The sequence below is a fragment of the Saccharopolyspora sp. NPDC000359 genome (genome assembly GCF_040300525.1).
GTDB lineage: Bacteria > Actinomycetota > Actinomycetes > Mycobacteriales > Pseudonocardiaceae > Saccharopolyspora.
On record NZ_JBEPDU010000026.1, the window covers coordinates 1 to 97,956 of the forward strand.

101 protein-coding genes and 3 tRNA genes are annotated in these 97,956 nt (G+C 71.4%); 43 read left to right on the forward strand and 61 right to left on the reverse strand.

Going from position 1 to position 97,956, the window contains the following annotated elements; genetic code table 11:
* Positions 1 to 545 (reverse strand): 16S rRNA (cytidine(1402)-2'-O)-methyltransferase (rsmI, locus tag ABT324_RS17750; RefSeq protein WP_351178141.1); only part of this gene is annotated, 545 nt, incomplete at its 3' end.
* A 402-nt stretch (positions 546 to 947) separates the two neighbouring features.
* Between rsmI and ABT324_RS17755 the strand changes: the two genes are divergently transcribed.
* Entirely contained in the window at positions 948 to 2,522 is a 1,575-nt protein-coding gene (locus ABT324_RS17755) for a dolichyl-phosphate-mannose--protein mannosyltransferase (protein ID WP_502949756.1), read from the forward strand.
* 45 nt (positions 2,523 to 2,567) lie between these two features.
* Here the strand turns inward: ABT324_RS17755 and ABT324_RS17760 are convergent, their stop codons facing one another.
* Together ABT324_RS17760 and ABT324_RS17765 are read right to left on the reverse strand one after the other, a co-directional pair.
* On the reverse strand, positions 2,568 to 3,293 hold the full coding sequence (locus ABT324_RS17760) for an ABC transporter permease (protein WP_351178144.1): 726 nt from the start codon (positions 3,291 to 3,293) through the stop codon (positions 2,568 to 2,570).
* Positions 3,290 to 4,183, reverse strand: coding sequence for an ABC transporter ATP-binding protein (locus ABT324_RS17765; RefSeq protein ID WP_351178147.1), 894 nt, complete (start codon positions 4,181 to 4,183; stop codon positions 3,290 to 3,292). The genes ABT324_RS17760 and ABT324_RS17765 overlap by 4 nt, the downstream gene beginning before the upstream one ends.
* A 134-nt stretch (positions 4,184 to 4,317) precedes the next feature.
* On the opposite strand from ABT324_RS17765, the gene ABT324_RS17770 reads away from it, so the two are divergent.
* Positions 4,318 to 5,496, forward strand: coding sequence for a sensor histidine kinase (locus tag ABT324_RS17770; protein WP_351178150.1), 1,179 nt, complete (start codon positions 4,318 to 4,320; stop codon positions 5,494 to 5,496).
* Positions 5,493 to 6,089 (forward strand): response regulator transcription factor, encoded by a 597-nt coding sequence (locus ABT324_RS17775; RefSeq protein WP_351178153.1) that lies wholly within the window; start codon positions 5,493 to 5,495, stop codon positions 6,087 to 6,089. The genes ABT324_RS17770 and ABT324_RS17775 overlap by 4 nt, the downstream gene beginning before the upstream one ends.
* A 426-nt stretch (positions 6,090 to 6,515) precedes the next feature.
* On the opposite strand, the gene lat is transcribed toward ABT324_RS17775, so the two are convergent.
* From lat to ABT324_RS17805, 6 genes are all read right to left on the reverse strand, one after another.
* On the reverse strand, positions 6,516 to 7,883 hold the full coding sequence (gene lat, locus ABT324_RS17780; RefSeq protein ID WP_351178156.1) for an L-lysine 6-transaminase: 1,368 nt from the start codon (positions 7,881 to 7,883) through the stop codon (positions 6,516 to 6,518).
* Between the two features lie 195 nt (positions 7,884 to 8,078).
* Positions 8,079 to 8,465, reverse strand: a complete 387-nt coding sequence (locus tag ABT324_RS17785; protein ID WP_351178159.1) for an ankyrin repeat domain-containing protein — start codon at positions 8,463 to 8,465, stop codon at positions 8,079 to 8,081.
* Positions 8,466 to 8,559: 94 nt separating this feature from the next.
* Positions 8,560 to 10,023 carry a catalase gene (locus ABT324_RS17790; RefSeq protein WP_351178162.1) on the reverse strand — a complete coding sequence of 488 codons (1,464 nt, stop codon included), beginning with the start codon at positions 10,021 to 10,023 and terminating at the stop codon, positions 8,560 to 8,562.
* 22 nt (positions 10,024 to 10,045) lie between these two features.
* Positions 10,046 to 10,480 (reverse strand): Fur family transcriptional regulator, encoded by a 435-nt coding sequence (locus ABT324_RS17795; protein ID WP_351178165.1) that lies wholly within the window; start codon positions 10,478 to 10,480, stop codon positions 10,046 to 10,048.
* Between the two features lie 223 nt (positions 10,481 to 10,703).
* A complete protein-coding gene (locus tag ABT324_RS17800; protein WP_351178168.1) occupies positions 10,704 to 11,333 on the reverse strand; it encodes a DsbA family oxidoreductase in 630 nt (209 codons plus the stop codon).
* A gap of 360 nt (positions 11,334 to 11,693) precedes the next feature.
* On the reverse strand, positions 11,694 to 12,605 hold the full coding sequence (locus ABT324_RS17805; RefSeq protein WP_351178171.1) for an NADP-dependent oxidoreductase: 912 nt from the start codon (positions 12,603 to 12,605) through the stop codon (positions 11,694 to 11,696).
* 126 nt (positions 12,606 to 12,731) lie between these two features.
* Here ABT324_RS17805 and ABT324_RS17810 point away from each other — a divergent pair, with 126 nt between their 5' ends.
* The gene (locus tag ABT324_RS17810; RefSeq protein WP_351178174.1) at positions 12,732 to 13,871 is read left to right on the forward strand and encodes a glycosyltransferase; all 1,140 of its coding nucleotides are present in this window, start codon (positions 12,732 to 12,734) and stop codon (positions 13,869 to 13,871) included.
* A 53-nt stretch (positions 13,872 to 13,924) separates the two neighbouring features.
* Here ABT324_RS17810 and ABT324_RS17815 read toward each other — a convergent pair whose 3' ends face one another.
* On the reverse strand, positions 13,925 to 14,782 hold the full coding sequence (locus ABT324_RS17815) for an LLM class flavin-dependent oxidoreductase (RefSeq protein ID WP_351178177.1): 858 nt from the start codon (positions 14,780 to 14,782) through the stop codon (positions 13,925 to 13,927).
* A 232-nt stretch (positions 14,783 to 15,014) separates the two neighbouring features.
* Here ABT324_RS17815 and soxR point away from each other — a divergent pair, with 232 nt between their 5' ends.
* Positions 15,015 to 15,494, forward strand: a complete 480-nt coding sequence (gene soxR, locus ABT324_RS17820; RefSeq protein WP_351178180.1) for a redox-sensitive transcriptional activator SoxR — start codon at positions 15,015 to 15,017, stop codon at positions 15,492 to 15,494.
* A gap of 119 nt (positions 15,495 to 15,613) precedes the next feature.
* On the forward strand, positions 15,614 to 16,252 hold the full coding sequence (locus ABT324_RS17825) for a hypothetical protein (protein WP_351178183.1): 639 nt from the start codon (positions 15,614 to 15,616) through the stop codon (positions 16,250 to 16,252).
* Between the two features lie 55 nt (positions 16,253 to 16,307).
* Here ABT324_RS17825 and ABT324_RS17830 read toward each other — a convergent pair whose 3' ends face one another.
* The 4 genes from ABT324_RS17830 to ABT324_RS17845 all read right to left on the reverse strand — a co-directional run bounded on the left by ABT324_RS17830 (position 16,308) and on the right by ABT324_RS17845 (position 20,726).
* The gene (locus ABT324_RS17830; protein ID WP_351178186.1) at positions 16,308 to 17,258 is read right to left on the reverse strand and encodes a 3-hydroxyacyl-CoA dehydrogenase NAD-binding domain-containing protein; all 951 of its coding nucleotides are present in this window, start codon (positions 17,256 to 17,258) and stop codon (positions 16,308 to 16,310) included.
* A 35-nt stretch (positions 17,259 to 17,293) separates the two neighbouring features.
* Positions 17,294 to 18,415: an acyl-CoA dehydrogenase family protein gene (locus ABT324_RS17835; protein WP_351178189.1), complete on the reverse strand. Its 1,122-nt coding sequence runs from the start codon at positions 18,413 to 18,415 to the stop codon at positions 17,294 to 17,296.
* Complete coding sequence (locus ABT324_RS17840) at positions 18,412 to 19,407, reverse strand: quinone oxidoreductase family protein (RefSeq protein ID WP_351178192.1); 996 nt, start codon at positions 19,405 to 19,407, stop codon at positions 18,412 to 18,414. Before ABT324_RS17840 ends, ABT324_RS17835 begins: the two co-directional genes overlap by 4 nt.
* Before the next feature lie 95 nt (positions 19,408 to 19,502).
* A complete protein-coding gene (locus ABT324_RS17845; RefSeq protein WP_351178195.1) occupies positions 19,503 to 20,726 on the reverse strand; it encodes a DUF6365 family protein in 1,224 nt (407 codons plus the stop codon).
* A 424-nt stretch (positions 20,727 to 21,150) separates the two neighbouring features.
* Here ABT324_RS17845 and ABT324_RS17850 point away from each other — a divergent pair, with 424 nt between their 5' ends.
* The 4 genes from ABT324_RS17850 to ABT324_RS17865 all read left to right on the forward strand — a co-directional run bounded on the left by ABT324_RS17850 (position 21,151) and on the right by ABT324_RS17865 (position 24,810).
* The gene (locus tag ABT324_RS17850) at positions 21,151 to 21,966 is read left to right on the forward strand and encodes an SAM-dependent methyltransferase (protein ID WP_351178198.1); all 816 of its coding nucleotides are present in this window, start codon (positions 21,151 to 21,153) and stop codon (positions 21,964 to 21,966) included.
* Entirely contained in the window at positions 21,963 to 22,553 is a 591-nt protein-coding gene (locus tag ABT324_RS17855; protein ID WP_351178201.1) for a dTDP-4-dehydrorhamnose 3,5-epimerase family protein, read from the forward strand. The genes ABT324_RS17850 and ABT324_RS17855 overlap by 4 nt, the downstream gene beginning before the upstream one ends.
* A complete protein-coding gene (locus tag ABT324_RS17860; RefSeq protein ID WP_351178204.1) occupies positions 22,550 to 23,689 on the forward strand; it encodes a DegT/DnrJ/EryC1/StrS family aminotransferase in 1,140 nt (379 codons plus the stop codon). Before ABT324_RS17855 ends, ABT324_RS17860 begins: the two co-directional genes overlap by 4 nt.
* 206 nt (positions 23,690 to 23,895) lie before the next feature.
* Positions 23,896 to 24,810 carry a pyridoxamine 5'-phosphate oxidase family protein gene (locus ABT324_RS17865; protein WP_351178207.1) on the forward strand — a complete coding sequence of 305 codons (915 nt, stop codon included), beginning with the start codon at positions 23,896 to 23,898 and terminating at the stop codon, positions 24,808 to 24,810.
* A 48-nt stretch (positions 24,811 to 24,858) separates the two neighbouring features.
* On the opposite strand, the gene ABT324_RS17870 is transcribed toward ABT324_RS17865, so the two are convergent.
* On the reverse strand, positions 24,859 to 26,472 hold the full coding sequence (locus tag ABT324_RS17870; protein ID WP_351178210.1) for an MDR family MFS transporter: 1,614 nt from the start codon (positions 26,470 to 26,472) through the stop codon (positions 24,859 to 24,861).
* Between the two features lie 986 nt (positions 26,473 to 27,458).
* Here ABT324_RS17870 and ABT324_RS17875 point away from each other — a divergent pair.
* Positions 27,459 to 28,346 (forward strand): AfsR/SARP family transcriptional regulator, encoded by an 888-nt coding sequence (locus ABT324_RS17875; RefSeq protein WP_351178213.1) that lies wholly within the window; start codon positions 27,459 to 27,461, stop codon positions 28,344 to 28,346.
* A 320-nt stretch (positions 28,347 to 28,666) separates the two neighbouring features.
* Here ABT324_RS17875 and rfbH read toward each other — a convergent pair whose 3' ends face one another.
* From rfbH to ABT324_RS17895, 4 genes are read right to left on the reverse strand one after another with little or no spacing between them, the layout of a single operon-like run.
* Positions 28,667 to 29,968: a lipopolysaccharide biosynthesis protein RfbH gene (gene rfbH, locus ABT324_RS17880; protein WP_351178216.1), complete on the reverse strand. Its 1,302-nt coding sequence runs from the start codon at positions 29,966 to 29,968 to the stop codon at positions 28,667 to 28,669.
* A gap of 53 nt (positions 29,969 to 30,021) precedes the next feature.
* Positions 30,022 to 30,975, reverse strand: coding sequence for a Gfo/Idh/MocA family protein (locus ABT324_RS17885; protein WP_351178219.1), 954 nt, complete (start codon positions 30,973 to 30,975; stop codon positions 30,022 to 30,024).
* A gap of 19 nt (positions 30,976 to 30,994) precedes the next feature.
* Positions 30,995 to 31,519, reverse strand: coding sequence for a flavin reductase family protein (locus ABT324_RS17890; protein ID WP_351178222.1), 525 nt, complete (start codon positions 31,517 to 31,519; stop codon positions 30,995 to 30,997).
* Positions 31,520 to 31,532: 13 nt separating this feature from the next.
* Entirely contained in the window at positions 31,533 to 32,864 is a 1,332-nt protein-coding gene (locus tag ABT324_RS17895; RefSeq protein WP_351178225.1) for an NDP-hexose 2,3-dehydratase family protein, read from the reverse strand.
* Between the two features lie 197 nt (positions 32,865 to 33,061).
* Between ABT324_RS17895 and rfbB the strand changes: the two genes are divergently transcribed.
* Positions 33,062 to 34,024: a dTDP-glucose 4,6-dehydratase gene (gene rfbB / locus ABT324_RS17900; protein ID WP_351178228.1), complete on the forward strand. Its 963-nt coding sequence runs from the start codon at positions 33,062 to 33,064 to the stop codon at positions 34,022 to 34,024.
* Between the two features lie 281 nt (positions 34,025 to 34,305).
* Here rfbB and ABT324_RS17905 read toward each other — a convergent pair whose 3' ends face one another.
* Genes ABT324_RS17905 through ABT324_RS17915 form a run of 3 tightly spaced genes read right to left on the reverse strand, consistent with a single transcriptional unit; the run spans position 34,306 to position 35,065 of the window.
* Complete coding sequence (locus tag ABT324_RS17905) at positions 34,306 to 34,647, reverse strand: hypothetical protein (RefSeq protein WP_351178231.1); 342 nt, start codon at positions 34,645 to 34,647, stop codon at positions 34,306 to 34,308.
* Positions 34,644 to 34,853: a hypothetical protein gene (locus tag ABT324_RS17910; protein ID WP_351178234.1), complete on the reverse strand. Its 210-nt coding sequence runs from the start codon at positions 34,851 to 34,853 to the stop codon at positions 34,644 to 34,646. The genes ABT324_RS17905 and ABT324_RS17910 overlap by 4 nt, the downstream gene beginning before the upstream one ends.
* Positions 34,850 to 35,065 (reverse strand): HC3 family zinc finger protein, encoded by a 216-nt coding sequence (locus ABT324_RS17915; RefSeq protein ID WP_351178237.1) that lies wholly within the window; start codon positions 35,063 to 35,065, stop codon positions 34,850 to 34,852. Before ABT324_RS17915 ends, ABT324_RS17910 begins: the two co-directional genes overlap by 4 nt.
* A 201-nt stretch (positions 35,066 to 35,266) precedes the next feature.
* On the opposite strand from ABT324_RS17915, the gene ABT324_RS17920 reads away from it, so the two are divergent.
* Together ABT324_RS17920 and ABT324_RS17925 are read left to right on the forward strand one after the other, a co-directional pair.
* Positions 35,267 to 36,124 (forward strand): helix-turn-helix domain-containing protein, encoded by an 858-nt coding sequence (locus tag ABT324_RS17920; RefSeq protein ID WP_351178240.1) that lies wholly within the window; start codon positions 35,267 to 35,269, stop codon positions 36,122 to 36,124.
* Entirely contained in the window at positions 36,121 to 36,321 is a 201-nt protein-coding gene (locus ABT324_RS17925) for a DUF397 domain-containing protein (RefSeq protein WP_351178243.1), read from the forward strand. The genes ABT324_RS17920 and ABT324_RS17925 overlap by 4 nt, the downstream gene beginning before the upstream one ends.
* Positions 36,322 to 36,393: 72 nt before the next feature.
* Here the strand turns inward: ABT324_RS17925 and ABT324_RS17930 are convergent, their stop codons facing one another.
* From ABT324_RS17930 to ABT324_RS17960, 7 genes are all read right to left on the reverse strand, one after another.
* The gene (locus ABT324_RS17930) at positions 36,394 to 37,740 is read right to left on the reverse strand and encodes an acetyl-CoA carboxylase biotin carboxylase subunit (protein ID WP_351178246.1); all 1,347 of its coding nucleotides are present in this window, start codon (positions 37,738 to 37,740) and stop codon (positions 36,394 to 36,396) included.
* A gap of 35 nt (positions 37,741 to 37,775) precedes the next feature.
* Positions 37,776 to 39,452 (reverse strand): acetyl-CoA carboxylase carboxyltransferase subunit alpha, encoded by a 1,677-nt coding sequence (locus tag ABT324_RS17935; protein WP_351178249.1) that lies wholly within the window; start codon positions 39,450 to 39,452, stop codon positions 37,776 to 37,778.
* A 274-nt stretch (positions 39,453 to 39,726) separates the two neighbouring features.
* Positions 39,727 to 40,641: an MBL fold metallo-hydrolase gene (locus tag ABT324_RS17940; protein ID WP_351178252.1), complete on the reverse strand. Its 915-nt coding sequence runs from the start codon at positions 40,639 to 40,641 to the stop codon at positions 39,727 to 39,729.
* On the reverse strand, positions 40,638 to 41,588 hold the full coding sequence (locus ABT324_RS17945) for an aromatase/cyclase (protein ID WP_351178255.1): 951 nt from the start codon (positions 41,586 to 41,588) through the stop codon (positions 40,638 to 40,640). The genes ABT324_RS17940 and ABT324_RS17945 overlap by 4 nt, the downstream gene beginning before the upstream one ends.
* A 30-nt stretch (positions 41,589 to 41,618) precedes the next feature.
* Positions 41,619 to 41,876: an acyl carrier protein gene (locus tag ABT324_RS17950; protein ID WP_351178257.1), complete on the reverse strand. Its 258-nt coding sequence runs from the start codon at positions 41,874 to 41,876 to the stop codon at positions 41,619 to 41,621.
* 26 nt (positions 41,877 to 41,902) lie between these two features.
* Positions 41,903 to 43,117 (reverse strand): ketosynthase chain-length factor, encoded by a 1,215-nt coding sequence (locus tag ABT324_RS17955; RefSeq protein WP_351178260.1) that lies wholly within the window; start codon positions 43,115 to 43,117, stop codon positions 41,903 to 41,905.
* Positions 43,114 to 44,382: a beta-ketoacyl-[acyl-carrier-protein] synthase family protein gene (locus ABT324_RS17960; RefSeq protein WP_351178263.1), complete on the reverse strand. Its 1,269-nt coding sequence runs from the start codon at positions 44,380 to 44,382 to the stop codon at positions 43,114 to 43,116. The genes ABT324_RS17955 and ABT324_RS17960 overlap by 4 nt, the downstream gene beginning before the upstream one ends.
* A gap of 239 nt (positions 44,383 to 44,621) precedes the next feature.
* On the opposite strand from ABT324_RS17960, the gene fabG reads away from it, so the two are divergent.
* Both fabG and ABT324_RS17970 read left to right on the forward strand, forming a co-directional pair.
* On the forward strand, positions 44,622 to 45,407 hold the full coding sequence (gene fabG / locus ABT324_RS17965; protein ID WP_351178266.1) for a 3-oxoacyl-ACP reductase FabG: 786 nt from the start codon (positions 44,622 to 44,624) through the stop codon (positions 45,405 to 45,407).
* Positions 45,408 to 45,420: 13 nt separating this feature from the next.
* Positions 45,421 to 45,918 carry an acetyl-CoA carboxylase biotin carboxyl carrier protein gene (locus tag ABT324_RS17970; protein ID WP_351178269.1) on the forward strand — a complete coding sequence of 166 codons (498 nt, stop codon included), beginning with the start codon at positions 45,421 to 45,423 and terminating at the stop codon, positions 45,916 to 45,918.
* 53 nt (positions 45,919 to 45,971) lie between these two features.
* Here ABT324_RS17970 and ABT324_RS17975 read toward each other — a convergent pair whose 3' ends face one another.
* The gene (locus tag ABT324_RS17975) at positions 45,972 to 46,415 is read right to left on the reverse strand and encodes a nuclear transport factor 2 family protein (RefSeq protein ID WP_351178272.1); all 444 of its coding nucleotides are present in this window, start codon (positions 46,413 to 46,415) and stop codon (positions 45,972 to 45,974) included.
* A 173-nt stretch (positions 46,416 to 46,588) separates the two neighbouring features.
* On the opposite strand from ABT324_RS17975, the gene rfbA reads away from it, so the two are divergent.
* Positions 46,589 to 47,473 (forward strand): glucose-1-phosphate thymidylyltransferase RfbA, encoded by an 885-nt coding sequence (gene rfbA / locus ABT324_RS17980; protein WP_351178274.1) that lies wholly within the window; start codon positions 46,589 to 46,591, stop codon positions 47,471 to 47,473.
* 13 nt (positions 47,474 to 47,486) lie between these two features.
* Here the strand turns inward: rfbA and ABT324_RS17985 are convergent, their stop codons facing one another.
* The 7 genes from ABT324_RS17985 to ABT324_RS18015 form a co-directional block, all read right to left on the reverse strand.
* On the reverse strand, positions 47,487 to 48,668 hold the full coding sequence (locus tag ABT324_RS17985) for an acyl-CoA dehydrogenase family protein (protein WP_351178277.1): 1,182 nt from the start codon (positions 48,666 to 48,668) through the stop codon (positions 47,487 to 47,489).
* A 330-nt stretch (positions 48,669 to 48,998) separates the two neighbouring features.
* The gene (locus ABT324_RS17990; protein ID WP_351178280.1) at positions 48,999 to 49,967 is read right to left on the reverse strand and encodes a sugar kinase; all 969 of its coding nucleotides are present in this window, start codon (positions 49,965 to 49,967) and stop codon (positions 48,999 to 49,001) included.
* Positions 49,964 to 50,611 carry a bifunctional 4-hydroxy-2-oxoglutarate aldolase/2-dehydro-3-deoxy-phosphogluconate aldolase gene (locus ABT324_RS17995; protein WP_351178282.1) on the reverse strand — a complete coding sequence of 216 codons (648 nt, stop codon included), beginning with the start codon at positions 50,609 to 50,611 and terminating at the stop codon, positions 49,964 to 49,966. The genes ABT324_RS17990 and ABT324_RS17995 overlap by 4 nt, the downstream gene beginning before the upstream one ends.
* 20 nt (positions 50,612 to 50,631) lie before the next feature.
* Positions 50,632 to 51,876, reverse strand: a complete 1,245-nt coding sequence (manD, locus tag ABT324_RS18000) for a D-mannonate dehydratase ManD (protein WP_351178285.1) — start codon at positions 51,874 to 51,876, stop codon at positions 50,632 to 50,634.
* A gap of 43 nt (positions 51,877 to 51,919) precedes the next feature.
* On the reverse strand, positions 51,920 to 53,320 hold the full coding sequence (locus ABT324_RS18005) for an MFS transporter (RefSeq protein ID WP_351178288.1): 1,401 nt from the start codon (positions 53,318 to 53,320) through the stop codon (positions 51,920 to 51,922).
* Between the two features lie 32 nt (positions 53,321 to 53,352).
* Positions 53,353 to 54,357 (reverse strand): L-idonate 5-dehydrogenase, encoded by a 1,005-nt coding sequence (locus ABT324_RS18010; protein WP_351178291.1) that lies wholly within the window; start codon positions 54,355 to 54,357, stop codon positions 53,353 to 53,355.
* Positions 54,358 to 54,387: 30 nt separating this feature from the next.
* Complete coding sequence (locus tag ABT324_RS18015; RefSeq protein ID WP_351178294.1) at positions 54,388 to 55,860, reverse strand: mannitol dehydrogenase family protein; 1,473 nt, start codon at positions 55,858 to 55,860, stop codon at positions 54,388 to 54,390.
* Between the two features lie 144 nt (positions 55,861 to 56,004).
* Here ABT324_RS18015 and ABT324_RS18020 point away from each other — a divergent pair, with 144 nt between their 5' ends.
* Complete coding sequence (locus tag ABT324_RS18020) at positions 56,005 to 56,796, forward strand: IclR family transcriptional regulator (protein WP_351178297.1); 792 nt, start codon at positions 56,005 to 56,007, stop codon at positions 56,794 to 56,796.
* Positions 56,797 to 56,803: 7 nt separating this feature from the next.
* Here the strand turns inward: ABT324_RS18020 and ABT324_RS18025 are convergent, their stop codons facing one another.
* Positions 56,804 to 57,664: a helix-turn-helix transcriptional regulator gene (locus tag ABT324_RS18025; RefSeq protein ID WP_351178299.1), complete on the reverse strand. Its 861-nt coding sequence runs from the start codon at positions 57,662 to 57,664 to the stop codon at positions 56,804 to 56,806.
* Positions 57,665 to 57,828: 164 nt separating this feature from the next.
* Here ABT324_RS18025 and ABT324_RS18030 point away from each other — a divergent pair, with 164 nt between their 5' ends.
* Positions 57,829 to 58,773 carry an SDR family oxidoreductase gene (locus ABT324_RS18030; protein ID WP_351178302.1) on the forward strand — a complete coding sequence of 315 codons (945 nt, stop codon included), beginning with the start codon at positions 57,829 to 57,831 and terminating at the stop codon, positions 58,771 to 58,773.
* 650 nt (positions 58,774 to 59,423) lie between these two features.
* Here the strand turns inward: ABT324_RS18030 and ABT324_RS18035 are convergent.
* The 5 genes from ABT324_RS18035 to ABT324_RS18055 form a co-directional block, all read right to left on the reverse strand.
* Positions 59,424 to 59,496, reverse strand: a tRNA-Ala gene (locus ABT324_RS18035).
* Between the two features lie 99 nt (positions 59,497 to 59,595).
* Positions 59,596 to 60,351: a divisome protein SepX/GlpR gene (gene sepX / locus ABT324_RS18040; protein ID WP_351178305.1), complete on the reverse strand. Its 756-nt coding sequence runs from the start codon at positions 60,349 to 60,351 to the stop codon at positions 59,596 to 59,598.
* 280 nt (positions 60,352 to 60,631) lie between these two features.
* On the reverse strand, positions 60,632 to 61,297 hold the full coding sequence (locus ABT324_RS18045) for a GNAT family N-acetyltransferase (RefSeq protein ID WP_351178308.1): 666 nt from the start codon (positions 61,295 to 61,297) through the stop codon (positions 60,632 to 60,634).
* A gap of 7 nt (positions 61,298 to 61,304) precedes the next feature.
* The gene (glp, locus tag ABT324_RS18050) at positions 61,305 to 62,528 is read right to left on the reverse strand and encodes a molybdotransferase-like divisome protein Glp (RefSeq protein ID WP_351178311.1); all 1,224 of its coding nucleotides are present in this window, start codon (positions 62,526 to 62,528) and stop codon (positions 61,305 to 61,307) included.
* Positions 62,529 to 62,634: 106 nt separating this feature from the next.
* Positions 62,635 to 63,549: a UTP--glucose-1-phosphate uridylyltransferase gene (locus ABT324_RS18055; protein WP_351178314.1), complete on the reverse strand. Its 915-nt coding sequence runs from the start codon at positions 63,547 to 63,549 to the stop codon at positions 62,635 to 62,637.
* Between the two features lie 37 nt (positions 63,550 to 63,586).
* On the opposite strand from ABT324_RS18055, the gene ABT324_RS18060 reads away from it, so the two are divergent.
* The 4 genes from ABT324_RS18060 (at position 63,587) to mscL (ending at position 65,993) form a co-directional block, all read left to right on the forward strand.
* Complete coding sequence (locus ABT324_RS18060) at positions 63,587 to 64,183, forward strand: 5-formyltetrahydrofolate cyclo-ligase (protein ID WP_351178317.1); 597 nt, start codon at positions 63,587 to 63,589, stop codon at positions 64,181 to 64,183.
* A 97-nt stretch (positions 64,184 to 64,280) separates the two neighbouring features.
* Positions 64,281 to 64,598: an FmdB family zinc ribbon protein gene (locus ABT324_RS18065; protein ID WP_351178320.1), complete on the forward strand. Its 318-nt coding sequence runs from the start codon at positions 64,281 to 64,283 to the stop codon at positions 64,596 to 64,598.
* Between the two features lie 205 nt (positions 64,599 to 64,803).
* Positions 64,804 to 65,439, forward strand: a complete 636-nt coding sequence (locus ABT324_RS18070; RefSeq protein ID WP_351178323.1) for an SAF domain-containing protein — start codon at positions 64,804 to 64,806, stop codon at positions 65,437 to 65,439.
* A gap of 89 nt (positions 65,440 to 65,528) precedes the next feature.
* Complete coding sequence (gene mscL, locus ABT324_RS18075) at positions 65,529 to 65,993, forward strand: large conductance mechanosensitive channel protein MscL (protein WP_351178326.1); 465 nt, start codon at positions 65,529 to 65,531, stop codon at positions 65,991 to 65,993.
* Positions 65,994 to 66,002: 9 nt separating this feature from the next.
* On the opposite strand, the gene ABT324_RS18080 is transcribed toward mscL, so the two are convergent.
* Positions 66,003 to 66,173, reverse strand: coding sequence for a hypothetical protein (locus ABT324_RS18080; RefSeq protein ID WP_351178437.1), 171 nt, complete (start codon positions 66,171 to 66,173; stop codon positions 66,003 to 66,005).
* A 196-nt stretch (positions 66,174 to 66,369) separates the two neighbouring features.
* Between ABT324_RS18080 and ABT324_RS18085 the strand changes: the two genes are divergently transcribed.
* Positions 66,370 to 66,675 carry an antitoxin gene (locus tag ABT324_RS18085; protein WP_351178329.1) on the forward strand — a complete coding sequence of 102 codons (306 nt, stop codon included), beginning with the start codon at positions 66,370 to 66,372 and terminating at the stop codon, positions 66,673 to 66,675.
* 60 nt (positions 66,676 to 66,735) lie between these two features.
* Here the strand turns inward: ABT324_RS18085 and ABT324_RS18090 are convergent, their stop codons facing one another.
* The 9 genes from ABT324_RS18090 to mrf form a co-directional block, all read right to left on the reverse strand.
* Entirely contained in the window at positions 66,736 to 67,236 is a 501-nt protein-coding gene (locus ABT324_RS18090) for a MogA/MoaB family molybdenum cofactor biosynthesis protein (RefSeq protein ID WP_351178332.1), read from the reverse strand.
* A 277-nt stretch (positions 67,237 to 67,513) separates the two neighbouring features.
* The gene (locus ABT324_RS18095; RefSeq protein WP_351178335.1) at positions 67,514 to 68,971 is read right to left on the reverse strand and encodes a S1C family serine protease; all 1,458 of its coding nucleotides are present in this window, start codon (positions 68,969 to 68,971) and stop codon (positions 67,514 to 67,516) included.
* Between the two features lie 429 nt (positions 68,972 to 69,400).
* Positions 69,401 to 70,477: a galactose-1-phosphate uridylyltransferase gene (galT, locus tag ABT324_RS18100; RefSeq protein ID WP_351178338.1), complete on the reverse strand. Its 1,077-nt coding sequence runs from the start codon at positions 70,475 to 70,477 to the stop codon at positions 69,401 to 69,403.
* Between the two features lie 61 nt (positions 70,478 to 70,538).
* Positions 70,539 to 71,327, reverse strand: coding sequence for a DeoR/GlpR family DNA-binding transcription regulator (locus ABT324_RS18105; RefSeq protein WP_351178341.1), 789 nt, complete (start codon positions 71,325 to 71,327; stop codon positions 70,539 to 70,541).
* A 215-nt stretch (positions 71,328 to 71,542) separates the two neighbouring features.
* The gene (locus ABT324_RS18110) at positions 71,543 to 72,973 is read right to left on the reverse strand and encodes a sensor histidine kinase (protein ID WP_351178344.1); all 1,431 of its coding nucleotides are present in this window, start codon (positions 72,971 to 72,973) and stop codon (positions 71,543 to 71,545) included.
* Positions 72,970 to 73,665 carry a response regulator transcription factor gene (locus tag ABT324_RS18115; RefSeq protein WP_351178347.1) on the reverse strand — a complete coding sequence of 232 codons (696 nt, stop codon included), beginning with the start codon at positions 73,663 to 73,665 and terminating at the stop codon, positions 72,970 to 72,972. The genes ABT324_RS18110 and ABT324_RS18115 overlap by 4 nt, the downstream gene beginning before the upstream one ends.
* 128 nt (positions 73,666 to 73,793) lie before the next feature.
* Positions 73,794 to 73,946 (reverse strand): 50S ribosomal protein L32, encoded by a 153-nt coding sequence (rpmF, locus tag ABT324_RS18120; protein ID WP_351178350.1) that lies wholly within the window; start codon positions 73,944 to 73,946, stop codon positions 73,794 to 73,796.
* 15 nt (positions 73,947 to 73,961) lie between these two features.
* Positions 73,962 to 74,213: a type B 50S ribosomal protein L31 gene (locus ABT324_RS18125; protein ID WP_351178353.1), complete on the reverse strand. Its 252-nt coding sequence runs from the start codon at positions 74,211 to 74,213 to the stop codon at positions 73,962 to 73,964.
* 31 nt (positions 74,214 to 74,244) lie between these two features.
* Positions 74,245 to 75,522 (reverse strand): ribosome hibernation factor-recruiting GTPase MRF, encoded by a 1,278-nt coding sequence (gene mrf, locus ABT324_RS18130; RefSeq protein WP_351178356.1) that lies wholly within the window; start codon positions 75,520 to 75,522, stop codon positions 74,245 to 74,247.
* 98 nt (positions 75,523 to 75,620) lie between these two features.
* On the opposite strand from mrf, the gene rpmB reads away from it, so the two are divergent.
* The 7 genes from rpmB (at position 75,621) to ABT324_RS18165 (ending at position 80,256) form a co-directional block, all read left to right on the forward strand.
* Positions 75,621 to 75,857: a 50S ribosomal protein L28 gene (gene rpmB, locus ABT324_RS18135; RefSeq protein WP_351178359.1), complete on the forward strand. Its 237-nt coding sequence runs from the start codon at positions 75,621 to 75,623 to the stop codon at positions 75,855 to 75,857.
* Positions 75,857 to 76,024, forward strand: a complete 168-nt coding sequence (gene rpmG, locus ABT324_RS18140) for a 50S ribosomal protein L33 (RefSeq protein ID WP_351178362.1) — start codon at positions 75,857 to 75,859, stop codon at positions 76,022 to 76,024. Before rpmB ends, rpmG begins: the two co-directional genes overlap by 1 nt.
* Before the next feature lie 31 nt (positions 76,025 to 76,055).
* Entirely contained in the window at positions 76,056 to 76,361 is a 306-nt protein-coding gene (gene rpsN, locus ABT324_RS18145; RefSeq protein WP_351178365.1) for a 30S ribosomal protein S14, read from the forward strand.
* 3 nt (positions 76,362 to 76,364) lie between these two features.
* Positions 76,365 to 76,592, forward strand: coding sequence for a 30S ribosomal protein S18 (rpsR, locus tag ABT324_RS18150; protein ID WP_351178368.1), 228 nt, complete (start codon positions 76,365 to 76,367; stop codon positions 76,590 to 76,592).
* A gap of 83 nt (positions 76,593 to 76,675) precedes the next feature.
* A complete protein-coding gene (bluB, locus tag ABT324_RS18155; RefSeq protein WP_351178371.1) occupies positions 76,676 to 77,353 on the forward strand; it encodes a 5,6-dimethylbenzimidazole synthase in 678 nt (225 codons plus the stop codon).
* A gap of 65 nt (positions 77,354 to 77,418) precedes the next feature.
* Complete coding sequence (locus ABT324_RS18160; protein ID WP_351178374.1) at positions 77,419 to 78,921, forward strand: GGDEF domain-containing protein; 1,503 nt, start codon at positions 77,419 to 77,421, stop codon at positions 78,919 to 78,921.
* A 234-nt stretch (positions 78,922 to 79,155) separates the two neighbouring features.
* A complete protein-coding gene (locus ABT324_RS18165; RefSeq protein WP_351178377.1) occupies positions 79,156 to 80,256 on the forward strand; it encodes a CDP-glycerol glycerophosphotransferase family protein in 1,101 nt (366 codons plus the stop codon).
* Here the strand turns inward: ABT324_RS18165 and ABT324_RS18170 are convergent.
* Positions 80,243 to 82,282 carry an NB-ARC domain-containing protein gene (locus ABT324_RS18170; protein ID WP_351178380.1) on the reverse strand — a complete coding sequence of 680 codons (2,040 nt, stop codon included), beginning with the start codon at positions 82,280 to 82,282 and terminating at the stop codon, positions 80,243 to 80,245. The genes ABT324_RS18165 and ABT324_RS18170 overlap by 14 nt on opposite strands.
* A gap of 127 nt (positions 82,283 to 82,409) precedes the next feature.
* Here ABT324_RS18170 and ABT324_RS18175 point away from each other — a divergent pair.
* The 6 genes from ABT324_RS18175 (at position 82,410) to ABT324_RS18200 (ending at position 85,947) form a co-directional block, all read left to right on the forward strand.
* A tRNA-Arg gene (locus ABT324_RS18175) sits at positions 82,410 to 82,485 on the forward strand.
* 376 nt (positions 82,486 to 82,861) lie between these two features.
* A complete protein-coding gene (locus ABT324_RS18180; RefSeq protein ID WP_351178383.1) occupies positions 82,862 to 83,275 on the forward strand; it encodes a cytidine deaminase family protein in 414 nt (137 codons plus the stop codon).
* Between the two features lie 313 nt (positions 83,276 to 83,588).
* Positions 83,589 to 83,670: transfer RNA gene (locus ABT324_RS18185), tRNA-OTHER, on the forward strand.
* 477 nt (positions 83,671 to 84,147) lie between these two features.
* The gene (locus ABT324_RS18190; RefSeq protein ID WP_351178386.1) at positions 84,148 to 84,570 is read left to right on the forward strand and encodes an SRPBCC family protein; all 423 of its coding nucleotides are present in this window, start codon (positions 84,148 to 84,150) and stop codon (positions 84,568 to 84,570) included.
* Between the two features lie 193 nt (positions 84,571 to 84,763).
* The gene (locus ABT324_RS18195; RefSeq protein ID WP_351178389.1) at positions 84,764 to 85,087 is read left to right on the forward strand and encodes a DUF4333 domain-containing protein; all 324 of its coding nucleotides are present in this window, start codon (positions 84,764 to 84,766) and stop codon (positions 85,085 to 85,087) included.
* Between the two features lie 77 nt (positions 85,088 to 85,164).
* Positions 85,165 to 85,947, forward strand: coding sequence for an SAM-dependent methyltransferase (locus tag ABT324_RS18200; RefSeq protein WP_351178392.1), 783 nt, complete (start codon positions 85,165 to 85,167; stop codon positions 85,945 to 85,947).
* A gap of 223 nt (positions 85,948 to 86,170) precedes the next feature.
* On the opposite strand, the gene ABT324_RS18205 is transcribed toward ABT324_RS18200, so the two are convergent.
* Both ABT324_RS18205 and ABT324_RS18210 read right to left on the reverse strand, forming a co-directional pair.
* The gene (locus tag ABT324_RS18205; RefSeq protein ID WP_502949757.1) at positions 86,171 to 87,265 is read right to left on the reverse strand and encodes a serine hydrolase domain-containing protein; all 1,095 of its coding nucleotides are present in this window, start codon (positions 87,263 to 87,265) and stop codon (positions 86,171 to 86,173) included.
* A 61-nt stretch (positions 87,266 to 87,326) separates the two neighbouring features.
* Entirely contained in the window at positions 87,327 to 87,608 is a 282-nt protein-coding gene (locus ABT324_RS18210; protein ID WP_351178398.1) for a hypothetical protein, read from the reverse strand.
* A gap of 168 nt (positions 87,609 to 87,776) precedes the next feature.
* Here ABT324_RS18210 and ABT324_RS18215 point away from each other — a divergent pair, with 168 nt between their 5' ends.
* A complete protein-coding gene (locus ABT324_RS18215) occupies positions 87,777 to 90,095 on the forward strand; it encodes an NACHT domain-containing protein (protein WP_351178401.1) in 2,319 nt (772 codons plus the stop codon).
* A 34-nt stretch (positions 90,096 to 90,129) separates the two neighbouring features.
* Here the strand turns inward: ABT324_RS18215 and ABT324_RS18220 are convergent, their stop codons facing one another.
* Complete coding sequence (locus ABT324_RS18220) at positions 90,130 to 90,873, reverse strand: DUF6597 domain-containing transcriptional factor (RefSeq protein ID WP_351178404.1); 744 nt, start codon at positions 90,871 to 90,873, stop codon at positions 90,130 to 90,132.
* 62 nt (positions 90,874 to 90,935) lie between these two features.
* On the opposite strand from ABT324_RS18220, the gene ABT324_RS18225 reads away from it, so the two are divergent.
* Positions 90,936 to 91,514: a TIGR03086 family metal-binding protein gene (locus ABT324_RS18225; RefSeq protein WP_351178407.1), complete on the forward strand. Its 579-nt coding sequence runs from the start codon at positions 90,936 to 90,938 to the stop codon at positions 91,512 to 91,514.
* A 126-nt stretch (positions 91,515 to 91,640) separates the two neighbouring features.
* Here the strand turns inward: ABT324_RS18225 and ABT324_RS18230 are convergent, their stop codons facing one another.
* The 3 genes from ABT324_RS18230 to ABT324_RS18240 form a co-directional block, all read right to left on the reverse strand.
* On the reverse strand, positions 91,641 to 92,147 hold the full coding sequence (locus ABT324_RS18230) for a methylated-DNA--[protein]-cysteine S-methyltransferase (RefSeq protein ID WP_502949758.1): 507 nt from the start codon (positions 92,145 to 92,147) through the stop codon (positions 91,641 to 91,643).
* Positions 92,148 to 92,246: 99 nt separating this feature from the next.
* The gene (locus tag ABT324_RS18235) at positions 92,247 to 92,885 is read right to left on the reverse strand and encodes a GOLPH3/VPS74 family protein (RefSeq protein ID WP_351178410.1); all 639 of its coding nucleotides are present in this window, start codon (positions 92,883 to 92,885) and stop codon (positions 92,247 to 92,249) included.
* Positions 92,886 to 92,897: 12 nt separating this feature from the next.
* Entirely contained in the window at positions 92,898 to 94,073 is a 1,176-nt protein-coding gene (locus ABT324_RS18240; RefSeq protein WP_351178413.1) for a lipase family protein, read from the reverse strand.
* 133 nt (positions 94,074 to 94,206) lie between these two features.
* Between ABT324_RS18240 and ABT324_RS18245 the strand changes: the two genes are divergently transcribed.
* Positions 94,207 to 95,298: a sensor histidine kinase gene (locus tag ABT324_RS18245; RefSeq protein WP_351178416.1), complete on the forward strand. Its 1,092-nt coding sequence runs from the start codon at positions 94,207 to 94,209 to the stop codon at positions 95,296 to 95,298.
* The gene (locus tag ABT324_RS18250) at positions 95,286 to 95,939 is read left to right on the forward strand and encodes a response regulator transcription factor (RefSeq protein ID WP_351178419.1); all 654 of its coding nucleotides are present in this window, start codon (positions 95,286 to 95,288) and stop codon (positions 95,937 to 95,939) included. Before ABT324_RS18245 ends, ABT324_RS18250 begins: the two co-directional genes overlap by 13 nt.
* Before the next feature lie 22 nt (positions 95,940 to 95,961).
* Here ABT324_RS18250 and ABT324_RS18255 read toward each other — a convergent pair whose 3' ends face one another.
* Complete coding sequence (locus ABT324_RS18255; RefSeq protein WP_351178422.1) at positions 95,962 to 96,705, reverse strand: GntR family transcriptional regulator; 744 nt, start codon at positions 96,703 to 96,705, stop codon at positions 95,962 to 95,964.
* A gap of 209 nt (positions 96,706 to 96,914) precedes the next feature.
* Between ABT324_RS18255 and ABT324_RS18260 the strand changes: the two genes are divergently transcribed.
* Together ABT324_RS18260 and ABT324_RS18265 are read left to right on the forward strand one after the other, a co-directional pair.
* Complete coding sequence (locus ABT324_RS18260; protein WP_351178425.1) at positions 96,915 to 97,130, forward strand: HC3 family zinc finger protein; 216 nt, start codon at positions 96,915 to 96,917, stop codon at positions 97,128 to 97,130.
* Between the two features lie 360 nt (positions 97,131 to 97,490).
* The gene (locus ABT324_RS18265; protein ID WP_351178428.1) at positions 97,491 to 97,847 is read left to right on the forward strand and encodes a hypothetical protein; all 357 of its coding nucleotides are present in this window, start codon (positions 97,491 to 97,493) and stop codon (positions 97,845 to 97,847) included.
* Positions 97,848 to 97,956 lie beyond the last annotated feature (109 nt).

A 97,956-nucleotide genomic window follows, 5' to 3' on the forward strand; every position in this document is an offset into this window, starting at 1 on the left:
CCGCCGAGCACCTCGACCGCGTCGGCCAGCGCGTCGGCGAGCCGGTGCGGCGCCTCGAAGAACACGCAGGTGCGTTCCTCCGCCGCCAACCGGCTGAACCAGCGGCGCCGCTCCCCCTGCTTGCGCGGCGGGAACCCGTCGAAGCAGAAGCGGTCGGAGGGCAGCCCGGACAGCGCCAGCGCGGTGGTGACCGCGGACGGACCTGGCAGGCAGGTGACCGGCAGCTGCTCGGCGACGCAAGCCGTCACCAGGCGGTACCCGGGGTCGGACACGCTGGGCATGCCCGCGTCGGTGACCAGCAGCACGGTCCGGCCCTCGCGCAGCGCGTCGAGCAGCATCGGGGCGCGCGCTGACTCGACACCTTCGTAGTAGCTGACGACCTTGCCGGTCGGCACCACGTCGAGCGCGCTGGCCAGGGCCCGCACCCGCCGGGTGTCCTCGGCGGCGACGACGTCGGCCGAACCGAGCGCCTCGACCAGCCGCGCGGAGGCGTCGCGGACGTCACCGAGCGGTGTGGCGGCGAGCAGGAGCGTCCCGGAGTCCATGGCGCCCAAGCCTAATGACGCCCCCCCCACCCACCCCGTCCCACCTACCCAACCACAGTTTCAATTGAAACTGTAAACCTCGCACCCTCCCCGACCGCAGTTTCAGTTGAAACTGTGGACTCCACGCCCGACTGGGCGCAGTTTCAATTGAAACTGCGTTCTCCACGCCTGGCCGGGCGCAGTTTCAACTGAAACTGCGGTCCCCACCCAGGGCCGGGCGCAGTTTCAACTGAAACTGCGGACCCCACGCAGGGCTCGTCGCAGTTTCAATTGAAACTGCGGGCTGGATGGGCCGGGTGCCGTTTCAGTTGCAACTGCGGGTGGGCGGTTCCCGGCGGTGGGTTGGGGGATCCGGAGCGTCGGGGGGTCGGGGGCCGGATGGGTCTCCTACGATCGGGGGTCGTGAGCGTCCTCGTCCCCAACTCCGGTGGCCGCAGCGCCGACGACCTCGTCCCCGTCGGCCGCACACCACCGGCGCGGCAACCGGGCGAGAGCGATCCGCTCCCCCTCCTGGACGTGACGATGCCGACCGACCGCCTCCGCGGCTGGCTGGTCACCCTGGCGATCGCGCTGGTCGCGGGGGTCGTTCGGTTGTGGGAGCTCGGCCGGGCGACCAACGAGGGCACGCCGGTCTTCGACGAGAAGCACTACGTGCCGCAGGCGTGGCAGATGCTGCGCAACGGCGGGTACGAGGACAACCCCGGTTACGAGCTCGTCGCGCACCCGCCGGTGGGCAAGCAGCTGATCGCGATCGGCGAGTGGCTGTTCGGCTACACCCCGTGGGGCTGGCGGATCGCGGCCGCGCTGTCCGGCACGCTGATGGTGCTGCTGATCGTGCGCATCGCCCGGCGGATGACCCGGTCCACGCTGCTCGGTGCGCTCGCCGGGATCCTGCTGATCTGCGACGGCGTCAGCCACGTGCAGTCCCGGGTCGGGATGCTCGACATCTTCCAGGCGATGTTCCTGCTGGCCGCGTTCGCCTGCCTGCTGGTGGACCGGGACCAGGTGCGCAGCCGGATGTGGCAGGTGTGCGTCGAGGGCAGGCTGGGCGAGAGCCGCTGGGGGCCGCGGCTGGGGTTCCGCTGGTGGCGGTTCGGGGCCGGGCTGATGCTCGGGTTGGCCTGCGGCGTCAAGTGGAACGGCATCTACTACATCATGGCGTTCGGCCTGCTCAGCGTGATCTGGGACGCGCTGGCCCGCCGGGCGGCCGGGGTGCCGCGCCCGTGGCGGGCCGCGCTGCTGCGCGACACCGCGCCCGCGCTGTGGTCGTTGGTGGCCATCCCGCTGCTGGTGTACTTCGGGACCTGGGCGCTGTGGTTCGCCAGCGAGACCGCCACTGATCGGCACGCCGTGCTGCTCAACGACGACGTGGGCTTCGGGTTCCTGCCGGATCCGCTGCGGTCGCTGCTCTTCTATCAGTTCAACGTGCTGGACTTCCACACCCACCTGGTGACGCCGGCGGAGCCGCACCCATGGGAGTCCAAGCCGTGGGCGTGGCCAATGGGCATGCGCCCGATGCTCTACTACTACGAGTCCGGGATGCCGGGCTGCGGTCGGGCCAGCTGCGTCGAGGCGACGATGCTGATCGGCACCCCGGCGATGTGGTGGCTGGCGCTGCCGGTCGCGGGCTGGGCGGTCTGGCGGGCGACGAGCCGGATGGACTGGCGCTACGCCGCGGTGCTGGTCGGCTACGGCGCGGGCTATCTGCCGTGGTTCGTCAACCTGGACCGGCAGATGTACTACTTCTACGCGACGCCGCTGGCACCGTTCCTGGTGTTGGGGATCGTGCTGGTGCTGGGCGAGGTGCTGGGGTCCAGCCGGGACAACTTTGAGCGGCGCCGCACCGGGCTGCTCGCGGTGGCGCTGTACGTGGGCCTGGTGGTGGCCAACTTCATCTGGCTGTGGCCGGTGCTCAACGGCGAACCGATCACCCCGGAGCGCTGGCAGGCCGAGCTCTGGCTGCCGTCCTGGCGCTGAGAGCCGGTTCCGCGATCCCCTCGAACTCGCGGAACCGGCGGTCCATCAGGCGCGCGGTTCCCAGCGGAACCAGGTGCGCGCGAGGATCGTCAGCACGACCGTCCAGGCCAACAGGGCCCCGGTGGCGGGCAGCGCGTGGCCGATGCCCCCGCCGGTCATCGCCAGGCGGACCAGGTCCATCACACCCCCGCCGGGCACCAGGTACGCCAGCGGCGTGTTCTCACCGCCGACCGACACCCACACCGAGCCGCCGATCAGCACCAGGAACCACGGCATGGTGGTGATCTGGGCCTGCTCGGAGCTCTTGGTCCAGGCGCTGGTGGCCGCGCCCGCGGCGAGGCTCATCGCGAAGCCGAGCAGCACCGCCAGCACCACCGGGACCGGGTTGACCGGTGCCGGTGCGCCGATGGCCATCGCGATGCCGACCACCACGACCGTCTGGACCAGCCCCAGCAGGACCACCGGCAGCAGCAGTCCGCTGAGGATCGCCGCGTCCGGGACCTCCCCGCTGCGCAGCCGCTTGAGGTACCGGTCCTCGCGGCGGCTGGCCAGCGTCGCGGTGGTGGTGAAGTAGAGGGTGAAGCCCTGCACGGACAGCAGCTGCATGCCCAGGATCACCGACCAGGGCAGCGGTCCGGCGTCAGCGGGGACGTTGTTGGCGAGCACGAACCCGAGCAGCAGCGGCACGATGGTCGCGCTGATCAGCACCGCCTTGTTCCGCGAGAGCAGCTTCCACTCGGTTCGCCCGAGGGCGAGAACAGCTGAGCTCATGCGACAAGTGCCTCCTCCCGGACGCCCTGGAAGACGTCCTCCAGCGTTGCGTGGTGCGCGCGCAGCCCGCTCAGCTCCACGCGGCCGTCCGCCCAGGACAGCAGCGCGTGCAGGTCCCGCTGCAGCTCGGAGGTCCGGACCTCGACGTGCGTGCCGGTCACCTCCGCCGTCCCGACCAGGGGCGGGAGCACCACGTCGCGCCGGGTGTCGAAGCTGATCCGCGCGCGGTGCGCGGCCAGCACGTCGACCAGCCGCCCGGACACCGCGATCCGCCCCTCGTGCATGATCGCCAGCCGGTGCGCCAGTCGTTCGGCCTCCTCCAGGTAGTGCGTGGTCAGCAGGACGGTGGTGCCGCGCGCGAGCAGCCCGCGCACCAGGTCCCAGGTGGCGCGGCGGGATTCCGGGTCCATCCCGGTGGTCGGTTCGTCGAGGAACAGCAAATCCGGTTCGCCGAGCAGCGCCAGCGCCAGGTCGAGGCGGCGGCGCTCGCCGCCGGAGAGCTGCCGGACTCGCACCTCTCGCCGCCCGGCCAGTCCGACCGCGGCCAGTGATTCGTCCACATCGGAGGGGCGCACGGTCAGCGCGCTGCCCAGCTCCGCGGTCTCGCGCACCGTCAGGTCCTCGGCGAAGCCGCCCTCCTGCAGCATGATGCCGATGCGGCGGCGGATCGAGCGGTCCTGCTGCGGGTCCCGCCCGAAGACCCGCACCGCCCCGCCGCTGGCCGCCCGGTGGCCCTCGATGGTCTCCAGCGTGGTCGTCTTGCCCGCGCCGTTGGTGCCGAGCAGGGCGAACAGCTCGCCGGCCTGCACCTCGAAGTCGATCCCGCGGACCGCCTCGAACTCGCCGTACCGGCAGCGCAGGTCCCGCACGCTGATCACTGGTGTTGTCATGGCTCCAGCCTCGCCGGGCCGGGCACGCGCCGGTAGCGCGTTCCGTCAGCGGTGTGGCGTTGATCTGTCAGGGAAACCGATGACAGTTGTCATGTGGTGCGCGGTGCCGCCCGCGGATGACGGATGCTGGTGCGGTGAGCGTTGCCGAGTTCGATTCCCGCCGCATCCGGCGCATGCGCACCTACACCTGGTGGACGCTGGTGCCGCTGCAGCCGTTCTACGCCGTCTTCCCGGTGGTGAACCTGGTGACAGGCGTCCGAGCGGGCTTCTACGGGACCGTCGAAATCGTGGTGCTGTCGCTGGTGCTGCTGGCCACCGTGTTCGACGGCCTCCAGCTGTCCACCATCCTGATGGAGGGGTTGGGGCGCGGCCAGCACCGGCCGGTGCGCAACACGGTGGTCTTCGCGTTCACCCTGGCCGCCTTGGCCTACGCGCTGACGCAGCACCCCACCGGGGTGCTGTGGTCGATGCCCCTGGGCGGTCTCGCCGGGCTCCACGTGCCGGCCGCGCCGTACCGGCTGCGCTGGCCGCTGACGATCGGCACGGCGCTGCTGACCGGCGTGGTCGCCACCATCGCCTCGTCGCCGCACAACCCGCTGCCCGGTCTGGCCACCGGCCTGTACGCGATGTTCATCGTGTCGTTGTCGATCTTCGTGATCATCGTCGCGGTGTGGTTCTGGGACATCGTGCTGGGCCTGGACCGGGCGCGGGCGGTCAGCGCCGACCTGGCGGTGGCCAACGAGCGCCTCCGGTTCGCCGCCGACCTGCACGACATCCAGGGCCACCACCTGCAGGTGATCGCGTTGAAGGGAGAGCTGGCCGAGCGGCTGGTCGGCCGTGACGACGCGGCGGCCCGCGCGCTGGCCGCCGAGATCGCCGAACTGGCGCGCACGGCGCTGAAGGACACCCGCGACGTGGTGCACGGGTACCGCCACACCAAGCTCACCACCGAGCTCGAGAACGCCCAGGAGATCTTGGAAGCCGCCGGGGTGAAGACCACTGTGGACGGTGACGCGGCGGCCGTGCCGCCACCGCTGCAGCCGCTCTTCGGCGCGCTGGTGCGCGAGGGCACGACGAACATCCTGCGGCACTCGCGCGCGGAGAACTGCGAGCTGAGCATCAGCGTCGAAGGGCCGCGCACCAGCCTGGTGCTGCGCAACGACCGGGCGAAGTCGCCGAACGGGGCGGCGGGGTCGGGCATCGAGGGGCTGCGCCAGCGGTTCCGCGCCGTGGGTGGTCACGTGGAGGCGGACCTGGTGGAGGATTGGTTCGAACTGCGCGGGGCCGCGACCGAGTTGGGGAGGACATCGTGATCCGAGTGGTGCTGGCCGACGACGAGGACCTGATCCGCGGCGCCCTCGCGGCGCTGCTGGACCTGGAGCCGGACCTGTCGGTGGTCGCGCAGTGCCGCAACGGCGCCGAGGCGGTCCGCGCGGTCGGCGAGCACCTGCCGGACATCGCGGTGTTCGACCTGGAGATGCCCGAGGTCGACGGGGTGCAGGCCGCGCGGCAGGTGGGCGCGGAGGTGCCGGTCGTGCTGGTCACCCGCCACGCGCGCCCGGGCGTCCTGAAGCGCGCGCTGGAGGCGGGGATCCGCGGTTTCGTCCCGAAGACCACGCCCGCGTCCCGGTTGGCGGCGATCCTGCGCGACGTGCACGACGGTGGCCGCTACATCGACCCGGAGATCGCGGCCAGCGCGTTGACCAGCGGCTCCTGCCCGCTCACCGAGCGCGAGCTGGAGCTGCTCACGCACACCCTGCAGGGCGGGACGATCGCCACCATCGCGACGGCGGTGCACCTGGCACCGGGCACGGTGCGCAACTACCTGTCCTCAGCGATGACGAAGCTGGGCGTCTCAACCCGCCACGAAGCAGCCCGCCACGCCTGGCGAGAGGGCTGGATCTGACCCCCACCCCACGCATCCCAGCATCCCGCTGTCGCCCGCCCGGGTGGTGGAATCGCAGGTTCCACCGAGCTGATCCCGGCGAAGTCCGGCAACTCCCGACACGCCGGAAGGGCGCAGTTTCAATTGAAACTGCGCCCGTTCCGCACTCACATTCGCAGTTTCAATTGAAACTGCGGTCCCGTCACCCTCGGGTACAGTTTCAACTGAAACTGTAACGACCAGCGCCGCACCGGCCAGCACCCGGATCAGGGCCGACCGGCCACCGCCACCGTGCAGCGCGCCGACCACGTTGGAGTACCTCGCGCGGCGGGTGGGTGCGCGGTGTCCTGGTGCCTCGGCTGGCGGGGCTGGGCGGGGTGCGACTTCCATTGGGATCGGACATGCGATTTCAATGGAAGTCGCGGTCTCCCGGTGGACGGCGCCTGGTCAGGTGAGGTCGGCGAGGGTTTTGCGGAGGGCGGAGACCGCGTCGACCAGCTCCTCCGGGCGGGCCGAGAGCGGCGGGCGAGCGCGCAGGGAGTCCGGACCCGACGGGAGGAAGAGAGTGCGGTGGCGGTCGCGGGCGATCGCCAGGGCGCGGTCCCGGTTCGCCGGGTCGTGGAAGCTGATCGCGCACATCAGGCCGCGGCCGCGCGGGGCCCGCACCAGCGACGGGAACTCCGCCGCCAGGTCGCGGAGCTCGCCGAGCAGCAGCTCGCCCATCTGCCTGCTGTGGTCGAACAGGCCCTCGGCCTCGACGACCTCCAGGATCCTGGTCGCGCGCACCATGTCGACCAGCGAGCCGCCCCAGGTGGAGCTGATCCGGCTGGGCTCGCGGAACGCGTTGTCGGCGATCTCCAGCACCCGCCGACCACCCATCACGCCGCACACCTGGAGGCGCTTGCCGAACGCCACCAGGTCCGGCTCCAACCCGAGCGCCTGGTGCGCCCACGCCTGCCCGGTCAGCATGCCGGTCTGCACCTCGTCGGCGACGGTGAGCACGTCGTTCTCGCGGCACAGCGCCTGCATGGCCTGCAGGAACTGCGGCCGCAGGTGCCGGTCGCCGCCCTCGCCCTGGATCGGCTCGTACACGAAGCAGGCGATCTCCCGGCCGTAGCGCTGGAGCGCGGCGCGGGCCACGTCGAGCGCGGCCACCTCCTCCGACAGCAGGTCGGAGCTGTCCCACCACTCGCCGGGCTCGACCGCCGGGCTGGGGATGCGCGGCCAGTCGAACATCGGGTAGTCGCGGATCTTCGCCGGGTCGGTGTTGGTCAGCGACATGGTGTAGCCGCTGCGCCCGTGGAAGGCCTTCTCCAGGTGCATCACCCGGGAGCCCCGGACGGCGGTGCCGCTGCGCGCGTTGAGCTTGGTCTTCCAGTCGAAGGCGACCTTCAGCGCGTTCTCCACCGCGAGCGTGCCGCCGTCGATGAAGAACAGCAGCGGCAGCTCGTCGATGCCGACCACGCGCCGGAACGTCTCGGCGAAGCGGGCCTGCTCCACGGTGGCGAAGTCCGGGTTCGACGGCTTCACCCGACCGGCGCGCACCAGCGCGGCCTCGAACTCGGCGGTGCGCAGGCCGGGGTGGCCGTGCCCGAGCGGCGCCGAGCTGAAGAACATCGTCAGGTCCAGGTACTCGGTACCGTCGCGGACGTCGCGCAGCCGGCAGCCCTCGCCCGCGTCGAGGTCCACGACGATGTCCATCAGGTCGCCGGTGACCTGTGCCTTCAGGTCCGCCACGACGTCGGCCGAGGAGTCCCTCGGAGCGGGTACGTCGGTCGGTGCCACGTCGCGGACGGTCTCGTGCTGAGCGGTCATCTTCGGCCTCCCGGACCCGTGTCACGCATCACTTGCCAAGAAGAATTACATCAGAGATGCGCGAACAAGCAACATCCTTCCGGAAGGACTACGCAAAGGCGAAAGATTTTCTTTCGCTGACCGCGCGAGCGTCCCCACCCGGAAAGCACTCGAGCCCCCGACCGCGGTGCGGCAGGGGGCTCAGGTGGAGGCGGGTCAGTCCGCGAGGAGGTGCTCGCGGCCGAACATGGTGGCCGCGGCCCGCGCGGTGGGCGTGCCCGCGTCGAGGTCGGCCCCCGCCGCGCGGAGGACCTGCACCACTTCCTCCTCGCCCTTGAACAGGGCTCCGGCGATGGGCGACTGGTCGCGGTCGTTGCGCAGGTCCGGGCTCGCGCCGCGGTCGAGCAGCGCGCGGACCGTCGCGGCGTGCCCGTGGTAGGCCGCCAGCATGAGCAGGCTGTTGCCCGCCGGGTCGGTGACGTCGACCGGGAGTCCGTGGTCGACGAACTCGGCGAGCTCGTCGGTGCGGCCCTCGCGGGCCAGGTCCATGGCCAGCGCCACCACGCGCTCGGTCTGCTCCGGGGTGAGTCCGCCGTCGCTCATGGGTGCTCTTCCTGATCATTCGGGAACGGAGGCGGGGCGGCGGCCGCGCGTGCGACCACCGCCCCGCTGCGAGGTCCAGGACCCCGGGTCAACCTCAGAGGTTGCCCGCGGCCAGCGCCTCGATCGCCTTGCGGACGCCCTCGCCGTAGGCCGGGTCCGCCTTGGTGCAGTTGGCGATGTGCCGCTCGATGGTCGCCTGCGACGCACCGTTGATGGCGCGCGCGGTGTTCTCGAACAGCACCTGCTGCTGCTCCGCGGTCATGTTGCGGAACAGGATGCCCGGCTGCTCGTAGTAGTTGTCGTCGTCCTCGCGGTAGTTGAACCGGTCGGCGACGGCACCCACGGCCAGCGACGGGTCGCGGTAGGCGGGCTGCTCCTGCCAGCGGTTGTAGGAGTTCGGCTCGATGCCCGGGGTGGCGCCCTGGTTGCCGTCGACGCGCATCGCACCGTCGCGGTGGAAGGAGTTCACCGGGCACTTCGGCGCATTGACCGGGATCTGGTGGTGGTTCACACCCAGGCGGTACCGCTGGGCGTCACCGTAGGAGAACAACCGGCCCTGCAGCATGCGGTCGGGCGAGAAGCCGATGCCCGGGACCACGTTCGCCGGGCTGAAGGCGGCCTGCTCGACGTCGGCGTGGTAGTTCTCCGGGTTGCGGTTGAGCTCCCACTCGCCGACCTCGATCAGCGGGTAGTCCTTCTTGGACCAGACCTTGGTCAGGTCGAACGGGTGGTAGCGGTAGGTCTCCGCGTCCGCCTCCGGCATGATCTGCACGTACAGCTTCCACTTCGGGAAGTCGCCGCGCTCGATCGACTCGAACAGGTCGCGCTGGTGCGACTCGCGGTCCTTGCCGACCAGGGCCTCGGCCTCGGCGTCGGTCAGGTTCTTGATGCCCTGCTGGGTGCGGTGGTGGAACTTGACCCAGAACCGCTCGCCCTCGGCGTTGACGAAGCTGTAGGTGTGCGAGCCGAAGCCGTGCATGTGGCGGTAGGACGCCGGGATGCCGCGGTCGGACATCACGATGGTGACCTGGTGCAGCGCCTCGGGGAGGTTGGTCCAGAAGTCCCAGTTGTTCTCCGGGTCGCGCATGTTGGTGCGCGGGTCGCGCTTGACCGCGTGGTTGAGGTCCGGGAACTTCAGCGGGTCGCGGAAGAAGAACACCGGGGTGTTGTTGCCGACGAGGTCCCAGTTGCCCTCTTCGGTGTAGAACTTCACCGCGAAGCCGCGGATGTCGCGCTCGGCGTCGGCGGCGCCGCGCTCACCGGCGACGGTGGAGAACCGCACGAACAGGTCGGTCTTCTTGCCGACCTCGGAGAAGATCTTCGCGCTGGTGTACTGGGTGATGTCGTTGGTCACCGTGAAGGTGCCGAACGCACCGGAGCCCTTGGCGTGCATCCGGCGCTCCGGGATGACCTCGCGGTCGAAGTGCGCCAGCTTCTCCAGGAACCAGACGTCCTGCAGCAGCATCGGGCCGCGCGGGCCGGCGGTCAGGGAGTTCTGGTTGTCCGGGACCGGGGCACCGGCCACCGTGGTCAACGGTTTCTGGTTGTTCTCGGGCAAAACTCGCTCCTCGGTGGGATCTTCAGTCGAGCGCTCGGTCGCTGCCGCGGCAGTCGGGGCAGATGCCCCAGAAGGTCACCTCGGCCTCGTCGAGCAGGTATCCGTGCGGGTCCTCGGCGTGGAGGCACGGGGCCTCCCCCACCGCGCAACTGACGTCGGCGATGGCACCGCAGTCGCGGCACACCAGGTGGTGGTGGTTGTCACCCACGCGGGTCTCGAACCGGGCGGGCGAGCCGGCCGGTTCGATGCGGCGGACCAGGCCCGCCTCGGTGAGCGCGCGCAGGACGTCGTAGACCGCCTGGGTGGACACCGACCCCAGGTCGCGGCGGACCGCCGTCGCGATGGTGTCGGCGTCGGAATGGGGGTTCTCCGAAACCATCGCGAGCACGGCGACCCGGGGACGGGTCACCCGCAGCGACGCCCCCCTGAGCAGGGAGGCGGCATCGATGGACGGCATGGCGTAATAGCTATCAGCTTTTCTGGAATGAGTCAAATAAACGCGACCGCCCGCGCGTCCGCCCCCGCCGGGTCGACATGCCGGGAACTCGCAGTTCAGAGCACTGGGCGGGCAGCCCGGACCGGCAACACCCGCCACTCCAGCCACCGGAACAACCCCGGACGGGTGAGGAACGACGCGGGCGCCCGGCGAGCTGGCTCGCCGGGCGCCCGCGTCGGTGCGATCAGCGGGACACCGGAGCGCTCTCCAGGATGGCGAGCAGCCGGTCCACCGACTGCGGGCCGCTGGGCAGGACCTGCTCGTCGATCACGAACGAGGGCACCCCGCCCACGCCGAGGAGACGGGCGCGGAGGCGGTCGGCCGCGATCTGGTCGGCGTAGTCCGAGCCCTCCAGGACGGCGCTGGTCCGGGCCCGGTCCAGCCCGGCGGACCCGGCGAGGTCCACCAGCAGCGCGCGATCGGCGATGTTGCGGTTCTCGGTGTGGTAGGCGTGCAGCAGCGCGCCGGTGAACTCCCGGAACACCCCCTCGTCCTGCGCGAGCAGGGCCACCCGGTGCGCGTCGAAGGCGTTCACCGGCCGGGCGGTGGTCAGGTTCAGGTCCAGGCCGTGCTCCTCGCCCAGCTCGGCGATCTGCGCGAACCGCGCCAGCACCGCCTCGCGCGAGCTGTACGGCGCCATGACGTCCACTGTGGTCGGACCGGGTTCGGTGCCCGCGTCCGGGTCGAGCTGGAAGGCGCGCCAGGTGACGTTGACCCGATCCGGGTCCCCGAAGCGGTCGTAGGCCGCCTCGAAGTTCTTCTTGCCCAGGTAGCACCACGGGCACACCGGGTCCCACCAGATCTCGATGTTCATTCGTCTCACCCTTCGGTTGTCGTGGCACCCCGGCCCGGGTGCGGCGGAAGACCCGGCCGGGAGGGGCGGAGGGCCGGCCGGGTCTCCCGGCGGTGGGAGACGACAGTCGCGCACCAGTCGATCGATTCCTTTTCGGACCGCAGCCACGAGGGGTCAGCGACAACGGCAGGGGCTGCCGCAAGCGCGAAGCGCTTGACCCACCCTCGCAACCCGCACCGCCGCGGGTTCTCAGAGCTTTCCTGGCGAGGACGGCCCAGCCGCCGTGTATTGGCATACATCAGGCTGGGCACCCGCAGTCCAGGGAAGCTCTGAGGTTCCGCCACCCGCACCGCCACGCAAAACGAGTACGGAATCAATCATTCAGTCGATCGTGAGGACGACCTTGCCTCGGCCGTGACCGGTCTCTACCTCGGCGTGCGCCTTCGCGGCTTCGGCGAGCGGGTAGGTGCTGCGGACGTGCAGGGCCAGGCCGCCGCGGGCGTTCAGCTCGGTGAGCGCCGCCAGGCGGGTGGCCGAGCGCTGGCTGACCAGCGGGCGCACGCCCAGCTCCTCGATCAGGCCGAAGGCGACCAGCGTTCCGACCCGGGAGCGGTCGGCGACCAGGTCCAGGGACTGGCGCAGCGCCTGCTCCCCGGCCCCGTCGATGGCCGCGTCCACGCCCTGCGGCGCGAGTTCGCGGACCCGCTCGACCAGGCCGTCGCCGTAGGTGACCGGGATGGCACCCAGGGAGCGCAGGTAGTCGTGGTTGCCCTCGCTGGCCGTGCCGATCACGGTGGCGCCCATGTCGACGGCCAGCTGCACCGCGATCGTGCCGACCCCGCCGGCCGCCGCGTGCACCAGCACGGTCTCGCCCGCCCGGACGCCGAGCACCTCCAGCGCGGTGTGCGCGGCCTGGCCGCACCCGGACAGCCCGCCGCCCTGCTCGAAGGTCATCGTCTCCGGCTTGCGCACGATCTGGTCGGTCGACACCACGACGTACTCGGCGTAGCAGGCCAGCACCGCGAAGCCCACCACCTCGGTGCCGACCGGGAAACCGGTGGCCCCGGGCCCGACCTCGTCGACCACCCCGGAGAACTCGTTGCCCAGCACCGACGGGGAGTGCACCGTCACCCCGTGCGGCACCCAGCCCTGCCGGACCGCGTAGTCGTAGGGCTGCACCCCGGCGGCCCTGACCCGCACCCGCACCTGGCCGTCGGCCGGCCGGGGGTCGGGCAGCTCGGCCAGCCGCAGCACCTCCGGGCCACCCGGCTCGTCGAACACGATCGCCCTCATACCTGTCCCCCCGCGTAGTCGATCAGCATGCGCCCATCGTGCAACCTCAACCAAAGTTGAGGTCAATCTCGCGGCGGTCGAGAACACCTCGAGCGGCGTTCGACCGCCGCAGCAGACGCTCGGCCCATGAAGGTGCTATTCGTCGCGGGCGGCAGCGGTGGCGTGATCTTCGCGATCACCCCGCTGGCTCAGGCCCTGCGCAACCTGGGTCACGAGGTGTTCATGGCGGCACCGTCGAACGTCATGTCGACCGTGGCGGGCGGCGGCATCGCGCCGGTCCCGGTCACCGACAAGACGATGCTCGAGTTCATGTTCTCCGACCGCAACGGCGTTCCGGTGCAGCGGCCGACCGACGTGCACGACCGGACGATCTTCAACGGCCGGGGCATGGGGCGGTTCGCCGCGGCGAGCTTCGCCGGGCTCAAGCCGTTCACCGAGCACTGGAAGCCGGACCTGGTGGTGGGCGGCGCGCTGTCGTTCGCCGCGCCGCTGATCGCCGCGCACCTGGGCGTGCCGTTCGTCAACCACGCCATCGACATGGGCGAGCCGCGGCAGATCGACCTCGCCGCGACCGCCGAGCTGGCCCCCGAGCTGGAGAGCCTCGGCCTGCGGTCGATGCCCGAACCGGACCTGTTCGTCGACATCTGCCCGCCGAGCCTGCGCCGCGCGGACGCCCCGCCGGCCCAGCTGATGCGCTACATCCCGGCCAACACGCAGACCCCGGTGGAGCCGTGGATGCACACCGCGGGCGAGCGGCCCCGGGTGCTGGTGACCGCGGGCAGCCGGGTCACCAAGGAGTTCGACATCGACATCCTGCGCGGCCTGGTGGACAAGGTCGGCGGGCTGGACATCGAGCTGCTGATCGCCGTGCCGCCGAGCGCCGCCGAGGAGCTGGGCACCCTGCCGGAGAACGTGCGGATGGGCTGGCTGCCGCTGGACGTGGTGGCGCGGACGTGCTCGCTGCTGGTGCACCACACCGGCGGGAACACGATGCTGACCGGCATGGCCAACGGGGTGCCGCAGGTGCTCATCCCGTACCTGCCGTACGTGGTCGACTACGCGACCCGGCTCACCGACTACGGCGCGAGCACGATGATCATGCCGGGCGACGACACCCCGGAGAACCTCGCGACGGCCTGCGAGCGGCTGCTCGCCGACCCCTCCTACCGCGCCCGTGCCGCGGACGTGGCCGCGGAGATGTCCCAGCTGCCAACGCCCTTCGCGGTCGCCGAGCGGCTGGAGAAGCTGGTCGCCGAGCGCGCGTGAGCTGGTGCGACGGGCTCCGCCGGGGTTCTCCCGGGCGGAGCCCGTCGTGCTCGTCAGCGGCCGAGCGCGTCGGCCAGCAGGTCGACCTGGGCCGGGTCCGGGTCGTTGCCCATGAACAGGAGCTCGTGCACGCCGACCTTCTCGAAGTCGGTCACCGCCGCCGCGATGCTCTCCGGGGTGGTGTGCGCGATGTCGATGCCGTAGTCGACGTACTCGCTGCCGCCGAAGGCGTAGTAGGAGCTGATCGCCTTCTCCACGGCCTGGCGGCCGTTCGGGCCCAGCGCGTACATGGTCGAGGCGACGATCCGCGGCTCGCCCTCGCGGCCGCCCGCGGTCCACGCCTCGCGGAGGCCGGGGGCGAAGCCCTCGACGTCGGCGACCGTGGCGTCCCCGGCGATCCAGCCGACGCCCTTGGTCACCACGCGCCGGATCGCCGCCGGGGACATGCCGCCGAACAGCACCTTCGGCCCGCCCTCGGTGGCCGGGGCCGGGCCGATGCCGGTCCCGCCGCCCCACACCTCGGCGGCCCGGTCCAGCAGCGCGTCGAACTGCTTGCCGCGGGTGCTGAAGTCGACGCCGCTCTCGGTGAAGTCGTCGTCGCGCAGCCCCGGGGCCAGGCCGAGGTGCAGCCGGCCCGCACCGGCGAGCTGGTCGATCGAGGCGGTCTGCTTGGCGAACAGCGCGTGGTTGCTGTGCAGCGGCGCGATCAGCACCGTCGTGAGCAGCTTGATGCGCTCGGTCGCGCCCGCCGCCGCGGCCAGCGCGGTCAGCGGCTCCGGCGTCGACCACACCAGGCGGTCGCTGACGCTGAGCGTGCTGAAGCCGCGCGCCTCCGCGCGACGCGCCCACTCCACCAGGGTCCGTCCGTCCACCCCGGGGACGTGCCCGGGCAAGCCGATTCCGATTTCCACGATGCTCCGATCTCGCGTGGGGCCTTCCGCACCATGCTGGAACCTCAACCTCAGTTGAGGTCAATGCCGCGCGCCGGTTCCGCCCGACGGCCCAGCGGTCGCACCGCCGACCGGCGCAGCGGTCCGGGCCCGTCCGCAGCCAGCGCCCCGACGTTCTGGTACCGCGCTCGAAAGCCGTTCGAGCGCAGGTCGATTCCCCGTCCCCGGAGCCCGCCGACCATAGACTGGCGGCGTGGAAAGACCATCGTGGGACACCAAGGAACTGACGATCGGCCAGGTGGCCTCCCGCACCGGCGTCGCGGTGTCGACGCTGCACTTCTACGAGAACAAGGGGCTGATCCGGAGCCGGCGCACCGCCGGCAACCAGCGCCGCTACCTGCGCGAGGTGGTGCGGCGGGTGTCGTTCATCCGCGTCGCCCAGCGCGTCGGGGTGCCGCTCGACTCGATCAAGGCCGCGCTCGCGACGCTGCCCGAGCACCGCACACCGACCAGCGAGGACTGGGCCCGGCTGTCGGAGAGCTGGCACGGCGAGCTGGAGAAGCGGATCAACGCGTTGGAGCGGCTGCGCGACGACCTCGCCGACTGCATCGGCTGCGGCTGCCTGTCGATGAGCAAGTGCGTGCTGGCCAACCCCTACGACCAGCTCGGCGACGAGGGCCCCGGACCGCGGCGGCTGCTCGCGCCCAGGACACCGCCCGCCGAAGACGCCTGACCTCCGAGCTCGGCGGGGCCGACCGCGCCTCAAGCGCGGCTCGAGGCGGTGAAGCCACTGTGGACCCGCCGGTCCTCCTCCGGCGCACGGGGGAGTCGACAACAACTCGGAGGAAACGGATGTCATCGACCTTGACCTGGGGCAAGCGGATGGCGGCGACGGCGGTCGCCGCGCTGGCGCTGGCGGCGGTGCCGGGCACCGGCGTCGCCGCCACCGCCGCGGCGGAGCACTCCATCCCCTTCACCTGCAAGACCCGGCTCTCCGGCGAGTGGCTCGACGTGACCGACTACGCCCGCGGCGTCGACGTCACCGCCCCGGCCAGCGCCGCCCCGGGCTCGACGTTCGACGTGGTGATCGACCCGAAGCCGATCTACCCGGTGCCGGACTTCAACAAGGAGCTGCGCGAGGTCCACTGGTCGTACTCGCTGCCCGCGAACGCCGAGCTGGTCAAGCACTCGCTGTCCGGCGGGGCCGGGCTCAACGGCTCGAAGGTCACCACCTCGGTGCAGGGCTCGAAGCTCACCATCGACGTCAGCGGGCCGCTGCCCGGTGGCGCCGAGTTCGACGTGCCCACCCTGACCCTGACCTTCACCGCCCCGGAGTCGGGCGCGGTCGAGGTCAAGCCGGGCGGCAGCAGCTACGACGACCTCGGTTTCGGCTGGGAGCGCCTGCACCCGACCACCAACGAGTGGGACCCGTTCCTGTGCTACCCGGACCAGGCCGAGCCCGTGGTCCTGTCGTCGACCTCGGTCGCCTGACATCGCCGTGACGAAACCCCGTGGGGCCGTTGGTCCCACGGGGTTTCGCTGTTGTTCAGGCGCGTTTCGCGTCCTCTTCGGCCAGGGCGGCCAGGATCGCGGTCTGCTTGGCGTCGCGCTCGGCGACCAGTTCCGCGTAGGTCCGCCCGGCCACCTCGGCCTCCGCCTGCTGGAGGACGAGCTCGACCGTCTCGTCGTCCAGCTTCGGGGTGCCGAGATCCCGCCAGCTCGCCTCCAGGCCGCGGCCCAGCGTGGTCAGCCAGTGCCGGAGCCCGCCCTGCCCGCCGCCCAGGTGGAAGGCCAGGAACGGGCCGACGGTGGCCCAGCGCAGGCCGATGGACTGGGTGACCACCTCGTCGAGCTCGGCGGTGGTGACCACGCCCTCGCGCACCAGGTGGATGCTCTCCTGCAGCAGCGCGGACTGCAGCCGGTTGGCCACGAACCGGGCGATCGGCTTGCGCAGCACCACCGGGACCTTGCCCGCCGAGCGGTAGAACTCCACCACCGCGTCCACCGTCGCGTCCGGGGTGCGGGTGCCCGCGACCACCTCGACCAGCGGGACCACGTGCGGCGGGTTGAACGGGTGGCCGACCACCACCCGGCCGGGCTCGCGCATCGACGCGCCCAGCTCGTCCGGCGGGAGGGTCGAGGTGGACGACAGCAGCAGCGCGTCCGGTCCGGCGACCGCCTCCAGCTCGGCGAACAGCTCGCGCTTGGTCTCCAGGTTCTCCTCGGTGTTCTCCTGGACCACGTGCGCGCCCCGCACCGCGGCGGCCAGGTCCGGCTCGACCTCGAGCCGGGTGGCCAGCTCGGCCGGGTCCTGCGCGCCGCCGGGCAGGTGCGGCGCGAACATCGCCAGCGCCTCCGCCACCTGCTCCCCGACGTCGCCGCGCCTGCTGACCACCCGCACCCGCATGCCGGCGCCCAGGAACAGCGCCACCCAGCCCAGCCCGATGGTGCCCGCACCGATCACGGTCACCGTGCGGGTCTCCGACGTCTCGCCCATGTCCTCGCGTTCCTCCGTTTCCGTGTGTCTCGCGGTCAGCTGCCCGACAGCACGAGCCGCGCGTACGCGGTCGCGCCCGCGGTGAACTGCAGCCCGCTGTGCCCGGCGATCGCGCCGACGTCGCGCCAGCCCCTGGCCAGCACGTCGCCCTCGGCCTGCGCGGTGCTGCCCGCGGAGCGGAAGAGGCGGTCGACCGCGCCGGACAGCAGCTCGACGGCGACGGCGCAGTCGCGCTGGTTGCGCGCCACCAGCTCCGGGGGCACCGCGCCCGCGTCCGCGACCTCGGCGACGCGGGTGAGCAGCAGTTCGGCGCTGTCGATCTCGGCGGCGGACCGGGCGAAGGTGAGGTCGATGCCGGTGCGGTCGACCGGGCCGGAGATGACGGTCTGCCCCTGCTTGGCGAGCTTGGCCGACATCAGGTCCGACCAGCGGGCGAGCACCGCCGAGGCGGCGCCCAGCGCGGGGGCGGCGAGCGTCATCCCGTTGGCCGCCTTGAGCGGCACCGAGTGGCAGGCCGCCGCCGCGTCCGGTGCGGTGCCCGCCATCAGGTCCGCGGTGTCCAGGGCTCGGTGGGTCGGCACGAAGACGTCTTCCAGCGCGAGCGAGTGGCTTCCGGTGCCCCGCATGCCCACGGTGTGCCAGGTGTCGATGACCTGGTAGGACGCCCGCGGCACGGCGAAGAACATCGCCTTCTCCCCGGCCTTGCCGCACACCAGGGCCCAGTCGGCCACCGCGACGCCGCTGACGTAGGGCCAGCGGCCGGACAGCCGCCAGCCGCCCGCGACGGGTTCGGCGGTCCCGGCGGGCAGCAGCCCGCCGACGAGCACCGCGTCCGGGCCGTCCGCCCACACCTCCGCGCGCCCCTCGGCGGGCAGGTAGGACGCCATCCGGCCCACCGCCGCGCACAGCGAGGCGAACCACGCCGCGGACGCGCACCCGCGCCCGACCTCGACCACCGCGGGCACCAGCTCGCCGAAACCACCGGCGGTGCCGCCGAGGGCCGTGGGGACCATGTGCCGGGCGAATCCCGCTTCCACGACCGCGTCGACCACGGCCTCGACCGGTCCGCGCGCCGCATCAGCTTCGGCCGCGTGCGCTCCGGCGACCTTCGAGACGACCGAGGCGGCACTCAGCAGGCCAGCGTCGACACCGCTCACCGGTCGCCTCCCGGGATCAGGACGATGCGCCCGGTGTGCGCCCGCGCCTCGATCAGCGCGTGCGCCTTGGCGGCATCCGTCAGGTCCAGCTTCTGGTAGACCGCGTGCTGGTAACGGCCGGTCGTCAAGCCGTCCGCGAGGTCGACGAGGGAGGCTTCGTACTGCTCGCGGCGGTTGGCGCGCCAGGTGGACAAGGCGAACGCCGTGACGTACTTGAGCCGGATCAGCTCCATGACGCTGATCGACGGGACCTCCCGGCCGCCGCCCGCCGAACCGTAGAAGACCAGGCGGCCCATCGGGGCGAGCAGGTCCAGGCCTGCGCGCAGCACCGAACCGCCGACGCTGTCCAGCACCAGGTCGACCCCGCGCTCGCCGACGGCCGCGCGCACCTGCGCGGGCCAGTCGTCGGAGCTGTAGTCCACCACGTGGTCCGCGCCGAGCCCCCGCACGAACTCGCACTTGCCCGACGAACCCGCGGTGCCGACGACGACCGCGCCCGCCGTCTTGGCCATCTGCACCGAGATGTGCCCGATCCCGCCGGAGGCCGCGTGCACCAGGACCACGTCGCCGGGCTTGACCATGCCGACGTCGAGGGTGCCCGCCGCGATCGGACCGGACGACGGCAGCGCCGTGGCGGCCGCCGCGTCGAGCCCCTCCGGCACCGGCAGCACGGTGTCGGCGTCGACGACGACGTAGTCGGCGTAAGCGCCGTAGAGGGTGAACGCGCCGACCCGGTCGCCGGGCCGCATCCCGCGCACGTCCGGGCCGACCGCTTCGATCCGGCCGACCACGTCGCCGCCGAGCACCGAGGGCAGCTTGCGGTCCCACATGGGCGCCGGGAAGATGTCCCGCCGCATCTGGGTCTGGGCGAAGCCGACGCTGACCGCCTCCGCCGCGATCAGCACCTGCCCCGGTCCCGGCCGGGGCACGGGGGTCTCCTCGACGGTGAGCACTTCCGGTGGGCCAAACTCGTGGAACCGCACGGTCCGCATCCGTTCCTCCTGCGAGACGGGCGGCGGAACCCGGTTCCGCCGCGCGGGTGCGACCGCGTCGCCGACGCGGTCCGTTGTGGACAGAAGAACTGGGCCTAAGCGCCCGCCCGGGCCAGCGCCGCGCGGACCACGTCCGCCGTGCCGGGCAATCTGTCCATTTCGGACAGATAGGCTGCTTGCGCCTGGCTTGCCGCTTCTCTTGTGTCGCGGTCGTGGAGCAGCGCGGTCAGCCCGCCGACGACCGCTTCCTCGTCGAACAGCTCGGCGGTGGTGAAGACGCTGGTGAAGGGGTTGTCCCGCAGCACGGGTTCGAGCAGCCGGACCCATCCCCACGGCCACAGGGTGAACGGCGGGACGGGCGCGGCGAACCCGGCGAGCCACTCCCGCACCGCCGGGGTGAGGCCCGCGTGCGCGTCAGGTCGGAGTCCGTTGAGCGACAGCATTCCCGGCACCCCGGCGAACAGGGCGTGCTCCAGTCCCGCGGCGGGGAAGTAGAACGACCAGACCGCGTCCGCCGCCGCGACGAGCAGCTCCGGCGAGCCGTCGGTCACCACGTGCGTCCGGTCCGGGGGCAGGGCGTCGAAGGCGTCGAACCGCGGACCGGCCATGAGCAGGTGCGTGCGCTCCGGCAGCGCCCGCAGGTAGCGGACGACGAGGTCCGGGACGCGGTTGGCCAGCTCCCCCACGATCCCCTTCGCCCGGTCCGCCATGGTGCGCTGCGGTTCGAGCGTCGGCACCACGAGCACCGGGTCGTCCGCGCCGATCCCGTGCTGCGCGCGCACTTCCGCCCGCTCCGCGCTGGACAGCGGGCGCGCGGTGGGGGCGGCGCGGTAGGGGAAGGCGGGGCCGGACGCGTCCGGGTGCGCGGTCGGGACCGGGCGCAGGTGCGCGGGCATCCGCAGCAGGTGGTCGTCGATGCGCACCACCCGACCCATGATCTCCGCCTCGAACCCGGAGTCCGGCAGCTCGTACAGGTCGATCGGGATCACCGGGACGCCGAGGTCCTCGACGAACCACGGATCGATCCCGTACCCGTAGCTGAAGGTCAGCCAGTGCGCCACGTAGTCGCTGAGCACCACGGCGGTGGGCCGCACCTGCCGCGCGACCTCGGCGATCACCTCGCGCACCGACCCGCCCAGCGTGGAGTCGATCAGCGTGCACGGCAGCCCGGCCGCGCGCACCTGGGCCTCGTTGTACCGGTCGACGACGAAGTGCGACTCGATCCCGGCCGAGCGCAGCTGCCCGGCCAGGGCGACGCCGATCGCGGTCTCGTGGTGCTCGCGCTCCACCGGGGCGACCACCAGCAACCGGGTAGTCATGCCTTTCCCGCCTCTCCGCGATTTTCAGTGGTGGTTGCGTTGGGCGTTGATCTCGCGTTTCGCGGTTTCTTGTGGCTGGGTTGCATCACGGTCCCCTTAGGTGCGGTTGAGCAGGACTCCGGTTGGAACAAGGGGCGTCATGACCGCACCCCTGCACCAGGCCCCTCCATCGCCGCTCCTCTCACTCGCGGCGTCCACCGCCCGGCCGTGTCGACGACGCGTTGACACGAAGGGCGTCATGACCGCACCACTGCACCAAGCCCGTCCATCGCCGCTCCCCTCGCTCGCGGGGTTCACCGTCTCCTGGTCGCGTCGACGACGCTTCGAGCTTCGCTCGACGGCCGGGCACGGCCGGGGCTTGAGCTGCCTTCGAGGCCGTCGGCGGAGAGTCGGGGCGTCGGCCCCCGTTCCAGAGGAGTGCGTGATGACGGACCAGTCGATGACCGCGGAGGAAGTCGGCGAGTTCTACGACGACCGCGGTTGGCTCTACGAGATCTTCATGGGCCAGAACCTGCACATCGGGTGGTGGGACGACGCCGATCCCGACGTCGACCCCAAGGACCGGATGACCGACGTGCTGATCGGCAGGACGCCGGTCCGCCGCGGTGAGCGGGTGCTCGACGTCGGCTGCGGGCAGGGCCGGCCGGCGCTGCGGCTGGCCGCCGCCACCGGGGCGTCGGTCACCGGCATCACCGTCAGCCAGGAGCAGGTGGCGGCCGGGGCCGCGGCGGCCGCGGCCGAGGGCCTGTCCGACCAGGTGGAGTTCGCCTGCGTCGACGTGATGGACATGCCCTACCCGCCGAACTCGTTCGACGCGGTGTGGGCGGTCGAGACCCTGATGTACCTCCCGGACCGCCGGGCCGCGCTGCGGGCCCTGTTCGAGGTCCTGCGCCCGGGCGGGCACCTGCTGATCTCCGACTACGTCGAGCGGGAGGCGCTGGACGAGCGGATGCGGGAGGTGCTGGTCGAGGGCTTCACCGTCGACTCGCTGCCGACCGCCGAGGACTACCTGGCGTTCCTGGCCGAGACCGGCTTCGAGCTGGTGGACAGCATCGACGCCACCGCGCACCTCAAGCGGTCGGCCGCGCGCATCGAGGACGTCGTCGCCGAGAAGTACCACCTGGTCGTGGAGAAGGGCGGCGCCGAGTTCGCCGAGGAGTTCCGCACCATGATCCAAGGCGTCTCCACCCTCGAGCGCGACCACCTCGGCTACCGCATCGCCCTGGCCCGCAAGCCGTGAAGATCCGCGAGCTGGACATCCCCGGCGTGTTCGAGGTGGCGCCGGAGCAGCTGAGCGACGCCCGGGGGTGCTTCTACGAGGGCTTCCGGGTGGACGCGCTGCGCGACGCCACCGGTCAGCACTTCCCGGTCGCACAGATCAACTACTCGGTGTCGAAGCGGAACACGCTGCGCGGCATCCACGGCGTGCTGATCCCTCCGGGTCAGGCCAAGTACGTCACCTGCGTGCGCGGCGCGCTGCTGGACGTCGTGGTGGACCTGCGGGTGGGCTCGCCGACGTTCGGCCAGCACACCCGGACGCTGCTGGCGGCCGACGCGGGGACCGCGGTGCACGTGCCCGAGGGGCTGGGCCACGGATTCCTCGCCCTCGAGGACGACAGCTGCATCTGCTACGTGCTGTCCTCGACCTACGTGCCCGGCACCCAGTTCGAGATCGACCCGCTCGACCCGGAACTGGCGCTGCCCTGGGGGTTCACCGAGCAACCGCTGATGTCCGAGAAGGACGCCGCCGCGCCGACGCTGCGCCAGGCACTGGAGGCCGGGCTGCTGCCGGAGTGGCCGACCGACCCCGAGGAGGGAAAGGCATGATCAACGTTTTCCAACCGAGTCTGGGGGACGAGGAACTGGCCCAGGTGGCTGAGGTCTTCGCGAGCGGGTGGCTCGGGCACGGGCCGCGGACCAAGGCGTTCGAGGCCGCCTTCGCCGAGCACCTCGGCGTCGACCCGGACGGCGTCGTCTTCCTCAACTCCTGCACCGCCGGGCTGTTCATCGCGACCGAGCTGCTAAATCTGGCCGAGGGCGACGAGGTGGTGCTGCCGTCCATCAGCTTCGTGGCCGCCGCCAACGCCGTGGCCGCCACCGGGGCGCGGCCGGTGTTCTGCGACTCCGACCCGCACACGCTCAACCCGCGCCGGTCCGACATCGAGGACGCCGTCACCGACCGGACCCGGGCCGTGCTCGTCCTGCACTACGGCGGGTACCCGGGCGAGATCACCGCGATCGCCGACCTGTGCCGGGAGCGCGGCATCCCGCTGATCGAGGACTCCGCGTGCGCGGTCGCCTCGAAGGTCGACGGCCGGGTCGTCGGCTCCTTCGGCGACATGGCGATGTGGAGCTTCGACGCGATGAAGATTCTCAGCACCGGTGACGGCGGCATGCTCCACGTCCGCGACCCCGAGCTGGCGCGACGCGCGCGGCGGCTGGCCTACCACGGCCTGGAGCAGTCCAGCGGGTTCTCCAAGGCCCGGGTGTCGCACCGCTGGTGGGAGCTGGACGTCCGGGACTTCGCCCGCCGGGTGATCGGCAACGACCTGACCGCCGCCATCGGCCAGGTGCAGCTGCGCCGGATGCCGGAGTTCATCGGGCGGCGCAAGGCGGTCGTCGACTTCTACGACGCCGAGCTGGCCGACGTCGACGGCCTGCGGCTGCCGCCGCCGCTGCCCGCCGGGCACGAGTCGTCCCACTACTTCTACTGGGTGCAGATGCCCGCCGCGATCCGCGACCAGGTCGCCGCCGACCTCCTGGCGGCCGGTGTCTACACCACGTTCCGGTACCCGCCGCTGCACCGCGTCCCGGCCTACGGCGCCCCGGCCGACCTGGAGCTGCCCGGCACGGACCACGCCTCGGAAACCACGCTCTGCCTGCCCCTGCACCAGGGCCTCGACGACGCCGACGTGCGCAAGGTCGTCACCGAAGTCCGCAAGTCCGTGGAAGCACGGGCCTGACGAGCCCCGGGACCCGGTGCGCACCCCAGGAGCGAGGGGTGCGCACCGGGTCCCGCCATGCGGGGGCCCGGCGCTGATGCGGACGTCCGGTCGCCGCTGCGCCGGTCGCGCGCATTGACCTCAATCTTGGTTCAGGTTGTACCGTCCACCTCGAGGGTTTCGGCACATTCCGTTCGTGCAGCCGATTTTCGTCGAGAGGACGGGGAATGCGAATCGACTCGGACGTGCTCGAGGTGCTGTCCGAAGTGAGGGTCGCGGAGCTGGGCACGATCGCGCGGGACGGGGGGCCCAACGTCCGGCCGATGGCCGCCACCTGGATCGCGGACATCGGCCAGATCGCACTCACCACCACGCTGGCCTTCCCGCAGAAGGCGCTCAACATCCGGCGCGAGGGCCGGGTCTCGGTGCTGTACTCGGACTTCACCGGCAGCGGGCTGCCCCGAGAGGACGCCGTGCTGGTCCAGGGCACCGCGACGGCGCCGGACGTGGTGGCCACCCCGCAGGACATCCGGGAGTACTGGCGGGAGCTGTTCCGCAAGACCCCGGCGCTGGCCGAGGAGTTCGCCTCCGACGAGGCGAAGGCGTCGATGGAGTGGTTCTACCTGCGCCTACCGATCTTCGTGACCCCCGAGCGCATCCGGGTGCTGGACCCGGTCGAGGCCGGTGGCTCCTTCGAACCGCTGCCGCCCTGGGACGCGCCGATGCGCGGGCAGATCGCCGACGCCGTGGAGCGCTACCCGAGCGCCGTGTTCATCTCCCGCGACCTGGCGGGCCACCCCTGCGCCGCGCGGGCCGTCATCACCGGTCCCGGCGAGGACGGGGCGCTGCAGCTGCGCACCGCGCCGGAATTCGAGGGCCGGATCGGCCCGGCGAGCCTGCTGTGGCACCGGCACAACGGGCAGTTCGGCGACCGGCGCTCGCTGCAGGTCACCGGCAGCGCGATCGGGGCGGGCGCGGAGTGGTACTTCCTGCCGGAGCGCATCCCGGGGGTGTCCGCGGCGGACGGCGTGGACCACTGGCTGGCCGACGGGCGGGCCCGCAGCGAGCAGTTCCTCAAGCGGCGCGGCATCGTCCCGCCCCCGGTCGACTGGGCGGAACTGGCGGCGCTGGCCCCGAGGTGACGCGACGAACGGCGGGAGGCCGGGGACCTCCCGCCGTTCGCGCACCGGTCAGCCGGTCTCGGACCTGCTCCGGCCGCGCAGCAGCAGCGAGATCAGCACCGACAGCGCCAGGAACCCGCCGACGACGACGAACACCGTGTTCAGCGAGGACGCCATCGCGGCCAGGATCGGCTCCGCCAGCCGGTCGTCGATCTGGGCCAGGAACGAGGTGTCGTTGAGGTCCACGGTCCCGTGCGCCTGCAGCTGCTCGACCACCGCGGCGTTGGCCGGGTCGGCCATCGCCACCGGGTCGGCGAGCACCGCCTGGACCGGCGGGCCCGCGGCGTCGAACTGCTCCCCGACCCGGTCCCCGGCGATGCCGAACAGCACCGAGACGAACACCGCGGTACCGGCGACGCCGCCGATCTGCCGGGAGAAGTTGTACAGCCCGCTGGCCAGCCCGATGTCGGTCTTGGGCACGCTGTCCTGGATGGCGATCAGGATCACCTGGAAGAACACGCCCATGCCGGTGCCGAGCACGATGACCAGCAGCACCATCGTCCACAGCGGAGTGTCCAGCCCGACCTGGCCGAGCAGCACGAACACCGCCGTCATCAGCACCATGCCGCCCGCCAGCACCGACTGGTAGCCGAACCGCTTCATCAGCGGGCTGGAGATTCGCGCGCCGAAGGTGGTGGCCAGCGACTGCGGCAGCAGCAGGAGCCCGGCCGCGGTGGGCGACATGCCCTTGACGATCTGCAGGTAGAGCGGCAGCAGCGCCAGCCCGGCGAACACGCCGATCCCGCCCAGGAAGTTCACCATGTTGACCATCGAGAACGACAGGTTGCGGAACAGCCTGCCGGGCAGCAGCGCGCTGTCCCCGACCCGCCGCTCCACCAGGAGGAACAGCACCAGCCCGATCCCGCCCAGTGCGAACAGCGCGATGGACAGCGGCGAGCTCCAGCCCCACTCGCGGCCGTTCTCGGCGACGACCAGCAGCGGGAACACGCACAGCACCAGGGTGGCCGCGCCGCCGAAGTCGACGCGGTGCCGGATCCGCTTGGCCGGGACCTTCAGCAGCAGCGCGACCAGCACGCAGCCCACCAGACCGATCGGCACGTTGATCAGGAAGATCCAGCGCCAGCCGGCCACGCCCAGCAGCTCGGTGGTACCGGCGAAGAACCCGCCCAGCACCGGCCCGGCCACGCTGGCGACGGCGAACACCGCGCCGAGGTTGGCCTGGTACCGCGACCGCTTGTCCTCCGGCGCGATGTCGGCGATCACCGCCAGCGCCAGCGAGGTGAGACCGCCCGCGCCGAGGCCCTGCACCGCGCGGGCGGCGGCGAGCTGGTACATCGACTGCGCGAGCCCGCACAGCAGCGATCCGACGATGAACAGCAGGATCGCCGCCAGGTACAGCGGTCGGCGCCCGTAGATGTCGGAGAGCTTGCCGTACAGCGGCGCGGACGCGGTCATCGTGACCAGGTAGGCGGTGGTCACCCACGCCTGCAGGGTCAGCCCGTGCAGCTGGTCGGCGACCGTCCGCAGCGCCGACGCCATGATCATCGTGTCCAGCGCGCCCAGGAACATGCCCAGCCCGAGCGCGATCAGGATTGCGATCAGCGCACCGCGGGTCGGCAGTCGGGGTTCCGCCTCCGACGTGGCCTCCGCAGCCCCGGTCATAGCCCGTCACCCGCCGCGCAGGAGGTGGCCAGCAGGACCCCAGTCGACATCATCCGCAATCACCCTCGGGAAGCAGGAAGAACCCGGTACCGGGCGCAACGGCGCGCCCAGCGGCCAAGTCTGCAACCTCAAGTGCTCTTGAGGTCAAGCTCGCCGACGTGGGCCTCCAGGCGTTCTCGAGCAGGACTAGATCAGTGAAATCGGTTCACATTTCTAGCCGGACGAACAATTCGCCGACGGGCGAACAACCGCGCGCCCGAAGACCGGACGAACGGCGACGGACCGGGCGCCGCCGGAGGACGTCGAGACCAGGCCGCTGCCCCATCCAGGCAAGCAGGATTCCACCGATCGGCCTAGGATTTTGTGAGCAGCCCGCGATTAGACTCGGTTCCGGCCGAGGCGAAATCAATGCGCCCGAAATCTGTTTTCAAACTCGGTGTCGTTTATCACAATTTACCATCGTGAGGTGCAACGGAGAATGGTGAAAGCGCGATTAGTGGGCGGGTCGGAGGACCGAATCGGTTCCGCACTCCGAACGCGGAACCCGCTCGGAGGACCGGTCTCGTCGAGGAGTTCGGCGCCCCTCCCGAGCGAGCACGCGCACCGATCCAGCGCTTGTCCGGCGCGACCGGCGCGGAACCCGAGGGCAACGGCGCCCCGCCCCCGCCCGGGAGCGCTCGCACCAGATCCGGCGAAGTCGGCCGGCGCTTTCCGTTGATGGCCGCGGTGCGCGCTGCGCACGGTCGGCACCTGCCTGCCTGGTGATCGCCCCCGCGATCGCCGCAATTGCCGGTGCCGAGCAACGACGCGTCCGGCCCACCGGGAGTTCAATGGGGAGCAACCCGGTGTCGTCTTCTCATTCAATTGACGCGCAAAACCTTCCCGTTGTCGCTGCCGCCTGCCGCAACAACCGACGAGGGAGGCCCGGACAACGAGAGACCGCACGATGTCGGCGTTCCTTACTCTTTGAAAACTGGGGATAAACAGTGGCGCAATTCGATGCTGGAAGATCAACGTTAGAAATCCGCTCCACCGCCGACCTGGGCGGGCGATCGGTCGGCTACGCCGACCACCCCCGGCTCGCCCGGTTCAAGGTCCTGGGGCCGCTGGAGGTGATCGACGGCGACCGCGAATGCACGCCCAGCGCGCCGAAGGTGCGGCAGGTGCTCGCCCTGCTCCTGCTCCGCGCGAACCGGGTCGTCTACACCGACACGCTGATCCAGGAGCTCTGGGGCGAGAAGCCCCCGCCGAGCGCGCTGACCACGATCCAGACCTACATCTACCACCTGCGCAAGCTGATCGAGCGGGAGCGGCTGGCCGCCGACGGCGAGCAGCTGGTGGTCACCCGGTCCCCCGGCTACACCCTCCGGATCCGGGACGACCAGGTCGACCTCGCCCAGTTCGAGCAGCTCAGCCGGTCCGGTCGCAAGCACCTCGAGCAGGGCCGGCACGCGGAAGCGGTGACCGACCTGCGGGCCGCGCTGGCCATGTGGTCCGGCGGGCCGCTGGCCAACGTCAACCTCGGCCCGTGCCTGTCGGCCTGCGTCGCCGAGCTCACCGAGCAGCAGATGAGCACCCTGCACCTGCGCATCCAGGCCGAGATGCAGCTGGGGATGCACCGCGAGTTGCTGGGCGAGCTGCGCGCGCTGGTGGCGACGCACCCGTTCGACGAGTGGCTGCACTCGCAGCTCATCCTCGCGCTGGAGCGCAGCGGTCGGCGCAGCGACGCGCTGGACGTCTACCACCGCCTGCGCACCAACCTCGACCGCGAGCTCGGCCTGGACCCGTCCCAGCAGATCCAGGAACTGCACTACCAGGTCCTGACCGCCACCGTCCCCGGCTCCCGAACCGCCAACCACGGTCCGCTGACCTGAAAGGCCCGCCCTGCCGAGGAGAATCGCCCACCGGCCCCGAAGCCGGTGGGCGATTTCCGTTGCCTCTTCCATCCCGATCGGCGAACCGCAGCCGCGGCACCTGACTTCACGCGCTGTCGGGCCTTCGCCAAGCGCCGCAGGCGCTTTCGGGCCCACCCTCGCAACTCGCACCGCCGCGGGTTCTCAGACGCTTCCTGGCGAGGACGGCCCAGCCGCCGTGTTTGGCATACATAAGGCTGGGCACCCGCAGTCCAGGGAGCGTCTGAGGTTCCGCTACCGGCACCGCTACGCGGAACGAGTCTGGAAACTCCTCTGCGCGTTCAGGAGTTCTTGAGGACGAACTCCCGGATGGAGTCGATGCTGTACTCGATCATCTCCTCGGTCAGTCCCGGGTAGACGCCGACCCAGAAGGTGTGCTCGGTGATGATGTCGCTGTTGGTGAGCTCGCCGACGATCCGGTACTCGCGGTCGCGGTAGGCGGGGTGGCGGACCAGGTTGCCGCCGAAGAACCGGCGGGTGGCGATCCGCCGCGACTCCAGGAAGTCCACCAGGTCCCGGCGGTGGTAGGTGGCGTCGGGCTGCACGGTGAGCACGAAGCCGAACCAGCTGGGGTCGCTGCCCGGGGTCGGCTCGGGCATCAGCAGACCGGGCAGGCCGTCCAGCGCCTCCCGCATCCGCTGCCAGTTGCGCCGGCGGGCGTCGCCGAACTCCTCGATGCGGCTGAGCTGGGTCAGCCCCAGCGCGGCCTGCAGGTCGGTGGACTTCAGGTTGTAGCCGACGTGGGAGAAGATGTACTTGTGGTCGTAGCCGTGCGGCAGGTCGCCCAGCTGCTGGTCGAACCGCTTGAAGCAGCGGTTGTCCTCGCCCGGCTCGCACCAGCAGTCCCGGCCCCAGTCGCGCAAGGACTCCACGATCCGGGCCAGCGCCAGGTTGTCGGTGACCACGCAGCCGCCCTCGCCCATCGTGATGTGGTGCGCCGGGTAGAAGCTGACCGTGGCCATGTCGCCGAAGGTCCCGGTCAGCTTGCCCTGGTAGGTCGAGCCGACCGCGTCGCAGTTGTCCTCGATGAGCAGCAGCCCGTGCTGCTCGGCCAGCTCGGCGACCTCGGCCACCGCGAACGGGTTGCCCAGCGAGTGCGCCATCATGATCGCCCTGGTGCGCGGGCCGATCGCGGCGGCCACGCGCTCCGGGGTGGTGTTGTAGGTGCCCAGCTCGACGTCGACGAACACCGGGATCAGTCCGTTGTGGATGATCGGGTTGACGGTGGTGGGGAAACCGGCCGCCACGGTGATCACCTCGTCGCCCGGCACCAGGCGCGAGTCCTCCAGCTGCGGCGAGGTCAGCGCGCTGAGCGCGAGCAGGTTCGCCGACGAGCCCGAGTTGGTCAGGTGCGCCTTGCGCAGGCCGAACATCCGGGCGAACTCGCGCTCGAAGCGGCGCGAGCTGACGCCCGCGGCGATCCGCATCTCCAGCGCCGCCTCGACCAGCGCCACCCGGTCCTCCTCGTCCAGCGCGGCGCCCGAGGCCAGCACCGGCGTCACGCCGGGGATGAACTCGTCGCGGGCCCGGTCGCGGTGGTACTCGCGAACCTGGTCCAAGATCCGGGTCTTGTCGTCAGCCATGTCCTGTCGCCTCCTGTTTCCCGCGTTCCGACGCTCGTTGTTGTGGGGTTTGCCTACCGCGCCGCCAGCCGCCGGACGTCCGCCAGCAGGGCGGCCCTGGCCCGGGTGGCCGCGGTGCCGTGCTCGGTGCCCTCCCGCACCGCGCGCAGGAACGCCGCCGCGGTGTTGGCGACCTGGTCGTCGGCCGGAAGCACCAGCTCCTCGCGGTCGGCGCGGTCCACCCGCACCACCGGCCGGTGGGTGGCCGGGGTGGTGAAGACGTGGTCGACCGAGATCCGCCCCGCGCTGCCCCACAGCTCGTAGCGGGACCCGTAGAAGTGGTCCAGCCCGAAGGTGACGTGCGCGCCGACGCCGTCCGGGCTGCGCAGCAGCGCGCTCCCGGCGATGTCCACGCCGAGCGCGGAGTCGTGGCGCAGCTGCGCGCCGACGACGCCCAGCTTGTCGCCGAGGAAGTACTGCGCCGCCGCGATCGGGTAGCCGCCGACGTCGATCAGCGCGCCGCCGCCGAGCTCGGCCTGGTAGCGGATGTCGTCGTCCGGGCGGCGCGGGATCGCGAAGGCGGCGGAGAAGGTGTGCAGCCGCCCGATGGCGCCTTCGGCGACCAGTTCCCGCACCCGGGCGTGCTGACCGTGGTGCGGGAACATGAAGTTCTCCATCAGCACCAGCCCGCGCGACCGCGCGAGGTCGAGCAGCTCCTCGGTGCTCTCCCGGGACGTGGTGAGCGGTTTCTCGGCGAGCACGTGCTTTCCGGCGCGCAGCGCCCGACCGACCCACTCCGCGTGCAGCCCGGGCGGCAGCGGGACGTACACGGCGTCGACGTCGGGGCGGTCCAGCAGGTTCTGGTAGCCCTCGACCAGTTCCGCGCCGAAGCGCTCGGCGACCGGTTTCGCCTTGGCCAGCTCACGGCTGGCCACCGCGGCGATGCGGGCTCCGGGCACCGCCGCGAACGCGGGCAGCAGGCGTCGGGTGGCGATGTCCGCGCACCCCAGCAGCCCCAGGGAGATCACTGCGTCCTCATCCTCCTGGTCAGGACCGGCTCAGCCGGGAGAAGAGCCGGTCGGCGAACAGCAGCTGGTCCCCGTCCGCGATGTCGGCGGTGCGCACGCGGCCGACCAGGATCACGTGGTCGCCCGCGGCGTGCCGACCGTGGACGTCGCACTCCAGGGCCACCACCGCCCCGTCGACCACCGGAAGACCTCCGGCGGTGCGGGTGAACCCGCCCGCGGCGAACTTGTCCGCGCCCTTGCTGGCGAACGTGCGGGCCAGCTGCCCCTGGTCGTGGCGCAGCACGCTCACCGCGAACGAGTCGCAGTCGGCGAAGGCCTGGTAGCAGTTCGCGGTGTAGGCCACGCACACCGAGATCAGCGGCGGTTCCAGGGACACCGACACCAGCGAGCCCGCGGTGAACCCGCGCGGGTTCCCGGCACGGTCCAGCGTCGTGGTGATGGTAACCCCGGTCGGGAACCGGCCCATCGCGCTGCGGAGCCGGTCGGCGCTCACCGGGGAGTCGGCGGCGGTCGGCTCGACCACCGCCGGGATCGGCTTGCTCAACGGTTGCCTCCAATCAGGCCAGCAGGGCCCGCTCCGGCACGCGCCGGCCGACGTTCATGCAGGTGAGCAGGCAGCGCGCGGCGACGTTGACGTAGTTGCCGTAGCGGACGAAGCCGACCAGCTGCTCCGGGGTCATCCACACGAAGTCCGCGGGCACCTCGACCGGGAAGTCCTCGTCCACCTCGACCACCAGGTAGCGGTTCTCCGCGTGGTAGAACCGGCCGCCCTCCTCCGAGTGCACGACGTCGAGCAGCACCTTCGAGGCCGGGGCCATCAGCACCTGGTCCAGGTAGCGCGGCCGCTGGGAGACCGGCGAACCCCGGTAGTTGGACGGGATGCAGTTCACGGTGGGCGACATCTCCACGACGTCGGAGGTGCCCGCCTCGGTGCGCGCCTGCACCAGGACGTGGAAGGTGCCGTCGATCCAGCGGGCCAGGAAGGCGATGACGCCGCGGTCGCTGGGCTTGATCATCGGCTGCGACCAGCTGGTCACCTCGCGGTTGCTGGCCTGCACGTCGACCCCGACCACCTCGAAGTACCGGCCGCTCTCGTGCCGGATCAGCTCGTCGTCGCGCACCCAGCCGCGCACCTGCGCCAGCGGCAGCGTGCGCCGGTCCAGCCGGTACCGGGAGCGGGCCTCGGTGAACCAGCTCAGCAGCTCCTCGGTGTGGTGCGCGGCCGGGCCGCCGAACTCCGCGCCGCCCGGCCGGTCCAGGAACGGCAGCCCGGACAGCACGGTCCGCGAGTCCATGTTCACCAGGTTGTCCTCGCGCAGCAGCTCGCCGAGCTGCTCGAAGGTCAGCCAGCAGAAGTCGTCGCGCAGCTCGACGTCCTCGGTGACCTCGACGATCATGTTCCGGTTCCGCTTGTTCAGGAACCAGGAGCCCTGCTCGGACTGCAGCGCGTCGAAGACCACCCGGCCGCGCCGCGGCGCGACGAAGTACTCCAGGTACGGCACCGCGTTGCCCTGGTGGACCCGGGTGTAGTTGCTGCGGGTCGCCTGCACCGTCGGCGACAGCTGGAGCACGTTGACGTTGCCGGGCTCCATCTTCGCCTGCATCAGGCAGTGCGGAACGCCGTCGAACTCCTTGACCAGGATGCCGAGGATGCCGATCTCCGGTTGCAGGATGATCGGCTGCGTCCAGGTCTCCACCTCGCGGTGGTCGGTGCTGACCTCCAGCCCCTCGATGGAGTAGAACCGCCCGCTGCGGTGCACCAGGTTGGTGGTGCCGGTGTCGAAGTGCCAGCCGTCCAGCCGGTCCAGCGGGGTGCGGGTGACGCGGTAGGCGTTCTCCCGGCCGCGGTCGGCGAACCAGTCGTGGAACGCCGAGGTATCCCGGAACACGCTGCCTCCCTGATCAGGTCCGTTTCTGCTGCCGATGTGTCCCTCGCCCGACCTGCGCCAGGACTGCACCGAGCGTGCGACACCGCGCTCGAAGCACAGCGGAAGTCCCGCTCAAGGAACGGTGGACGCGGCGGGCTCGACCGGCCCTCGACCCGGCCCCGGCAGCATTCGCCCACACGTCTGGAAAGGGGCGGAGCATGAAGATCCTGGTGACCGGAGGGGCGGGTTTCATCGGGTCCCAGTACGTCCGGTCGGTGCTGGCCGGCGACCACCCGGGCTGCGAGGGCGCCGAGGTGACGGTCGTGGACAAGCTGACCTACGCGGGCAACACGGCGAACCTGCCGATGGCGCACCCCCGACTGACCTTCGTGCGCGGCGACATCTGCGACCAGCAGCTGCTGCTGCGCACGCTGCCGGGCCACGACGCGGTGGTCCACTTCGCGGCCGAGTCCCACGTGGACAGGTCCCTGACCGCGGCGGCGGACTTCGTCCGCACCAACGTGCTCGGCACCCAGACCCTGCTGGACTGCTGCCTGCGGGCCGACGTCGGCACCGTCGTGCACGTCTCGACCGACGAGGTGTACGGCTCCATCGCGGAGGGCTCCTGGACCGAGGAGGAGCCGCTGCTGCCGAACTCGCCGTACGCCGCGTCCAAGGCGGGCAGCGACCTGGTCGCCCGCTCCTACTGGCGCACCCACGGCCTGGACGTCCGGATCACCCGGTGCAGCAACAACTACGGCCCGTACCAGCACGTGGAGAAGCTGATCCCGCTGTTCACCACGAACCTGCTCAACGGCAGGCCGGTCCCGCTCTACGGGGACGGCCGCAACGTCCGCGAATGGATCCACGTGGAGGACCACTGCGCGGCGATCCACCTGGTCCTGACCAAGGGCCGCCCGGGCGAGACCTACAACATCGGCGGTGGCACCGAGCGGACCAACCTGCAGATCGCCGAGCAGCTTCTGGAGCTCTGCGGGGCGGACCGGAGCCTGCTCCGCCACGTCGAGGACCGCAAGGGCCACGACCTCCGCTACTCCATCGACGACACCAAGATCCGCACGGAACTTGGCTACACCCCCCGCCGAACCTTCGAAGAGGGCCTGGCGGAAGTGGTCGCCTGGTACCGCGAGAACCCGAACCACTGGCCGACGAACCCCTGACGCACGGTGCGAAGCAGCACGTGCTCCTGCCCCCGCACGCCGCCCGACATCCGGTCGGAACCTCGATCGTGGACTGATCGGCAGGTACGATGTTTCCCCTCCTCCGCGGGCAAGTCCTGAGTTGGGGATGGCCGGGCAGCGTTCAGGGGAGGGGCTGCCGCTGCCCGGCCATCCGGGGTGCCCGGCCGCCGTTCGGGGGTACGGGCGGCTGGGCACGTGGGTTCGGCGAGCGCACCGGCCGTGGGAGAGGAACGAGTCGGCCGCGGTGCCCTCGCCGAGCTCTACAACTCCCGCAGTCCCGCGCAGACCCGGCGCAGCGTCCACCGGTGGGTCGCCATCGCAGCGGGATCGTCGACCGGCAGCCCGGTCTCGACCAGCGGCAGCAATCGCGTTTCCGCCACCGCGAGCGCGAGGGCCAGATCGCCGCGCGTGACCACCGGTTCGCGGAGCCGGTGCCGCCCACCGGCATCGTCCTCGGCAGCGGCTTGGTCGAGCAGCTGCTGAACCGTCAGCGCGCCCGCGCCGGACCCGGCGTGCTTGCCGAACTCCCCGAACCACCGCACCGCCCACCACACCGCCAGGACGACCGCGACCAGCCCGAACGTGATCCCAGCGGCGATCACGAGTCCACCCGCTCCGACTCGACGACCCGGACGTCGCGGAGTCCTCCCCCCGCCCGCAGCGCAGCGGCCACCCGATCCAGGCCACCAGCGAGGAACTCGCGCTCGGCCGCGTCGTACCGACCCGCCGCGACGTCATCGACCGCGAGGCTCATCGACACGATCATGCCGCGCATCATCTGCGCCACCTGGTGAAAGTCCGCGCTCATCGCGCACCCGCGATCGGCGGCATCGGACACCCGGCCAGCTCATGCGCCTTGACGTTGCAATCCGGGCAGGTCGGCCAGAACCACGCGGTGTCGCTGGTGCTCACCTCGACGGTGAGCTGGCACAGCGTCGTGACCTCGACACCGTCCAGGTAGATCGACGCTCCCGGCGGGTGCGGGTCAGTGCTCGCGTGCCGCTTCCCATCAGCTGGCAACCAATGGAACGGATGCGGTCGGTACATCACGCCCCCATCCGCAATGTGACGTTCGACTCGCGCGCCAGTACGGTGCATCCCAGACTCCCTGGTCTCGTGGTCCCCCTTTTGTCGAGACCAATAATCTTGGTCTCGGGACCACTAATGCAATCGCTGAGAAGGCTGATCATGCGCGCCTTCCGCTGCACTAGGGTTTGGTGCATGAGCGAGACCACGCCCGCACCGCGTGCTTACGTGCTCGGTGCAGAACTCCGCGACGCACGCGACAAATCCGGTCTCACGCTGCGACAGCTCGCAGCCAAGCTGGACGTTTCGCACTCGGTGGTCGTGCGCTGGGAGAAAGGCGAACGGGTGCCGTCAACCGAGTCGGTCGCCGCGTACTGCGCCGTGCTCGGCCTGACCACGACCGCACGGGAACGGTTGATGAGACTCGCACGTGAAGCGGTCTCGGAACCAGCCAACACGGTGTCGGTCGGCCCGGCTGGCGAGGCCGACCAGCTGGCCGCACTGCTCGAATTCGAGCGGATCGCAACGTCCATCACCGACGTCTCCCCGATTCTGATTCCGGGGTTGCTCCAGACCGCTGACTACGCTCGAGCGATCATGAGCACGGGCATTCCGGCTGGCGAGACAGACAAGCGGGTCATGATGCGACTGGGCCGTCGCGAACTGATCACGCGCCGCCGCGAGCCGGTGCGATTCGCTGCGTTCATGCTCGAAGCCACGTTGCGCCAGTCGATCGGTGGGCCCGCCGTGATGGCCGAGCAACTGCAGTTCCTGCTGGAGATGGCAGAGCGCGACAACGTCCAGGTGCGCGTCATCCCCAGTTCCGCGGGCTGGACGCCAGCGCACGCGGGCCCGTTCGTTCTGCTGGAGTTCGCGAAGGCCGCGCCTGTGGTGCACCTTGAGCACCACAGGTCAAGCGCGTTTCTCCGCGATGAGGCGGACGTAACCGCGTTTGTGCGGGCGCGGGATGATATCGAACGGGTGGCGATGAGCCCGCAGGATTCCGCCGAGCTCATCGCCGACGTCATCAACCGTGAGGAGACGACACCGTGACGGTATCGCAACACCCCGTGGGCTGGCGCAAGGCGAGCTACAGCAGCCAAGAAACCAACTGCGTGGAGGTCGGCCGCATCGGCGACGGCGCCGCCGTCCGGGACACCAAGGACCGCGCCGCCGGGTACTTCACCACCACCGCAGGCCAGTGGGCCGCATTCGTCGCGGCCGTCAAGGCGGACAAGTTCAACGCCTGAGCCGTCGCTCGGCCAGCAGCCCCCGGCTTCCCTGCTGCCGGGGGCTGCTCCACATCACGCACCTATCAGCGCTCACCCCGCCCGGACGAGCTCCTCGGCCAGCCGCGTCGTGTGCTCCGCCTTGCGGAAGCGCTCGTCGTCGACGATGCGGCGCAGGAAGTCCGCGGTCGTGCGGACCCGGTCGCCCTCGATGCGGAACTCGCCGATGGCCCGGCGCATCCGGCCGATCGCCTCCTCCCGGTCGCGGCCCCACACCACCAGCTTCGCCACCAGCGAGTCGTAGTTCGGCGGCACCGCGTACCCGGCGTGCGCGTGGGTGTCCACCCGCACGAACGGGCCGCCCGGCGGGACGAACTCGCGGAGCACCCCGGGCGTCGGCAGGAAGTCCGCCTCCGGGTCCTCGGCGTTGATCCGGCACTCGATGGCCACGCCGCGGCGCTCCACGTCGTCCTGGCCGAGCGCGAGCGAGTGCCCGGCCGCGATGCGGATCTGCTCGCGCACCAGGTCGATGCCGGTGACCATCTCGGTGACCGGGTGCTCGACCTGGATGCGGCAGTTGACCTCCATGAAGTAGAACTCGCCGTCCTGGACCAGGAATTCGAACGTCCCGACGCCGACGTAACCCGCCGCGCGGGCACCGGCCACCGCCGCCGCGCAGATCCGCTCGGCCAGGCCCTCGGGCAGCCGGGGCGCGGGCGTCTCCTCCACCAGCTTCTGGTGCCTGCGCTGCATCGTGCAGTCCCGCTCGCCGAGGTGGATCACCCGGCCGCGCCCGTCGGCGAGCACCTGCACCTCGACGTGCCGCGCCCGCTCCAGGTACTTCTCCACGTAGACCCGGCCGTCACCGAACAGTACCTGCGCGGTCGCCTGCGTCTGCTGGTAGGCCTCGACGAAGTCCTCGCTGCGGCGGACGACGCGCATCCCGCGCCCGCCGCCGCCGGCCGCCGCCTTCACGATGACCGGGTAGCCGATGCCGTCGGCCAGTTCCCGCGCGTCCTCGGCGGGCAGCGGGTCGACGCTGCCCGGCAGCAGCGGCAGCCCGGCCTCGACCATGGTCGCCCGGGCCGAGGTCTTGTCGCCGAGGCGGGCCATCACCGCCGCGGGCGGGCCGATCAGCGTGATGCCGGAGCTCTCGCAGGCGTCGGCGAAGTGCGCGTCCTCGGACAGGAACCCGTAGCCGGGGTGGATCGCCTCCGCCCCGGTGCGCGCCGCGGCCTCCAGCACCGCCGCCGCGTTGAGGTAGCTGCGGGTGGGCGAAGCCGGGCCGATCTGCACGGACTCGTCGGCGGCGCGCACCGGCGGCGAGTCGCGGTCGGCCGTCGAGTGCACCGCGACGGTGCGGATGCCCAGCTCCTCGCAGCTGCGGATGACGCGCAGCGCTATCTCACCCCGGTTGGCGATCAGGATCTTCTCGAACATCGCGCTCTCCGATCTGTTGAGCCTCTTGGTCCCGGTCACCGCACGTCGTTCGACGCCAGCGGCCCCAGTCGTCCGAACCTGCGGTACCGCTGGTCGACCAGTTCGGCCCCGTCCCGCTCGGCGAGGTCGGCCAGTTCGGCGCGCAGCGCGTCGCGCAACCGCGCCGCGGCCAGCACCGGATCGGCCCCGGTCCCGCCGGCGGGTTCGGGGATCACGCCGTCCACCACGCCGAGGCGCAGCAGGTCGCGCGCGGTGATTCCCAGCGCTGCGGCCGCTTTCGGCGCGGCGGCCGGGTCCTTCCACAGGATCGCCGCGCAGCCCTCGGGGCTGATGACCGAGTACGTCGCGCTGGAGAACATCAGGACCTGGTTGGCGACGGCGATCCCCAGCGCGCCACCGCTGCCGCCCTCGCCGATGACCACCGCGACCACCGGAACCCGGAGACCGGCCATCAGCTTGAGGTTCTCGGCGATGGCGAACGCCTGCCCCTGCTCCTCCGCCTCGGCGCCCGGGTACGCGCCGGGGGTGTCGACGAGCGTGACCACGGGCAGTCCGAGCTTGTCCGCCAGGCGCATCAGCCGCGCCGCCTTGCGGTACCCGGCCGGGGTCGGCATGCCGAAGTTGCGCGCGGTCAGCTCGGCCGGGGTGTGGCCCTTCTGCTGGCCGATCACCACCACCGGCCGCCCACCGAGCCACGCGGTCCCGGCGACCACCGCCGGGCACTGCCCGCCGACCCGGTCGCCGCGCAGCTCCTGGAAGTCCTCGAAGGCGAGCGCGAAGTAGTCCAGCGCGGTCGGCCGGTCCAGGTCCCGCGCGTCGCGGACCTGCTGCCACGGGTCGGTTTCCGGCAGCTGCTCGGGATCGCGCAGGACCGCCGCGTCGGCGGACTCGCCCGCGGTGCCCGCCGCCGCGGCCACCCGGAGCAGCTTGCCGAGCTCGTGCCGCAGCCGGTCGCGGGGCACCACCAGGTCGACGAAGCCCTGCTCGGCGAGCAGTTCGACGGTCTGGAACTCGGGCGGCAGCTGCTGGCGGATGGTCTGCTCGACGACCCGCCGACCGGCGAAGCCCAGCCGCGCCGCCGGTTCGGCGAGCACCACGTCGGTGGAGGTCGCGAACGACGCGGCGACCCCGCCGAAGGTCGGGTCGGTGATCAGGCTGATGGTCAGGACCCCGGCCCGGTCCAGCCGCGCCAGCGCCGCGCTGGTCTTGGCCATCTGCATCAGCGACAGCGCGCCCTCCTGCATCCGCGCGCCGCCGGAGGCGGTCACCAGCAGCAGCGGCACCCGCTCGGCGAGCGCCTGCTCGGCCGCGCGCGCGATCATCTCGCCGACGTCGCTGCCGAGGCTGCCGCCGAGGAAGTCGAAGTCCATCACCGCGGCGATCGCCGGGCTGCCGTGCACGTGGATCCGCGCGCACACCACGGCTTCGGCCAGCCCGGTGCGCCGCCGCGCGGCGGCCAGCCGCTCCGGGTACGGCCGGGTGTCGACGAACTCCAGCGGGTCACCGGCGACGACCGGCAGGTCGAGCGGCTCCACCCGCTCCGGATCGGCGAGCTGGTGCAGCCGCTGCCACGCGGTCAGCCTGCCGTGCCGACCGCACTCGGCGCACACCCGCAGGTTCTCGGCCCAGCGCTTGCCGTAGACCGGGGTCGCGCAGTGCTCGCACAACACCCACTCGGCGGCGTCGACGGGGTGCCCGGTGGTCTGGGTCATGCTCAGGTCTCCTCTGCGTGCCCGTCCGGCGCAGCGGGCCGGACTTCCAAGTGCCCGGTTCTCCTGAAGTCGGTCGGCCGCGGTATCCGGCTGGCACGGCCAGCGCTGCTGTCGCCAAGCGCCGCAGGCGCTTTCGGGCCCGCCCCCGCAACTCGCACCGCTGCGGGTTCTCAGAGCTTTCCCGGGGAGCCGCCGTGCCTTGGCGTGCACAAGGCAGTCCGGGGAAGCTCTGAGGTTCCGCCACCCGCACCGCCGCGCAAGACGATCGCGGCGCTCAGGCCAGGCAGACCGGTAGCTGCCCGTCGTTGAACTCGATCATTTCGCCGAAGATGCGCACCACGTCGAGCGGTCGGCCGAGCTCGCCCCCGGCCAGCTCGGCGTACGCGCGGTGCAGGTTGCCGACGAGCCGCTCGGGGTCGAGCAGGTCCGCGTGGTCGCCGAGGCCGGTCTGGCGGGCCAGCTCCAGCGGCGGGACGTCCGCGGCGAACCCGGCCGCCGCCACCTGCTGGACCCAGCGCAGGTAGTCCTCGGTGCGGTCGATGACCTCCGGCCCGCACACCTCGCCGTGCCCGCCGACGACGACCTCCGCGCCGAACCCGCGCAGCCGGTCGAGCGCGACCAGGCTGCCCGCGATCGACCCCATCAGGTTGAACGGCGTGCATCCGTTGAGCAGGACGTCGCCGGCGAACAGCACCCGCTCCGCGGGCAGCCAGGCCACCACGTCGTTGGTGGTGTGCGCCGGGCCGACGTGGTGCAGCTCCACCTCGCGGTCGTCGACGTGCAGCGTCATCCGGTCCCGAAAGGTCACCGTGGGCAGGGTGAGCCGGATGTCGCCCCACTCCACGTCCGGCCACAGCTGCGTCAGGCCCAGGCCGGTCTCGGCGATCTCGGTGCGCGCCCGCTCGTGCGCGATGATCGTCGCCGCCGGGCTGAACACGAAGTTGCCGAAGACGTGGTCGCCGTGGTGGTGGGTGTTGACGACCACGTGGTGCCCGCCGGTCCCCAGCCCGTCCACCGCGTCCCGCAGCATCCGCGCCCGGCGCTCGGTGGCCGCGGTGTCCACGACCACCACCCCGTCGCGCCCGGCGATCAGGCCCGAGTTGTTCAGGCACCAGCCGCCGTTGGGCTGGGTGTGGGCGTAGACGCCGTCGGCGATCTCGATCAGCTTCGGCTCGGGCGCGGCGTTCACCGCCCGCCCTTCCCGGCGGCGTGTTCGCTCGCGTGCTTGAGCGTGGTGAGGCTGTTGTTGCCCAGCGCCGACCGCACGAACTGCCGGGCGTCGGCCAGCGTGCTGCCCGCGCCCAGCACCTCCTCGACCGCTTCCACCTTGATCGCGACGGTGTGCCGCGCGGTGACCGTCGTCGTCCCGGCGTCCTCCCGGAACGTCCACAGTCCACTGTGGCCGGACAGCAGGGCGGGGAGCACGACCTGCTTGTAGGCGATCCACGCACCGCTCTGGCAGATCCGGTACGAGCGGGTGGTGTGGGTCGCCCCGCCCTCGGTCACGGTGTCCATCTGCAGCTCCTGGACGCCCGGCTCGTCCTCCCGCAGCGAGACCGCCTGCACGTGCGGGAGCCGGTCGGCCCACAGGTCCGCGCGGTTGACGAAGTCGTAGCAGTCGGCGGCGCTCCCGCTGGACCGGACCGCGTCCTCGAACGAGAACACCACGTCGTCGATGTTCTCCGCGCGCTCGGCGACCGAGCGCAGCGCGGCGAGCTCCTTCTCGCTGTTGCCGTCGACGGCCTTGTCGATCCACGCGACGGTGTCCGGGTCGTCGTCCACCGCGCTGAAGTGGTGCAGCAGCACGACCTCGGTGCGCCCGTCGGGCAGCGGTTCGAGCCGCCACTGCCCGCCCATCGAGGCCACCGGGGGCTGGCTGACCTCCTGCTCGAAGGACACCGTCCGCTGCACCGGGTCGAGCTCCCGGCGCGAGGTCCAGCTCTTGACGGTGCCGTTGAGCAGCGCCCAGAGCCGGAACCGCTCCTGTCGCTCGCCGCGTTCGAGGTGGTGCACGTGCAGGTTCGGCTCGAACACCGCGGGCCAGCGCGTCACGTCCGCGACGAGCGCGTACAGCTGGTCGGCGGGTGCCGAGACGACGAGCCGGTGCTCGGTCCGGTGCAGTGCTGGTGTCGGCATCGCTGGCAAACCTCCGGTTCGGTGCGCGGGTCAGGCGGTCTCGACGGCGGCGCCGTTGACCAGGTCCAGCACCTGGCGCGGGGTCCGCAGCTCGGCGACCTGCTCGTCCGGGATCAGCACGCCCAGCTCCTGGTGGATGCGGGCGGCGGTCTCCATCAGCGCCAGCGAGTCGTAGCCGAGGTCGTCGAACTCGGTGTCCAGGGCGTCCGCGCCGAGCTCGGCGGCCTCGTCCTCGCCCGCGCAGTCGACCAGGATGCGGCGCAGGTCGTCGATGGTCAGCTTGCTCACGGTGATCTCCTCACTCTCGATGTTCGTCAGCCGGTCACACCGCGGACGACGACCGCGGAGTTGAAGCCCCACTTGCCCCTGGCCAGCACCAGCGCGGTTCCCAGCTGCTGGTGGCGGGGGTCGCCGGTGACCAGGTCCAGCTGGTGCTCGGGCACCGGTTCGGCGGTGTGCACGGTCGGCGGGATCACGCCGTCGCGGATCGCCAGCAGCGCGGCGACCAGGTCGAGCGGTCCGCCGCCGGAGTAGAGGCGACCGGTCATCGTCTTCGGCGCCGTCACCGGCACCCCGCTCGGACCGAAGAGCTCGCGGATCGCGGCCGCCTCGATCGCGTCCAGCTCGGCCACGCCCGCCGCGTCGGCGAACACCACGTCGACCTGCTCCGGCCGCAGCTCGGCGTCGGCCAGCGCCAGCTCGATCGCCCGCCGCAGCGCCGGAGGCCGCTCGGAGCCGGGAGCGGGGTCGAAGGTCGCGGCGTAGCCCGCGATCTCGCCGTACCCGGTGGCCCCGCGCGCCTTCGCCGACTCGGCGTCCTCCAGGAGCAGGATCGCCCCGCCCTCGCCCGGCACGTAGCCGTTGGCGGCCACGTCGAACGGCAGGTACGCCCGCCCCGGGTCGGTGGCCCGGCTGACCCGCCCGCTGGACACGTGCGACACCCAGCCCCACGGGTCGAACGACGAGTCGACACCGCCGGTTACCACCATCGGCGTGCCGTTGCGCACCGCGCGCCGCGCGTGCCCCACCGCGTCCAGCCCACCGGCCTGCTCGGCGACCAGCACCGATCCCGGGCCGCGCAGCCCGTGCCGGATGGAGATCTGGCCGGTGTTCACCGCGTAGAACCAGGCGAACGACTCGTAGACGCTGACGAACTCCGGGCCCTGCGCCCACAGCTTCCGGAACTCCCGGTGGGTGAACTCGAAACCCCCGGTGGCGTTCGAGGTGATGACGCCGGTGCCGTACTCGGGCAGCTCCGCCGGGTCCACCTCCGCGTCTGCCAGCGCCCACGCCGCGGCGGCGAGCGCGAACCGGGTGGACACGTCGGTCTGCGGCAGCAGCCGCTTCGGCAGGTGCTCGGTGGCGTCGAAGTCCAGGACCTGGCCCGCCAGCTCCGCCGGGTAGCCGGTCGGGTCGAACCGGCTGAGCCGGCTGATCCCGTGCCGCCCCTTCAGCGTCGCCGCCCAGTGGTCGTCGGCGCCGAGCCCGTTCGGCGCCACCACCCCCATGCCGGTCACCCACGTGCTCATGAGTTCGCCCCTCCCAATCGGCGCAGCACCATCGCGCTCTGGAAACCACCGAACCCGCTGCCGACGCTGAGCACCGTGTCCACCCGCTGCTCGCGGGCGGTCAGCGGCACGTAGTCCAGGTCGCACTCGGGGTCGGGTTCGTGCAGGTTCGCCGTCGGCGGCACCACGCCGTGCTCGATGGCCAGCGCGCACGCGGCGACCTCGATCGACCCGATCGCGCCCAGCGAGTGCCCGACCATCGACTTGATGGAGCTGACCGGGGTCCGGTAGGCGTGCTCGCCGAGGCTGCGCTTGAACGCAGCCGTCTCGTGGCGGTCGTTCTGCTTGGTGCCGGAGCCGTGCGCGTTGATGTAGTCGATGTCGGTCGGGTCGATCCGCGCCAGGTCCAGCGCCACCCGGATCGCCTCGGCCATCTCGCGGCCGTCGGTCTTGAGCCCGGTCATGTGGTAGGCGTTGAGCCGCGTGGCGCAGCCGGAGATCTCGGCGTACACGTGCGCCCCGCGGGCCCGCGCGTGCTCGAGCTCCTCCAGCACGAACAGCGCCGCGCCCTCGGCGAGCACGAAACCGTTGCGGGAGTTGTCGAACGGCCGCGAGGCGTGCTCCGGGTCGTCGTTGCGCGGGGTGGTCGCCTTGATGGCGTCGAAGCAGGACACCACGATCGGCGTGATCGGGGTGTCGGCGGCACCGGCGACCATCACGTCGGTGGTGCCCTCGGCGATCAGCGAGCAGGCGTGGCTGAGCGAGTCCAGCCCGGACGTGCAGCCGTCGGACACCATCGCGACCGGCCCCTCGGCGCCGACGGTCCACGCCACCTCGGCGGGCATCACGCCGGGCGAGAGGTAGTCGAACATGTGCGCCGAGAGGTAGGCCGGGTCGACCTGCCACTCCCGACCGCCGTCGGAGAGCACCAGGTACTCCTGCTCCAGGCTGGTCGCCGCGGCGACCGCGCTGCCCAGGCTGACCCCGATCCGCTCCGGCGGCACCTGCTCGAACTCCAGCCCGCTGTCGGCCACCGCGTCCCGGGTGCACACCACCGCGAACTGCGCGGCCCGGTCCATCCGCCGGATCTCGCGCGGCGAAAGCCCCTCGTGCTCCGGGTCGAAGTCGCACTCGGCCGCGATTTGCGAGCGGTAGGGGGACGGATCGAAGAAGCTGATCCGCCGGGTTGCCGTCCGCCCAGACGTCAGCAGCTCCCAGAAGTTCTTCGCACCTAGTCCGCCAGGGGCGCGCACCCCGACGCCGGTGATCACGACACGCCGCGTCACCCGACACCTCCCAGTCCGTACGGCCGATGGCCACGCAAAGGTTCGGTTCGCAACAGTGCAGCCGGGGCCTCGAACCGGGCTCGAAGGTGGATTGCATCTGCCCGGAGGATCGGTGATTCCCTTACTGCGCAGCGCAAATCCGCGCCGTCCGGCGGCGCTCTAAGCGCGCTCGATCCGGTCTCGACGGCAGCGGGCCACGCTGCGGCCACAGTTCACCGCAGACGAGCAATGGAGGACGCATGGCCGCCAACACCAAGCCCGTCGCCCTGGTCACCGGGGCCACCAGCGGCATCGGCCTGGCGATCGCCCGTCGGCTTGGGCAACTCGGCGCGCGGGTCTACATCTGCGCTCGCCGCGCCGAGGAGCTGGCCACGACGATCAAGACCCTGCAGGCGGAAGGCCTCGAGGTCGACGGCAGCACCTGCGACGTCAGCGTGCCGGGGCAGATCCCGGAGCTGGTGGCCGCCGCGGTCGACCGGTTCGGCCCGATCGACGTGCTGGTCAACAACGCCGGGCGCTCCGGCGGCGGGGTCACCGTCGAGGTCGACGACGAGACCTGGTTCGACGTGATCAACACGAACCTCAACAGCGTCTTTCTGATGACCAAGCAGGTGCTCACCAAGGGCGGGATGCTGGAGCAGGAGCGCGGCCGGATCATCAACATCGCCTCCACCGGCGGCAAGCAGGGCGTCATCTGGGGGTCGCCGTACTCGGCCTCCAAGCACGGCGTGGTCGGCTTCAGCAAGTCGCTGGGCCTGGAGCTGGCCAAGACCGGGATCACGGTCAACGCCGTGTGCCCCGGTTTCGTGGAAACCCCGATGGCGGAACGGGTTCGCGCGCACTACTCGAAGATCTGGAGCGTCTCCGAGGCGGAGGCGCACGACCGCGTGACCACCCGGGTGCCGCTGGGCCGCTACGTCGAGCCGGAGGAGGTCGCGGCGATGGTGGAGTACCTCGTCAGCGACGGCGCGGCCGCGGTGACCGCGCAGGCGCTCAACGTGTGCGGCGGGCTCGGCAACTACTGACGGGAGCGCTGTCATGGCGGAGAAGACCGCGACCGCACCGGTCGCAGAGCACGAGCTCGGCACCGTCCTCACCACGATCGAGCACCACGTCACCCGGATGCTGGCCGGGCTACCGGACAGCCCGACGGCGCTGCGCGTCCGGTTCGGCGACGTCGCGGTGGAGGCGGAGTGGGCGACCACCCGGTCGACCGGGGTCGCCCCCGCACCGGCCCCGGCGGCCAGCGCCGCAGCGCTGCCGGAACCCGCGGCACCCACGGCGGACCAGCACCAGCACCTCCGCGCCCCGTCGGTCGGGGTGTTCTACCGCGCGCCGGAGCCGGGCGCCGACCCGTTCGTCGCCGAGGGCGACACCATCCGGCCCGGCCAGCAGGTGGGGATCGTGGAGGCGATGAAGCTGATGATCCCGGTGAAGTCCGAGATCCACGGCAGGGTCGTCGAGGTGCTCAAGGCCAACGGCGACTCGGTCGAGTACGACGAGGCGCTGTTCGCAGTGGTCCCGCTCGACGACTGATGGGCATGCGAACGGGGCTCCGGGGTGCGCACCCCGGAGCCCCGTTCTCGTGGTCACGCCGCGACGGCGGCGAGCTCCTGGTCGTGGTCCACTGCGCGGGACTTCAGGCGCAGGCCCTCGGACTCGCGGACGATGACGTCGTTGACCACGCAGCTCGGCCCGACGTCCGGCCGACCGCCGGGCCGGGTGGTGAGGACCAGCGCGTACGCGGTCGAGCGCAGCGACCCGTCCTCCTGCTGCTCCAGCACGACGTGGTTGAAGTAGTGGCGCCGCTGGACCGGGTCGTTGGCGAACCGCTCGTGGAACTCGTGCAGCGCCTGCTCGATGCCCTTCCGGGTCTGCGCCGCGGGCAGCGCCGGCGAGTGCTTGAACGTGCCGTCGGCGGTGAACGTCGCCGCGTACGCCGCGAAGTCCCCTCCGTCGAGCGCCTGCATCTGCCGGGCGTAGAAGTGCAGGACTTCGGCGTAGAGCTCGGGCGGGACGGGTGATCCGGTCATGCTCTCCTCCGAGATGTTCGGGCCTTCCAGCGCACGATCCAGCCCGGGCTTCGAACTCCGCTTGAGACGACCTGGAACGCGCCCGTGATCGCGGCTGTAGCGCCGTTCGAGCCGGGGTGGACACGACCGCCGCAGACTGGCCCCGATCCGGCGACACCACGGAGGTGGGAGAGTTGAAGGGCATCATCCTGGCCGGGGGGCACGGCACCCGGCTGCACCCGGTGACGATGGGCGTCTCGAAGCAGCTGCTGCCGGTGTACGACAAACCGATGATCTACTACCCGCTGTCGGTGCTGATGCTGGCCGGCATCCGGGAGGTCCTGCTCATCTCCACGCCGAACGACCTGGGCGGGTTCCGCCGCCTGCTCGGCGACGGCGGCGAGCTGGGCCTGCGCATCGACTACGCCGAGCAGACCGAACCCCGCGGCCTCGCGGACGCCTTCCTGCTCGGCGCCGACCACATCGGCGACGACCCGGTGGCGCTCATCCTGGGCGACAACATCTTCCACGGCCAGGGCTTCTCGACGCTGCTGTCGAGCACGGCGGCCGAGGTCGACGGCTGCGTGCTGTTCGGCTACCCGGTGCACGACCCCGAGCGCTACGGCGTCGGCGAGGTCGACGAGGCGGGACGGCTGATCTCGATCGAGGAGAAGCCGAGCCGCCCGCGCTCGAACCGCGCGATCACCGGTCTGTACTTCTACGACAACGAAGTCGTCGACATCGCCAAGAACCTGCGCCCGTCGGCCCGGGGCGAGCTGGAGATCACCGACGTCAACCTGGCGTACCTGGCGCGCGGCAAGGCCAAGCTGGTCGACCTCGGCCGCGGATTCGCCTGGCTGGACACCGGAACCCACGAATCCCTGACCGAAGCGGGCCAGTACGTGCGCATCCTGGAGCACCGCCAGGGCGTGCGCATCGCCTGCATCGAGGAGATCGCGCTGCGCATGGGTTTCATCGACGCCGAGGCCTGCTACCGCCTGGGCGAGAAGCTCGCGAAGTCCCCGTACGGCCAGTACGTCATGGAGGTCGCCTCCTCCGGACACCCCGCCGTGGAGTGAGCGCGGGCCGGGATCACGGCACCAGGTCGAGGAACTCCCAGTGGGCGCGGGGCTGTGCGCCGCTGAGCCACTTCCCGCAGTTCTGCAGGACGACCGGGCTCGAGGTGATGTGCTGGGTGCCGGTGCCCAGGTCGCGGAGGAAGCGGTCGATCGGTCCGCGGCGGATCGCCGCCGTGCCCGCCCAGCGGTGCACCGTCCGGCCGATCTCCGAGGCCGTCGTGGTCGCGTGGTTGAGCGTCAGCCGGATCAGCGTCTCCTGGTCGGTGCTCAGCGCTTCGCCCGCGGCCAGCGCGTTCTCGATGCCCTGCCACTCGTGCATCGCCCACGCCCGCGCCGAGCGGAGCTTGGCCTCGGCCGTCGCGTAGTCCGCGTGGAACTGGGCGGTGCCCACCGCCGCGTTGGGCGTGCCGGACTTGGCCTCGGCGACCGACTTCAGCTCGTCGAGCAGGCGGCGGGCGACCCCGAGCGCCCACCCGGTGTGCCCGATCGCGGCCATGTTGACCAGCCCGACCCGGTACATCGCGCCGCCGTTGGCCGGGGTGGTCGTGGTCGCCGGGTAGGTGTGCGTCGCCGGGACGAACGCGTCGGTGCAGCGGTAGTCGATGCTGTTGGTCGCGCGCAGTCCCAGCACGTCCCAGTTGTCGACCAGCTCCACCTGCGACTTCGGCATCGCCAGCACCCGCAGCTCCCCGGTTCCGTCGGCCTGGATCGCGCTGTGGATGTGGGTGGCCAGCGACATCCCGGAGGCGAACTGCCAGCTGCCGCTCACCAGGTAGCCGCCGTCCACCGGAACGGCCCGCCCGGGCCGGGTGCCGTGCCCGGCCAACCGCGCGTGCCCACCGCCCGCGACGTCGGAGAACAGGTCGTCCGCCGCAGCGGCGCCGAGGTAGGCCGCAGTGGTGCCGGTGACGTGCTGCATCGCCATCATCGTCCACCCGGCCGCGGCGTCGTGGCGGCTGAGCCGCTCGATCGTCCCGATCAGCTGCCGCGGCGAGAACTCGTGCCCGCCGAGGTTCTCCGGCAACCCCGCCCGCACGACCCCCGCGTCCAGCAGGGCCCGCCCGGTCTCCTCGGACAACCTGCCCGCCGCTTCAGCCGCGTCGGCACCGGCCTCCAGCATCCCGGCGAGCGCGTCGATCCGCTCCAGCACAGCGGGGAACTCCGCGCTGACGTGCAATCGGTCCGAGACCGTCATGACCTGCCGCTCCTCGCTTCCGACGCCAACCCGCGCCACTGTACGAGGAGTCCCACCGCCGCACGGCCCACTTGGGCAACAGTGGCAACCACGTCAAGGCGCTGCGGACCGCGCTGAAGCGGTCGACGGCGGCTTCTGCGCGGGCACGACGAAGGCGGTGCGCGCCTACCAGAGCGCCAACCGTCGAACCCCCGCTCCTCGACGGCGCGGGCGGGATCGGCGACCGGCATGCTCCGGTCGGTGGTGAAGGCCGAGGTGCCGTGCTTCATGCGACGTCCCCTCAGGCGTGGCGCGGCGAACGTCACCACTATCCGGCATCGAGGGCGAGGATCAGCGCTGAACCGGGTCGCCGTCAGCCCCCAGGAAGGCTTCGAGCTCGGCGGGGGTCGGGGCGACCTCCCAGTCGCCGGGGGCCGTGCACATCACGGCACCGCAGGCGTTCGCCCGGGCGAGCTTCTCCTCGACGCTCCAGCCCTGCACGTCCCCGCTGAGGTACCCGGCCACGAACGCATCCCCCGCGCCCACCGTGTCGACGACGTCGACACGGTGGCCAGCGGCGTGGACCGCAGCGCCCCCGATGTACGCCGAAGCCCCGTCGGCGCCCCGCTTGACGACGATCTCGCGCGCGCCAGCGGAGTCGAGGGCGCGGGCCAGCTCGTCGATCGCCGAAGACCCGTCCGCCGCACCGCCGGGAACCACGCACGCCAGCTCCTCCGGCGAGCCGAACACCAGGTCCGCCTCCGCGACGAGCTCGCCCAACACCTCCGAGGCGACGTCCGCGGAAGCGAGCGCCGACCGGTAGTTCACGTCGACGCTCACGCGCACCCCGGCGGCCCGCGCCCGCCTCGCGACGGAAAGGCACGCCTCGCGCGCCGAGTCCGACAGCAGCGGCGTGATGCCGGTGAGGTGCACCAACCCGGCGCTCTCGACCAGCTCCGCGGGCACGTCCGCGGCCGCCAGCCGCGAACCGGCGGAACCCGCGCGGTAGTAGTACACCCGCGACGTCCCCAGTCCCGTGATCTCCTTGAGCATCAGGCCGGTCGGCGCCTCGGGATCGACCCGCGCCCGCACGTCCACGCCCTCGCCGCGGATCTCGCGCACCACGCGCTTGCCCAGCGAGTCGTCGCCGACCCGGCCGATCCAGGTGACCGGAACCCCGAGCCTGCTCAGGCTGACGGCGACGTTCGTCTCCGCACCGCCGATCCCCACGTGCGCTTCGGACACGTGCGACAGCGAACCGATGCGCCCGCCGGTGAGCAGGCCCATCGTCTCGCCCAGCGTCAGGACCTGGGACGTCATTCGGCCCCACTCCCCGCGCACACCTCGACGAACCGCCGCGCCCGCTGCGCGAGCGCACCGAGCTCCCCGCCCTTCATCGCGTCCCCGAGCAGCGGGCCGCCGACGCTCACCGCCGCCGCACCGGCCGCGAGCCACGCCCGCGCCGATTCGAGGTCCACCCCGCCGGACGGGATGGCGGCCAGGTCCGGGAACGGACCGCGCAGGTCCTTGAGATATCCCGGCCCCACCTGGCCGGCGGGGAACACCTTCACCGCGGAGACGCCCCGGTCCCAGGTGGAGAACAGCTCCGTGGGGGTGAGACCGCCCGGGACGATCGCGATGTCCCGTTCGAGGGCCCGGTCGACGACGGCGAGGTCGGAGACCGGCGTGACGACGTAGTGCGCTCCGCGGTCGGCGGCGGCGTCCACGTCGCCGGGCCGGGTCACCGTGCCGATGCCAATGTCGGCCGTCTCCGCGTACCGCTCGATGATCCCGGGCAGCGCGGCGAGCGTCCCGGGGGTCGTGAGCGTGAGCTCGAAGCTCCGCACCCCCGCCTCGACCATCGTGTCGACGATTGGCACGTAGTCCTCGGCGCGCTCGCCGCGGATCACCACGACGAGCCGCGAGGCGGCGGTCCGCCGCGGCAGGGCCTGGCGCTGGCTCATCACGTCCGTCCTCTCTGGGTTCACCAGTCGTGCACGGTGCCGTCGAGCAGGCGGTTCACCGGGAGGTAGGCGGCGGTGTACGGGTGGCGGGCGGCGAGCTCCTCGTCCAGCTCGACGCCGAGGCCGGGGTTGTCGCCGGGGTGTAGGAAGCCGCGGTCGAACGTGTACGACGTGCGGAAGGTCCGCAACGTCAGCTCGTTGTGCGGCATGTACTCCTGGATGCCGAAGTTGTGGATCGCCAGGTCGATGTGCAGCGCGGCGGCCATGCCGATCGGCGAGACGTCGGTCGGGCCGTGGATGCCGGAGCGGATCCCGTAGATCCCGGCGAAGTCGAGGAGCCGCTTCATGCCCGTGACTCCGCCGGTGTGCGTCGGCGCCGAGCGCACGTAGTCGATGAGCCGCTCGGTGATGAGCGTCTGGTAGTCGTACGCGGAGTTGAAGACCTCGCCGGTGGCCAGCGGCGTCGTGCTGTGCTGCCGGACGAGCCGGAACGCCTCCTGGTCCTCGCCGGGCGTCACGTCCTCCAGCCAGAACAGGTCGTACGGCTCCAACGACTTCGCCAGCCGGGCGGCTTCGATCGGCGACATGCGGTGGTGGCCGTCGTGCAGCAGCCGCAGCTCCGGCCCGAACTCCTCGCGCACCTTCTCGAAGATGGTGGGCACGTGCCGCAGGTAGGCGGGCGTGTCCCAGTCCTCCTCCTCGGGACGCGTCGCAGCGCTGCCGTCGGCCGCGCGGTGCGCGGGTTCGTAGTCGTACCGCTCCCCCGGCTTCGCCGTGTCCGAGACGCCGTAGACCCGGTTCAGGCCGGGGACGCCCGTCTGGATGCGCACCGCGGTGTAGCCCTCGTCCACGTACCCGCGGATGGCCTGGGCCAACGTCTCGTAGTCGTTGCCGGAGGCGTGCGCGTACGCCCGGAGCGCGTCCCGGCTCGCCCCGCCGAGCAGCTGGTACAGCGGGACGCCCGCCTTCTTCGCCTTGATGTCCCACAGCGCCATGTCCACGGCGGCGATCGCCGCCATCGTCACCGGCCCGCGCCGCCAGTACGCACCGCGGTACAGGTACTGCCAGGTGTCCTCGATGCGGTCCTCGTCCCGGCCGACGAGCGTGCTCGCGAGGTGGTCCCGCAGGTAGGACGCGACGGACAGCTCCCGGCCGTTGAGCGTCGCGTCGCCCCAGCCCACGACCCCGTCGGAGGTGACGATCTTGAGGGTGACGAAGTTGCGGCCGGGACTCGTGACGACGACGTCGACGGTCGAGATGCTCACGGTGCTTCGATTCCTTCCGGTGGATGTCGACGGTGGACGGTGCTCAGACCGCGTTGCGCGGGTCCCGCAGGTCGCGTCCGGCGACCTCGGGCATGAGGAACGTCCCGATGAGCGGGCAGGCGGTGAAGATGGCGAGCATGACCGCGATCGGGACCCACGACCCGGTCGCCGCGGCCACCCAGGCCGCCACCACGACGGGGCCGATGCCGGTGGCGATCATCGCGGCGACCTCCCGGACCACGCCGGTCGCGGCGTAGCGGTGCCGGGAGCCGAACAGCTCCGGCAGCGTGAGGTTCTCCAGCGAGGCGAGCGCCATGACCGACACGTTGTGCATCACGATGTAGCCGAGGAACACCTTCGGGACCTCCGCCCCCGCGATCGCCATCATCGTCGGCACGATGAGGATCAGCGAGATCACGCTCATCACCTGGTACATCCGGCGGCGGCCGAACCTGTCGCCGAGCGCGCCCACGATCGGGACCGTGACGAACGCGCACAGCGAGGAGACCATGACCACGCTGGTGCCCACCGAGGCCGACATCGCGAGCGTGACGGTGATGAACGAGACCATGTAGGTCTGCAGAATCCCGGAGTTGCCCGCCTGCCCGAACCGGAGCAGGAACGCGGGGACGAGCGCGCGCCACTTCTTCTGCTCGAGCGCTTCGAGCATCGGCGCGTCGCCCTCCCGCTGGGCCTTGGCCCGGACCTCGTCGTCGGTGAGCGCCACGCCGTCGTTGACGTGGGAGCTCTCCTCGAACACCGGGCTCTCCTTGAGCCGGAACCGGATCCACACGGCGAACAGCAGGATGACCGCGCTGCCCAGGAACGGGATGCGCCAGCCCCAGGCGAGCAGCTGCTCCTCGGAGAGCACGGCGACGAGGAGCCCCCAGATCGCCGACGCACCGAGGGTTCCGCAGTTCGTGCCGAGCGCGACGAGCGAGGCGATGATGCCGCGACGCTTGGCTGGCGCGTACTCGGCGAGCATGACGCCCGCACCGGAGATCTCGGCACCTGCGCCGAAGCCCTGCACGAGGCGCAGCACCGCGAGCAGGACCGGCGCGAGCACACCGATGGAGTGGACGGTCGGCAGCGCACCGATGAGCGTCGTCGCACCGCCCATGAGCGCGATCGTGATGAACAGGACCTTGGTGCGCCCCACCCGGTCGCCGAGCCGCCCGAAGTACCACGCGCCCGCGGGCCGGGCGAGGTAGCCGACCGCGTAGGTCGCCATCGCGGACACGACCGCGAGCGCGGGGCTCTCGCCCGCGAAGAACAGCTCGCCGAAGACGAGCCCGGCCGCCAGCGAGTAGAGCTGGAAGTCCATGAACTCGAGCGCGGTGCCGAGCCACCCGGACATCGCGGCGCGGGCGAGGTCACCGGTGCTGCGCTCGACCTGGGTGCCTTTCGCGGTGCCCGTGCCGGGCGGCGGTGCTGAAGCGGACATCGTTGTACCTTCTTCGGTTTCCGGCGGGGTGATCAGAACTCGATGAGGACCTTGCCGGAGGCAGCGGAGTCCTTCGCGGTCTCGAACGCGGCGACCGCTTCGGTCGCGGGGAACACGTGCGTGACGACCTGGGAGATCGAGGGGTGGGTGGCGAGCAGCTGGACGGCGTCGTCGAGCTCCGTCGAGAAGCGCAGCGACCCGCGCAACTGCACTTCCTTGGTCACCAGCGGCGCGAGGTTCACGCCGATCGTGGTGTCGGCGAGCATGCCGACCTGGACGACGACACCCGCGCGGGCCGCCGACACCACCGCCTGCGTCAGCGATGCGGGCGCGCCCGAGCACTCGAACACGACGGGGTAGGCGGTCGTCGGGACGTCGTCGCGGCCGATCAGCAACGTCTCGTGGGCACCGAGCGCGCGAGCCCGTTCCAGGGCGGCTTCCTGGATGTCCCCGACGACCACGTGCTCGACGCCCCGCGCGGCGAGCGCCGCGACGACCAGCAGGCCGACCGGTCCGGCACCGAGCACGAGCGCGCGATCACCGAGGTCACCTCCGGCGACCGTGAGCGCGTGCAGCGCGACGCCGAGGGGCTCGGCGAGCGCCCCGTCCCGCAGCGACAGCCCTTCCGGCAGCTCGCGGAGCATCGGCTTCTCGACCAGCACGTACTCGGCTGCCGCACCCTGGCGGTGCGGGAAGTCCGCGGCGCTGCCGAGGTAGTCGCCGCCGGGCCACAGGTGCGGCCGGTCCGCGATGCCGTCCACCGGGGTGCCGTACCGCGCGGGGTGCACGGTCACCGGCGTGCCCTTGGCCCACTCGCCGCTCGGGTCGGCTTCGACGGTCGCGGAGAACTCGTGCCCGGGGGCGAAGGGCTCGCGGACGAGGTTCTCCCCGTTCTTGCCGTGGAAGTAGTAGTGCAGGTCCGAACCGCAGATGCCGACGTACCGCACGCGCAGCAGCACCTCGCCGTCAGCGGGTTCGGGAATGGTGAGGTCCTCGAGGCGCATGTCCTCGGCGCCGTGGATGAACAGGCCCTTCAACGCAGATCAGCTCCAGGGGTCGGGGGGTGCTCAGCGGGCGGTGGCGACGTCGGCGGCCGCGGCGCGCACACCGCCGCGGGTGATGGCGGTGAGCAGGTCGGCGACCCGGTCGGTGAAGGCGTCCTGCTCGGCGAGGGCGGTCGGGAAGAAGCCGCCGTCCATGACCCGGCGGGCGTGGTCGGCGGCGCTCACCGCACCGCCGACGGCGGTGGCGAGCCGGTCGCGGGCGGGTTCGACGATGCGCTCGGCGAGCGGGCCCGGGGTGAAACCCGCTGGCGGGGCGACGCACGCGATCCACGCGGCCGTGCACAGCGCGAGGTGGTGCGGCACCGCACCGCGCCGGAGGTGGAACAGCGCGGCGTCGGGGATGCGCTGGAGGAGCTTGAGGGACCCGTCGGTGCCCACCTGGGTGGTCGCGTGCCCGATGAGCGGGTTGCGCCACCGGGCGTCCAGTTCGGACACGTACGCGTCGGCGTCGAACCCGGTGGGCGGGGTGAACGTCGGCAGGTAGTCGTCGGCGATCCCGCCCAGGACCGTCTCGCGCACGAAGTCCTGCCCCCACGCGGCGTCGATCGTCGGCGCCCCGGAGAGGACCCCGAGGTAGGCGATGAGCGAGTGCGATCCGTTGAGCAGGCGCAGCTTGACCATCTCGTGCGCCTCGAGCTCGTCGGAGAACGTCGCCCCCGCCAGGTCCCACGCCGGGCGGCCGCCCGCGAAGTCGTCCTCGAGGACCCACGTGGTGAACTCCTCGGCCGGGACCGGGCACTGGTCCGCGACGCCCAGCAGGTCCGCGACGAGGCGGGAGTGCTCGGCGGTCGTCTTCGGCACGATGCGGTCGACCATCGCGTTCGGAAACGACACCGCGGTGGACACGAAGGACAGCACGTCCTCGCCCACCCCCGCCGCCTGCAGGAACTCCTCGACCACGGCCCGCGTGACCTCGCCGGAGGACTGGAGGTTGTCGCAGGACAGGACGGTGAACGGCGCTCCCGAGGCGGCGCGCTTCTCCAGGCCTCGCGCGATCATGCCCACCGCGGTGCGCGGTGTCGCCCCCGCCGCGAGGTCCGCAGCGACCTCCGGGGCGTCCAGCGCCAGCTTGCCGGTCGCGGGGTCCCGCGTGTACCCGACCTCGGAGACGGTGAGCGTGACGATGCGGTGCGCCGGATCCGCGATCGCGTCCACCACCGCGGCCGGATCCTGGGCGGCCACCCCGGTGTCGCGGTGGACGTCGACCACGCCCGCTTCGACGCCGTGCTCGGTGAGCTGGAGGATCGAGTAGACGTTGTCCTGGGCCCGCATCGGGGCCACCACCCGGTCCGACGAGTGCGCGAACCCGCGGATCCCCCACTCGCCACCGGCCGCCGCCATCGCCTGCGCGGTGTAGACCGCGCCGTGCGCGCGGTGGAAGTTGCCCAGCCCGAGGTGGACGATGCCGGTCCGATCCGGCGCGGAGGCTCCGATCAGCGATCCCGCGGGCACGCTCTTCCGGCCCAGTTGTGTCATGACGTCCTCGTCTCTCCACGACGCGTGGGGCGGTCACCCAGCTGCAGTGCGTTTCGCATCGCGAACCGACCGTTTTGCATGTTGGACCACAAGTTAGGCTTGCGGTCACCGCAACGCAACATCGACCCGGATGACAATGGAGCCATGGAGACCGAAACCACATCGGCGACGCCGCCCGTCACCAGCCTCGACCGCGCGCTCGTCGTGCTCGAGACGGTCGCGGCAGCGGGCCCGGAGGGCCTCGCGCTCGGCGAGATCGCGGCGCGCACGGGGATCAACAAGGGGTCGGTCCACCGGTTGCTCCGCGGCCTCGCGCACCGCGAGTACGTGGTGCGCGACGGCGACGACCGCAACTACGTCCTCGGCGAGGCGCTCCGGCGGCTGGTGCGGACCTTCGGCGCGGACGACAACCTGCCGCTGATGTTCCGGCCGCTGCTGCTCGAGCTGTCGCGCCGGACGGAGGAGCTCGTCCACCTCGGCGTGCTCGACGGGCGCCGCGTCGTCTACCTCGACAAGATCGAGCCGGAGCGCTCGGTCCGCGTGTGGTCCCGGGTCGGCCGCCGCACGCACATCGCCAGCACCGCGCTCGGCCGCGCGCTCATCGCCGCAGCACCCCCGAACGACGCGCTGATGACCAGCTACCTCAAGGAAGCCGAGCCCGACCACGCGCACCCCGCGCTGGGCGAGCGGTTCCGCGACGCGGTGGCCGCCGCGCGCGAGCGGGGGTGGGCGATCGAGAACCAGGAGAACGAAGCCGGGATCGCCTGCGTCGGCATCGCCCTGACGTCCGCCACCTCGCAGGACGTCGCCATCAGCGTCACCGGCCCCGCCGAGCGCATGACCACCGACCGCCTGGCCGAGATCGGCGCCCTGCTCCGCGAACTCGCCGCCGACCTCGCCCCGGCCGACTACGCCCTCGCACCGACGTCGGGGTGACCTGGGCTCACGCGCTCGGCGGCGCCTGCGGAACGAGTCGCTGGGCGCCGATGACGGAGAGGAGCTGGAGCTTCTCGTAGCTCTCGCTGCCCGGGACGGCGGTGTAGACGAGGAGCTGGTGCGACTGGTCGGGGTCCAGCAGCGTCTGGCAGGTCAGCTCCAGGTCGCCGACCTCGGGGTGCACGAAGCGCTTGGTGTCCTGGTGGCGGACCCCGATCTCGTGCTCCGCCCAGACGGTGCGGAACTCCTCGCTGCGGGCGAGCAGGAGGTCCAGGAGGTGGGCGGCCCGCGACCCGGGCCCGCGGAGCGTGACCAGCCTGCGCAGCCCGGCGGTGAAGAAGCGGGAGTGCAGCGCGTGGTCGTCGGGGTGGTACAGCGCCCGGGTGCCCGGGTCGGTGAACCACCGGAACCCGATGCTGCGCGCCGGGCCGGTGTACCGGGTGGTGTCGCCGGTGAGCGCGACGGAGAGCGGGGTCTGCCGGAGCGTCTCGCCGAGCTCGGTGACGATCTCGGCGGGGGTGTCGGTGAGCCGGTCGAAGACGCGGAGCAGCCCGGGACCGATGTGCTCGCCGGTCGCGCCCCGCGCGGGCGGGTTGTGCCCGGCGAGGCGGAACAGGTGGTCGCGCTCGTCGAGGGACAGGTGCAGGCCCTGGGCGATCGAGGCGATCATCTGCTCCGACGGCTGCGGTCCGCGTTCCCGTTCGAGCCTGCTGTAGTAGTCGGCGGAGATGTGGCAGAGCGCGGCGACTTCCTCGCGGCGCAGACCGGCGGTTCGACGCCGCTGCCCGCGGGGGAGCCCGACGTCCTCGGGCTGCAGCGATGCTCGGCGGCGCCGCAGGAACTCGGCGAGACCCGCTCGATCGATCATGGTCCTCCTCCCGGTCCCGTCCCAGTCTGCTCCCGGCCCCGGGCGGTTGCCTGGGACTGCCGATCCCCCGCTGGCTGCCTGGGATCGGGAGGCCGTGGATGCGCCCGCGGATCGGGCGCAACCTGAGCTCACACCCGTTCTTCCGGAGAGACCAGGAGCAGCCCATGGCACGCACCCGACCAGACGTCACCGTCCCCGACCTCGCGGGCAGGCTCGCCGTCGTCACCGGCGCCAGCGCCGGGGTGGGGCTGGGCCTGGCGGCCCGCCTCGCCGGGGCTGGTGCCGAGGTCATCATGCCGGTCCGCAACCGCCGCAAAGGAGCGGCGGCGATCGCGGAGATCAAGCAACAGCACCCGGAGGCGGCCGTGTCCCTTCGGGACCTGGACCTCTCGTCGCTGGACTCGGTCGCCGCGCTGGGCCAGGCGCTGCGCAGCGAGGACCGCCCGATCCACATTCTGATCAACAACGCCGGCGTGATGACCCCACCCACCCGCCAGACCACCGCCGACGGGTTCGAGCTGCAGTTCGGCAGCAACCACCTGGGCCACTTCGCCCTCGTCGCCCACCTGCTCCCCCTGCTGCGAGCCGGACGCGCCCGCGTGACCTCGCAGATCAGCATCGCCGCGAACCAGCACGAGATCAACTGGGGGGACCTGAACTGGGAGCGCTCCTACCACGGCCGCCGCGCCTACAGCCAGTCCAAGATCGCCCTCGGCCTCTTCGCCGTGGAACTGCACCGGCGCAGCCAAGCGGAGGGCTGGGGCATCACCAGCAACCTGTCCCACCCCGGTGTGGCCCCCACCAGCCTCCTGGCGGCCCGCCCAGAACTGGGCCGCTCCAAGGACACCCTCGACGTCCGCCTCATCCGGGCTCTCTCCCGCCGGGGAATCCTCTTCGGAACAGTGGAAACGGCCCAACTCCCAGCCCTCCTGGCGGCCACCTCCCCGACCGCCCGAGGAGCCCACCTCCACGCCCCCAGCGGCCTGGCCCAACTAGCAGGCCCACCCACCGAACAACCCCTCTACACCCGCCTCCGAAACCCCCAAGAAGCCCAAGAACTCTGGCAGATCTCCGAAACCCTCACCAAAACCCCCATTCCAACCCCCTGACCCAACCCAACCCACAACGAGACCGACTCAACAAGAGGGCCCCGCCCGCAGCAAACCTACGAGGCGGGGCCAAGCACTCAGAGCACGAAACCCACGAGCCGCTGACGAACCCCAAGCCACCCACACCAACCGAGCCCAACAAAAGCGCACTCCGAACAACCACAACGAAGAACCCCGCCCACAACCAAGCAACAAACCGCACCCAAGAACCGCTCCTACCACCCAAAGATCAAACCGTGAACACTCCACCCCAAGGAGCAACCCGCACCCAACCACCCAAAGACACACGACCCACGAAGAAACAAACCAAGAACCCCACCACCACCCACCCCAAACCGGAGCGCGCCAACACTCCGCGGGCAACGCAAGCTCGACCCCACAGACTCCAACGCTCCACGACCCCACGAGCTCCAACGCTCCAACGCTCCACGGCCCCACGGCCCCGCGGCCCCGCGGCCCCGCGGCCGAGCGGCTCCACCCCAAACCGATCCCGCTAGTCAATGACCAGACCAGCAACGCACCCACCGCAAGGAGCCAAGAAGAACCAACCCCCGCACCGTGGGGGCCTACGGGGGCTCGGCCCCCGTAAGGACATAACGCAGAAAGCCCCGTCTACGCTCTCCGTAGACAGGGCTCTCCCACTTTCTGCGTGGAGCTGAGGGGAATCGAACCCCTGACCTTCTCGATGCGAACGAGACGCGCTACCAACTGCGCTACAGCCCCTCGCCTCAAGGCTTTCGACCTCTCGGCTTTGTTGTTGTCAGTACTCTAGCAAGCCCGGTTCCGGGGGTTCGCAGCACCCCCCTGGTTGGTGCCCCGGGGTCATTCCCCGGCTGCTCGGCGGTAGGGCTCCCAGGTGCGTTCGTCCAGCTCGTCGAACATCGGGTCCTCGTCGTCGATCTCCACCCGGACCGCGTGGGAGGGCTGGCGGGTGTCGCGGCGGTCGGCGGGCTCGTCCTCGGCCACGTCGTCGTACTCGTCGTCGTGGCGGCCTTCGTCGTACTCGTCGTCGTACTCGAGCTCGTCGCGCTCGCCGTTCATCCGGGCGAGGCGGCGGGAGCGGATGTCCTCCTCGATGCGGACCTGGCGGCGCAGGTAGGTCAGGTAGCCGACGGCCACCAGGTCGATGACGCCGTGCAGCCACCACAGGACCGGCCACACGAGTCCGGCCAGCAGCGCCGTCACGACCGCGGTCGCGAGCATGCCGACCACGATCCGCTGCCGCCGGGCGTACTTGGCGCGCGCGGCCAGCGCGGCGGCCTCCGGGTCGAACCCGCCACGGCCGGGCCGGTAGCGGCGGCCCGCCCGGACGTCGTCGGCGTTGACCCGGCGCCACGCGCCGTCGTCGCTGTCGTGCTCCTCGACCACGTCGTCCAGCTCGGTGTCAGGCATCCCGGCCTCCTCCGTCATCACGGCTCCGGTCCTGGCCGGACGCCGACCGCTGCCGCGTCGGACCACCCTCGCGGCGAGCGCGGAGTCAGTGGTCTTGGACACTTCCTGGCGGCGGCGGGCGAACATCGGCACCAGCACCACCAGCCATGCCGCCGCCAGCGCAGCGAAGATCAACGAACTGGGCATGCCTCGCCACCTCCCCCTGGCCACCGGCAGCACACAAGTCTGCGGTCGCCACGCTAGTCACATCTGCCACTCCCGTGTTGGAGCCACGCCGAACACGGTAAGTTCCGCGCGCCCTGCAGAACCGCACGTGCAGCGGAGCCAGCGGCAACATCGACACCCGTGCGCGGGGCCCCACACCGCCAAACGCGTGCGATCACACGTCCGTTCGGCTCAACTTCCGCCACATCCGGCCGGGCCAGCGGTGACCGTGCGTGATCAAGATCTCCCGCCCGTTCGGCCGTCAGGGGCGGCTGGCCCCGCCGCCGCGGATCAACCGCGCGACCGCGCCCTCCGGGACCTCCTCGGCGGTCAGCGCGTACACGTAGTGGTCCCGCCAGTCCCCGGCGACGTCCAGGTAGCGCTGGAACAGCCCCTCGCGGCGGAACCCGGACTTCTCCAGCACCCGGATGCTCGGCTGGTTCTCCGGCCGCACGGTGGCTTCCAGCCGGTGCAGCCCGACCGGGCCGAAGCAGTGGTCGACGGCCAGCGCGACCGCGGTGGTGGCCACTCCCCCACCAGCCAGCCGCTCGGCGACCCAGTAGCCGATCCACCCCGAGCGCAGCGCACCCCGGACGATGTTGCCGATGGTCAGCTGCCCGGCGAAGTCGCCGTCGACCGTGATGCTGAACGGCAGCGCCTGGCCGCGGCGGGCCATGCCGCGCAGCGCCGCCCACTGCGCGGGCCAGGCCATCGGGGCGTTGCGCTCCTGCCAGCCGCCGACCACCGTGGGTTCCCACTGCTGCAGGTAGGCCCGGTCGTGCAGCCGGGCGCGGCTCCACGCCGACGCGTCGCGCAGCCGCGGCGGGCGCAGCGCGACCGCCCCGCGCGCGGTGACCAGCGGCCCGAGCCGGGCGGGCCACCCGGGGTGGCGGCCGATCGGGAACCCATCAGCGTCGGTGGGCTGCATCGGCCGCTCAGGCGCGCTGCGACAGGAAGCGGACCTGGACCTCTTCACCCGCGCCGATCTCGGTGACCTCCTCGTCCACCACCACCAGGCAGTTCGCCTCGGCCAGCGAGGCGAGCAGGTGCGATCCCGAGGTGCCCAGCGGTTGCACCAGGTAGGAGCCGTTCTTCGGATCGCGCAGCAGCTGGCCGCGCAGGAACCCCCGCCGCCCCGCGGTGGAGGTGATCGGCGAGAGCAGCTCGGCCGTCACGGTGCGGCGGTGCGGGTTGGGCTTGCCGAGGGCGGCGCGGATCAGCGGCCGCACCAGCACCTCGAAGACCACCAGCGCGCTCACCGGGTTGCTGGGCAGCACGAAGGTGGGGATCTCGTCCGGGCCCAGGCGTCCGAAGCCCTGCACCGACCCGGGTTGCATCGCGACCCTGGTCACGTCGAGCTCGCCGAGGTCAGCCAGCGCCGCCCGCACCTCGGCCCCGGCCGCGCCGCCGACGCCACCGGCGACCACGACGATCTCCGAGAGCAGCAGCCGCCCCTCCACGACCTCCCGCAACCGGCGCGGGTCGCTGCTCATGATGCCGACGCGGGTGACCTCGGCGCCCGCGTCCCGCGCGGCCGCGGCCAGCGCGTAGGAGTTCACGTCGTAGACCTGGCCCTGCCCGGGCGTGCGGTCGACGTCCACCAGCTCCTCGCCGACGGAGATCACCGACACCCGCGGCCGCGGGTGCACCAGCACCTTGTCCCGCCCCACCGCTGCCAGCAGCCCGACCTGCGCGGAGCCGATCGGCGCTCCGCGGCGCACCGCCACGTCCCCGGTCTGCACGTCCTCGCCGGTGCGGCGGACGAACGCCGCCGAGGGCACCGGGCGGCGCACGGTGACCTTGGCCGGGTGCTCGTCGGTGTGGTCCAGCGGGACCACGGCGTCGGCCAGCGTCGGCAGCGGCGCCCCGGTGTCCACCCGGACCGCCTGGCCCGGCTGCAGTCGGCGGGGCTGCCGGGAGCCGACCGGGATCTCGCCTACCACCGGCAGCACCGTCGACTCGTCGGCGGCGGCCTGCACGTCCACGCTGCGCACCGCGTACCCGTCCACCGCTGCCTGGTCGAAGCCCGGCAGCGCCTGCTCGGCGACGACCTCCTCCGCGCACAGCAGGCCCTGCGCCTCGGAGATCGCCACCCGGACCGGTGCGGGCCGGACAGCCGCCGTGAGCACGCGTGCGAGTTGCTCGTCCACTGACCTCATGGCTGCCGTCCTCTTCCCGCGCACCGAGCCGCCGCCCGGCGTGGCTGTCATCACGTCCTGTCCCGGCGGAGGTGGCCGCGCGGACCGCGGCGAGCGCTCGGGTCGATCAGGACGCCCCGTCGTCCTCCGCGATCCGCTCGACGAGCCAGGACCGCAGGTCCGGCCCGTACTCGGGATCCGCCAACGCGAAGTCCACCGCAGCTTTGAGGAAACCGCCAGGATTTCCCAAGTCGTGTCGCCCACCTCGATGGACCACCACGTGCACCGGGTGCCCTTCGGAGATCAGCAACGCTACGGCATCGGTGAGCTGCAGCTCACCTCCGGCACCGGGCTCGATGCGGTGCAGCGCGTCGAAGACGGCGCGGTCCAGCAGGTAGCGACCGGCCGCGGCGAAGGTGGACGGGGCCTCCTCCGGCGCTGGCTTCTCGACCATGCCCCGGACCTGCTTGACGTCCTCGTCGTCGGTCTCGGTGACGTCGAACACGCCGTAGGCCGAGATCTGCTCACGCGGCACGTCGAAGGCGCACAGCACGCTGCCGCCGTGCCGGGCGCGCACCTCCGCCATCCGCCGCAGGACGCCGGTGGGCAACACCAGGTCGTCGGGCAGCAGCACGGCGACCGCGTCGTCGGCGTCGGTCAGGTTCGGCTCCGCGCAGCCCACGGCGTGGCCGAGCCCGAGGGCCTGCTCCTGCGTCGCGGTCTCGGCGGAGAGCAGGCCGGGCGCGCGGCGGACCTTCTCCAGCAGCGCGTCCTTGCCGCGCTCCGCCAGGGTCCGCTCGAGCTCGGGCTGCGGTTTGAAGTAGTCGGCGACCGCGCCCTTGTCCGGCGAGGTCACGATGATCAGGCGTTGTGCGCCCGCTTCGGCCGCCTCGGCGGCGACCAGTTCGATCCCGGGGGTGTCCACGACCGGGAGCAACTCCTTGGGCACCGCCTTCGTGGTCGGCAGGAACCGGGTTCCCAGTCCGGCTGCGGGCACGATGGCGGTCCGGAACGCGATGGGCGTGCTCGTCGGGCTGCTCATGGGAAGTGAGCCTATCGGGCAAACCTACAGTGGAACGGTGAGCTCGCTGGAGGAATCTCGTACGACGAAGGCCGAGTGGCGGCGCAAGCTGCTGCAGCAGCGCCGTGAGGTGGACGAAGCCACCCGGTCGGCTGAAGCCGGTGCGCTACAGGAGGCGGCGCTCGCCTGGTTGGCAGAGCACCCGGTGCGGACCGTCGCGGCCTACGTGCCGGTTGGCGGCGAGCCGGGCTCGCCGGACCTGCTGGAGGCGCTGCGCGCGGCGGGGCTGCGGGTGCTACTGCCGGTGGTGAACCGCCGCGAACCGCTGGAGTGGGCCGACTACACCGGCCCGGACTCGCTGCGCGGGGCGGGCTTCGACCTGCTGGAACCCGCTGGCCCGCGGCTCGGTGCCGAGGCGGTCGGAGAGGCCGGGGCACTGCTGGTGCCCGCGCTGGCGGTGGACCGGCGGGGCGTGCGGCTGGGGCGCGGCGCTGGTTACTACGACCGGTCGCTGCCGATGGCCGATCCGGCGGCACCGCTGATCGCGGTGGTCCGGGACGAGGAGTTCGTCCCCGAGCTGCCCGGGGAGCCGCACGACGTGCGGATGACCGGGGTGCTCACCCCGAATCGCGGTGTCGTGTCACTACCCGTGTGATGCAGGCCTGTTTGCGCTGGACACCTGTTCTGAAGCATCATCGGGTTAGCACTCCTGTAGTTCGAGTGCCAAGACGAGAAGCCGGAGGTTCGCGGCCGTGCCCACTTACCAGTACGCCTGCACCGAGTGTGACCACCGATTCGAGCAGGTGCAGTCGTTCAGCGAGGACTCCCTGACCGAGTGCCCGGAGTGCACCGGCCGGCTCCGCAAGCTGTTCAACGCCGTGGGCATCGTGTTCAAGGGCTCCGGCTTCTACCGCACCGACAACCGGTCGTCGAACTCGTCGAGCAGCGGCTCGTCGTCCTCGTCGTCGAACAGCTCGTCGTCCGACTCGTCGTCCTCGTCGAGCAGCAGCTCGTCGTCCTCGACGTCCTCTTCGAGCAGCTCCTCGACCACGACGGCCGCCGCTTCCTGAGCACCTCGATCCCCGCTCGCCGACCGCGCCCCGCGGTCGGCGATTTTCGTGTGCACGGCCAGTGATCACCGTTTTCCCGTTCGAGTGATCCGAGTTGTCCACACCGGACCGGTCTGTCCACAGATTTCCGAAACCCCCTCCCGCTACGGCGAAGCGCTCCCTAACTTCGGACGAGTTCGTTCCACCCGGAGAAGCGGAGCCGACCATGACACCCGAGGACCGCCTCAGCGCGAGGCCGCACGACCGCATCGCCGCCCTCTTCCGCACCCGGCGCGGGGGCCTGCTGCTACGCAGGTCGACCGCGCTCGCCCTGCTGCTGCTCGCGGCCGCGCTGGCCGTGCAGGACCACGGGCCTCCGCGAGCCGGGGTGCCGGTGCTCGTCGCCGCGCACGACCTGCCGCCCGGCCGCGTCCTGTCCGAAGTGGACGTGACGCGCCGCGAGCTGCCGGTCGAGCTGGTCCCGGACGGCGCGCTGCGGGACGCCCCTGCCGCGCTGGGCCGGGTGCTCAGCGCCGCCGCCCGGCGCGGGGAACCGCTGACCGACGCACGCTTCAACGGCCCGACCGCGGCTTCCGGAGCCGGGGCGGTGTCCGCGCCGATCCGGCTCGCCGACCCCGAGGTGGCCGACTTCCTCGCACCCGGCAGGCGGGTGGACATCGTCACAGCCGCTCGGTCGCAAGGCCGTTCGGTGCTGGCCGAGAACGCCCCGGTGGTCGCGGTCCAGCCCGCGCAGGACCGCGGCAAGCACGGCCGACTCGTGTTCGTCGGGCTCCCGGAACGGCTCGCGGGCGAGGTGGCCGCAGCATCCCTCAACCAGACGGTCACCGTTACGCTGCGCTGAGTAGCATCCTTAGGCCGATTACCCCATCGATTCGGCGTTCATCCGTCCGTGAGCGCCGCAGCACCCTGACCTCGAAAGGAGCTCCAAGCGTGTTCAAGGGCTTCAAGGACTTCCTGATGCGCGGCAACGTGGTCGACCTGGCCGTCGCGGTGGTGGTCGGCAGCGCGTTCACCGCGCTGGTCACGTCCTTCACCACCGCCATCATCAAGCCGGTCATCGCGGCCACCGGCGGCGGCAACGTCACCGGCCTGACCATCCAGCTGCGCGCGGGCAACGACGCGTCGATCATCGACTTCGCGGCGGTGATCAACGCGGTGATCACCTTCCTCATCACCGCGGCGGTGGTGTACTTCCTGTTCGTGCTGCCCATGAAGACGATCAACGAGCGGCGCAAGAAGGGCAAGGAGGAGACCCCGGCGGACCCGACCGACATCGAGTTGCTGCTGGAGATCCGCGACCTGCTGCGCCGCGAGCAGGGCCTGCCCGCGGTCACGGGCCTGGCCAGCCAGCTGGAGAAGGCCGAGGTCACCATCGACGGCCAGCGGAAGGAGTAGGGCCCCGGGTCAGCGCGGGTCGTGGTGCGGCGGCCGGTTCTCGCGGTACCAGCGCTCGTCGTCCTCAGCGGGCGCCCGGTCCGACCGGTCGTCCGAGGTGGTCTCGGGCAGCACGTCGCCGAAGATCTCCGCGAGCTTGCGCCGCCGCTCCCGCTCGTTCCGACCTGTCTCGCCGTTCAACTCCAGACCTCCCACCGGCTCCGCGCCCGATCCCCGCAGGTGGCGCACCCCCATCATCCCGCACCCCGGGAGCCGGGCGAGGACACCGCCGACCCCGGGTGTGATGTCGACTACAGTTGAGGGCACGAGGTCCGCACAGCCGCGGGAGCGGCGCCAGGCGTTGGCTCACCGGGCGTCAGCCGCGGGAGGCGAGAACATGGGATTCCTGGACAAGGCCAAGGAACTGGCGAACCAGGCCAAGGGCAAGGCGGAGGAGCTCGCGGAGAAGGCGGGGCCGAGCGCCGCGAAGGGGCTCGACGCCGCCAAGTCGAGCTTGGACAAGGCCACCGGCGGCAAGTACCACGACAAGATCGAGACCGTCAGCGGCAAGGTCGAGGGCGTACTCAAGCGCGAGCACCACGACGGCCAGCACCCCAAGGCCACCGACGAGAAGGGGCCGGAGCCCGGCTCCCCCGGGGACAAGGGCCCCGGCGACACCGGTCAGGCACCGAAGACACCCTGACCGACTGGCGGAGCGGTGGCGGCTCCGCGTGGGGACCGCCACCGCTCCGCCTCGTCGGGGTCAGGCCGTCTCGAGGCCGGACAACTGTTCGATCACATGGGTCACCAGGGGCGTCAGGGTGGCCATGCCGTCGCGGACCGACGCACGCGAACCCGCGAGGTTGACCACCAGCGTGCTGCCGGAGACGCCGACCAGGCCGCGCGAGACACCCGCCTCGACGGCGCCCGCCGCCAGGCCGGAGGCCCGCAGGGCTTCCGCGATGCCCGGGATCGGCCGGTCCAGGACACCAGCTGTGGCGTCCGGGGTGACGTCCCGCGGCGACACACCGGTGCCGCCGACGGTGATCACCACGTCCACCCCGCCGATCACCGCGGTGTTCAGCGCGTTGCGGATGTCCACCGTCTCACCGGCCACCGCGACGGTGCCGTCGACGATGAACCCGGCCTCCTCCAGCAGCTCGGTCACCAGCGGACCGATGCTGTCCTCCTGCTCGCCCTGTGCGACGCGGTCGTCCACCACGACCACCAAAGCCCGTCCCAAACGCTGCGCGCTGCGTTCCATGCCGGTAACCGTAGTGCCAAGGGGTGGGTCGGTCAGAGCCAGCGAGCCGGTGAGTTCGGCCAACCGGCGCCGCTGCACCACGCCTGTTCCGTCGGACATGTTCCTCCTCATCACGAAGAAGCCGAGCTCCGGCGGGGTTTCCGCCCCGCATTCGCGAGCTGCGCCACAAGCCTTCCCCGCCGTCGGCCGCTCCGGGGGCGCGGAGGGGACAGGGCCAGCCCGGTGGGCGGCCGACGGCGGGGGAACGCGGCCCGGCGGTGCCGGGCCGCGCGTCCGGTCACCCCTGCCCGGCGAGCGTGGCGTCCACGGTGCGATCCCCGCCGCCCCCGCTGATGGTGATCTTGACGCGGTCGCCCGGCGCGTGCGAGCGGACCGCTGCCACCAGCGAATCGGGGTCGGTGATCGGCCGGGTGTCCACCTTGGTGATCAGGTCACCGACGCGGATCCCGGCCTGTTCGGCGGGGCCACCGGGCACGACGTTGCGAACCAGTGCTCCCGGCTGGTTGCCGACGCCGATCAGCACGCCGAGCGTGGTCTGGGTGGCCGAACCCCGCTCCTTGAGCTCGTTGGCGATCCGCCAGGCCTGGTCGATCGGGATCGCGAACCCGAGACCGACCGATCCGGCCTGCCCCTGCCCGTTTCCGGGGCTGTAGATCGCCGAGTTGATGCCGACCACGTTGCCGTCCATGTCGACCAGCGGACCACCGGAGTTGCCGGGGTTGATCGCCGCGTCGGTCTGCAGCGCGTTGAGCACGGTGTCCTCGCTGCCGGACTCGCCGCCGGCGCGCACCGGGCGGTCCTTGGCGCTGATGATCCCGCTGGTCACGGTGCCGGACAGGCCGAACGGTGAACCGATGGCCACCACCGGGGCGCCGACCGGCAGGTCGTCGCTGCGGCCCAGCTGGGCCGGGGTGAGCCCGGTGATGTCGGCCTTGACCACCGCGAGGTCGGACTTCGGGTCGGTGCCGACCACCCGCACCGGCGCGGAGCGGCCGTCCTGGAACTGCGCGGTGATCTGGCCGCGCGCACCGCCACCGTCCACCACGTGGTTGTTGGTCAGGATGTAGCCGTCGTCGCTGATCACGATGCCGGACCCCTCGCCGGAACCGCGCGCGGTGACCAGCTGCAGCTGGACGACGCTGGGCAGCACCCGCTCGGCCACCTGCTGCACCGAGCCCTGCGGCGCGGTGCTGATGCTGCGCGCCGGGCGCGACTCGTCCAGCGACGTCACACCGGGCCCCTGGTCACCGAACTGGTAACCCACGTACCCGCCGACCCCGCCGCCGACCAGCCCGCACACCAGGGCGAGCGCGGCCACGCCCGCGACCAGCCCGCTGCGGCGCGACCGCTGCGGCGGAGGCGGCACGGCGGCGTGCCCACCGGCCGACGGCCAAGGCGCGTGCGGGAACTGCTGCGTCGCGTGCGGCTGCGCTCCCTGCGCCGCGTACGACTGCTGCCCCTCCGGCTGGGCCGCGTACGGGCTCGTCGCCTCCGACGGCCGCACGTACGGGTTCGTCGCCTCCTGCTGCGCGTACGGCTGCTGGCCCTCGGGCTGCTGCGGCTGCTGGGGCGAACCGGGTTGCTGGGCCTGCTGGGGCTGCGGCGAGCCGGGCGGCTGTGGCTGCTGTGGCGACACCCCGGCTGGTGGCGTGTCGCCGGTGCTCGCGGACGTGCCTTCCGGCCGCGGCGTCGGTTCTTCCGGCTGGTTGCCGGAACCCGGGGTGTGATCGGTCATGCCCCCACTCTGCTCCACGCGGCTGAGAGCCGCCTGAGACCCCCCTGTGGACGCGCCTAGACGTGGGGGTGGGTTTGTGACCTTGGCCGCATGGTTGGGCCCGCGGACCAGTGGTGGGCCGTGGATAGGAGCCGGAGACCAGGGGTGAGCCGTGGATAGGAGCCGGAGACCAGGGGTGAGCCGTGGATAGGAGCCGGAGACCAGGGGGATACCGGCGTGGGCTTTGGGGTGGAGGGGCGACGTTGCGGGCGGGGCTGGTTTTGGGTTCAGAGCGGTAGGCGGTCGGCTTTGGGGAGATGCAATTTCAATCGAAATTGCTCGTTCTCGACGGAACCTGCGGTGGTGGGTGTGCAATTTCAATCGAAATTGCAACCGTCACCACCCCTCCGATGCTGTCCGGGTTCTGTGCGCGTGCGTGGACCGCGCGGCTCAGGCTCTCAGGCGGGTTGCTTGTTGTTCTGGGGTTGTGTCGTTGATCCAGACCCCCATGCCTGATTCCGAGCCTGCCAGGTACTTGAGCTTGTCCGCCGAGCGGCGGATGGAGAAGAGTTCCAGGCGGAGCCAGGAGAGGTCCCTGCCCACTCGGACCGGGGCCTGGTGCCAGGCCGCGATGTAGGGGAGGGGTCGTTCGTAGAGGTTGTCCAGGCGGCGGAGGACTTCCAGGTAGGTCGCGGCGAAGTCGTCCCGCTCCTCGGGGGTGAGGGCCGGGATGTCCGGGACCCTCCGGTGCGGGACCAGGTGGACTTCCACCGGCCAGCGGGCTGCTGCCGGGACGTAGGCCGTCCAGTGGTCGGAGTCGATGATCACGCGCTCACCGGACTCGCGTTCGGCTGCCAGGACGTCTGCCTGGACGTGGCGGCCGTGCCGGGAGAGGTAGTCCTCCGCGACCCGGAGCATCTTGCCGGTCTTCGGGGTGACGAACGGGTACCCGTAGATCTGGCCGTGCGGGTGGTGGAGCGTCACCCCGATCTCCTCGCCCCGGTTCTCGAAGCAGAAGACCTGCTCCACGCCCGGGATCCCGGCCAGGGCGGCGGTCCGGTCGGCCCAGACGTCCACGACGCCGCGGGCTTGGGCCGGGGTGAGCGCGCTGAACGAGGAGTTGTGGTCCGAGGTGAAGCAGACGACCTCGCAGCGGCCGCGGGCGGGCGCGGACGGCACCACCGGCATGCCCTCCACTGTGGAGTCCTCACCGGGGATGCCTTGGGCGAACGACGGGAACTGGTTCTCGAAGACCACCACGTCGTAGTCGGGTTCCGGGATCTCGGTGGGCCGCCCCGGGGTGCTGGGGCACAGCGGGCAGAGCTCGGCCGGTGGTTTGTAGGTGCGCGACTGGCGGTGCGCGGCGATCGCCACCCACTCGCCGGTCAGCGGGTCCCGGCGCATCTCCGACGCCGGGGCCTGCGGCGGCAGCTCGCGGGTGTCCTCGGCGTCCCGGACCCGCGACGGGTCGGCGTCGAAGTAGATGATCTCCCGGCCGTCGGCCAGCTTCCGTGCGGTGCGCTTCACAGTTCCGCCTCTCCGGGCCGTGCGGTGGCGGTCGCCTCCGGGGTTGCGGCGCGGCTGCCCATCAGTCCTCCTCAGCGCCTTGCTGATCCGCCAGCAGCAGCTCCACGTGCTCGCCCAGCAGCTGCCGGGCCTCGGTGGGCAGGCCCTGGTCGCTGATCAGCAGGTCGACCTCGTCGAAGTCGACGATCGTGGAGATCCCGACGGTCGACCACTTGGAGCTGTCGGCGACCACCACCAACCGGCCAGCCGCCTCGGCCAGCGCCCGGTTCGTCTCGCCTTCGTTGAGGTTGGGCGTGGTGAAGCCCGCGCGGGGCGCCATCCCGTGCACGCCGAGGAACACCATGTCCAGGTGCAGCGAGCGCAGCGCCTGGACCGCGACCGGCCCGACCAGCGCGTCCGACGGGGTCCGCACGCCGCCGGTGAGCACCACGGTGCGGTCGGTGCGCCCGCGCCGCTGCAGCGCGTCGGCGACGCGGACCGAGTTGGTCACCGCGGTCAGGTCCGCGACGTCGTCGAGGTGGCGGGCCAGCGTCCAGGTGGTGGTGCCCGCGGACAGCCCGATCGCCGTGCCGGGCTGGACCTGGTGGGCGGCGAGGGCGGCGATGGCCTCCTTCTCGGCGAGCTGGCGCACCGACTTGGCCTCGAAGCCCGGCTCGTCGGTGCTGCGGCCGACCACCGAGGTCGCGCCGCCGTAGACCTTCTCCACCAGGCCGCGGCGGGACAGCGCGTCGAGGTCGCGGCGGATGGTCATGTCCGACACGCCCAGTCGCAGCACCAGTTCGCCGACCTGCACCGCACCGGTGCGCCGCACTTCGTCGAGGATGACTTCCTGGCGTTGCCGTGCGAGCACACTCGTCCCCTCAGATCAGCGAAGCGAACAAGAACCAACACTACCCGAATGAGTGATACGCGGAAGTGTGGTTGCGCGAATTCCCGCCGTTCGCCCGGCGAGGACGTCCCCACTGGCCCTGGCATGCGGGAAGTCGGTCACCCGCGGCCACTAGGCGCCGCCACCAGCGCGACCTCGCGGACCGCGCTCGCCAGACGAGTTTTGACGCATGCTGTTCATTGCTGTTCGGTCTGCGGTGTGCTCCCCGGCAGCGCCATGCGCAGCAGCGCACCGCCCTCCGGCGCCTCGCCGGCCCACACCGAACCGCCATGCCGCTCCGCGACCTGCTTGACGATCGACAGCCCCAGCCCGGAGCCCGGCAACGTCCGCGCGTCCGACGACCGGTAGAAGCGCTCGAACACGTACGGCCGATCCACCGGCGCGATGCCCGGCCCGCTGTCGGCGACCTCCAGCAGCACCTGCCCGGAACCGGGATCCGGCACCAGGTCGACCCGCACCCGGCCCTCGTCCGGGCTCCACTTCGCGGCGTTGTCCAGCAGGTTCAGCACCGCCCGCTCCAGCGCGGTGGCGTCGCCCATCATCACCCACGGCTGCAACCGCACCTCGAACTCGATGCGCGGCGCGCGCCGCCGCGCCCGGCTCAACGCGCGCTCCACCACGTCCACCAGGTCCACCGGCTCGTGCACCGCCTGCGGGGTGTCCTCCCTTGCCAGCTCCACCAGGTCGCCGACCAGCGCGGACAGCTCGGTCACCTGGGCCTGGACGTCGGCGAACATCTCCTGCCGGTCCTCCTCGGCCAGGTTCGGCGCGTCCGGCCGGGCCGAAGCCATCAGCAGCTCCAGGTTGGTGCGCAGCGAGGTCAGCGGGGTGCGCAGCTCGTGCCCGGCGTCGGCGACCAGCCGCCGCTGCCGCTCCTGCGACTCGGCCAGCGCGCTGAGCATGCCGTTGAAGCTGGCCGTCAGGCGGGACAGCTCGTCGTCGCCGTCGACCGGGATCGGCCGCAGGTCACCGGTCAGCGCCACGCGCTCGGTCGCGGCGGTCAACCGCTGCACCGGGCGCAACCCGGCCCGCGCGACCGCCGTCCCGGCCGCCGCGGCGAGCAGGATCCCGGCGCCGCCCATCACCACCAGCACCACGCTGAGCTGGGCGAGCGTGCGCTGAGTGGGGTCCAGCGAGGTGGACATCACCAGCGCGGCGTTCTGCCCGGTCGGCACCGCCACCACCCGGCTGTTGGTGCGCTGGTCGGTGCGCCGGGACTGGGGCACCTCGCCGCGCGCCACCGCCAGCTCGGCGTAGCTCAGCGGCGGCCGCTGGCCCTTCGGGCCGAACTCGGAGCCGTCCGCGCCCAGCACGCTGATCTTGAAGTTCGTCGCGGTGAAGAACGCCACCGGCACCTGCTGCAGGTCGGCGGTGCGCACCAGCGGGCCCTCGGCGGCCTCCACCGCGCGTTCGGTCAGGCTGTCGTCCAGCTGCTGGTAGAGGCTGTCCCGCACGGTGACGAACGCCGCGACCGACACCAGCGCGACGGCACCCGCCACGCAGATCGCGGCCAGCCAGGTGACGCGGTTGCGCAGCGTGACCCGCTGGAACCGGCCCCGCGGGCGCGGCTGCTCCAGGTCCGGTGGGGGCGGGGCGGGGACCGTCACGGCGGCGTCTCGCGGAGCACGTAGCCGACACCGCGGACGGTGTGGATCAGCCGCGACTCACCCTCGGCCTCGGTCTTGCGGCGCAGGTAGCCGATGTAGACCTCCAGGGCGTTGCCCGAGGTCGGGAAGTCGTAGCCCCACACGTCCTCCAGCAGGCGGCTGCGGGTCAGCACCTGCTTGGGGTGCGCCATCAGCAGCTCGAGCAGGGCGAACTCGGTGCGGGTGAGACTGATCGGGCGCTCGCCGCGGCGGACCTCGCGGGTGCCGGGGTCCAGCTCCAGGTCAGCGAAGCGCAGCGCCGCCGGGTGCTCGTCCGGACCGGCCTCCGGCGGGCTGGCGCGGCGCAGCAGCGCGCGCAGCCGGGCCAGCAGCTCCTCCAGCGCGAAGGGCTTCGGCAGGTAGTCGTCGGCGCCCGCGTCCAGCCCGGCGACCCGGTCGGAGACCGCGTCGCGGGCGGTGAGCACCAGGATCGGCAGGTCGTCACCGGTGCTGCGGAGCCGCCGGGCGACCTCCAGCCCGTCCAGCCGGGGCATCATCACGTCGAGCACCATGGCGTCGGGGCGGCTGGCGGCCAGCTGGTCCAGGGCCTGTTGACCGTCCGCGGCGAGCTCCACCTGGTACCCGTTGAACTGCAAGGACCGGCGCAGGGATTCCCGCACGGCACGATCGTCGTCGACGACGAGGATGCGCATGGGCACAGTCTTACCCCTGGCCCTGAGAACGAGCTGAGAACCGCACCTGTCGTCGTGCCGCGCCGTGATGACCATCTCACCTCCGGCGCGGGCTGATCACCCGCGGTGACCAGCCCGCGCCGGTCGGGTCACGGCTGGTGGAAGTGCCGGATGAGGGCGCGCGGCACCAGCCGCCGCTGCCCGTCCACGACGATCGGCACCAGGTCCGGCGCTGCCGCCTTCCACTGCGACCTGCGGTGCCGCGTGCGGCTCCGCGACATCCTGCGCTTCGGGACTGCCATGTCTCCTCCTCGTGCTCAGCGGGTGCGGCCGCCGTAGCGGCGGTGGAACTTCTCCACCCGGCCCTGGGTGTCGAGCACCCGCTGGTCACCGGTCCAGAACGGGTGCGAGTACGCGGTCACGTCGATCACGACCAGCGGGTAGGAGTTGCCGTCCGCCCACTCGACGCGCGCGTCGGAGGTCGCGGTTGACCGGGTCAGGAAGCTCTGCCCGGTGGTGCGGTCCTGGAACACGACCGGGCGGTACTCGGGGTGGATGCCGGGTTTCACGGTGCCTCCTCGTGGTGTCGGGGTCGTGCGCTCACGACCGGTTGCGCCGTTCGCCCGCGGCGTCGGCGGAGCGCTCCGCCGGGTCGTCGCCGCAGGGATCGGTGTGCCACTCGCCGAACGGGTCGGCGTAGTGCGCCCAGGCCTGCTCGCCGGCGGCGAGCTCGTCGTCGGTCAGCAGGGCGCGGCGGAGGGTGCGGACGATGTGCTGCGGATCGGCCTCGTGGGCGATCACGACCAGCTCCTGCACCCGGTCGCCGTAGTAGTCGTCCCAGTTCAGCGAGGCCCTGACCTGCCGCTCCGCGGACACCTCGGCGCACTGCTCGGGCGCCAGCGAAGCCAGCCACGGACCCCCGTGCGCGACGCCGAGCCCACCCCCGGCGGACTCGACCTGCAGCGCCACGTCGGGCTGGCTGGCCACCCACACCCGGCCCCGGGTGCGCACCACGCCGTCGAGCAGCACGTCGATGGCCTCGTGCAGGCGTTCCGGGTGGAACGGTCGGCGCTCCTCGAACAGCACCGTCGACACCCCGGCGTCGGTGTCCAACGGCGGCTGCCCCCGCAGCAGCGGGCCGTACGGCCCGTCGACCTCACCCCGCCGCGCCCCGCCGGGGATCCGCGCCAGCAGCCCGGGGACGTCCAACCGCGATTCCGATGGAACTCGCGGATCGGGCTCCCACCGGACTCGCGGCGCCGCTGGGGACAGGCGCGCGATCACGGCCTCGGTGCGCACCTGGGTCCAGCGGTCGTCGGCCTCGCCCAGCAGGACGACCGCGTCGGCGAACTCCACCTGCCCGACCGCGACCTGCGCCACGGTGCGCTCGTCGTCGGGGCTGCCGCCGATGCCGCGTTCGACCAGCTCCTCCTCGCCGGTCGCGTCGGCCAGCCAGGTCGCCGCGTCGACCGCGGTGATCACGGCCTCGACGCGGACGTCGGTGGTCAGCGGCCGACCGTCGACCTCGACGTGCTGCAGCGCCCAGCAGATCGTCTCCGGTTCCAGCGCCGGGTCGAGCTGCACGACGACCCTGGTCACCTCCGGCGCGGCGGTCAACCTGCGCAGCAGGGGCAGCAGGTCCTCCCGCAGGGTGCAGGACACGCAGCCGTGCGCCAGTTCCAGCACCTCGACCTGCTCGGTACCGCCGCGGCGGATCAGGCGCCGGACCACGCCCTGGGCGACTTCGCGCAGGTCGTGGTGCACGAGCGCGGTGCCCGCCGGGTCGCTGCACCGGACCGCCTCAGCGGTCGACGCGACCTGGTCCGCGCGGATCCCGGCCACCATGACCAGCGGCATCGCGGACGACTCGGTTTCCATCCCCACCTCAATCGACAACGGTTTTCATCTATGCCGCCCACATGGTACCCTCGGACGTGGTCATATTGAAAATGGATGTCATTATCGAGAGGTAGGTCATGTCCATCCGCTGCCAGGTGACCGGGATGCAGCCCGGCTACGGCAACCAGGTCTCCCACTCCCACCACCGCACCCGCCGCCGCTGGCTGCCCAACGTCCAGCGCAAGCGCTACTGGCTGCCCTCGGAGGGCCGCTGGATCCGGCTGCGGGTGTCCGCGAAGGGGATGGGGACGATCGAGAAGCGCGGCATCGAAGCAGTCGTCGCCGAGATGCGCGCCCGAGGGGAGCGGCTCTGATGGCCAAGAGCACCGACACCCGGCCAGTGATCAGGCTGCGCTCCACCGCGGGCACCGGCTTCACCTACGTGACGACCAAGAACCGCCGCAACGACCCGGACCGGCTGGTCCTGCGCAAGTACGACCCGGTCGCGCGCGAGCACGTCGAGTTCCGCGAAGAGCGCTGACCCCAGCGCACCGACGAGAGGAAGCGGCCCAGTGGCCAAGAAGTCCAAGATCGCCCGCAACGAGCAGCGGCGAGCGCTCGTCGCCCGGTACGCCGAGCGGCGGGCCGAGCTGAAGGAGATCATCGCCGCCCCCGGCAGCAGCCCGGAGCAGCGCAGCGCGGCCCAGCTGGAGCTGCAGCGCCAGCCGCGCGACGCGAGCCCGGTCCGGGTGCGCAACCGGGACGCCATCGACGGGCGGCCCCGCGGGTACTTCCGCAAGTTCGGCGTCTCCCGGGTGCGGCTGCGCGCGCTGGCGCACTCCGGCGAGCTGCCCGGCGTGGCGAAGTCGAGTTGGTGAGCCGTGCGCACCACCGACCGCCGCAAGCCCAACCTGCTCCAGCGCGAGGGGGTCGTCCAGGTGGACTGGAAGGACACCGCGCTGCTGCGCAAGTTCCTGTCCGACCGGGGCAAGATCCGCTCCCGCCGGGTCACCGGCCTGACCACGCAGGAGCAGCGCGACGTCGCGCGGGCGATCAAGAACGCCCGCGAGATGGCGCTGCTCCCGTACCCGGGCAACGCCCGTAGATGAGCGGTCCCGGGGCTGTGGTGCCGCCAGTCCGACACCACAGCCCCCTGCCCGTGGCGGCGCCTCGCCGGGCAGGATGGACGGCGATGACGATCGCCGGACGCCCCAAGTTGACCGAGACCGCCCCCGCCGCCGACCTCTACGAGGTGATCAACCGACGCCGCGACGTGCGCCGCGAGTTCACCGGCGCGGAGATCCCCGAGCCGGTGCTGCGCCGCGTGCTCACCGCCGCGCACAGCGCGCCCAGCGTCGGGCTGTCCCAGCCCTGGGACTTCGTGCTGGTCCGCGACGAGGCCACCCGCCGCGCCTTCCGCGAGCACGTGCTCGCCGAGCGCAGCGTGTTCGCCTCCCAGCTCGACGAGGAGCGCGCCGGGACCTTCGCCAAGATCAAGGTCGAGGGCATCGCGGAGTCCTCGCTCGGCATCGCCGTCACCTACGACCCCGAGCGCGGCGCGCCCCAGGTGCTCGGCCGCCACGCGATCGCCGACGCCGGGCTGTACTCGGTGTGCCTGGCCATCCAGAACCTGTGGCTGGCGGCCACCGCGGAGGGGCTGGGCGTGGGCTGGGTCAGCTTCTACCGGGAGGAGTTCCTGCGCCGCCTGCTCGGCATCCCGAGCGGGGTGCGCCCGGTCGCCTGGCTGTGCGTGGGCCCGGTGCGCGCGCTGGCCGACGCGCCCGACCTGGAGCGGCACGGCTGGCGCCAGCGGCTCCCGCTGGACGACGTCCTGCACTACGACAAGTACGGGAACGGTCGCAACCGGTAGCCTGTAGCGCGACAAGACCGCCCGCTCGCGGTTCCACGACGAGGTGCGCCCCCTGCGAGGAAGCGGTGCAGCACGATGATCCGCTGATGGTCGGGCACATCCCGGCCCAAGACCGCCAGGTGCGGTCGTTGCTGGACTCCGGCCGCTTCGCCGAGGCCGAGGCGGCGTTCGAGGAGCTGGTCGCGGCCGGGGCGAACCGGGTCTCGGAGCAGTGGAACCGCTCCGCGGTGCTGGTGCACCGGGCTTCCCTGGCCTGGCGCCTGAAGCACATCCCGATCGCGCTGGAGCTGCTCGCCGAGGGCTGGACCGAGCTCGACGTGGACCGGCCGGAGGGCGCGGCCGCCGCGCACACCGTCAGCATGCTCGGCTACCTGCTGGAGACCATCGGCCACCGTGGCCCGGCGCTGGAGATGATGGCGCTGTCGGTGCAGCTGGCCCGCGACTCCGACGACATGGCGGCGCTGGCCCACTGCCTGTGCCGCGAGGGCAACGCCCGCATCTTCCGCGCCGCCACCCTTCCGAGTGAAGACCGGTACGCGCAGTTCGCCCTGGCCCGCGACCTGTTCGAGGAGGCGCGGTCGCTGTCCCTGCCGGGCCAGGTGAAGCGCTCGGCGATGGCGGGGCTGGCGCGGGCGCTGGTCGGGGTGGGCGAGCTGGACACCGCCGAGCAGGTCGCGCAGGAGGCCCTCGCGCTGGCCCGCGCGGCCGACGACTGGTTCACCTCGGCGGTGGCGAACTGGGTGCTGGCGGCGGTGCGGCGCCAGCAGAACCGGCTGGAGGAGGCCCGCACGCTGGCCAGCCGAGCGCTCGACGCCGCGGAGACCATCCGCGACCCGATGTTGATGAGCCAGTTCTCCCTGGACCTGGCGGCGATCTGCGAGGCGCTGTGCGACCCGGTCGGCGAGTCGGCCGCCCTGCGCAGGACGGTCGCGGCGAGCCGCCTGGCGGTCGACGCGCTCCGCGAAGGCCTGGGCCAGGCCCTGGAGCAGCGCCGCGTCGCGGTGCAGGCCCAGCGGATGGCGATGGCCGCGCGCGAGGCCGCGCTCCGCGACCCGCTGACCGGCCTGACCAACCGCCTCGGCCTGGAGCGCCGCGCACCCCTGCTGCTGGAGCAGACCGCGGCTGCGGGCCGGGTCCCGTGGCTGGTCCTGCTGGACGTCGACTGGTTCAAGGACGTCAACGACCTGGCCGGCCACACCGCGGGCGACGTCGTCCTCCAGGAGGTGGCGCACCTGCTGCGCCGCGAGTGCCGCGCCGACGACCTGATCTGCCGCTGGGCCGGGGACGAGTTCGTGGTGCTGCTGGTCGGCTCCAGCGAGGAGTCCCGCGACGCCGGGCCGGTGGTCGCCGAGCGCATCCGCGCGGCGGTGCACAACCACGACTGGCGCCTGGTGCTGGGCCGGATCACCAAGGCCCCGACGGTGAGCATCGGCGTCGCGGCGGGCCCGGCGAACCTGGAACACCTGTTCGCTGCGGCGGACATCGCCCTGTACCGGGCGAAGCGGGCGGGCCGCAACCGCGTGGAGATCGACCAGCGCCCGGCCTCGGACTCGTCGACCACGGGCTGAGCGCACCCGCTCCGGACCTCGCCGCAGGACTAGGATGGGCGGTCATGCGCACCGCGCGAGATCGCCATCGGGACGCAGGGAGAACCCGCTCTGAGCAGCTACAATCCGCCGGAAGCCCGGAAGCCCGGAAGCCCGGAAGCCCGGAAGCCCGGAAGCCCGGAAGCCCGGAAGCCCGGAAGCCCGGAAGCGGCGGAGCGCGCGGGTCGCTGGGACAGCGCGCCGGTCGAGCGCCGGGTGCTGGGCGTCGTCCGCACCCTGACGGCGCTGGACCGCCTGCTCGACGTGCTCCCGCTGCTGGCCGACGACATGCGGGTGGAGACCCGCTTCGCGGTCGCGGCCGGTTCTGAGTTCGCGGCGAACCTCACCGAGCAGCTGCACCTGACCGGCGCCCAGGTCGTCGACTGGGGGACCGCGATCGGCAAGGACTTCGACTTCGCCCTCTCCCCCAGCGGCAACGGCCCGCTGCACGAGCTCGAGGTGCCGGTCCTGACGCTGCCGCACGGCGCGGGCCACAACAAGCTGCGCGCCACCGAATCCGGTGTCGCCGAAGAGGTTTCCGGGCTCTCCCGCACCCAGCTGGTGCACGAGGGACGAGTGGTCCCGGCCGTCGTCGGCCTGTCCCACCCGAGCCAGCTCGCCCAGCTCGCCAGCCAGTGCCCGGAAGCGGCGCCGCGCGCCGAGGTGATCGGCGACCCCTGCTACGCGCGCCTGCGCGCCAGCCTGCCGATGCGCGAGCAGTACCGCACCGCCCTGGCGGGCGACCGCGAGCTGGTGGTGGTGGCCTCGACGTGGGGCCCGGACTCGCTGTTCGCGAGGTGCGGTGACCTGCCGAGACGGCTCACCCGGGAACTACCGGACCACCGGACCGCCCTCGTCCTGCACCCGAACATCTGGCAGAAGTACGAGGACCTGCAGCTGCGGACCTGGCTCGGCACGGCCCTGCGCAACGACCTGCTCCTGGTCCCGCGCCTGCGGAAGTGGCAGGCGGCCCTGGTCGCCGCGGACGTCGTGATCACCGACCACGGCTCCCTGGCCCTCTACGCCGCCGCCCTGGGAAAACCCCTGCTCCTAGCAACCTTCAGCAACACCGAGGTGGTCCCGAACTCCCCGATGGCGCTCCTCGGCGACCAAGCCCGCCGCCTGGACCTGACCGCCCCGCTGCGCCCCCAGGTAGAAGCAGCGGCGCCACTCCCCGACCACCACCACCTCGCCGACCTGACCTTCGCCCCCAACTCCCACGAACGCCTCCGCGAACTGCTCTACCGCCACCTGGAACTACCCGAACCCCCCTGGCCACCCCACCCACTACCGGTGGCCCCCTTCACCCCGCGCTGAGCTTCGCGCGGACCCGGTCGGCTCCGGGGCTGGCTGCCTGCTGGTAGATCTCCAGGGCTTCTTCGAGGCACTCCTGCGCACCCGGTTGGCCCAGCGCCACCAGGGAATCCGCGAGCAGTTCCAGGGGTTCTGCCAGGTCGAAGGACGAGCGCTCGCGCGTGGCCTCGACCGCGCCGCGGAGCAGGGTGATCGCCAGTTCGTGCTGGCCGAGGGCTTGGTGGGCGCGGGCCGTGGCGACTCGGATGCGGCTCGGCAGGCGCCTGTCCTCGGGGAACTGGGCGATGCGGTCCTGCGCTTCGGCCAGCACCTGGAGGGCCTCGGCGTGCCGTCCGAGGGCGGCGAGCGAGGTGCCGGTCAGGTACTCCTGGATCGCCATGCCGCGCTGGCGACCCAGTTCCTCGTTGAGCTGGCGGGCTCGCTGGAAGTTCCCGATGGCCGCGTCGAACTCGCCGCTGGCGTGCAGCGCCTTGCCCTGGAACTCCAGCGCCGAGGCCAGGACGCGTCGGTGTCCGGCGCGTTCGGCGACCGCGACGGCTTGTGCGCACTCCGCGCGCGCTTCGTCGAGCTCACCGCACTCCACCAGCAGCTGGCCGCGCAGGCTGCGCATGCGGGCTTCGGCGACCGGGTCTTCGAGTGCCACCGCCGAGTCGATCGCCACCACCAGCGCGGCCAGGGTGTCGGAGTAGTGCTTGTCCTGGTTGTGCAGCGCCCACAGTGGACCGTCGCAGAGCGCGATCACGTCGACGTGCCAACCGCTCTCGGCGGCCAGCCGGACCATGCCGAGCAGGTTGACGCGCTCGGCCCGCAACCACTCCAGCGCTTGCTCCCTGGTGAACGGGTTCTCCCCGGCGAGGTCGTCGTCGACGACGCGCAGCCGGGTCGGCTCCATCACCGCCCGGTCCGCGAACGCGCCCTGCTGCCGGTACCAGGCGACGAGGCGCCGGACGGCGTCGTCGGGCCGGGCATCGGCCGCGTCGAGGGTTTCCGCGGCGTGCACCGCCACCAGGTCGTGGAGCAGGAACTGCTCCTGATCGTTCTCTTCCACCAGACACGTCCTGTGCAGTTCGGCGAGATGGGTATCGGCATCGACCTCGGTGAGGTCGGCTAACGCCGCGACCGCGCCAACCGGCAGCGCGAGCCCGACCCGCCCCAGCAGCCCGTACAGGCGGGCCTCGTCCCGCGACAGCTGCTCCACCGCGAGGTCCAGCTCCGAGAACGCCTCGCGGAAGTGCCGCCGCCGCCTGCTCCGGTCGGACAGCTCCCGGACCGCCCGCGCGATGGTCCACGACGTCCGCCTGTTCAACAGACCGATCATCACGTGCAGCGCGATGGGCAACCCGCCACACGCGGCCACCAGCTCCGCCGCGGCGGCGGGCTCGGCGTCCACCCGCTCCCGCAGCCCGTTCCGCCGCAGGTAGTCGAGCGCGTGCGCGGCCCCGAGCGGTTCCAGCCGGATCGGCCGAGCCCCGTCCGCGACCAGCTCAGCCCCGTCGTGGTGACTGGTGCACAGCACGAAGCTCTCGCCGGACGCGGGCAGCAGCTGCACGACGTCCCGCAGCTCGGCGACGTTGTCGAAGAAGAACAGCAGCTTCCGGTCCTTCGTCCAGCTCCGCAGCATGGCGACCCTGTCCCCGGTGGCCCGCGGAATCCGCTCCCCCGCGACACCGAGCGAGCGCAAGCAGTGCTCGGCGGCTTCACCCAGCGCCCGCAACCCCAACCCGAAGTCGAACGCGACCTGCCCGTCCGCGAACCCCTCGCGCACCCGGTGCGACCAGTGCACGGCCAACGCGCTCTTGCCCACCCCGCTGACCCCACTGATCACCGCACAACCGGCCCGCCCCCGCCGCTGCTCCCCGAGCACCCGGTCCAGCTCGGCCAGCGGAGCCTCCCGGTCGACGAAGTGCAGCGGCGGCGCGGGCAGCTGCCCCAGGTCGGCGCCGCCCGGATCCCCGTGGAAGTGCAGGTCCCCGTTGATCACCCCGGCCTGCACGACGCTGCGCGCGGTACCGCGGAACTCGTTGCCCATACCCACCCCAGTGGCGCCGAACGGTAACGATCACCTGACGATACGCGACGAGCCCCACCTCCCGGCCCACCCGCACAACCCCAACCGGTGCCAACCCCCACCAACGGGCCGGGTACCCTCCAACCAGGCCCTCGTAGCTCAGGGGATAGAGCACCGCTCTCCTAAAGCGGGTGTCGCAGGTTCGAATCCTGCCGGGGGCGCCAGCCGAATCAGCCTGCTGACCTGCGCCGAGACGCCAGATCGATGATCTTGGCTCCTGCCGCAGCATCCCCAGATGGGGGCAAAATGGGGGCAGCGTTAGGAGCCAGCCCCCCGTCCAGGGCCGCGGCGACCGCCGCATGGTCACACTCGTCGTGCCGCTCGTGCCGTGGTCCACGCACTGCTGCGCTGGGGCCGAGCTGCGACTGCCCGCCTCGATCACGCGGGGACTGCTCGGCTCGACCAGGCCGCCGTCCTACAGCCCGCCGGGCCCAGACGAGAGGTAGCCTGACAGGTGGCAACCACCGTGCCCCCACGCCCGAATCCGTGGGAAGCAAATCCAATTGCCGGTAGCGGACCGTGGCTGCTAGCAAAGGCGGCATGAAGCCCGCCGAGATCATCAAGACCGCCGCGGACTGCTTGAACCCCACCGAGCAGGACGACCGGGCATCCGGAAGCGTGGCCGCCGCGATCGTCACGCGTCATGGCGATGTGTTCCGCGGGGTCTGCATCGACACCGCGTGCAGCATGGGGTTCTGCGCCGAGCACGCGGCGGTCGCGGCGATGGTCACTGCGAGGCAGTTCCAGATCGCCCAGGTAGTCGCGGTGACTCGCGATGAGCGGACGAACACCCTGATGGTCCTGCGACCCTGCGGTCGTTGCCGCGAGTTCATGCAACAAATCGACCGCCGCAACCTCGATGCCGAATTTGTCCTGGGACCGGACCGGGTCACGACCTTGAGCGAGCTGCTTCCGGCTAGGGACGCCCAGGCAGCTGAAAGTCCCAGCGGCTGACCTGCCGAGCAGGTACTGCCCAGTACTCCGTTGTAGGTCGTTTGTAGGTCGTTCTGCCGCCGAAGCACGAGCGCCCCACGCTGCAACCCTGATCGGGTTCGGCAGGCTATCCGGCACCGCGCCGCCTGAACCAACGCGTCCCCGCACTCAGTGAAGGGTTCGGGGCGCGTTCCGCGTTCTAGTCGCTGCTCGCCCCGGCGACCGCCTCATCAGCTCGGGCTACCACCGTCGAGGGCTCCCCACCGCCGCGAGCTGCGCTGCCTCCGCACTTGTCAGTGGTTGAACCACCTCCGACCGGCCCACACATCAACCTGGCCTTCTGTGGCTAGACCTCGCTACCCCCTGGAACCGCTCCCCTGAAGCGGGTGTCGCAGGTTCGAATCCTGCCGGGGCCACAAAACCGCTGGTCACGACCTTGGGACACGCAGCTCCTCCAGGTTGTGCAAGCGCGCCTACGTGGCCGAACCACCGTCACTTTTCGAGGGCGACGGTGATGGGTCTGGAGCAGCCGCAGGCATCTCCGTGATCGGGTCCATCACGCGCACCGTGGCTCCGTAGTTGCGTGCCGCCTTGAACAGGCACGCCAACGATGCGGCTGTCCGCTGGCCGTCAGCCGGGTCCAGGACCAGCCACCATGCCCGCGTCTCAGCGTCGTAGGTCGCACCGGACCGCTGGAGCAGTGCGCGCTGACGCTGCCACGTGTCCTCGTCCCGCTGAGGCACGCCCTTCGCCATGATCGAAATTCGAGTGTCGCCCATGGTGTGATCCTGCCCGTTCCCTGACACCCGGACTTCGCCAACCGGCCTCGAAACCTGATCTGGCACTAGCGACCGCTGGATCTGGTTCGGTGGTCGTCAGTAGCGTGTTCGGGCATGCGGCACGAGACCAGCGTGGTGATCTCCGCTCCGCCGGACGAGGTGTGGGCCGTGTTGGCCGACGTTCCCGGCTGGCCCGGGTGGACGCCCACCGTCAACTCCGTCGTGGCGTTGGACGACGGGCTCCAGGTCGGGCACCGGTTTCGGGTCGAGCAGCCCGGCGTGCCCGCAGCCGTGTGGCACGTGGTCGAGGTCGAGCCGGGCTCGTCGTTCAGCTGGGCAACCCGCTTCGCGGGCGGCCGGATGGTCGCCTCGCACTGGATCCGCCCCACCGGCGACGGCAGCGAAGTCCGCCTGCGGATCACCTACTCCGGCGGCCTGGCCCCACTCCTCACGCCCCTGGTCTCGCGACGCATCCGACGCTTCGTCGAGGCAGAAGCCGCCGCTCTGCAGCGCACCTGCGGAACTTCGAGTACCTGAACTCCTCCATCGCGCTCCCCAGCCGTGCCGAAGGCTGGCCCCCGCTTCCCGACCACAGCCCTTGGTGGTTGCCAAAGGTCACAAACTCGGCAAAGTGGCCGTACCTGAGCCGCAGCTCTGCCAGGATGATCAGCGGGTCGGCGCCGTCCGCGACCGGCTTCAAGGCCTTTTAGAGCTGTGTGGGGGAACGCTGATGTCACGCGTCATCCGATTAGTGGCCGCCGCGGTGTGCGGGGGTCTGTTGCTCACCGGTTGCTCGGCGAGCTTCTCCGTTGGGGGGATGCAGGTGAGCAAGCAGGAGCTGGAGCAGAAGGTGAGCGAGGGCCTCACCGCGTCGGTCGGGAAGCGACCTGACTCGGTGACCTGCCCTGGGCCGGTGGAGGCCGAGGTCGGGAAGTCCCAGCGGTGCGAGCTGACGGCCGGTGGCGATCGGCTCGGGGTGACCGTCACCGTCAAGTCCGTCGAAGGCAAGGACGTCAAGTTCGACATCAAGGTCGACGAGCAGCCGATGCCGTGACCTCGGGGTTGCCGGGTGGGGTGCTGCTCGGCGATCATGCCGGGATGGTGGAGCACGGGTCGGATCCGCTGGATGAGATGGATGTCGAGTCGCCCAACGCGGCTCGGATGTACGACTACTACCTCGGCGGGAACGCGAACTTCGCAGCCGACCGGGAGGCAGCTGCGAAGTTCCTCTCCGTCGTGCCCACCGCCCGGCAGTGGGCCTACGCCAACCGCGCGTTCCTCGGACGCGCCGTGCGGTTCATGATCTCGCAGGGCGTGACCCAGTTCCTCGACCTCGGGTCGGGCATCCCCACCGTCGGCAACGTGCACGAGATCGCCCACTCCGTCGATCCAACCGCACGCGTCGCCTACGTGGACTACGAACCGGTCGCGGTCGCGCACGCCCAGGCGCTGCTCGCCGACACCCCCCGGGTGACCATCACCAAGGCCGACATCCGCGAACCCGAGACCGTGCTGGACGCCTCAGGCGTTGCCGGGCTGCTGGACTTCACCCGGCCGGTCGGCGTGCTGGCCGTCGCGATCATGCACTTCGTGCCCGACGAGGACGATCCGGTGGGCATCATGGGCCGCTACCGCGACGCGTGCGCCCCGGGCAGCTACCTGGCGCTGTCGCACCTGTCCCCGGTGACCTTCACCGACGACCAGCTCAGCGTCGGCCACGAGATCTACAACCGCACCTCCACGCCCGGCACGCTGCGCACCCGCTCCCAGATCGAGGACCTGCTCACCGGCTACGACCTCGTCGACCCGGGCCTGGTCCTGCTGCCCCAGTGGCGCCCGGACGACCCGGTCGACCCCGATGACGCGGCCCGCACCAACAGCTACGCCGCCGTCGGCCTCCTCCCCGCCGACTGACCACCCGGTCTGGCAGCGCCGTTCAGGCCTGCCAGAGATCACCAGGTCGAGCTGGCACCCACGCCCTCGCCTGCCTCGAACTCGCGGTGTCCCGCCTGCGCCGCTGAACCGGCACCGCGACCGCATCACGGGTGCTTGGCGGGACGCCCCGCACCGCCCCACCGACTCGCGTGCGCCAACGAGAAAGCCCGTGCGCCGGTGGGGTGGCGCACGGGCTTCCGGGTCAGCTGCAGATGGCTGCGTCGACCAGTTCCCGGAGCTTCGGGGACCTGATCTTGGAGTTGGTCACCGTGGACACGTGCCGACCGTCCGTGGTCACCTCGGTGTCGGTGATGTAGCCTTGGACGATCCCGTTGTGGCCCCAGGTCTCCACACCGCAGGACAAGGTGTAGCTGAGGATGCCGAGTCCTGACGCGCCATCGTGGGCCGGGACCGTCTTCAGCATCTCCGCCCGGCTCTCCGGCGACATCAGCTCACCGCCGACCACGGCCTGGTAGAAGCGGGTGAGGTCCTGCTGGGTCGAGATCATGCTCCCCGCCGGGCCGAAGAACGACGGCTCCCACGCCGTGCCGTCGACCCAGAAGTGGAACGGCGGGACGCGACCGCCGATGTAGCCGTTCACCAGCGGCGCCGGGATCGACCGGTCCCCCGCCTCGGGGTAGCTGGTGTCGGCCAGGCCCAACGGCTCGATGACGCGGCTCGTGACCTGCTCGCCGACCGAGGTGCCGGTGACCTCCTCGATCATCATGCCGATGAGCTGGAAGTTGGTGTTGGAGTAGTGGAACTGCTCGCCCGGCGCGCTCGCCGGCGGGAGGCTTAACCCGTCCCGGATCAACTCCTCCAGGGCGTAAGTGCCGTCCGCGCTGGGCGCAGGGTTCGGCGCCTCGTTGGTCGGGATTCCGCTGGTGTGCTGGAGCAGCTGGCGGACCGTGATGGTGTTGCCGTCGTAGCCGTTGCCGCTGACCACCCCGGGCAGGTAGCGCTCGATCGGGTCGTCAAGTCCCACCTTGCCCTCGTCGACCAGCTGGAGCGTCACCACCGCGACGAACGTCTTCGTCTGGCTGGCGATCCGGTAGTGGTCGGTCGACCCGATGGGCCGGAAGGCGCTGATCACGCTGGTCCCCGCGGAGAGCTCCTGGGAACCGGTGCTGTCGCCGAAGTAGATCCCGGCCCCCGGCCCGACCTCCGCCTGGTAGGCGTTCAGCAGGTCCTGGATGTCCGCGGTCTCCGCTGCCTGCGCCGAAACCGGTAGCACCAACGCGGTCGCGACCGCAGCTCCCAGGGCCGTCAGCCGCCGCTTTCCGATTCTCTTCACCATTTCTCCTCTTCCGTGTTCACGCGGGACGCGCGGAGCGGGGTGAAGCCCACCCCCAGGGGCTTCACCCACGCAGCCGGAACGCGTCGAGCTGCGGCATCGAGGCGCTGCCCGACTGGTACTGGCAGGTGGCCAGGACGATCAGGAGCAGCAGCAGGAGCGCGACCACCACGACGCACCCAGCCCCCTCGTGCTTCTTCGCCCGGAACTCGACGCGGTGGCTCGGCGCAACGCCCGGGTGGTGCTCGGCGAAGTGCCTCGCTTGCTGCTCGGCGCTCTCCTCCTCCGACAGCCACGCCGTCCGGTAGGAGCACTCGCCGCACCAGCACCGGCAGTTGCCAGCCATGCCGTCCCCTCCCGAGTAGGCCCGACACCGCCGACCGGGAAGTCCGACCGGCACCGCACATGCTGCTGTTTCCGCTGATCACCGGGCCAGGACGCGAACCGGCCACTTGTTGCCGGTCGCCTCGATAAGGTGCTTCGCGCCAGGCAAACCCGGAGGAAGGGCACCGAAGTGGCGATCCGGTTCGGCGCGGTGCTGCGTCAACTGCGCACCCGGTCGGGCATGACGCAGGAGCGGCTCGCGGAGCGGTCCGGGGTCGCGGTCCGCACCATCCGCAGGTTGGAGACCAACCCGTCCGCAGCGCCCCGCATCGCCACCGTGAACCAGCTCGCGGGCGCGTTCCCGGACATCCCGGACGCGCACCGGCGGATGCTGGACGCCATCGAACCCGGCCGCGCCGTCCCGCCGGATCGCGAGGAACCGCCCCAACCCGCCGAGCCCGAAGCCCCGCCCAAGCCGACCGAGCCGCGGACGGCGTCGCAGGGCGCGCTGGCGGACGCCGCCGATCAACTCCGGCAGGCCGTCGAATCCCGCTGGCAGCGCGAGGAGGAGCAGCGGCGGGTCCACGACCCGTTCCCGCTGCCCGTGCGGTTCGAGCCGGTGGCCGCGCACCTGGTCGACCACTGGGACAACATCAACCGGGTACCGCCCGGAGGTGGGTCCGGGCCGGTGGAGCTGGCCGGTGACCTGGGTCAGATCGCCGAGGCCTACCGCAGGATCCCGTCCGGTCGGCTGGTGGTGCTGGGCGAGGCGGGGGCCGGGAAGACGGTCCTCGCGCTGCGGTTCACGCTCGACCACCTGCGGACCCGCACCGGTGACGAGCCGGTCCCGGTGGTGTTCAGCCTGGGCTCGTGGGACCCGACGGCCACCGGCCTGCGGGACTGGCTGATCGACCAGCTGCTGCGCGACCACCCGGGGCTGGTCGCCAGCGCGCCCGGCGGGTCGACGCTGGCCGCCGCGTTGGTCGAATCCGGCCGCGTGCTACCGGTCCTCGACGGGTTCGACGAGGTCGCGGACGGGCTGCACCGGGCCGCGCTGCACGAGCTCAACAGCACTGCGCTGCCGTTCCTGCTGACCAGCCGTCCCGAGCAGTTCGAGCGGGCGACCGAAAGCACCACGCTGGCCGGGGCCGCCGGTGTCCAGCTGATCCGGCTCGACCCGACCGACCTGGTCAACTACCTGCCCCGCACCGCGCACAACGCCGCGTGGCAACCGGTGGTCGACGCGCTCCGCGCGGACGACCCGGCAGGACGCAACCTGGCGGCGGCGCTGAGCACCCCGCTGATGATCGGGCTCGCCCGAGCCGTCTACAGCGACGCCCCGGGCAAGGACCCGGCGGACCTGCTGGACGGAACCCGGTTCCCGACACCGGAAGCCATCGGCGACCACCTGCTCAGCAGCTTCGTGCCGACCGCCTACCGCCCGCGCCCCGGCCGGAACCGGGAACCGCGGCTTGTCCAGCGCTGGCTGGGCCACCTGGCGCAGCACCTGGACCAGCGGGAAACACCGGACATCGCGTGGTGGCAGCTGAGCAGCTCGGTGCGCCGCTCCACGCGCATCCTGCTGGTGGTGCTCGCCGTCGGGACCTGCATCGGGTTGCTGGACTTCCTGGTCCTGCTGCCCTATTACCTGGTCCGGCACGGGGCACCGGGGTTCGGCATCGCCGTGCTGGACGGGTTGCTCGTCGGAACCGAGGTGGGGCTGGTCTTCGGGCTGATCCACGGGGTCGTGATCGTCTTCGGCCGGGGCGAGTTCCGGCCGATCCGCATGCGGTTGCGGCTGCGGCACCGGAACCAGCGCAGCGGGAGGCTGCGGCGCGACCTGGCCACCCGGTTCGGGGTCGGCGCGCTCGGCGGGATCGTGCTGGGCATCGGGCACGGCCCGATGAACACCCTGCTCCTGGGTTTGCAGAGCGGGTTCCCGGACACGTTGGCCGAAGCGGTGCGGAGCTCGCTGATCAAGATCTTCGTGTTCGCGCTGGTCTACGGCCTCGTGGTCGGCACGGCGTTCGCGCTGGTGCGGGCGTTGGAGGCGCCGCGCGACATCAGCACGGTCACCAGCCCGGCCGACCTGGTGGCCGCCAACCGCGCGACAGTGCTGTCCGGGATCGCGGCGTTCGCGCCGGTAATCATGCTGGGCATCACCGTCTTCGGCCAGCTGGTGGTGGTCGTCGTCGAAGACCTCACCGGGGAACCGCTGCGCTGGCTGCCCGAAGCCTTCCTCTCCGCCACCATCGGCGGGATCGGCGGCGCGGTCTCCTACGCGCTGGCCTTCACCGCCTGGGGCCAGTGGGTGCTGCTGGTGCGGTTCTGGTTGCCGCTGACCGGACGACTCCCCTGGGACGCGCTGGAGTTCTTCGAGGACGCCTACCGCCGCGGGGTGCTGCGCCAGTCCGGCGCGGTGTACCAGTTCCGGCACGCCCGGCTCCAGGACCACCTGAGCCTCGCGCACCGCGACGAACGCACCGTCCCAGGGGTCGTGAGTGCGTAACAGTGTTCGAACACTGTTACGCACTCACCACCCCCTAGTACCGCGCGGCGTAGCGGGTCGGGGTCTCGCCGAACAGGGCCTTGAAGTCGCGGACCAGGTGCGCTTGGTCGGCGTAGCCGAGTTCGACGGCCAGCCCCGCCCAGTCCAACTCCGCGCCCTGCGCCATCCGCTCGGTGACCTCGTGCAGCCGGTACCGGCGGATCACCCACTTCGGACCGATGCCGACGTACTCCGCGAACAGCCGCTGCAACTGCCGGACGCTGGTGCCGAACTCCGCGGCCAGCGCATCGACCCTGGTGATCTCGGGTCTCGCGATGACCAGCGCGACGACGCCCGCGGCCAGCTCCGCCTTCGGGTCGGGCTCCGGCGCGTGCTCCCGGAGCAGCCGTTCGACGGCCGGGACGTCGGGTTCCGACGGCAGCGCGGGGCCGAACACCTCGCGGGCATCGATCGTCCGGTCGGTGATCGTGGAGACCGCAGCGCCCAGGAACGGCCGGAAGCAGCCGGGCCGGAAAGCCACGCCGAGCACGCCGCTGCGCCCCGACAGCACCCGGAACTGGTGCCCGCTGGAGACGCCGGTGACCAACGCGCGGCCGCCCTGGAACGTCAGGTGCACGTTCGGGTAAGGCACGATCAACTGCCGGTACGGTTCCGCGTACTCCCACGAAACCGCCCAGTAGCGCGCGACGTGGCGGGTCAGGCCCGGCGAGGGTTGCAGGAAGGAGTGGCGCTGGTGCTGCTGCCAAGCGCCGCAGACCTCCCGAACATCCCTCGACATGGTGGAAGTGTATGTCGCGTTCGTTCAAGACATCGGCCTCGCGCGGTGGTTGGCTCGACGCCATGTCCGAAGCACAACACGTGAAGCGCGCCACCACCGCCCTGGCCGGGGTCGTCGAAGGCATCACCCCCGACCAGCTCGCGGCACCGACCCCGTGCACCGAGTACGCGGTGCGCGACCTGCTTAACCACCTGCTGTTCTGGGGCCCGTCCCTGGAGGGCGCCGCCCACAAGGAACAGGTCCCGCCCCCAGCCGCCGCCGAGTCGGACGTGGATCTGCCCGACGACTGGAAGCGGCAGCTCACGCAACTGCTGGACCGCATGGCGCAGGCCTGGAGCACACCCGACGCGTGGACCGGCACCACCCACATGGGCGGACCGAACGAGATGCCCTCGGCCATGATCGGCGGCATGGTCGCGATGGAATGCGCGGTGCACACCTGGGACCTGGCGCGGGCCACCGACCAGCCCCTGCAGCTCGACGAGGACCTCGTCACCTTCGCCCACGCCCAGGCCGAGCAGACGGCGGAACAGGGCCGAGCGATGGGTGCCTTCGCGGACGAGGTGGCGGTACCGGAAACCGCCCCACCGCTGCACCGCCTCCTCGCCCTGACCGGCCGGGACCCAGCCTGGAAGCGGTGACCGACGGTGGTGCGGTTTCCGCGGGGAACCGCACCACCGGGCGCTCCGCCTGGGACGACGTGGCGATTCGTCGGTGCAACCGACCTGCCCCCAGCTCGAACCGGGTGGGCGCATCCAACGCCGCGCCTAGAGCGCCAGTGCCGTCTGGACTCCGGCCGCGTTGCGCTGCTCGAAGTCCAGCAGGCTTCGCTTGCGGTCGATGCCACCGCCGTAGCCGGTCAGGTTGCCGTCGGAGCCGACGACACGGTGGCACGGCACGATGATGCTGATCGGGTTCTTGCCGTTGGCCAGCCCGACCGCGCGCGACGCGCTGGGACGCCCGATCCGCGCCGCCAGCTCGCCGTAGGAAACCGTTTCGCCATAAGGGATCTCGCGCAGCGCATGCCACACCCGCTGCTGGAACGGGGTGCCGATGAGATCCAGCGGCAGGTCGAAGTCGGTGCGCCGACCGGCGAAGTACTCCGCCAGCTGCTCGACCACCGGACCGAACGGCGCCGCGTCGAGCTCCCCGAAGTCCTCCTCCGGCGGCCGGTGCCGCTGCTGCTCCAGGTAGACGCCGGTCAGCGCACCGCCGACGGCGACCAGGGTAAGCGGGCCGACGGGACTGTCGACGATGGTCTTCACCGGGTGCACTGCAACATCCTCTCCTCCACCGGTGCCCGAGCGGCAACCGCGTTCGGGAACCAGCATCGCCCCTGGTCCAGGGGCGGTGCTGGCGGAAATCCGACATCGTCAGCCGGAGTTCCCGGCGGCCAGCCGAACGCGCCGCTTGTGCTCGACCGCCGCGGAAGCGGCGAGCACGGCCGGGCCGCCCAGCTCTGCCAGGGCCCTGACCCGCGACCGGTGCTTCCGCAGCTCGCCAGCGGCGATGCTCTTGGAAAGCAGGTTTCCGGCATCGGCGAGGCCGACGAGCGCGGCGTCCTCCCGGGCGATCTCGCGCACCGGAACAGTGCTGCGCACGATCGAAGCGACGTGCTCCTGCAGCGCCCGCACCGCGGCCGGGTCGACGGCGGTGACCCGCTCAACCGGGACAACCCCGAGGACTTGGCGGCTGCCGACCCTGATCACCCCCAGTTCGATCAGGGAGTCGCGCACCCACACGTAGGTCTCGCGTCCGTGGCTCCGCGCCAGCTTCTTCCAGCGGACCGGGCTCTCGCGGACCTCGACCAGCGCATCCGCGAGGACCAGGTCAGCGGGCAGGTCAGCGCCCACCGCAGCGGCCTTGCCGGCGGAATCAGCCAGCAGCCCGGCCATGGCGAGCTCGGTCAGCACCGCGCCTCGCAGCACCAGGCCGAGGTCCCGCTTGTTGGTCAGGCCCTTCCCATCGACATCACAGGCCATCAGGAAGACCCTGCTGGTCAGGGAATTCATGTTCTCCTCCGCTCAGCCGCGCTCGGCGAACCAGCTGGCGAGCTGCGGGATCGACGCCAACGCGGCGCCGGTGTGGTCCAGCGGCCCGACGTCGACGAGTTCGGCGCGCTCGCCCAGCGCTTCCTGGCAGCGCACGGAGTTCGCGAACGGCACGTCCGTGTCCTCGGTGCCGTGGTGGAGCCGGACTGGGACGTCCGGTGCCCACTGCGCGCAGAGCTGGTCGTTCGCCGCGAAGGCCTCGGCGAGCTCGCCGGTGGGGTGCGACAGCTTCTGGAGCATCTCGGGCTGCAGCAGTTCCTGCGGCGTCGACGGCAGGCCCTGCAGGATCTCCGGGAAGGAGTGCGTCCCGTCGAACAGCGCTTCCGCGGTCTGGTCGTAGGGCGCCCGGAACGCCTCGCTCGGCGAGTCGTACAGGTGGTAGGCGTGGTTCCACGAGGTGACGAAGTAGCCGAGGTAGACCACGGCGGAGCGCGGGTCGACCCGCCCGTCCAGCGCGGCGGGCAGTTCGGTCCCGGCGATGTCGTGCGGTCCGGCGACCGCACCGACGGCCCGGAGCTCGTACTCCGGGTCGTCCTGGATGGCCTTCCCGAGCGGCACCGACGCGTGCCCTCCCTGCGAGAACCCGGCGACGTTGACTCCGCCGTCCAGCTCCGCGCCCCGCTGCTCGGCGATCGCCCGGGTGGCGCGCATGCTGTCCAGCGAGGTCTGCACGGTCGGCGCGGCCAGCATGTACTCGGGCTCCCCGAGCCCCAGGCCGAGCCCGGCGTAGTCCGGTGCGGTGGCGGCCTGCCCGGTCCCGGCGAAGAGCAGGACCGCAGCACGGTCCGGGCTGTTCACGATGGACGCCGCTGTCCCGCGCGACGGGTTGGTGCCGTGCAGGTACACGGTGAGCGGCAGTTCCTCGTCCGTCCGCGGGAAGGCGGCGACACCGCTGGCCACCGTCGGCTCACCTGCGAAGTCCGTCGTGCGGTAGAGATACCGGAAGGCGTCGACGCCGTAGCGGACGTCGGCGGGCGCGAACCCCTGCTGCACCAGGTGTTCGGCGAGCCCAGCGGCGTCCATCGAGACCAGCGGCTCGAACGCGAGCAGCTCACCACCGGTGGGTGCGGCGTCGGACTCCGCCGCGCAGGACGAGAGCGCAGCAGTGAGCAGGACCGCCGAAGTGGCGGCGAAAGCACGTTTCCTCATGGCGTCGAATGCTGGCCGCGCCACCCCCGGCACCGCGCCGGGCCAACGACCATTCCCGCACCGACCGCGGTCTAGGCGGGCATCGACTTTGGTCTGATCCCCCACCCCACCGGCCCGCCCTACCCTGTCCGGCGTGCCCACACGCCCCGTGCCAGTGATCGCCGTCGCGCTGCTGGTCGCCCTGCAGGTCTTCGCCAAGACCCAGTCGAACACCGGTGAGCTGGCCCTGGACATCACCGTGGGAGCGCTGGCCTGCGCCCTCGCACTCGGCGTCTGGCGCTGGCCAGTACGCGCAACGCTGGGCCTGGTGGCCCTCGCAGCACTGTCGATCACGGCGACCCCACCAGCCACGATGGCGGTAGCGCTGGTGGCTGGGCAACGCCGCACCAGCACCGCCGCGTGGGTCGCGCTGGCGGGGGTGGTCGGCCACGCGGTCCTCGGCTGGTGGCAACCACTGCCCGGACTCCCCTACGCCTGGTGGCTGGTGCTGGACGTGGTCGCGCACGCCGCCCTGGTCGGCTGGGGCTCGCTGCTCAAGGCGAGGCAGGAGCTGATCAACTCCCTCAAGGAACGCGCCCGCCGCGCGGAAGCTGAGCAGGGCAGACGCGTCGCAGAGGCCCGCGCAGCAGAACGCACGGCCCTGGCCCGGGAGATGCACGACGTGCTCGCCCACCGACTGTCCCTGGTCGCCACCTACTCGGGCGCGCTCGAGTACCGCCAAGACGCGAACCCCGCCCAGCTGGCCAAAGCGGCGGGCGTCGTCCGCGAAGGAGTCCACCAAGCGCTGGAAGAACTCCGCGCGGTGATCACCGTCCTCCGCGACGACACCGCGGAACCGCCCCGCCTCGGCATCCCGGACCTGACCGAGCTGATCGAGGAAACCCGGGCAACCGGCACCCACGTCGACTTCACGAACACCACGACGGAGCCCCCACCCCCGCCGATCGGCCGCACCGCCTACCGCGTCGTGCAGGAAGGCCTCACCAACGCCCGCAAGCACGCTGCTGACCAGCCAGTACGCGTCGCGCTGACCGGTATCCCGGGCGACGCGCTGCGGGTCGAGATCACCAACCCGGTCTCGAACACCGCACCCGCTCTTCCGGGCACCGGGACCGGACTGGTCGGCCTGACTGAGCGGGTGCGGCTGACCGGCGGCCACCTGGACCACGAATTGACCGCAACCGGCGCCTTCCAGCTCCAGGCCTCGCTACCGTGGCCCCCGTGATCCGAGTCCTGATCGTCGACGACGACCCCCTGGTCCGAGCGGGCCTGACCCTGATGCTCGACGGAGCGAACGGCATCTCGGTGGTCGCCGAAGCCCCGGACGGGGAGTCGGCGATCACGGCCACCAACGCCCACAACCCGGACGTGGTGCTGATGGACATCCGCATGCCCGGCATCGGCGGCCTCGAAGCCACCAGGACCCTCCGCTCCCGGCAGGACCCGCCAGAAGTGGTGGTCCTGACGACCTTCGACGCGGACGACGTGATCGTGCACGCCCTCCAAGCCGGAGCAATCGGCTTCCTGCTCAAGGACACCCCGCCCCCGGAGATCGTGGAAGCGATCCGCCGGGTGTCGGCCGGGGACCCGATCCTCTCCCCAGCGGTGACGAGGAAGCTGATGACCAAGGTGACGACCGGAGCGACCCGCTGCGAGAAGGCCCGATCGGCGTTCGGCACCCTCAGCGACCGAGAACACGAGGTAGCCCTGGCGGTGGCCAACGGCAAGACCAACGCCGAGATAGCCAAGGACCTCCTGATGAGCGTGGCCACGGTGAAAGCCCACGTCTCCCACACCCTGACCAAGCTATCCCTCACCAACCGAACCCAAATAGCCCTACTCGCCCACGAAGCAGCCCTGCTCTGACGGGTGGGTACAGTTCAACGGCTCAGAGGGCATCCCACGCGTAGCGAAGTTCGTAGGACTCGCCGGGCATCACCATGTCGTTGACCTCAACCACCCGGTCACCGCTCCACGTACGCCGACGCACGACCAGCACCGGACCGCCACCAAGCCCGAAGATCTGCCGCTCATTCGCGTCCGGCATCCGAGCACTCACGATTTCCTCGTGATCGGTGATCTCAAAGCCCTGGTCTTCCAGCCGTGCGAGCACACCGCCGGGCCCGGTCTCGACTTCCTCAAGCGCCGTACCCCTGGTGATCTCACGCGGCAGCCGAGACACCGCCAACATCACCGGCTCACCATCCGCACGCATGACCCGATCACGTACGCAGAGCTCAGAAGCCTCTTCAATGCCGAAGAGTTCCGCATAGTCCTGCGCGGGCTCGAACCACACCTTGACGGACGACGACGGACTGAACCCCTGAGCATCCGCTTCGGCCAGGAAGGCGGCCTTGTTCGCATCCCGTCGAGCCTTGGAGAGACGTTCGCGGGAGTCCAGACGGCGGACGACCTTCGGCGGAGCCACGAACACGCCCACACCGTGACGCATCTGCACCAATCCTGCCTCGCGAAGCTCCTTCAGCGCCTGACGCACCGTGGTCCGGGAGGAGTCGAACTGCTCCTGCAGGGCTTGCTCAGTCGGCAGCTGGTCACCAACCGACAACTCACCACGGTCGATCTGACCCCGCAGCGTCGCCGCGATCTCCTGGTACTTCGCCGCAGCGGACATTAGAACACCTCGCATTAGACGTCTGAGTCCTCACGAACGAGTGTCTCACCTTGCCCAACTCTCGCACCCGTCACTATCTTCCCAAGTTGTATGAGACGACTAACACGACTGAGATGAACCGAAACCCGCAACCGAGCGCATCTGCGCTCGCGCAACCGAACCCGCGCATCGCCTCAGCCGTGCAACTGCCACCCCGAAGGGGAGTCCTGATGTCCGGCTTCTTGACGTACGTGTGGCGACCCGTCACTGGCGGCCGCCACGCTTTCCCCATCGCAGCAACGAAAACTTCGCCAGAGAAGCAGGTGAAGGCCTACTGCGGCGCAACGACCGACGCCGCCGAACTCCACGACCGGTCCGAAGTGGACTGGATCCGCGAGAAGACCTGCATGACCTGCTGGCACATCCTCACCACCAAACCCTCGTGAGCGGCAAAGCTCGCAAGAGCAACCATCCCCACTCACGACTCCTGACCAGCAAAAACACCCTCGTGAGTGGGAATGGTCGCAAGAGCAACCATCCTCACTCACGACTCCTGACCAGCGGCGAGACCGGAGAAGGCGCTTCGATCGTGTTTCGGATTCGTGCGAGCACGGTCGTGTTGTTCGGTGTCCGCATCGCTGCTGGTCAACGCTCGTGAGCGGCAAAGGTCGTAATGGCCACCATCCTCACTCACGAGTCCTGACCAGCGAAAACACCTTCGTGAGTGGGAATGGTTATTAGAGCCACCATCGCCGCTCACGAGTCCTGACCAGCTACAACGCACCCCAGAAAGGAAACCGGTCCTGATGTTCTGGATTCAGCTGAGCACGTTCGTGCTGTTCAACGTCTTCATCCTCGCCCTGATCGCCACGCAGATCCCGTTCGTGGGGTTGAGATTCGCAGCGGGACAACATGCGGGGGCAGGCGAGGGTGAGTACACCGTGTGGCACCTCATCGCCGACATCGAAGCCGAACGCGCCACCGCCGCGCCAGCACAGCCTCGTTATCGCGAGCATCCCCCGATAACGCTCGAACCGCCTGCGCCGCCACAGCCGCCGCAACCGCTCACGCCACCGCCGCCAACACCACCACCGCCACAGCCTGAGTTCCCCGCCTACGACCCCGACGACCAGCCCACCGGGCGCCACCACCTGCGCAGGTGAGGGGTCGTGAGTGCGTAACAGTGTTCCAACACCGTTTCGCACTCACGACCCCCGGGACCACCACCCAAGCCGGGCCGGTGCGGCACACCTTCCCCCCGCCACCAGCCGC

Excerpts from the sequence above, each read along its gene's own strand:
- ABT324_RS17760 (WP_351178144.1), bottom strand. The coding sequence starts at position 3,293 with ATGAGCTCAGCTGTTCTCGCCCTCGGGCGAACCGAGTGGAAGCTGCTC.
- ABT324_RS17765 (WP_351178147.1), bottom strand. The coding sequence starts at position 4,183 with ATGACAACACCAGTGATCAGCGTGCGGGACCTGCGCTGCCGGTACGGC.
- lat (WP_351178156.1), bottom strand. The coding sequence starts at position 7,883 with ATGACCGCTCAGCACGAGACCGTCCGCGACGTGGCACCGACCGACGTA.
- ABT324_RS17785 (WP_351178159.1), bottom strand. The coding sequence starts at position 8,465 with ATGAGCGACGGCGGACTCACCCCGGAGCAGACCGAGCGCGTGGTGGCG.
- ABT324_RS17795 (WP_351178165.1), bottom strand. The coding sequence starts at position 10,480 with ATGCCGTCCATCGATGCCGCCTCCCTGCTCAGGGGGGCGTCGCTGCGG.
- ABT324_RS17800 (WP_351178168.1), bottom strand. The coding sequence starts at position 11,333 with ATGAACATCGAGATCTGGTGGGACCCGGTGTGCCCGTGGTGCTACCTG.
- ABT324_RS17805 (WP_351178171.1), bottom strand. The coding sequence starts at position 12,605 with ATGAGGGCGATCGTGTTCGACGAGCCGGGTGGCCCGGAGGTGCTGCGG.
- ABT324_RS17810 (WP_351178174.1), top strand. The coding sequence starts at position 12,732 with ATGAAGGTGCTATTCGTCGCGGGCGGCAGCGGTGGCGTGATCTTCGCG.
- ABT324_RS17825 (WP_351178183.1), top strand. The coding sequence starts at position 15,614 with ATGTCATCGACCTTGACCTGGGGCAAGCGGATGGCGGCGACGGCGGTC.
- ABT324_RS17830 (WP_351178186.1), bottom strand. The coding sequence starts at position 17,258 with ATGGGCGAGACGTCGGAGACCCGCACGGTGACCGTGATCGGTGCGGGC.
- ABT324_RS17840 (WP_351178192.1), bottom strand. The coding sequence starts at position 19,407 with ATGCGGACCGTGCGGTTCCACGAGTTTGGCCCACCGGAAGTGCTCACC.
- ABT324_RS17845 (WP_351178195.1), bottom strand. The coding sequence starts at position 20,726 with ATGACTACCCGGTTGCTGGTGGTCGCCCCGGTGGAGCGCGAGCACCAC.
- ABT324_RS17850 (WP_351178198.1), top strand. The coding sequence starts at position 21,151 with ATGACGGACCAGTCGATGACCGCGGAGGAAGTCGGCGAGTTCTACGAC.
- ABT324_RS17860 (WP_351178204.1), top strand. The coding sequence starts at position 22,550 with ATGATCAACGTTTTCCAACCGAGTCTGGGGGACGAGGAACTGGCCCAG.
- ABT324_RS17865 (WP_351178207.1), top strand. The coding sequence starts at position 23,896 with ATGCGAATCGACTCGGACGTGCTCGAGGTGCTGTCCGAAGTGAGGGTC.
- ABT324_RS17870 (WP_351178210.1), bottom strand. The coding sequence starts at position 26,472 with ATGACCGGGGCTGCGGAGGCCACGTCGGAGGCGGAACCCCGACTGCCG.
- rfbH (WP_351178216.1), bottom strand. The coding sequence starts at position 29,968 with ATGGCTGACGACAAGACCCGGATCTTGGACCAGGTTCGCGAGTACCAC.
- rfbB (WP_351178228.1), top strand. The coding sequence starts at position 33,062 with ATGAAGATCCTGGTGACCGGAGGGGCGGGTTTCATCGGGTCCCAGTAC.
- ABT324_RS17910 (WP_351178234.1), bottom strand. The coding sequence starts at position 34,853 with ATGAGCGCGGACTTTCACCAGGTGGCGCAGATGATGCGCGGCATGATC.
- ABT324_RS17920 (WP_351178240.1), top strand. The coding sequence starts at position 35,267 with ATGAGCGAGACCACGCCCGCACCGCGTGCTTACGTGCTCGGTGCAGAA.
- ABT324_RS17930 (WP_351178246.1), bottom strand. The coding sequence starts at position 37,740 with ATGTTCGAGAAGATCCTGATCGCCAACCGGGGTGAGATAGCGCTGCGC.
- ABT324_RS17935 (WP_351178249.1), bottom strand. The coding sequence starts at position 39,452 with ATGACCCAGACCACCGGGCACCCCGTCGACGCCGCCGAGTGGGTGTTG.
- ABT324_RS17945 (WP_351178255.1), bottom strand. The coding sequence starts at position 41,588 with ATGCCGACACCAGCACTGCACCGGACCGAGCACCGGCTCGTCGTCTCG.
- ABT324_RS17955 (WP_351178260.1), bottom strand. The coding sequence starts at position 43,117 with ATGAGCACGTGGGTGACCGGCATGGGGGTGGTGGCGCCGAACGGGCTC.
- fabG (WP_351178266.1), top strand. The coding sequence starts at position 44,622 with ATGGCCGCCAACACCAAGCCCGTCGCCCTGGTCACCGGGGCCACCAGC.
- ABT324_RS17970 (WP_351178269.1), top strand. The coding sequence starts at position 45,421 with ATGGCGGAGAAGACCGCGACCGCACCGGTCGCAGAGCACGAGCTCGGC.
- ABT324_RS17975 (WP_351178272.1), bottom strand. The coding sequence starts at position 46,415 with ATGACCGGATCACCCGTCCCGCCCGAGCTCTACGCCGAAGTCCTGCAC.
- ABT324_RS17985 (WP_351178277.1), bottom strand. The coding sequence starts at position 48,668 with ATGACGGTCTCGGACCGATTGCACGTCAGCGCGGAGTTCCCCGCTGTG.
- ABT324_RS17990 (WP_351178280.1), bottom strand. The coding sequence starts at position 49,967 with ATGACGTCCCAGGTCCTGACGCTGGGCGAGACGATGGGCCTGCTCACC.
- ABT324_RS17995 (WP_351178282.1), bottom strand. The coding sequence starts at position 50,611 with ATGAGCCAGCGCCAGGCCCTGCCGCGGCGGACCGCCGCCTCGCGGCTC.
- ABT324_RS18005 (WP_351178288.1), bottom strand. The coding sequence starts at position 53,320 with ATGTCCGCTTCAGCACCGCCGCCCGGCACGGGCACCGCGAAAGGCACC.
- ABT324_RS18015 (WP_351178294.1), bottom strand. The coding sequence starts at position 55,860 with ATGACACAACTGGGCCGGAAGAGCGTGCCCGCGGGATCGCTGATCGGA.
- ABT324_RS18020 (WP_351178297.1), top strand. The coding sequence starts at position 56,005 with ATGGAGACCGAAACCACATCGGCGACGCCGCCCGTCACCAGCCTCGAC.
- ABT324_RS18025 (WP_351178299.1), bottom strand. The coding sequence starts at position 57,664 with ATGATCGATCGAGCGGGTCTCGCCGAGTTCCTGCGGCGCCGCCGAGCA.
- ABT324_RS18030 (WP_351178302.1), top strand. The coding sequence starts at position 57,829 with ATGGCACGCACCCGACCAGACGTCACCGTCCCCGACCTCGCGGGCAGG.
- sepX (WP_351178305.1), bottom strand. The coding sequence starts at position 60,351 with ATGCCCAGTTCGTTGATCTTCGCTGCGCTGGCGGCGGCATGGCTGGTG.
- ABT324_RS18045 (WP_351178308.1), bottom strand. The coding sequence starts at position 61,297 with ATGCAGCCCACCGACGCTGATGGGTTCCCGATCGGCCGCCACCCCGGG.
- glp (WP_351178311.1), bottom strand. The coding sequence starts at position 62,528 with ATGAGGTCAGTGGACGAGCAACTCGCACGCGTGCTCACGGCGGCTGTC.
- ABT324_RS18055 (WP_351178314.1), bottom strand. The coding sequence starts at position 63,549 with ATGAGCAGCCCGACGAGCACGCCCATCGCGTTCCGGACCGCCATCGTG.
- ABT324_RS18070 (WP_351178323.1), top strand. The coding sequence starts at position 64,804 with ATGACACCCGAGGACCGCCTCAGCGCGAGGCCGCACGACCGCATCGCC.
- ABT324_RS18085 (WP_351178329.1), top strand. The coding sequence starts at position 66,370 with ATGGGATTCCTGGACAAGGCCAAGGAACTGGCGAACCAGGCCAAGGGC.
- ABT324_RS18090 (WP_351178332.1), bottom strand. The coding sequence starts at position 67,236 with ATGGAACGCAGCGCGCAGCGTTTGGGACGGGCTTTGGTGGTCGTGGTG.
- ABT324_RS18095 (WP_351178335.1), bottom strand. The coding sequence starts at position 68,971 with ATGACCGATCACACCCCGGGTTCCGGCAACCAGCCGGAAGAACCGACG.
- ABT324_RS18115 (WP_351178347.1), bottom strand. The coding sequence starts at position 73,665 with ATGCGCATCCTCGTCGTCGACGACGATCGTGCCGTGCGGGAATCCCTG.
- rpmF (WP_351178350.1), bottom strand. The coding sequence starts at position 73,946 with ATGGCAGTCCCGAAGCGCAGGATGTCGCGGAGCCGCACGCGGCACCGC.
- mrf (WP_351178356.1), bottom strand. The coding sequence starts at position 75,522 with ATGGAAACCGAGTCGTCCGCGATGCCGCTGGTCATGGTGGCCGGGATC.
- rpmB (WP_351178359.1), top strand. The coding sequence starts at position 75,621 with ATGTCCATCCGCTGCCAGGTGACCGGGATGCAGCCCGGCTACGGCAAC.
- rpmG (WP_351178362.1), top strand. The coding sequence starts at position 75,857 with ATGGCCAAGAGCACCGACACCCGGCCAGTGATCAGGCTGCGCTCCACC.
- bluB (WP_351178371.1), top strand. The coding sequence starts at position 76,676 with ATGACGATCGCCGGACGCCCCAAGTTGACCGAGACCGCCCCCGCCGCC.
- ABT324_RS18170 (WP_351178380.1), bottom strand. The coding sequence starts at position 82,282 with ATGGGCAACGAGTTCCGCGGTACCGCGCGCAGCGTCGTGCAGGCCGGG.
- ABT324_RS18180 (WP_351178383.1), top strand. The coding sequence starts at position 82,862 with ATGAAGCCCGCCGAGATCATCAAGACCGCCGCGGACTGCTTGAACCCC.
- ABT324_RS18190 (WP_351178386.1), top strand. The coding sequence starts at position 84,148 with ATGCGGCACGAGACCAGCGTGGTGATCTCCGCTCCGCCGGACGAGGTG.
- ABT324_RS18195 (WP_351178389.1), top strand. The coding sequence starts at position 84,764 with ATGTCACGCGTCATCCGATTAGTGGCCGCCGCGGTGTGCGGGGGTCTG.
- ABT324_RS18200 (WP_351178392.1), top strand. The coding sequence starts at position 85,165 with ATGGATGTCGAGTCGCCCAACGCGGCTCGGATGTACGACTACTACCTC.
- ABT324_RS18205 (WP_502949757.1), bottom strand. The coding sequence starts at position 87,265 with ATGGTGAAGAGAATCGGAAAGCGGCGGCTGACGGCCCTGGGAGCTGCG.
- ABT324_RS18210 (WP_351178398.1), bottom strand. The coding sequence starts at position 87,608 with ATGGCTGGCAACTGCCGGTGCTGGTGCGGCGAGTGCTCCTACCGGACG.
- ABT324_RS18220 (WP_351178404.1), bottom strand. The coding sequence starts at position 90,873 with ATGTCGAGGGATGTTCGGGAGGTCTGCGGCGCTTGGCAGCAGCACCAG.
- ABT324_RS18225 (WP_351178407.1), top strand. The coding sequence starts at position 90,936 with ATGTCCGAAGCACAACACGTGAAGCGCGCCACCACCGCCCTGGCCGGG.
- ABT324_RS18235 (WP_351178410.1), bottom strand. The coding sequence starts at position 92,885 with ATGAATTCCCTGACCAGCAGGGTCTTCCTGATGGCCTGTGATGTCGAT.
- ABT324_RS18240 (WP_351178413.1), bottom strand. The coding sequence starts at position 94,073 with ATGAGGAAACGTGCTTTCGCCGCCACTTCGGCGGTCCTGCTCACTGCT.
- ABT324_RS18255 (WP_351178422.1), bottom strand. The coding sequence starts at position 96,705 with ATGTCCGCTGCGGCGAAGTACCAGGAGATCGCGGCGACGCTGCGGGGT.
- ABT324_RS18260 (WP_351178425.1), top strand. The coding sequence starts at position 96,915 with ATGTCCGGCTTCTTGACGTACGTGTGGCGACCCGTCACTGGCGGCCGC.
- ABT324_RS18265 (WP_351178428.1), top strand. The coding sequence starts at position 97,491 with ATGTTCTGGATTCAGCTGAGCACGTTCGTGCTGTTCAACGTCTTCATC.